Source organism: uncultured Thalassolituus sp., assembly GCF_950066645.1.
Classification (GTDB): Bacteria; Pseudomonadota; Gammaproteobacteria; order Pseudomonadales; family Oceanobacteraceae; genus Thalassolituus.
The window spans coordinates 1-115,343 of sequence record NZ_CATMFB010000013.1 but is presented as its reverse complement, the minus strand read 5'-3'; the positions used below and the strand labels follow the sequence as shown (position 1 = coordinate 115,343).

Genomic DNA, 115,343 nt, shown 5'->3' with positions numbered 1-115,343 from the left:
ACCACACCCAGCACCACAGGCAACGCGATTCCCTTCGCCAGAGTCACGTTGAGGGGAAATCCGGCCTCCCGGATACCGGCAAACACAATTTCCAGCAAGGCCAGCAGATAGTATCCGATGGCGACCACCGACAAGCCTTCGACGGTCTGTTGCAGGCGTAACTGCAGTTGGCTGCGTCGATTCATCGACGATAACAGATGCTGATTCTGCTCCTGGATCGACAGGTCGACCCGGGTTCTCAGCAGACTGGTGGTCCGGTGAATACGCCGCGACAGATCTTCCAGGCGATCCCGCACCGAATTACACGTTTTAATACCGGGGGTCAGGCGTCGCTCAAGAAACTCCTGCATGCTCTGCATGCCATCAAGCGGCGACTCGCGTAGCTGTATCAACCGGTCGCGAACCAGATCATGGTAAGCAACGGAGGCGGAAAAACGGAAGTTAGTGTCGGAGCGGTGTCGCTCTACCTCCGCTGCCAGCTGAGATAATTCCTGCAGAAGTTCGCGCTCATCACGATCTGCATCAATATCAGAAATACTCTGATTCAGGGTCGCCAGAGCATCTTCAATCCTGGCCAGTTCAGGCCCCATATCCCGGGCCACGGGCAAGGCCAGAAGAGACATAAGACGATAGGTCTCAAGTTCGCAGAGCCTCTGGATCAGACGTCCGCACTGATAGCTGTTCAGCTGCCGGTTGCAGACAACAATACGGCCAAAGCCATCACTGTGGAGCTTGAACGCTGTCCATACCAGAGCTTTCGCATCGGCCACTTCCGATCCGGCAACGCGCTGGCCCTCAAACCACCGGTGCAGGTCAGCCTCGTCAGGCGCTGCCTGAGTGACCTCCAGATTGACCGCAACCACCAGCTCGCCGGGCATTGCCGCCAGCCAGTCTTTTGGGATAAACGCCAGTGCATCATCCGAGAAAGGCGCTGCTCCCTTGCTGATAAATGTGAAGTTGGCGAATTCCAGATGGCGCTCCCAACGCAGTTCGAAGCCACCAAAATCGAGATACAGACAGCTCGAACCCTCGTTAGGTACCGGCACGCTGTAACGACGACATAAGTCTTTTACGTGCTCAATCACTTCGTCCCGTGCATCGCCAAGCATCACGGTAAAATGGGTGATCTGACAGGCACCATCAATAATCGGAGATGGCCGGTTATGCAGCTCTTCGTAGAGTGACGAGCGCAGGCTGTGCACTCTCAGTGATACCGCAGGAGCACTGATTTCCGGATTTCCGTTCTCGTTAGAGACTTCCTGTAATGCGTGCTTCATACACGTTTCCTCAATTTATTTGCTCGCTGGTGAAGCTTCTTCCAGTGAAGGAAGTACATCTTTCAGGGTCACCTCTTTCGACGTCATCGTGATGTCCGCCAGGGATTTCTGCCAGCCGCGCAATTTGAGCAGGTCTTGATGATTGTCGGCATTGGCTTCAGTTAACTCATCCAGCGTCTGTCCGGCAAAGAACTCTCCGAGGGTCAGTGTCGCAGGGTCTCTGACCCAGGCCCAGCGCCCATCATCAGAGAGCAACGTCCAGCCTTTATCCCGATACTCGTTCAACAGACTGGTCAGCCGGGCAGCGTCCAGATCCCTTAGCTGACGACGCATATCCGCTTCCGGCAGTGCTCCGGTAATGTCTCTGGCCGCCGTCAAGAGCGCCGCCAACCGGATTCGCTCATGCACAGGAGAGTGATCGGTACCCGGGCGACGATAGTGGCTCAGTCCGTACGTCAACTCCGCGCCCAGAAGGAGCAACATCCACGAGACGTAAACCCATAGAAGAAACAAAGGAACGGCGGCAAACGCCCCGTAAATCAACTTATACGAAGGAAACAGGCCCAGTGTTTCACTGAAGGCAAATTTGCCGACTTCAAACGTTGTCGCCACCAGAAATGCCGCAATCACAGCATGCGGCACCGGGACTTTGCAGTTCGGAACCATGACATACAGAACTGTAATGGCGGCTGTCGTCAGCAACCAGGGAATAAGGCGTGCCAGCTCTGTGAGTGCCCCTCCATCTTCGCCGTTCAGCATCGACATGGACGCCAGTACGGATGATGTCGCGACACCAGCACCAAACAGCAGAGGCCCGAGACTCAGCACTGCCCAGTACCGGAAGAAGGTCTGTATACGCGAGCGGGAGGTGTCTACATTCCAGATCCGGTTAAACTGCTGCTCTATCGTCTGCAACAGCATAATGCTGGTAAAAAACAGAAACACGATACCTATCCAGGTCAGCTTCCTCGCCTGCTGACTGAACTGCTGAAGGTAATCGGTAATCACCTCACTGCCCTGCGGCAATACATAACTGAGTAATTGCTGATTTGCCTCCTGCCCCATCTCCTGCAGAGTAGGAATGGCGCTGAGGATGGAATAGCTGACAGTAATCACAGGCACTAGCGCGAACAAGGTAGTGTAAGTAAGCGCAGCAGCTTCTTTGCGCCGCTCCATGCTCTCGTAACGCTTCAGGGTCTGCCAGAGCACTCGCCCGACATGACGGAGGTCCGGAATAAATCTGGGTTTCATAGGTTTCCTTGTTACAATAGCGCACTGAAACTCAACCTGACTTTAAGGCCAACAATGAGCGATATTACCATTTATCACAACCCGCGCTGCTCCAAGTCCCGGGAAACGCTGGCACTCCTGCAGGAAAAAGGAACAGAGCCAGCCGTTGTTGAATACCTGAAGAACGTACCAGATGCTGAACAACTCCGTAGCGTCCTCTCCAAGCTGGGAATCAGTGCACGCGCCCTGCTGCGCACAAAAGAGGCAGACTATAAAGAGTTGAACCTTGCCAACCCAGCGTTGAGCGACGATGAAATTATTGCCGCTATGATCAGTCATCCGAAACTGATCGAGCGCCCGATCGTCATCTGTGGAGACAAGGCCCGCATCGGCCGTCCACCTGAGCAGGTACTGGAGATTCTCTGATGGCCGCCCCTTATGTCCTGGTGCTTTATTACAGCCGCCACGGTAAAACAGCAGAAATGGCACAGCAGATTGCCCGCGGTGTCGAAGCGTCGGGAATGGAAGCGCGACTGCGCACAGTGCCTGAGGTCAGTCCGGATACCCAGGCGAGCCAGCCTGAAGTTCCTGCTGACGGCGCGGTGTATTGCACACTCGACGATCTGAAATCCTGCAGCGGCCTGGTACTCGGTAGCCCGACCCGTTTTGGCAATATGGCAGCGCCACTGAAGTACTTTATCGACTCCACCAGCGCGTTGTGGCTCACGGGTGCTTTGATCGACAAGCCTGCCGGAGCCTTCACATCAACGTCCTCGCTGCACGGCGGTCATGAATCCACCCTGATGACTATGATGCTGCCACTGCTCCATCACGGCATGATCTACGCTGGAATTCCTTACAGCGAAGGTGGGCTTATCAACACGACCGGCGGCGGTAGCCCTTACGGTGCAGGGCATCACAGTGGTCAGAATGGGGACAAACCCCTCTCTAAAGATGAAATTGCACTTTGCCGTGCACAGGGCGGTCGTATCGCGTCGCTTGCCGCAAAACTCGGAGACAAAACGTGCTGAAATCAGATAAAGCCTGGTGGGCAGTCATCAGCCTGTATGTGGCTCTGTTGGCCTTTTTATTGATCGGTACCTACTCTGGGGCACCTGAAACAGTCAAAGCCGATGATGATATCGCAGGAGCCACGCTGATGTTCTGGCTGCTGAAATCTCTGCCGTTGTTCCTGTTTATCCCCGGGCTGCTCAAAAAATCACATTACGCGGCTTCATGGCTCTCTTATGTGACCATGCTCTACTTCGTAGTGATCATCGCCATGGGGGCGGGCATCTGGATGTGGGCGCAGGTTTCGACACTCATACTGCTGTTTGTCGCCTGCATGTTGTTTACCCGCTGGAAAAAAGCAGAAGAGCAGGCGTAACTACTTCGGTCGTTTCTGGCGCCCTGTTAAGGCGCCAGGGACGTATCACTGTTCGTCTTCCCACTCACCATCAGTGTCGTCGTCCGCGATCTCAGTCGTCACAAGATCACCGCATTTCGCGCATTTACCCTCGATGTAAACCACCCCGTTCAGTTCGTATTCCTGCGGCTCTTTCATTCCCAGATCCACTTCCATACAGGTATTACACCAGGTCTGGCTCAGAAAAGCGTCCTGGTCATCCTTATCGCGGGCGTAAAAATCTCGTTCGATGCGTTCCATCATGACTCCGGGAATACAGTTATTAAGTAGTGAATCAATGTCAGTTATCCACTCAGGCCACAAGCCTTTGGAGCAGGCAGCCTATTCTATGCTTTTTGGAGTCATGCCCCAACAAAGATTCCTGCTATGAAAATTAAACATCAGATCAGCATCAGCGTAGTTGCCACCAGCATAGTCGCGGTCATACTCACGTCGTTGGTTACCGCTTCTGTGTCTGTGACAGCCTCAAGCAGGAATACTGAAGATCTGATTGCCAAAAACCTCAAAGCCCAACGCGAGCAGAAGTCAGATCAGATTCAGACTTACTTCAGTAATCTCGAGAAACAACTGAAACTGTTTGCTGGCAACCCATTCGTAAAAGAAGCGCTGACCGAACTGAGCGCCGGATTCTCGGTCTACGCCCAGGAATCAAACTTCCGGCCAGACGGCCGCCTTAAAAGCTACTACGGCGACGATTTTGGTGGCAGATACACCGACCTGAACGGGCAACCAGTAAATACAGATGGCCTTCTCAGCGGGCTGAATACCAATGCCCGCGCACTGCAGCACGCTTACATTGCTGCAAACCCTGCTCCACTGGGTGAAAAAGACACGATGAAGAAGGCAGCCACCTTCACCTACTACGATTCCGTTCATCAGATGATTCATCCTGCCATGCGTCAATACCTGCAGACCTACGGTCTGTACGATGTGTTTCTGGTATCTGCGGCGGGCGACGTCGTATACACAGTATTCAAAGAGCTGGATTACGCGACCTCCCTGACCGAAGGTCCGTACAAAGACTCCGGTCTCGCCCGCGCGTACCATAAAGCACTGCCCCTGCAGCCTGGTGAAGTGGTGTTCGACGATTTTGCTCCTTATCTGCCCTCCTATGATTCACCCGCGGCGTTCCTGGCAACCCCGGTAACAACAGACAACCGAACGACCGGCGTGTTGATCATTCAGCTGCCGATCGATGGTATTTCGCACATCATGAGTAATCACGAAAAGTGGAAAGAATCAGGTCTTGGAGAAACCGGTGATAACTACCTCGTAGGGTCAGACTCGCGTCTGCGTTCAGACTTACGGGCACTGCTCGAATCGCCGGAATCGGCACTCAGGGATCTGGCTGGTCAAGGCGCCAGCGAACCGGTATTGGCTGCAGCTCGCTCCCGGGGGACGTCGGTAGGCATCATTGAGGCACGCACCACACCCGTGAGAAGTGCACTTCAGGGAGAGAGCGGCATCATGGAAATCACGGATATCTTCGGTAAAGAGACAGTGACAGCGTTCGGTCCACTGACGGCGTTCGGACAGAACTGGGCATTAATCAGTCAGGTCGATAAAGACGAAGCGTATGCAACAGTCTATAACACGACCCGAGACCTCATTACCTACACTCTGATCAGCTCTCTCCTGATAGCGGCCGCCGGAACCTTTATTGCGCTGTGGCTCGGACGCTCTATCAGCCATCCGATCACTGTATTTATCCGCAAAGTATCAGCCAGCGCGCGGGACCACGACGTGACCAGCCGGTTTGCCATTCGCGGAGCCGATGAATTTCAGGATCTGAGTAATACCATGAATGATCTGATGGACGGCCTGCAGCAGTTTATGCTGGAAATGCACACAACGTCTGACACTCTGAACCAGCAGGCACAATCGCTGGCGCAGGAAACTCACAACACCAGCGAGCGCGTGAACCGCCAGAATGGCGAAGTTAATCTGGCAGCCACAGCGACGGCAGAGGTCAGCGCCTCGGTAACAGAAGTCGCCAATCATGCGGACCAGGCCGCCAGCCGGATCCGTGACACCCGCCAGAGGATAAAAGAAAGCAATACCATGTCGACTCAGGCCCGGGAGAAAATCCGCAGCCTTGGGGACAATATGAAACGCTCCGAAGAAGCGATCGGCATTCTGGAGACAGAGAGTGACAGCATCGGTGCCGTGCTGGACGTGATACAGACAATCGCCGAACAGACCAACCTGCTGGCCCTGAATGCTGCCATTGAGGCTGCCCGAGCGGGCGAACAGGGTCGAGGATTTGCCGTCGTTGCGGACGAGGTACGGACACTTGCAAGCCGCACAGCGACCAGCACAGAAGACATCCGCTCGCGGATTCAGTCACTGCAGAATCAGGTCGTCACCGTTCGCGACTCTATCCGTGCCTCTGGAGAAGACACCCGCCAGTCCCTGGAACGGATTGAGCACACCGCCTCAAACATGGATGAGATCGCTGTTGATATCGATGGTGTGGAAGAAATGAGTACACAGATCGCTGCCGCAGCCGAAGAGCAAAGCGCCGTCAGTCGCGAAATTGAACGCAATGTCTCAGAAGTAAAAGACTTGTCTGACGATATTCTGCACTCCGCTGCCAGCATAGGTAAGAGCAGCAATGACCTCTCTCAGATTGCGTCGCAGATCCGGGGGCAACTGCAACAATTCAGGTTCGGAAACTGAATTTCACTGTTGCACTCCTAGCCTGTCATAAGACACAGGTCCCCTTTCTTCTGAGAGTCATGTCGTTTATAAATAGGCCGAATCTGTACTATTACCGGAATCGGACAACTTATGATCACTCTTCACCATCTCAACGACTCCCGTTCGCAACGTATTATCTGGCTTCTGGAAGAGCTGGGGGTCGATTATGAAATCAAACGCTACGAGCGCGATCCTAAAACCAATCTGGCACCGGACAGCCTGAAAGCCATTCACCCCCTCGGAAAATCTCCGATCATCACGGATGGCGGCAAAACTATCGCCGAATCTGCAGTCATCATTAATTATCTCATCCGGAACTATGGGCAGGACAAAGGACTCATACCGGAGGCGGGATCAAAAGCAGAAGATCAGGCGGAATATTGGTTGCACTTTGCTGAAGGCTCAATGATGCCTTACCTGGTAATGACGCTAGTCTTTGAGAAAGTGAAGACCGCACCTATGCCCTTCTTTGCACGCCCGATCGCCAAAGCGATCGCTGGACAGGTAATGAACTCATTCATCAGTCCGAACGTAAAACGTAACCTGGCATTTGTGAATGAACACCTCAGCCGGCACCATTGGTTTGCCGGTGACCAGATGACCGGAGCCGACTTCCAGATGATTTTCCCACTGGAAGCAGCGATCAACCGGTCAGGCGCTGCTGCTCAACTTCCCGCCATCAAAGCCTGGGTGGAACGTGTACACGGGCTTGATACATACAAGACTGCCCTGGAAAAAGGCGGCCCTTACTCATACGCATGAGTGAATAATTAAGCGGAGACAGAATTCTTTATGAAACCGGAAAAACCGTTCAACCGGATGTGGTTGGTGGTGCTTGTGCTGCTGGCAGGCTGCGCCTCTGTTGGCCTGAGCAGCACAGACATGGAAAGCCTCTTCGGGAAAACAGTTATCACCGATCAACGTAACGAATTTCACTCCGCAGAAGCCATCAGCTACCGCACTGATATTGAGCCTATTCTCGAAAACCGGTGTGTCGTATGTCACGCCTGCTATGATGCGCCCTGCCAGCTGAAAATGACCTCTCCCGAGGGGATCATGCGGGGCGCAACCGCGAAAAAGGTGTATGAAGGCACTCGAATACTGGCTGCAGAACCCACCCGTCTTGGTATTGATGCGCAATCCACTGAAGGTTGGCGGGCAAAAGGATTTCACCCGGTTCTGAACGAGCGCTCGCGTACTCCGGAAGTTAACCTGGCGAACTCTCTCATATATCAGATGCTGGCACTCAAAGAAGCTCGCCCACTACCCGATGTAGCGCTTCTCGGTGACGACTTTGATTTTTCACTGAACCGCAGTCAGACCTGCCCAACCCGCGAAGCATTCGGAGAGTTTGCAGAAGAACATCCTCTCTGGGGAATGCCCTATGCACTCCCCGCAATCAGTGACAAAGAATACGCGACTCTGACCAGCTGGCTGCGCTCAGGGGCTCCGATGTCGGGGGAGAAACCTCTGACGGCAGAGGAAGAAGCCCAGGTATCGGCATGGGAGCGTTACTTCAATGACGACTCACTACGCCAGCAACTGGCCAGTCGCTACATGTACGAACATCTGTTCCTGGCGAACCTTTACTTCTCACCTGAGCCAATTTTCCGCGGAGTCGAACCGGCCACTCAGCCACAGCGTTACTTCAAGCTGGTTCGCTCGTACACGGCGCCCGGCGTGCCAATACGTATCGTCCCCACCCGTCGTCCGTACGATGACCCCGGAGTTCAGCGTATTTATTACCGCTTACAGCCTGTCAGCGAGACCATCGTAGCTAAAACTCACATGCCCTACCGCCTGAACGAAGAGCGTATGGCGTGGATGAAATCGCTCTTCAATGAGCCCGAGTACGACGTGTCGACGCTGCCCGGATACGCCCCTGAAGTGGCAGCAAACCCCTTTGTTGCATTCCATGACCTCCCCGTGAAGTCGCGTTACCGCTTTATGCTGGAAGAATCTGAATTTCTTATCAGCGGATTTATTAAAGGGCCTGTCTGCCGTGGCCAGGTCGCATTGAATGTTATCGATGATCACTTCTGGGCGGTTTTTGTCGATCCGGATCAGATGGAAGAACCTGAATTTGCTGATTTTCTCAGTCAGCAGAGCAACAACCTTCGCCTGCCGGGAGAAGCCGAGAGCAATTCCGGCATTCTGTCTAACTGGCTGCGCTATTCGCGCCTGCATAAGAATTACGTAGAAGCCAGAAATGCAGAAATGCTGAAGCGCTTTCCCGATGGTCAGGACCTTAATCTCAATCTGGTATGGGACGGTGACGGCCATAACCCGAACGCCGCTCTGACGATCATCCGCCACTTCGACAGCTCGACCGTGGTTAAGGGGCTGGTCGGTCAGCCGACCAAAACTGCGTGGCTGGTCGGTTACCCTCTGCTGGAGCGGATTCACTATCTTCTGGTGACAGAGTTCGATGTGTTCGGGAACGTTGGCCATCAACTGATGACCCGCCTGTATATGGACTTTCTCCGAATGGAAGGCGAGCATAATTTTCTGACACTGTTACCACAGGATGAGCGAATCCGGCTTGCAGAATACTGGTATCGGGACGCTTCTGACGAAGTCAGGGAATACCTTGTGAACTATGAAAAGCAGGTACTGACGAACCCCGCGATTCAATATGAAACTGATGCCCCACAGCTGGAACTGTATGACATGATTCATCAGCGACTGAGTGGGGCACTGGAAGACAAATATCGTATGGCAGGTGCTGTGACTCCTGAACAACTTGATAAGCTCATCCGGATCAACCGCATAAAAGGCACAGCCGCCAATATCATGCCGGAAATTTCATTCCTCATGGTCGATGATATGGCCGGCGGTCAGCAGGTATTCACACTGCTCCGCGCCAGTGGGCACAGCAATCTGACGGGCCTGTTGTATGAAGAAGACAATCGCCTGCCGGAAGAAGATTATTTGACGATCGTACCGGGAATTCTTGGTAGCTATCCCTCCGCTCTGTTCCGGATTTCATCTTTCCGCCTGGATAAGTTCGTGAAGGACATGAGCCTGCTTACCAATGAAAGCGACTTTGAAGTATTCGCGACCCGCTACGCGGTTCGGCGAACGGATGAGCAGTTCTGGAATCACAGTGACCAGCTCCACCACTGGTACCGCCGTAATGATCCGCTCAATTATGGGCTTCTCGATTACAATCGCCTGGAAAACCGTTGAGGTAAAAAATGCAGGATATTATCAAGCAGTTTGTCCTGCTCTGGTCGGTGATCGACCCGATCGGGACGATTCCGGTCTACCTGGCGCTGGCGTCTGCTTATGCCGACAATGCCACACGCCGTAAACTCGCGTACAAAGCCATTATCATCGCCACTCTGGTGCTTCTTTTCTTTGTTGTGGCTGGAGAGTTTCTGCTCGACGCGATGAGCATTCCCCTACCCGCTTTTCAGATCGCTGGGGGAATTGTTCTGTTTATTTTCGCGATGACAATGATGTTTGGTGAAAGTAAGCCTGAATCTGAACTCGACATGATTAAGAAGGGAATGCACTCTGCGGTCTTTCCTCTGGCAATACCATCCATCGCCTCCCCAGGGGCGATGATGGCCGCCGTTTTACTTACCGACAACCACAGGTTTTCGGTGATGCATCAGGTAATGACCACCGGCATCATACTGAGCGTACTTTTGATCACTCTCATTTTTATGCTGCTCGGAAGTCATATACTCAAAGTCATTGGCGAAGCCGGTGCCAGCGTGATCAGCCGTGTCATGGGCCTTATTCTGGCATCGGTCGCGGTGAACGCCGTGCTTGCTGGCATTCAGGTATTTTTTCACCTCAAGCCATTCAGCGACGGGCTATAATCCAGACCGCGTGAATAATTCCGGGTAAATAACCGAGTAATGTAAGAAGGATATTGAGCCAGAATGCCCCGCCCAGGCCAACCTGAAGAAATACACCCAGCGGTGGCAGAAGTACAGAAAACAGAATCCTGATAAGGTCCATAAGAACTCTCCTGTATACGAATATGAACGTCATAAATAGGAGAGTTACTCAGGGGAAAAGTTCAGCGTTTCTGTTTCCAGTTGCTGTAACGGGCATGCACACCACGGGTGAGTACGGTGGAATAACTTTCCAGAATATCCACGCCTACCAGTATGAGAATAACCACAATCGCCAGCTTCGCCGCCATAAAATGACCAGCAATAGCGACCGCTACGCCAATCGCAGCCAGCACCCAGATAGTCGCCGCCGACGTTACGCCAAGTACAACACCATCTTTGGATAACATCACACCGGCACCAAGAAAACCAACGCCAGTAACGACCTGACCTATGATTCGTGAGGCGTCAGTCACATCATTAGTGACAGACTGAGCGAGAGCAACAAATGCATAAGTCCCCAGGACAATCAGACTCGCTGTCCGGATACCCACAGGCTTGCCCCGCAGCTGTCGTTCAAGACCTACGATGGTACCGCAGACCAGGCAGGTAAGAATGCCCTGCCAGGTCAGTGGATCGATGCTCAGAAGATCAGCAGCGGGATCGTTCATTCACTTTTGTCCGCGATGAGCTTTTCGATTTTTTTATCCGAGGGCAACCGCATACTTGAATTCGACGACACAACCTCGCCCTCGCGGTTAATCAGAAACTTGTAAAAATTCCAACGGGGATACTGATCCTGACGAGCGACTTCCTTAAATAAAGGGTGCGCTTCGTCGCCTTTTACAGGCACCGTCGACAGCATAGTGAAACTGACCCCGAAGTTCTTGTAGCACACGTCTGCGGCTTCCGCTTCATCATCTGCTTCCTGGTTAAAGGAGTCAGAAGAAACGCCAAGAACAACCAGCCCGCGGTCTTTGTACTTCTGATGAATCTTTTCAAGATCTCCGAACTGGTCAGTGAATCCGCAATGACTTGCCGTGTTCACCAAAAGAACGGGGTTCCCGCCTGTGACCTCACACAGGTTGAGCATCTTGCTGCTGTGCAACTGCTTCATTGTGTGATGAAAAATCTCAGGACAGTTTTCAGGGTACGCCTCAACCGCCGATACGAGACCCGGTGCAGCGATGGCTGCGACCAGGATCAGACCAGAGAATGCCTTCATAATACCTCCAGACATAAGGGGGATTAATCTTCCTGTTCAAGAATAGCGCGGATGTCCTCATCCAGCTGAAAAGGATCAACCAATACGGCCTGCTCTTTCAGGTTCGGAAATACCACCAGCAGTGTTTCATCCTGATCCAACCCGGGAGTCCAGCGCTCCAGCCAGACATCAAGAGGAATCATTTTTGGTTCGCAGTCCGCCCAGTCACCGGTTGCCCAATCGAGGGCATAATCGGGATGAGGCCAGACCGGCAGGCAGTTTTCCCCTTCGTCGGTCACCACAGTCACCCAACCTTCCTCGTTGGCAAGACTCCAGACCTCACCGAACTCCGCCACCTTGCTCAGAAACAGCTCGTAACGTTTGTTGTCACTCAACGCCAGAGACGATTCACGGTTTTTGGCAGACAGGGCATAGGGCATGGTTATTTCCTCTGAGGTCTGAAATCCAACCGGAAACAGACCAATGATTTACTGATTATTTCGCAGACAAAGCGCCTGACGTACTTCAAGTTTAACGGCAGGACACTTTAGGGGCTATGGAAATCTACGTGTTATCATCGCTCTTTTCTGTCCGGTCAGACCTGTATGGCACTCAAGCACTTTATAACTCACGGAATCGCTAAGCTGGAGAAAGAACCGGCCGCAAAAGTTACCATGAGCGACCAGGATGGTGTCGCCGATGAAGACAGCCCTCTGTCAGCCTATTATCAGCGCGCCACAAAGCAGCTGAAAGGCATACTGATGCAGCGCAGTGGCAAGAGATACGGTGTGTTCAGCCACGAAGCACCCGTGTTTCAGGGACTACTGAAAGACTGGCAGAAAGGTGGCATGAGCTTTCAGAGCTGGGCGCGCCGCTGTATGGAGCAACTCGCCGCGGGGCTCGACAATACTGACTTTCTGGTCGATGGGTACCTGGCGTTCTTCCACGAAAGCCTCGAAGACAGCGACCGCCTCTACCTGTTCCATCTGCGCTATAAAGACAGTGTGACCGTGAACAGTGATCTTAGCCTCAGTGAAACCCGTTACCTCGACTTCTCGAATACAGGCTTTGGCCTCTGCATCAATCTGACCGACTGGCAGCAGGACAGCGACAGTAAATACATCACGTTCTCGTTCGGCCGTGGTGATCGCCCATTGCAGAATCAGATACTGAGTACAATTGGCTTTACAGACACCCTGAACACCGCCGCAGAGACCGAAGAATTCCTCTCAATTGTGGACGAGTACAGTCGTACCCTGCCCGCCGCAGAAGCCTTTGCGTACAAGTCAAAAGTCGTCGACTTCTGCATTGAACAGGACATGCGCGGAGAGGCTGTTGACTTTGACGAACTCGATCAACACCTATCTACCGAAATGAAGTCTCAACCCGGCGAAGCTTTCTCACATTATCTGATAGAAAAGAAAAAAGAGCGGCAGAAAGCCCAGAAAGACACCAGCGGCCTGACACCCGAGCAACTCGTCGAACTGGGCGCGCCAATGACTGACGTTGCTGAGGCAGTAAAATCTGAACTGATTCCGGACCGTAAGAAACTGAAGGGCTTCATACGCTACAGCGGTAAGAATAAAGAAATCAGCCTGAGCTTCTCGGCCAGCTTACTGGGAGAAGGTGTTGAGTTTAATCAACAGGAAAAGTCTTTGCTGATCCGTCAGGTACCTGAGAGCCTTCTGAAACAGCTGTCTGGCAAGAAAGACGAAGAATAAAGCAGCGCCCTGAGGGCGCTGGTTCAAGCTTTTATTCAATAACTGCAGCTTCTATTTCGCTATGGAAGTAGTCGCCATCGTGTGGCCACAGGAAGCTGAAGAAAGGAATAAGCGCCATTGGATTGAAGACATAAGTATTGTCGACAACATCAAACCTGACATCAAAGCTGACTGATGCATCATTAACCACAACATCTTCTGCCCACTGGGCAGCTGCCATGCAGTCTGTGTTAGTAATGTCACAGTTAGTCAACAGGATAGCAAATTGATCTGCCTCCTGAATAATGGCTCCTAAAGTACGAGTTTCAGTCCCCTCAACGTTCTGATCAAAACGGTAGTAACGGACCTGCTCGTTATCAGTGTTGAAATAGCTGTACTCGCGTTGCTCAAACGTCCATACATCAGATTCCGATTCAGTCGTTCGGACAGAATTGAAAGCACCCACACACTGTAGTGCCCCTTCCGTACTGTTACCCGCAGTACCCAGATTTACGTAGTCAAGAGAGTAGGAAAACGTCAGATCTGCAGCGTTATTAAAGTCAGTCGAATCACTGATTTTTACGCCTGTCATGGTCAGGCTCAGATCTTCCCCAACAGGCGTTACCTGATAAGTTCCTGTTGCAGTCAGTGTCTGAAAGTCACTGGAATATGACACATCAAAAAAGCGTGTCTTAGTCGTCTCAGCAACCCCCTCATCCGCTTCTTCGACGGTAACTTCTGTCCATGAATAGCCGTCATCCGTTTCAACCAGTTCAGCATCGTTTCGCCAGTCAGAGGCACAACGGGTAACTTCGTAGAAACCTTCCTCATTTTCAGTGATAACGACCATCTCCCGCCCCTGTTGTTCGGACTGGAACGGATTCGTTGCATCTTCTTCATTCGGAATAGCAGACGTTTGTGAAGAGGTCAGCATCCAGACACCCGCTGGGCTGGTGACCGAAAGTGAGGTATTTACCGCAGGAAGAACCTCCAGCTCGAACGCAGATCGCGCAGGGCCTGCATCACCTGAGTCATCACCTGAGTCATCACCTGAGTCATCACCTGATGGCGACGAGCCGTCATCGGTATCACCAATAGGCTCAACAATCTCTTCAGCTTCTTCCTTCTCACCGTCGTCGTCACCGCCACAGGCCGTCAGTCCGAGAACTGCAATGACTGGGAAAACCAGCCAGAAAGGAGTCTTATTCATATTTTTATCCTGAGCTTCAGTGCTGTAGTAAAGAGTTTCAATACTACTGCGGGTTCCATCACTGCTCAGCACACTACCAGAAATCATCAGGTGTATGCAGGACGAAGTCCGCTCATCCTTTAAACAGACCCGAATAGTCCAATACGTACCAATCCAGAGCGCGCTACCCTGTTCAAGTGAATGAAACTCTGCAAGGATGCAAGCATGAAAACACTCTCCGACTGGCAAACGCCACTTAAACGCACCTTCGGCTTTGAACACCTGCGCGAAGGCCAGCAACCCGTTGTTGAAGCCATTCTCTCCGGGCGTTCTGCAGCTGCGATTTTCCCCACCGGCTCAGGGAAGTCGTTGTGCTACCAACTTCCTGCACTCTTGTTGCCACACCTGACATTAGTGGTATCGCCCCTGCTGGCACTGATGCAAGACCAGGTCGGCTTTCTGCGTAGTAAAGGGATCGCTGCAGCCAGTCTGGACTCCACTCTCAGCCGCGAAGAACTGACTTCTGTCCAGCAGGGCGTTCGCAGCGGTGATGTTAAAATTCTGTTCATCTCTGTAGAACGTTTAAAGAACGAACGTTTTCGCGATTTTATCAGAGGTGTTGCCATCTCATTACTGGTCGTCGACGAAGCCCACTGTATTTCTGAGTGGGGCCATAACTTCCGCCCGGATTATCTGAAACTTCCGCACTGGCGCCGGGAGTTTAATATCCCGCAATCTCTGCTCTTAACCGCAACGGCAACCCAGCCGGTGGTTCAGGACATGCAACGGCACTTTGAAATCTCAGAATCGGATGTCATCAGTACCGGTTTCTATCGGCCAAACCTTCGACTATTAGTCCAGCCCACGGCTGTGCATGAGCGCCTGAACAAATGTGCTCAATGGCTCAATCATCTGGTTAAAAAAGGCGAACCCTTTGGCAGTATTATTTACGTCACACAGCAGAACACAGCGGATGAAGTCGCCAGTCAGCTGAGTAACATGGTGCCAGTCCCGGTGGAGTCGTATCACGCAGGTCTGCCAAGCGAAACACGACAGGGAATTCAACAGCGTTTTATGTCCGGGGCGACACCCTGCATCGTTGCTACCATTGCCTTTGGTATGGGCATCGACAAAAGCAATATCCGTCAGGTACTGCATTACGACCTGCCAAAATCGATAGAAAATTACAGTCAGGAAATCGGACGTGCCGGGCGTGACCGCAAACCTTCTGATTGCGTACTTCTCGCCGACTTGAGTGGTTTAACGGTACTCGAAAACTTCACTTACGGTGATACGCCCACACTCGGCGCGATTAAGCGGTTACTTACTGCAATAAGCACAGATACCGCAGTAAGTAGTTCAGGTTCAGGTCGCTGGGAAACCATGATGCAACCACTGTCGAACCAGACAGACATCCGGCCACTGCCGTTAAAAACATTACTTGTCCATTTAGAAATGGCCGGGCGGGTTATTCCGCTATACAGCTACTACGCCGAATATCGTTTTAAACCAGAATCCGACAGCGCCTTACTGTCTCGGTTTTCAGGTGAACGGCAGGAATTTATTCAGACTCTGCTAAACCACAGTAAAAAAGGACGTACCTGGTACAGCCTCGATATGGATGCCTTAATCCAGAGCCTCGGCCCAGATGCCCGCTCACGCGCAGTCAAAGCCTTAGAGTACTGCTCTGAGCAGCAATGGTTAACACTTGAAATTAAGCAGATGACCGAAGTGTATGAAGTAAAGCCCTGGCAAGTATCCGAGGCCGACGCCATTGCCGATGAACTGCACCAGAGCTTTATGGCACACCAGAACAGCGATATTCAACGCCTTCACAATATGGTGAATCTGTTTCAATCGCAGCAGTGTTTAAGCCGACAACTCGCCGTGTATTTTAATGATCACTCCATGACGCAGGATTGCGGGCACTGTTCCGTCTGTATGGATAAGTGGCAGCCCTGGCCGCAGAACAGTGTCGCTGCAGCCCCAGAACCTTCAGTAATTCAAGGGATGCTGGCTGAGTTTAATCAAGCATATCAGGCAATGTTTAAGCAGATGCCCGAACCTGAAATTCAGACCCGCTTTTTAAGTGGCATGACAAGCCCCTGGCTGACCAAAGTGAAAGCGAAGAAAATTGCGGATTATGCAGCACTGGAGCAAGTGCCGTATGCGGATGTTTTAAAAGCGCTGACTTAATTTGAAGAAGTTAAGACTTCTTCCCTGCATTATCCGCAATACGACGAATCACCCGGGACGCGGCAACAAAACCAAAAGTCCCCGTCACCATCGTGGCAGAGCCAAAACCGCTGTTGCAATCAAGGCGCGTGCTCTCGCCAGCAAAAGCTTTGGTCTGGCACACGGTGCCATCGCTGCTCGGGTAAACCAATTGTTCGGTCGAGAACACACATGGGATGGAGTAATTACGCGAGGCGTTGCGAGAAAACCCGTACTCACGACGCAGTAACGAACGTACTTTACGCGCGAGCGGATCATTAAAAGTTTTATTCAGATCACCGATCTGAATCTGCGTCGGGTCGGTCTGACCACCAGCCGCCCCCGTCGTCACAATACGGATCTTACGACGCTTACAGAACGCAATCAGCGCGGCTTTGTTCTTCACACTGTCGATGCAGTCGATCACGTAATCCATATCCGGCGTGATCTGCTCTTCCAGATTCGACGCCGTGACAAACGCCATACGGGCATCGACGTCAATCTCAGGATTAATATCTCTTAAGCGCTCAGCCACTGCTTCGCACTTCAGCGTACCAACTGAACTGGTCATTGCATGAATCTGGCGATTGGTGTTGGTAACGCAGATATCATCCATATCGATCAGAGTGATCTTGCCCACGCCGGTGCGCGCCAGTGCTTCCGCCGCCCAGCTTCCCACACCACCAATGCCAATCACACAAACGTGCGCATCGTGCAGGCGTTGCAGGCCGTCAGCACCGTATAAACGGCCAATACCACCGAAACGGTCGAGGTAGGATGGGGTCATGGGCAAATTCATCATCATAAAACAGCGCTGATTATATCAGCATATGTGCAGAGGGAGCAGGTGATCAGCGGAAAGCAACACCGTCCGGCGCCCATTGACCGCAAGTTGCGTTGACAGGCCACTATCCTGTCTTAGACTTACACTAATGTTTCCGCTGGTTTCCAGAATGTCCCTGCGTTCGCGCCTTCAACCTGACAATCCACTGATACGACCCAACGTGCGCCAGAGGTCACTGGAGTTCGTGTATCTGCTATTCATAACGTTAACTCTGATAGCCAGCCAGGGCGTGAAAGCGGCAGGAGCAACGTCCTCAGACCCATGCCCTGCCATTGACCTTTCTGATTTTGCTGGCGATACCGACCCTACCACCTCTCTCTGCCTCTACATCGAAGAATCAGGCGCAACGCAGCTGGAAGATGTACTTCACAGTAACATTGAGTGGGTTCGCAACCAGAAAGAAACCGTGAATTTTGGCTATGACCCTTCCACATTCTGGGTCAGGCTTCGGTTGAAGGGGCTCAGCCACCTCCCACCAGACGTATTCCTTCGCCTTGACTATCCGCACCTGGATATCATCGACTTCTATCTTGTGTCCGATGGCAAAGTACACGAACACTACGAATCCGGAGATACGCGCCCATTTTCCCGCCGCCCAGTTGATCATCTTGTCCCCCTCTTTCCGTTGACCGGAAAATATGGTGATCAGGCAGACGTCATCATCCGGCTTGCCAGTAATGGTCCGGTCGTTATCCCCGTCGACATCCGGAGCAAGAGCAGCCTTGATGATGCAGAGAAACCGATTCTGGTCTGGTACGGTGTCTACTTCGGCATTATGGGGATGATGTTGTTCTACAACGCAGTCATTTTCATATTTGTCCGCGAACTGAATTATCTCCTCTACATCATTTACCTTTCGGCCAGCGCCGGGCTTCAGGTAGCTCTGTACGGTCTGGGTTTCCAATACTTATGGCCAGAGTCGACAACCCTTAATAACCTGATGATCCCTCTTCTCACGGCACTTATGCCCTTTGCCGCAATTGCATTTGTCTGGCGATTTATAGGGCTACATCGAATCGGTACCTGGATCGAAAAGATGCTCGGAGGGCTTCTTTATCTTGGATTCAGCGGACTCCTGATCGGTACGTTTGTGCTGCCCTACAGCGTCATAATGAAAGTGGTTTACGTCCTGTCACTGATCGCAATCTCACTCGGGTTTTATGTCGGGGTAAAGTACTGGATAAAAGGCATCAAAGAGGCCAGGATCTTTGCACTTGCCTGGTTTTTCTACCTCTTTTTTGTTGTCTACTACCTTCTCTATATTACGGGCCTAGCGCAGCCCAATATTATCTCAATGCATTCGATAGAAATTGGCTCCATCATCGAAATGACCCTGCTGTCACTTGCTTTTGCAGACCGGCTGAACGTTGAAAAAGAACGTCGTATACAGATGCAGATTGCGTTGAACCAGGATCTCGACAACCTCGTGCAGGCAAGAACCCAGGAGCTGGAAGCGGCCAACGAAAAACTTCATAGAATCAGCATCACGGATGCGCTCACGGGACTCGCCAATCGGAGACACTTTAACTGTCAGTACCGGGAAATGTTCAGCCGCTGTCAGGACGAAGACGTGCCACTCTCTGTTCTGATGTTAGATGTTGACCATTTTAAGGCGATCAATGATAACCACGGTCACGGATTTGGAGATCTGTGCCTGCAAAGGCTTGCGGAAATTATCAGAAACCACATTCCTGATGATGCCGGGATCGCTGCACGTTATGGCGGTGAAGAGTTCATTGCAGCCCTACCGGGAACACCCGAGGGCGATGCCGTCCAGACTGCAGACAATATTCTGCATGAGCTGCGCAGGACAACCATATCCGACGGCCGTACCTGTATTAACATGACCGCGAGTATAGGCGTCTGCACGATTGTTCCTGAGCAGGAAACGCAGATGACTGCTCAACTGAATGAAGCCGACAGACTGCTCTACAAGGCAAAAAACAACGGTAGAAACCAGGTGATTTCAGTCAGCACCGCCTGAGGCACCCTCTGTGTTTTCGTGGAATGCTCAGTAGGTTTCGCCCTGCCTGAAGGTCAGTACCTTACTCTGGAGGATCACCTGTGCTACTCCGTACGTCTCCGTTCATATAAACGAACGGGAATCAGAGATTCACCAACTGAATCCGCGGACTGTCATCCATCAACTGCCGGTACAGCTTATCGACGATCTGAGGGTTACGAACGTCCTGCAGAGTGATGCGCCCCATCATCTGCATAATGAGTTGATTGATGCCGCCCCACCCATCTGAAAGATCACAGGTGTCAGTAATGTCACACACATTGTGATCCTGCGAACATTCGGTCAGCGCAATCGGGCCTTCAAAGGCTTCGACCACGTCGCGCAGGCTGATCTGCACCGGTGAGCGGGCAATACGGTAGCCGCCCTTAACGCCACGCCGGGCAATGACCAGACCGCCGTCGACCAGCGCTTTCATTACCTTGCGCACGGTGGGCACATTCAGGCTGGTCGCCACAGCAATGTCATCCACCGACTGCTGCACCGCGCCCTGTGCAGCGAGATGGTTCAGTACGACGATGCCATAGTCTGTAAGTTTACCGATGCGGAGCATATCTCAGCCTGTTGAGAATCATTGTCAATTCGTCATGCCTGGTGGGCTTTGGTACAATCCTGCCATAAAGCATACCAAGTTGGTATTCTTTGAATACCCGACTAAAACACTCTGTTATTTGGCGCGTTTCTGGTAAACTGTCGCCCTGTAACTAAGCACCAGCTGATGCGAGAGAAGTAGCTATGGCCACCAACGCTGAAATTGAAAGTCAGATCAAAGCGCGCGAATACAAAGCCGGCTTTGTCACCGACATTGAGTCTGAGACCCTTCCACCGGGTCTGAACGAAGATGTTGTGCGCTTTATTTCTGCTAAAAAAGGTGAGCCGGAATGGCTGACCGAATGGCGTTTGAAAGCGTACCGCGAGTGGCTGACTATGCAGGAGCCAGACTGGGCACACCTCGGTTACCCAGAGATCGACTATCAGGAAGTCTCTTACTATTCCGCGCCAAAGAGCATGGCAGATAAGCCTAAGTCTCTCGATGAAGTCGACCCTGAGCTGCTTGAAACCTACAACAAGCTGGGTATTCCACTGCACGAGCAGATGGCACTGGCTGGTATCGCTGTCGACGCGGTCTTTGACTCAGTATCTGTGGCAACAACCTTCCGCGAGAAACTGGAAGAAGCCGGCGTTATCTTTATGCCGATCTCTGAAGCGGTACATAAGTACCCTGAGCTGATCCAGAAATACATGGGCTCAGTCGTTCCTCAACGTGACAACTACTTTGCCGCATTGAACTGCGCCGTATTCTCTGACGGTTCTTTCGTGTACATCCCGAAGGGTGTGCGCTGCCCGATGGAGCTGTCGACCTACTTCCGGATCAACGAAGCGAAAACCGGCCAGTTCGAACGTACTCTGATTGTTGCCGACGAAGGCTCATATGTGAGCTACCTCGAAGGCTGTACCGCGCCGATGCGGGATGAAAACCAGCTGCACGCTGCGGTAGTAGAACTGGTCGCTCTGGACGGCGCTGAAATCAAGTACAGCACCGTACAGAACTGGTACCCAGGCGACGAAAACGGCAAAGGCGGTATCTACAACTTCGTGACCAAGCGCGCAGTTGCTCACACCAACGCCAAAGTCAGCTGGACACAGGTTGAAACTGGTTCTGCCGTTACCTGGAAATACCCAAGCTGTGTTCTTAAAGGCGACAACAGCATTGGCGAATTCTATTCCGTTGCCCTGACCAACAATTATCAGCAGGCCGACACCGGCACCAAGATGATTCACATGGGCAAAAATACTAAGTCGACCATTATTTCGAAAGGTATTTCGGCCGGTAAAAGCCAGAATGCCTACCGCGGTTTAGTACGCATGGGCCCGACGGCAGAAGGCGCACGTAACTTTACCCAGTGCGACTCCCTGCTATTGGGCGATAAGTGTGGTGCTCACACCTTCCCGTACATTGAAAGCAAACACCCAAGCGCTGTTGTAGAACACGAAGCGACCACGTCTACCGTGAGTGACGATCAGTTGTTCCTGTGTCAGCAGCGCGGTATCGATACCGAGAAAGCGGTATCCATGATCGTGAACGGGTTCTGCAAAGAAGTATTCAAAGAGTTGCCGATGGAGTTTGCCGTAGAAGCAGGAAAGCTGCTCGAGATTTCACTCGAAGGCTCTGTGGGCTAATTCTGGCCTATTGCGCTCTGGATTGCGGTGTTAAAACCTCGCTCAGAATGCTCATTTACTACTTGTAAACTGCGCTTCTTCACTCGGTTTTGCCTTGCACTCCATTCGCTCATGACGCCCAGAACTGTAGTCATGCGAACACCCTTTTGGGTGAACAAATTGTAAGGGAGATCGGAAGAATTTTAGGCTGGCGTCTGTGCCATGGATGGCACAGCCGAGCGTACAGGGATGTATCTACCGCGACCAGCCGGACTTCTTCCGATCTACCGAAAAATCAAAATTTGAAAATTGAACACTAACCGTCTGCCACCAGACAAAAGGTTAAAGAAATGATCGAGATTAAAGACCTCAAGGCCCGCGTTGAAGAAAAAGAAATCCTCAAAGGCCTGAACCTGAACATCGGCCCGGGCGAAGTACATGCCATCATGGGTCCGAACGGTGCAGGTAAAAGTACCCTGGGTAACGTACTGGCGGGTCGTGAAGGCTATGAAGTGACTGGCGGTTCTGCCACGCTGAATGGCAAAGATATTCTTGATCTTGATCCAGAAGAGCGGGCACGCGAAGGTCTGTTTCTGGCATTCCAGTATCCGGTCGAAATCCCTGGCGTATCGAACCTCGAATTCCTGAAAGCGTCTGTTGATGCCGTGCGTGAGCAGCAAGGTAAGCCTGCGCTGGATTCTGTTCAGTTTCTGAAGCTGGCACGTGAAAAGTGCAAAGCCGTTAACCTTGATCAGAGCTTCCTCAAGCGTGGCGTTAACGAAGGTTTTTCTGGTGGCGAGAAAAAGCGCAACGAGCTGATGCAGATGATGCTGCTGGAGCCAAGCCTGTGCATTCTCGATGAAACCGACTCTGGTCTGGATATTGATGCCCTGCAGGTGGTTGCAGAAGGCGTAAACGCGATGCGCGACGAAAACCGTAGCTTCATCGTAGTAACCCACTACCAGCGTCTGCTCGACTACATCGTGCCTGACTACGTTCACGTTCTGGCGAATGGCCGCATCGTGAAATCCGGCGGTAAAGAACTGGCGCTGGAGCTGGAAGAAAAAGGCTACGGCTGGCTGGAAAACGGTAACGGAAACGGAGCTGAGTGAGATGGCCGCCGAATTTATTACCAAGCAGCTTGAGCTCGCCAAGAGCGTCAGCTCGCTGACCTGGCTCGGTGCGATTAACGAGCGTGGCCAGCGGGCATTCGCTGAAGCGACTGTACCGACACGTAAAACCGAAGCCTGGAAATACACCTCGCTGTACAACCTGACTGAAACCGGTTTTGCCAATGCAGCACCCGCTGCACAGGCGCATGCTGATGTCATCCCTGGGTTGCAAGCACTGCGTATTGTTGTCGCTAACGGCGAACTCGATACCGCTGCGTCAGATGCTGCCGCACTGGAACTGGTCGTACGTTTCCGTGATGCCCGCCCTGAACAACAGGAAGCCATCCGCGCGTTACTGGGTGAAGTAAAAGCGGATCGTGGCCACCTCTTTGCCGACCTTAACGATGCCAGCATCAACGATGGTCTGTTCGTACTGGTTGAAAAAAATCAGCGCCTCGAACACCCACTGCACATTGTTTACGCCAATACATCAGGGGACGAAGCCTTTACGGTGAATACCCGATTGCTGATCGCTCTTGAGCAGGGTGCAGAAGCGACTGTGATTGAGCACTACTCGGGTGACGACACCGAAGCTGGTAAGCAGAACAACTTCACCAACGCCGTGACCGAAATCCGCGTGGGTGATAACGCTAAACTGGTGCACTACCGTCTGCAGTTAATGGCCGAGTCTGCTTTCCATATTGGCGGCACCTTTATCGACCTGCAACGTGATGCCCGCTACGAAGGCTTTCATTTAGGCATGGGCACTACCCTCACCCGCAACGATGTGGTCGTGAACCACAATGTGGGTGGATCGCACTGCCAGATGAATGGTGTATACGTTCCGCAGAACCAACAAGTTGTCGATTTTCATACCTGCGTTGAGCACAAAGTGGCGCACTGCACCACCGATGAAGTGTTCCGCGGCATCATGAACGACAAAGCGAAAGCGATTTTTAACGGCCGTATTCATATTCATCCGGACGCACAGAAAACGCTGGCAGAACTGAGCAACAAAAACCTGCTGCTGACCAACACCGCTGAGATTAACACCAAGCCTGAGCTTGAGATCTACGCCGACGACGTTCAGTGTGCCCACGGTGCCACTGTCGCTCAGTTGGAAGAAAAAGCGCGCTTCTACCTGCAAAGCCGTGGCATCAGTGCCGCAGAAGCAGAAGTCATGCTGAGCTTTGGTTTTATCAACGAATTATTAAATGACCTTAACGACGAGGCCGTTGGCTTGTGGCTGCGCCCGCAACTGGCAAAACGTTTTGGTCGTGAAGATACTCTGTCTGCGCAACTCACCGGAGAGCTGTAAGAATGACTCAGGCGATTAATGAGATCCGTGCACAATTTCCAGCGCTTAACCAAGACGTTAACGGCAAGCCGCTGGTGTATCTGGATAACGGAGCGACCACACAGAAACCGCAATCTGTAATCGACGCTCTGAGTGATTACTATCGCCTGAATAACTCGAACGTTCACCGTGGTGCGCACACACTGAGCGACCGCGCGACTCAGCACTTTGAAGACGCACGCAAAACCTTGCAGGCATTTTTAAACGCCAATAAAGCCGAAGAGATTGTCTGGACGCGTGGCACCACGGAATCAATTAACCTGGTGGCTGCCACCTGGGGGCGCCAGCATATTCAGGCCGGTGACGAGATTCTTGTCACCGGTATGGAGCACCATTCCAACATCGTGCCATGGCAGATGCTGTGTCAGCAGACTGGAGCGACGTTACGCCCGATTCCAGTCAAAGATACCGGCGAACTGGACATGGAGGCCTTCGCCTCGATGCTCAGCGACAAAGTAAAATTTGTCTCGGTCGTGCATGTATCCAATGCGCTGGGCACCATTAACCCCGTGGAAGACATCATTAAGATGGCTCACGAAGTCGGTGCCAAAGTGCTGGTCGACGGTGCTCAGGCCGTATCGCACTGGAACGTCGATGTGCAGGCGCTGGATGCTGATTTTTACGCTTTTTCTGGTCACAAACTGTTTGGCCCGACCGGTATCGGCGTGCTGTACGGCAAAGAAGAATTACTGAACGCCATGCCGCCATATCAGGGCGGTGGCGAAATGATTGAGCACTGCTCATTCGACGGTACAACGTACAACGTGTTGCCATATAAATTTGAAGCGGGTACGCCGAACATTGCCGGTGCCATTGGTTTAGCCGCCGCGGTGAACTACCTGAATGGTCTGGATCGTGTTGCTCTGGAGCATCATGAAAACGCCCTGCTCGTGCGTGCCAACGAACTGGCCGATCAGATTGGCGGCATCCGTAAAGTCGGCACCGCACCGAAGAAAGCCAGCGTGTTCAGCTTCCTGCTGGATGGTGCGCACCCGGCTGATGTTGGCACCCTGCTCGACCAGCAAGGTATTGCCGTGCGCACTGGTCACCACTGCGCCATGCCGATAATGAACCAGTTTAATATTCCGGGTACCGTGCGTGCATCGTTCAGTTTTTACAACACTATGGACGATGTCGAGCGCCTGTTTGCCGGGCTCGAAAAAGCCAAGATGTTTTTGCTCTGAGGTAATCCGATTATGAGTATCGAAACATACGATCCAAATGCAAAAGCTGACGTCTCAATGACCGAAGCGGCGATTGTCCATGTGCGCAAACAGCTGAAGAAAAACCCGGATATGGCCGGTATTCGTCTAGGCGTAAAAAAGAGCGGCTGCTCTGGTTTTAAATACGACGTGGAGTTTGTGACCGGTGCTGATGAGGGCGACGACGCGATTCAGGTGGCGGATGACGTGACTCTGTTTGTTGCCGCCGATGCGCGCGCTTACGTGCGTGGTACTGAGATCGACTTTACGCGTGAGGGGTTGAATAGCACCATTAAGTTCAATAATCCGAATGCGAAGGATCTATGCGGCTGCGGCGAAAGCTTCAGCGTATAAAGCTACTTGCGTTGTTGCTTCCGAATTTTTATTACGCTGGATTTCCGCCTTCGCGGAAATGACATACGCCCATCGATCAATAAGCGCCCAATATCTGTCACTCCCGCGCAGGCGGGAGTCCATTCGCTTTAGCAGGCCTACTCCACTGCAACAGTATTAAGCCCTTCCCGCTTTCCTGATAAACTATCGTCTCTTTCAACGTTACCAGGTTCTGTCCATGTCCATCGAACGCCGTATGGTTGTCGCTCACGAAAACTGCCCAGCCCGTATGGTGCCATCTGGCACGCCTACTGTGATTCATGCAGGCACCTTCGTGACCATCAATCAGGCACTTGGTGGTAACTACACGGTGACGGTTAATGGCAACATGATGCGTGTCGACGGTACTGATGCCGCAGCATTAGGTCTCGAAGCGGAAGAAATCGTTTTTGAGCCGCACGACGATGGCGTCGTTCGTGAAGAGCAGGTCCGCCAGGCTCTGAAAACCATCTTTGATCCCGAGATTCCTATCAATCTGCTGGATCTTGGTCTTATCTACGGAATCGATATCAATGATTCTGCAGTGACTATCCGGATGACACTGACAGCCCCGACCTGCGGTATGGGCCCAGTCCTTATTTCAGATGTGAAATACCGTGTCGCAAAAGTCCCTAATGTCACTTCTGTCGAAGTCGAGCTCGTGTTCGATCCGCCATGGAGTCGCGACATGATGACCGAGGAAGCGCAGCTCGAGGCAGGATTGTTCTTCTGAATTCTTGTTCAACGTGCTGGGAGTTGTGGATTTATTGAGCCACAAGACGTATAGTTTTGAGCAAATTACAACAATAATAACAGCGTCTGATCAGACACGAGTGCCCCATGAATCAGCCTTATTTTGAGGCCATCACTGATGCCCTGCACAACGCTGGCATCTGTACGCCGACTCTGGTGCTGGATAAGGAACGTCTGGACCGCAACATTGATCACCTGATTGATGTGCTGAACAAAGGATTCGACTACCGGCTTATTACCAAGTCGCTGCCTTCAGTTCCCCTGTTGCAGTATGTTATGCGCCGGACGGGAACACAGCGCCTGATGTGTACCCACCTGCCCTTTCTCAAGCAGCTTGTAAGCCATGTTCCTTCTGCTGACATTCTGATGGGTAAGCCGTTTCCTATCCGCGCGGTCAGGCATTTTTACGACTGGCATCAGCAACAGAACGCCTGTGCCTGTTTCGCCCCAGAAATGCAGCTGCAGTGGCTGATTGACTCTCCTGAGCGGCTTCAGGACTACGAAACCTTTGCCAGTGAGCGCAACCTTAATCTCCGTATCAGTCTGGAGCTGGATGTTGGCCTGCACCGTGGTGGTTTCCGCCGCAGCTCGGATCTGGTTGAGGCCGTCAATTTTATCGGTCGCTCCCGCCATCTGACGTTAACCAGTCTGATGGGCTACGAAGCGCACATTCCGAAAATGCCGGGATATCTGGGAGGGCCAGCGAAAGCCTTTGCGGACGCTAAAGGGCGCTATCTGAATTTTATCCGGGCCATCGAAGACGAACTGGGCAGTGAAGCACTACTCCAGTTAACGCTCAACACAGGCAGCAGCACCACTTACAGTCTGTATTCAGAAAGTAGTCACGCTTCTGAAATCTCAGCCGGTGCCGCTCTGATCAAGCCGTTGTCACTGGATATCACGGATGATGAAGAGCGCCAGCCGTCTGCATTCATTGCCGCCCCGGTACTGAGAAAAGTCAGCAAGCCGGAAGTCCCTCTCTCGCCCGCACTCTCTGCATTATGCCGTGCGATTGGAATTCTCCCCCGGAATGCGGCCTATATATACGGGGGTAACTGGATTGCGCAGCCCTGCTATCCGGAGGGAGCGCAACGGGTAAGGCTTCATGGCCGGTCCAGCAATCAGGAGCTCTATGGACTGACTGCAGGCACGCGTTTAGGTGAGGATGATTTTCTGTTCTTCCGACCGCGTCACACCGCGGCCGTATTCCAGCAGTTTGGTCAGATTGCAGTCTATGACAATGGCAGAATTACTGACTGGTGGCCGGTATACAGAGAGCAGGAAGGACAATCCACTCCGCTGGAGTCCTCCCGACGTCTGACCATCGTCTGATCAGTGACCGGCTGGCCCAAGATCAAAGCGCGCGGCCTGAGCTTTCAGGTCGGCTGCCAGCTCACGCTGCTCTTTTGCCGTTTTCCGCATAAAGTCACCCGTTGCCGCAGTGTGCCGCGAAATATCGTGAATGCTGGAAATACTACGGGACACTTCCTGATTCGTCTGAACCTGCTCTTCCGCGGCAGCCGCCACCTGATCTGACATGTCGCGGATCTCAGTGACCGCATCGCGGATATTACTCAGCTCCTGGCTCAATGTGTCAGCGAGCTGAACCGTTTCATCGACTGACTTCTGAGACTCATCCACAGCGTTAAACGCGGAGCGTGCCTCTTTCTGGAATTTCCCTACGATCTGTTCGATTTCTGCGGTTGAATCCTGGGTACGCTGGGCGAGAGTCCGCACTTCGTCAGCCACCACAGCAAAACCGCGGCCCTGTTCGCCTGCCCGTGCGGCTTCGATCGCGGCATTAAGAGCCAGTAAGTTTGTCTGTTCGGCAATGGCCTTGATCACACTCAGCACACCACCAATCGAGTCGCTGCTGTCATGCAGCTCTTTAATCGCACGGGAGACGTTAGCCATACTGTCGTTAAGGCTGGCAATCCGCTCAACGCTGTTCTGCACAACCACACCACTTTTACGGATCACTCCATTCGCAATATCAGAGCGGTCTGCCATGGTCTGGATGTTACTGGCAATCTCACGGGTCGCCTGCTCTAACTCAGTAACCGCGGTGACAATAGAGCCGGTCTCGTCCTGCTGCTGAACCATCCCCTTGGTACTCAGTGAAATGGTCACATGATTCTGCATTGCGATCAGTGTCAGGTGCTGCGAAATATTCTCAATACTTCGTACCATACCCGCAAATTCTGCCTGCATATGATTAAAGTCTGCTGCTGCTCTGCCCAACTCATCTTCTGAAAACACCTTAGCTGGCTCATGCAGATTAAAGTCATTAGCCATACGACGCACCGCTTTGGACAACGCAGAGATCTGACTGAGCAGGCCTTTAAGAATCCCGACAGTAATCACCACAGCGCCAATAATGATCGCCAGTGTCATGATCAGGATCATAGTGAAACGACTTTCCGCCGCATTCAGCGCCTGAGTCGCCTGATTAACCAGCCCGGTACTCAAAGTATCTTCCATGGCCTTCAGCGCATTGATCCGGGTAGTCGCCTTGCGGAACCAGTCAGCGGCAGCAACGCCAAAACCACCCGTCTCAGCCCGCTGCTCAGCGAGTTCACGCAGCGCGACGACATCCTTGTGGGCGGAAGATTGCAGGAACTGATTATATTCAGCAGCTTCCCCAGCCCGGGAAAAAGCAACGAAACTGCCAAGATAGGCATCCTGCTCAGACACCAGCCGGACAAAGCGTGTATGCAGACCGGGGGCGAACCTGTCTGCTCCGAAAGCGTTCGATAATACTGCCCGCTCAATGCCAGAACGTTCTTTACCCTGCAGAAAGCTGTAGTAGGCCTGAAGGCGACGCGAGAGATCGGAATCATTGGTGTACAGGGTGGCTTTGGCTGGCACAGCCAGAAGATGAGCAATGTTCGTAGTGTAAAAGCCAAGGGTATCTTTGAGTGACGTGGTCTGATCGCTCACACCTGAGCGTATCTGTGCCAGACGCTGGAAACCATCCCGCGCATTTTCAACGAGAATTTTCACATCCGGATAGCCACTGAAATCATGGGTGGTGACATACTCATTCCAGGCATTGAGACGATCGTCCGCCAGGCGTCGCTGCCCCGGTAATGCATCTCCAAAAGCAGCGCCTTTACTCCCCAGATAACCGGCTGACATGCCCCGCTCTTTCTGCAGTTCATGCGCCAGAGCGCTATTCAGTTGAGTTATCTCAACCAGAACTTTGACCGACTCATATCCACTGATGTCCTCACCCGCTTCCTGCAGGTTACGCAGGTCAGTGAGCAGCAGTGCGATAACAGGGGGGAGTACCAGCAAAAACAGCTTATCGCGGATACTCAGTCGTGACAGGAATTTCATACATTTCACCTCCAATGCCGGATAAGCCTAGTACGACGGTCAGGAATTTCCACGATCTGGCACCCGTAATGATATCCAAATAGGCCATTTGGCTGATTAATATCCTGCACCCCTTCAGGCCAGCTCCGATTAGCAGCTGATCGAGTGCCTCCCATCTGGTATTCTTCGCTCCCCGGTTTCGCCCGACAGTAATAGGAGACCCAAAGGTGTTTACCCTGTATGGCATCAAAAACTGCGACACAATGAAGAAGGCCATGAAATGGCTAGATGAAGCAGGTATCAGTTATCACTTCCATGACTACAAAAAGGAAGGCCTGCCAGAGACTCTGCTCGACAGCTGGTTGTCCCAACATGAATGGGATGAACTGATTAACCGTCGCGGGACTACCTGGCGCAAACTGGATGACAACACCCGGGAAAATATGGATACCGCAATGGCACGTCAGGTCATGCTGGAGAACCCATCCATTATCAAGCGTCCTCTGCTGGACACGGGCAGCGAGCGTATTCTCGGGTTTAAGGCCGATGACTACGCCGCACGATTCAAATAAAACACAGACACTGAGGATCACTCATGACCACATTTGCACTGGCCATTGGTGTTGGTACACACAACAGCAAAGGCGAATGGCTCGAAGTTTTTTATCAGAAGCCACTTCTTAACCCGGCAGACGCTCTGGTAGACGCTGCGCGCTCAACACTTGGTTATCAGGGCGGCAATGAAGCCCTGACTGTCACTGCAGATCAGCTGAGTGCGTTTGCTGTAGCCGTCGAAGGCGCAGACGCAGGTCAGGCAGCGCTTGCACGTGCGTGCACCGAGAGTAAGCGTCCAGTGGTTGTCACGGTACTGGCCACCGATGATCAGGCATCATCAACACCAGAAGTTTACCTCAAGCTTCACCTGCTCTCGCACCGTCTGGTGAAACCGCACGGTGTGAACCTGGCAGGCATCTTCGGGCTTCTGCCAAACGTTGCCTGGACCAATCAGGGCGCGATCGACCTGAACGAGCTGGCGGATGCACAACTGCAGGCGCGCCTGAACGGTGAGCTTCTGTCCGTTAACAGTGTTGATAAATTCCCACGTATGACCGATTACGTCGTACCAAGCGGCGTACGTATCGCGCACACCGCCCGTGTTCGCCTGGGTGCACACATTGGTGAAGGTACGACCATCATGCATGAAGGTTTCGTCAACTTTAATGCCGGTACGCTGGGCGTTTCTATGGTTGAAGGCCGAATCTCTGCAGGTGTGGTTGTCGGTGACGGCTCTGACCTTGGTGGTGGCTGTTCAACCATGGGCACTCTGTCTGGTGGCGGTAACATCATCATTTCAGTGGGTGAAAAATGCCTTATCGGCGCTAACGCGGGTATCGGTATCCCACTGGGTGACCGCTGCACTGTCGAAGCAGGCCTCTATGTGACGGCTGGTACTAAGATTCAGCTCCTCGACGATCAGAAAAATGTCGTTGAAGTAGTAAAAGGCCGTGACCTCGCTGGAAAAGCAGACCTGCTTTTCCGTCGTGACTCGATCAGCGGCGCTGTTCAGTGTGTAACAAACAAGAGCGCTATTGCTCTGAACGAAGAACTGCACGCGAACAACTGATCTGTACTGGCCATCCTTCCGGGTGGCCAGCCCCCTTCTCCTTTCTTCCGCTCGTCTTCCCAATGTAATTGACGTAACCCGTTTGTAATTGCTGAACGTATATTTTGTGTATTTTCTCGATACCGCCTTTCTTTCCCCGTTGCTGTAACTATTATCAATATGCCGGTGATAAGAAGGCGTAAACGCCCGCCACTACAGCACCACGTCTAATAAGAAGATTGAGCAGACAGCGCAGAGCGACAACAAGAATAAAAGCCCTGCGGACAACGAGAACAGAGTCTGTCATTTACCTGAGCCCAGCTCTCTCCCCGGAGGCTGGGCTTTTTGCTTTCTTACGCCAGCAGCCTGGTCTGTTATCATGCAGGCAGATGAGAGAGCACGGCCATGAACAAAGAAAAACGTACTGAAATTTTCACCCGCTTACGTAACGAAAACCCTACCCCTGAGACCGAACTCGAATACAGTTCGCCTTATGAGCTGCTGGTTGCTGTCGCACTGTCAGCGCAGGCGACCGATGTCAGTGTCAATAAAGCGACCCGCAAGCTGTTTCCTGTGGCTAACACGCCCGAACAGATGGTGGCGCTCGGCGAAGAAGGCCTCAAGGAGTACATCAAGACCATCGGGCTCTTCAACAGCAAAGCCAAAAACGTTGTTGAAATGAGCCGCCTGTTACTGGAGCGGCACGGTGGCGAAGTTCCGGAGACAAGGGATGAACTCGTGGCACTGCCGGGAGTCGGAAGAAAGACAGCCAATGTTGTGCTGAACACGGCATTCAGGCAGATCGCGATGGCCGTTGATACTCATATTTTCAGAGTCTCCAACCGCACGAAAATTGCCCCGGGAAAAAACGTAGACGAAGTAGAAGCACGCCTGATCCGTCTGGTTCCAAAGGAATTCCTGATGGACGCGCATCACTGGCTGATTCTGCATGGACGCTACGTCTGTGTTGCGCGAAAGCCGAAGTGCGGTTCGTGCATCATCGAAGACCTGTGTGAATTCCGACAAAAAACCTCAGACTGACACCCGGTCTGAAGCGATAACCGTGGAGAGAACCCGAATGAGAATACTGCACACTATGCTCAGAGTCGGCGACCTTGATCGCTCGATCCGCTTCTATACCGAAGTGATGGGGATGCAACTGCTGCGCAAAAGCGACAACGAAGAGTACAGGTACACACTGGCATTTGTTGGTTTCCAGCCCGAAAAAGAGGGTGCTGTTCTGGAGCTTACCTATAACTGGGGAACCTCAACCTACGACCTGGGCACGGGCTACGGACACATAGCCATCGAAGTCGACGATGCTGCCGCTACCTGTGAAGCTATCCGCGCAGCCGGGGGCACGGTTACCCGGGAGGCTGGCCCTGTCAAAGGAGGCACAACAGTCATTGCATTTATCGAAGATCCGGATGGCTACAAAATCGAGTTGATAGAGAAAAAACCTGATATCCCTTTCGAACTGTAAATCAGATCGAAGCCAGTAATGGAGCATTTACAGTCCTGGCCCACCAGAACAGATTTTGCCTGCTAGTCTTAAAGCAAACTGCTGTTACTGGAGGGTCCGGACGTGCTGGATCTCAGAAATTTCAACATCCGCGCCAAGCACAATCTGATCATTGCCGTGATCATACTTGGCCTCATGGTCACCGCCGTCGTTGCCTACACCCAGGTAGGGCGCCTTCAGGCCCTGAGCGAAACCCGGCTGATCGTCTATGCAAGTGAGCGCGACATGCTCATGTTACGACGCCACGAAAAAGACTTTCTGGCGAGGCTGGACGAAAAATACATAACTCGCTTCAACGCTCAGATTTCCCAGCTCAAGGCGGACCTCACAGCGCTGAACGCTTCTCTGATTGATCAGGGGCTACCCTCGGCTCAGACCGAAGCGATGGCGTCTGCACTAAGCCAGTATCAAGGGCATTTCAATCAACTCGCGGAGACCCGGGAAACCATAGGCTTTACTCCGCAAACCGGGCTCTACGGTGCACTCAGAGAAGCTGTTCACCAGATAGAAGACAGTGCCAAAGCCCAGAATGACTACGAGCTCTTGTACCATCTTCTGATGCTACGCCGCCATGAGAAAGACTTTATGCTGCGCCATGACCCCAAGTATCTGGCGAAGTTTGCAGATCAGGCAGAGTCATTAAGAGCCTACCTCACCCTGTTCAGCCTCGACGATATGAAACCTCTCTTGTCACGCTACGTGCAGGACTTTACCGCGCTGGCTGATGCTGAGCGCAGCGCCGGACTGACAGAAAATGAGGGGCTGAGAGGCGAAATGCGCTCCAGTGTGCATAAAACCGAAGAAGCGCTCGATAAGATGGAAACCAGCCTGATTGCAGCGGTCGATGGCGCATACACTCAGGCAATGACAACCCTGACCCTGGCGACCGTATTAGTAGTCGTCGGTATTGTCGCCTTAGTGCACCTCGTATCCCGTTCAATCTACCGACCACTCGATCAGATCACCCGGAAGGTTCGGCAGATATCCGAAGACCTGAATCTGACCGAGCAGGTCAATTACCGCTCTCAGGATGAACTTGGGGTGCTCTCAGGCGCATTCGATAACCTGATAAACACGTTACGTGATACCGTTCATCAGGTCGCAAAATCGGCCGGTACAGTATCCGGAGCATCAGCGACGCTAACCGACGTGACCGAAGAAGTCGGAAAAGCCAGCGCACAGCAGCAGAAAGAAATCGAACATGCTGCCGTCGCCATCAATGAAATGTCAGAAACGATCCGCTCCGTAGCAGCTCACGCAACTGAAGCGGCACAGTCGGTCGCAGATGTACATAAAGATATTAACAGTGGCAAACGCATCGCCTCGGAAGCCCGCGATGCTATTCACTCACTGAATAAAGACATCCTTTCGACCACCGACGCCATTAATCAGTTACAACGAGACAGCGAAAGCATCGGTGAAATTCTGGAAACCATCAGCGCCATTGCCGAGCAGACCAACCTGTTGGCACTGAATGCGGCCATTGAAGCAGCCCGCGCGGGTGAACAGGGTCGCGGCTTTGCGGTGGTTGCAGATGAAGTACGAACACTGGCCAGTCGTACGCAGGAATCTACAGAATCCATCCGCAAAACGATCGCGGGCTTCCAACGCGGCACTACCGGTGTTGTCGATACTGTAAAACGCTCACAGGAACAGGCGCAGGCCGGCATCAGCAAAACACAGGAATCAGCGGAGATTCTCGAGAAGATTTTTCAGGCAATGACCAGCATTAATGATCTGAACACCCAGGTGGCAACATCGGCTGAACAACAGAGTATCGCCAGTCAGGAAATTAACCGGAACATTGTCAGAATTTCAGAGCTCGCCAATTCGTCAGAAGCGCAGGCGCGCCAGGCAGCGGATGAAGGTCGCGGGCTCAATCAGCTCGCAAAAGGCCTGACTCAGATCGTCACGCGCTTCCGTACCTGACATTACGCCAGAGGGTACACAAGAGCATCATCATAACCCGTGATGATCTCGAGTGTCCCTCCCCACTCCCGGTCCAGATCGGGGTCTCCACTGTCAATAATCAGCGGGCGCCCATTAAGACCGGTGATTTTTGTTTTTGTCGAAATAATTCGCAGGTTGTCCTTTCCCAGATGTCTGAGAATCCGGGGACTGAACTGCTGATTTCCCCGACCAAAGACATGCCCTTGCCCACCCATAATGCTGACCACGGCAACGCAGGAGGTATGTTTTTGCAGCAAGTCCCAGATATCAGTCTCGGCAAGATCCTGACCAATCAGATCTCGGTTAAATACCGCATCCACACCCAGCAGCGTATTTTCGAGCATTAATTCATCCATGATGGACTGCGTTGTCTTGCCCGAACCAATCAGATACAGAACGTCATCTTCCATGTCTCTGACTACCTGAGCCGAGATATCGGCCAGAACCATTTCTTCAGACTCAACACCACCCTGTTTGACGGCCTGAACAAAGTGGCCGACCTGAGGAACCCGCATATCTCCGAAATGACGGGCACGAACCAGGTTCTGCCGGAATGCCTCCTCATCGAGGTCACGGACTTCCGCCTCGCGGATATCTACCAGCCCACCTTCAAGGAGCTGGCGCAAGACTTCCCCACTTGCGGCTGGTGTTACTCCATACACACCTGAATGAATTTTTACTCCGGCAGGTATCCCCAGTACTGGAATTTTCTCACCTATGACCTGACAGATGTCTCTGGCGGTTCCATCACCACCCGCAAAAATCAGCAGGTCGGCCCGGGCCTCCATCATCTGCCCGGCGGCAGTCAACGTATCCTCTGCGGTACTTGGCACTGCGGCTTTGTGGGGCACCAGGTCAAAATCAAAACCGAGCGCCTGAAGAAGATGCTCTCCCATATCGCCCGCACAGGTAATAAAACGACATTTATCGCGATACGGCACGAGAATTTCCAGTGCCAGCCTTGCTCTGTCATTCGCTTTCGGAACAGCTCCCCGGGCGATTGCCTCTTCTGCAACCCCATCACTGCCTTTCAGACCGACAGCCCCACCCAACCCTGCGAATGGGTTAACAATAAAACCAAATAAAATCATCAGAACCAGTCGCTGAGTTTAATGCCCACACCGATACGCTCCTGATAACGGTCATAATCGATAAGGCTTTCACCATAGCCATTAAAGTACTGCACGTACCCCTTCATTTTTTTGGTCAGCGGAAAGCTGTAGCCAAGCTCAATGGCGCCACGATTTTCAGAAAAATCCATATTGTTTCTGAGCAAGAGAGAAAGCTGATGCTTATTCATCACCTTGATGTAGTTAAACTCGCCATAACCGAGATAATCATCAATATCAGGATTATCGTTGTCTTTCGGGTCTTCAGGATCGGCTTCTTTCCCTTCAGGAATTCGCCACCAGAGCTTGGTATTAACGACACCAGAACCGGTAATAAAAGCCACCTCACCAATAATGCGGTTCCAGCTTCGTGATAATGTGCTGGTCTGACCGTTCGACTGATGATTAAGAGACAGGCGGACGTAATCAATCGGTTTATTCTTCAGCATCCAGCTGAACATCAACTCGGGCTCGTGATTGGTCTCGCGAAAAGGCCTGGAAATATCACCGTTATACACCTGCCAGAATGAACGGCTGGTATAACCCAGTTCGATACGGCTGAAGGTGCCCAGGACATCTTCAGCGATAATATATTTCAGGCTGAGCTGTACGACCGCCTCAAGATGATCGTATCCGTTCTCAAGAGGCACATCATCTTCTGCAAACTGGTTCAGTGCCCGTTCAAGCTCTTTGTCGCTCGGGCGCGCCTGCCAGGTCAGTGGAAGAAAATAATTCGGCCGATGGGGCAGCAGCACGTAAGGGTTCTCAGAAGCAAGCATTTCGGTCCGTACTTTATCCATCAGCGCTGGCAGCTTGCGGGCCTCCTCGGGAAACTCCTCATCAGAGATGACTTCTATCTCTACAGTCTCCGTTTTCACTTCTGGCGGAATATTCTGACGGACAAGAGATGATTTGCGGGCGTTTTCCGCATCTGAATCCATTGCCATACCCAGTGGCGTATATATCAACAGAACAGCCAGAAAACTATGAGTTAACCAGTGAGGCAGCATGGGCATCATCCCGGAGTTAGATAATCAGAAAATTCTTACTAAGCTTAGAGGATATCACGAAATCCGGGGACCTCTTCCTATGGTCAATAGTGTTAAGCCAGGGCACTTGCTGCTCGGAGCGCTACTTTCAATATCATTATCCAGCCATGCCAGCCCTTTGCTGCCCGATAGTCTGATGCTCGGTGTGAAAGAAGCGGACCCGGGTATTCGCGATGGCTTGTTGGAAAACTCGGAGGACTACCGACACGGATTTACCTACAGCCTGAGCGCGGGCTGGACGCTGCGCCCCCGACTGGAACTCAATCTCAGTCTGGATATGCCTGCAATCACCCAGGACGAAAACCGCCCGGAAATCTCCGGGGCGGGCCTTGCCGCCCACTACTATCTGTCTGATGGCAGATTACGGCCCTACCTCGGTGCTGGCTTACAGCATCTGACGCTGGAACCTGCCGAAAGTGGTATCGATCTGCCCGGCAGTGCCACAGGCATAGAACTGATTGGCGGCCTGCACTTTATTTTCTCACCCAACGTTTTCGGACGCATACAGGCCAGCCGCAACGAAGCATTTAACGACGACCTGCGAATATCACAATACCAGCTCATCCTTGGTTACCGCTTTGGCCACCCACCAGTGCAACGTCAGACAACAGTCATGCCAGCCCCTGAGCCCGTAGTTGTGGAGCCTGCCATTGAACAACAACCTGTGCCCATCATCGAGCCAGAAGTCATAATTCTTCCGCCAGATCACGACAACGATGGTGTCGCTACAGCGTCAGATCAATGTCCGGATACTCCGCCAGGAATGATGGTCAACAGCGTTGGCTGCTCTCCATTTGATCTCGCTCTGACCGGCATCACCTTCGAAACAAACTCAGCCCGACTGACGGAGGACAGTAAAGCGATACTCGATGGGATCGCGTCTGACCTGCGACCATTCCCTGAGCTTAAGATTGAAATCCAGGCGCACACGGACGATCGGGGTTCGGCTCAATACAACCTGCGCCTCAGCCAGTTAAGGGCCGAATCTGTACGTAACTACCTGATCCGCAAAGGACTGAAATCGGCCAATCTGATCGCTCGTGGATACGGTGAAACAGCGCCGAAATATGACAACAATACGGTTGAAGGCCGGGCTCAGAACCGTCGGGTCGAGCTGCATTTTCTCGCCTCCGACAGTCAGTAAAATGACTGCTTCACGCGATGATTTTCCGTCAGAAAACCATCGCTTTCTTTACGGAATGTAATTTTCTACTCATCACCGGCCTGACTTTCCCGCAACTTACAAAAATATGACCTCAGAGGAAAACCAAGTGACTACTCTGAGCGTATAGGTATGGAAAAACCAACCATTACGCTCAGGTAATAGCTAACATGAAAGCTCTGCAAATCTGTACTCTGACCGCCCTACTGGCCCCGTTACAGCTACTGATTGCCCCTAATTCCTACGCCGGCACTCCCATGGTGTTTAACGGCAACCCCACGGTATCAGGTAACGGTACTGCAGGAACAACCGCCCTATGGGAAGACGTAGCGGAGCTTAATGGCCAGTCGGTCGATGTCGTATTACGCGTGGTCAGTGTTACATCGGGCGCCACGGTAGATTTCTTCACCGCCAATGACGATGCCCGCGCCCGGGTGGAATACGGCACAGCAAGCGGCATCGTGTTCGCCACCGTTAACTATGAATTTTTCGTTGCCAATACCTTTGGTACGGGCTCTGAAGAGCGCATCACGATTATTCCCTCTGCCGTCTATAAAGACATCGACAACGCAGCGGATGAAACCCTGATCGTTGTTTCTGACGACATGGCCGCCTACACGCGGGAAACGCCCAGTAATATTCAAGTGACAGTCAACGGCAGCAATACCGAATTCACTTCTGATGCGAACGGAACAGAGTTAGATAAGAACCTGGCTGTGCAGATCGACTTTAACCCAACCGACATCATCCCTGTCGTGCTCTCTATCTCCGCAGGTGGCCGTAATTTTGACTTCGATGGCGACCTGGATCTGGTGTTTGATAACCCAAATAAAACCAAGCAGGACAATACGCCCCCTCAGACACCCACCGTCGATTCATTACTGACCAATGATCCGACGCCGGTCATCACCGGAACGGCAGAGCCCTTCACGACGGTAACGATCACCGTCGGTGGTGCAACGTTCAGTCGGGTTGTAGAAGGTGATGGCACCTGGAGTCTGGATACCGGCGCTGTTGCTCCTGATTCTGGCGCCTTTGCTCCCAACACGAACGGCACCAACGAAGTGGCTGTCGTCAGCACGGATGCTGCAGGCAACAGTTCCGCCGATGCATCGACGAACGAGTTGACGATAGATACGACTGCACCGGGTGTTGATATTCAGGGCGAACCAGCGCTGACCAACAGCGCATACACCGTCACCTTTGAGTTCACAGAGGACGTAACGGGCTTCACTGGCGCTGATGTCACTCTGAATAATGCAACGCTGTCTAATTTCACCACAGTCGATGGCAACACCTACACAGCAACCATTACACCGATTGCCGACGGCCCTGTGACTGTTGATGTTGCTTCGGCAGTTGCCCAGGATGCAGCAGGTAATGACAACACGGCAGCGACGCAGGCAACCACCACATTTGATGGGACCGCTCCAGGTATTGATATTCAGGGCGAACCAGCTGCGACCAACGGCGCCTTCCCTGTCACCTTTGAATTCACCGAGGATGTCACTGGCTTCGATAGCACTGACGTATCACTGACCAATGCCACACTGAGCAATTTCACAGCGGTTGATGGCAATACCTACACGGCCACCATCACACCGGACGGCAACGGCGATATTGCCATCAATGTGGGCGCTGGCGTTGCGACTGACGCGGCTGGAAACGTTAATACCGCCGCGACTCAGGCAACCGTCGTCTACGACGTAACCGCACCCACCGTCAGTATCAACGACGCACCAGCAGCAACAAATGGTGCATTCCCGATCACCTTCGAATTTAGCGAGGACGTGACCGGTTTTGCCGCCGGCGATGTCGGCCTGACTAACGCCACATTGAGTAACTTCACAGCCGTCGACGGCAACACCTACACCGCCACCGTAACACCGGATGGCAACGGCGATATCTCTATTGATGTGCCGGCCGTTTCAGCACAGGATGCGGCGGGCAACCCTAATACAGCCGCGAGCCAGGTAAATGTTGTTTACGACAACACCGCCCCTGATGTCGCAATTCAGGGAGCACCCACTGCTATAAATGGCCCTTACCAGGTGACCTTCCAGTTCGATGAGACCGTCAGTGGCTTCACGGCCGGTGATGTTGTCCTGACCAATGCCAGTATCAGCAACTTTACTGCCGTCGATGGTGATACCTACACCGCCACCATCACACCCGATGGCAGCGGCAACATGACCATCGATGTACCATCCGCCAGTGCTCAGGACACAGGTGGAAACGACAACAACGCCGCATCGCAAGTGGCCGTGACCTATGATGCAACTGCGCCGACAGTGGATATTCAGGGCGAACCCGCCGCGACCAACGGCGCCTTCCCTGTCACCTTTGAATTCAGTGAAGACGTCACCGGGTTCGATGGCGGCGACGTATCACTAACGAATGCCACTCTGAGTAATTTCACTGCGGTTGATGGCAATACCTACACGGCAACCATCACACCGGATGGCAACGGCAATGTAGCGATCGATGTCCCCGCTGCAGTTGCTCAGGACGCTGCGACCAACGACAACACCGCGGCCACGCAGGCAACCGTTGTCTACGATGCTGACGCTCCGGGTGTCAGCATCAATAATGCACCGGGAACCATCAATTCTACGGCGCCATTTAACGTCACTGTCGACTTTACCGAAGACGTAAACGGCTTTACCTCAGGGGACGTCAGTGTCACCAACGCTACCGTCACTGGATTCACACAGGTCGACGGCAACACCTGGACGGTTGAAATTACCCCAGATGGAAATGGCAACATCAGCCTGGATATTGCCGGTGCCGTCGCCACCGATGCGGCCGGCAATAACAACACCGCTGCGACTCAGGTAAATGTCATTCTCGACTCTGACGGCGATGGTATCGACGACCAGACTGAAGGAACCGGCGACGATGATGGCGACGGTATTCCGAACTATCTGGATGCCAGCAACGATGAAGATGGCGACGGTGTACCGGATACCATTGAAGGCAGCGCCGATTCAGACGGCGACGGCATTAACGATGCCCAAGACCCCGACGCCGATAACGATGGTATTCCTGATGACCTGGAAGCCGGAGCCTCTGGCAACGACACCGACGGTGACGGCATCGACGATGCGTTCGATGTAGACCAGACGGGAGGTACCGATGCGAACAATGACGGCATCGATGACAACGTGGCTGCACCTGACAGCGACGGCGATGGCAATGCGGACTTCGTAGACCCTGACAGCGATAACGACGGCATTCCTGATGGCGCTGAAGCGGGCGTCTCAGGCAACGATACCGATGGCGACGGCATTGACGATACCTACGACGTCGACCAGACCGGAGGAACCGACGCCAACGGAGACGGTGTGGACGACAGCGCCGCACTGAACGACGCAGATGGCGATGGCATTGCCGATACTCGTGATGCCGACAGCGACAACGACGGTCTGCCCGATGCACTTGAAGGTGGATTGACTGGCAACGACACCGACGCGGATGGCATCGATGACGCCGCAGACGTCGATCAGACCGGCGGCACCGACGCCAACAACGATGGCATTGATGACGCCTACACCGCCAAAGACACAGACGGCGATGGCATCCCTGACAGTCAGGATGGCGACAGCGATGCTGACGGTGTGGCCGATCAGGTAGAAGTGGGCGCCAGCGGCACAGACACCGATGGCGACGGTATTGACGACACCTACGACGTCGATCAGACCGGCGGAACAGACGCCAATGGCGACGGAGTCGACGACAACGTAACACCACCCGACAGCGATGGTGACGGAGTTGCTGACTATCTCGATCTCGACTCAGACAACGACAGCGTTAATGACGTTGATGAGGCAGGCCTACGTGATGACAACGGTGACGGCAAACTCGATGACGGGGAACTGCCAGTACTGAACGAGCCCGACGCAGATAACGACGGTTTACCAAACCGCATCGATACCGACTTCAACAACGACGGCACCGATGACATCGACGACGGCCCTGCCAGCGCATTAGATGGTGACAACGACGGTCGTATCGACGACGACACCGACAGCGACGGCGACGGTATTCCCGATAACAATGATGGCGCTGCGGGACAGCACGGTACGCTACGCGATCTGGATGGAGATGGCATTCCGAACCCTATCGACCCGGATGACGACAATGACGGCCTGTCAGATGCAGAGGAAGGTACCGGTGACTTCGACGGTGACGGAATCCCTGACAACGCCGACGCCGACAGCGATAACGACGGTATTCCAGACTGGCAGGAAGCATCTGGCATCGCACCGACCGGTAACGACGCCGATGGCGACGGTATTGATGATGCCTACGACGTCGACATCACCGGCGGAACCGACGGCAACGCAGACGGCATCGACGACAGTGCCCAGGTCGCACCCGATACTGACCTTGATGGCGACGAAGACTATCGCGATACCGACAGCGATGGCGACGGTATCCCGGACTCAACCGAGGCGGATACTGGCACAGCTACGGGCCAGGACAGCGACAGTGATGGTATCGACGACGCCTACGACACAGATACTAATGGTGACACCGACAGCAACAATGATGGCATCAGCGACGTCGACTATGTCGATACCGACAACGACGGCGACCCCGATGCTCGCGACACCGACAGTGATAACGACACCACAGGCGATGCGGCGGAAGGCACCAGTGATTCCGATGGCGATGGCCTGGCCGACTTCCGCGACAGCTCGGCCGATGAAGACGGCGATGGCGTTCCGGATGTGATCGAAGGCAGTAACGACAGCGATCAGGACGGTACCGCAGACGCCTTCGACATTGATAACGACAACGACGGTATTCCTGACGCACTTGAAAGCGGACTGAGCGGTCAGGACACCGACGCCGATGGCTTTGATGACGCCGTGGATGTCGATCAGACCGGCGGCCTCGACAATAATGCCGATGGCATCGACGACCAGTTCCAACGTCCGGATACCGACGGTGATGGTATTCCTGACAGCCAGGACCCAGACACCGACAACGACGGTATTCCTGATGCGCTGGAAGCAGGCCTGACTGGCATCGACACAGATGCAGACGGTATCGACGATGCCTTCGACGTTGACCAGACCGGCGGAACCGACGCCAACGGAGATGGCATTGATGATGACGCCACCTTCCCGGACACCGACGGCGACGGCATTCCGGACTTCCGTGATACCGACAGCGACAACGATGGCGTTGCGGACGCACTCGAGGGTGGCGCCAGCGGCACAGACAGTGATCAGGATGGTATCGACGACGCCTTTGACGTAGACAGCACCCTTGGAACCGACGCCAATGGCGATGGTATTGACGATGCGGCCTCACCGGTGGACAGCGATAACGACGGTACACCGGACTACCTCGACCTCGACAGTGATAACGATGGCCGCCCGGACATCTCCGAAGCTGGCATCAACGATGCCAATGACGATGGCCTCAATGATCCCGGTGCGCCTGTGATCACCAGCGAGCCTGATACCGATGGTGACGGCATACCCGATCGCATTGACACCGACAGCAATAACGACGGTCGCAATGACATCGAAGACGGGCCGTACAGTGACTTCGATACCGATGGCGATGGCCGCATCGACATCACTGGAGACAGTGACGGTGATGGCATTGACGACAGCGTCGATGGCGAGCCTAACGGCCGGGGAACCGAACTGGACTCAGACGGCGACGGAATCGTGAACAGCCAGGACCCGGATGATGACAATGACGGCATCAGCGATCTGGATGAAGGCAACGGCGACACCGACGGTGACGGCGTACCCGACCGCCTCGATCGTGACAGCGACAACGACGGCCTGACCGACAGCTATGAAGCCGGACGCCAGCCTTCGGGTGTCGACTCGGAGGGCGATGGTATTGATGACGCCTTCGACGTTGATCAACAGGGCGGTACCGATGCCAATGGCGATGGTATCAGCGACCGCTTCGCGCCACGCGACAGTGATGGCGATGGCATTCCGGACCTGTACGACACCGACAGCGACAATGACGGTGTTCCGGATGTGGTGGAAGTAGGTGTTGTACCACTGACCGGCCGCGACAGCGACGGCGATGGCATTGATGACGCCTACGATGTCGACCAGGCAGGTGGTAATGACGCAGACGGCGATGGTGTACGGGATGACCGGATTCGTATCAATGACGCTGATGGAGACGGCAGGCCCGGCTATCTCGATGGAGATTCCGATGGAGATGGGTTACCGGACTCAGCAGAGAACACCGATTTCAACGGTGACGGTATTCCAGACTTCCTGCAATCGCAGCCTAACATCGAAACGGCACTTCAGGGTAACGGGTCGACACCCATCTGTTGGCTACTCTGGATACCCATGCTGATGCTCACCCGACACAGGAAACGCGCATGAAACAGACAGGTAAACTGACAATGACCACAGGAAGAGCCCTGTCTGCCGGACTGGCCACACTATGTCTTGCATTACCGGCCTGGGTAGACTGCAGCAAAGAAGACCTGACGAATGAAGACAACCTCTGCCTTTATGTCGTTGCGGGGGTAAATTACAGCTACCTCCACCCCCATTCAAACGGAACAAGCTGGCGGGTGACTGACGAGTACGGACACGGAGCAGAGGTCGCGGTGGGTGTTCACGCCAATGAGGACTGGTCTGTAGAAATTTCATACGCCGATCTTGGTTCCGCCGGTATGCAGAATCTCAGCCCCGCTGTTGAGGGGACTTACCGGATAGACTACCGGGTGCCAGCCATCTGGGCACAGTACCGGTTGATGGGTGACAAAATGGCCCAGGATTGGGACCTGAGTGTCCGTGCGGGGGTGTCGTTTATGATCAACAAATCGTCCGACCCGGTGCTGCCGTTCAAAGAACAGACCACCGTGCAGATCCCGGTCGGGGTTTCCCTGCAATGGTGGCCTGAGGGTGACTGGGGCTTCCGGTTAAAGCTCGACAGCTACGATTACGACGTCTACAGCCTCAGTACCTCATTGATGTACGGGTTCTGAATCTGTTCAGGCCACATTCGCAGCTTCAAGAAACGGAGTTCTGACAGCCTGGTACTCATTCTTACAATGAGGGCAGATTCTCGAGTCGCGCACCAGAATTTTGTTGTGCAGATGGAAGAGTTTCTGATCGCTTTCCCAGCAGTAAGAACAGTACGGCTGCCCAAAGGGGCGGCCGTCCAGCGTCTTATAATACGCATCTCCACGGCGCTTCAGGTTGCCACGGTAAACCTGCGCTTCATGCATCCGTATCAGCTCGGCATCCTTTTCCTCAATCACTCCCTGAAGCAGAGTCAGCTCCATCTTGGTTTCGGAGATAGAAGCAGACAGGTCCGCCAGCAGGCGCTTCAGATCATTTTTATCCAACAGGTAACCCGAGGAGCGGATGGCTTTTGCCACGTCCTGAGCGCCCTCGAGCGTTTCAAGAACAGCAGAGACAGTACCGTGAGCTGACATAGAAATTCTCCAGCGACAAAAAATTATCTTTCAAATCGAATGAAAACGTCACTCGATTGACACTGAATTCCTATGAAGCAGTTTTAATGCCAGCCCGCCTATTCCCCACCAGCTGAGCAAGGATCACACAACAAAGGATGATCGCCATACCCACCAATTGGCCGCTGGTCAGCATTTCTCCCATAATGACAACGCCCCCGAGAACGGCGACCACCGGATTCAGTAATCCAAGAAAAGCGAGCTTATGAACAGGCACCGATGCCATTGCTCGGAACCACGCCCAATATGCTACCCCCATCCCTACAGGCCCCATCCAGAGCATCGCGATAACCCCTTCCTGCGTAACTACAGGAAACGGATGTCCGCTCAATCCCGCAAACACCAGTAAACAGACGCCACCAAGGCTGATCTGCGCTGCTGTAAGCTGCAAAGGCTTAATATCGGCCGAGTATCTGGAAGCCATCAACACACCCGCCGCCATAACAAACGCCGCAGATAATGCTGCTACTATCCCTGGAAGAGCCAGCTCCGTGTCCGCGCGCCAGAGCAGCATTCCTACCCCGATCACACCCCCAACAGCCGCAAGCAGGTGTGTCACTTCGGCTCCCTGCCCTGCTAATAATCTCAGCAGAATCACCTGCAGTGGCAACGTCGCAACCAGGGTCGCTGCTACGCCACCCGGTAAGACCGAAATCGAGTAAAACAGTAGCCCACTGAACAGAGAAATGTTCAGAAGACTCATTAACAGCAGTCGGACACCGAATTTCTGCCAGACCGGTACAGGCCCCAGCCACACCATAAACAGCGCCGGAATACCGACACGCACCGCAGCTAACCAGACGGGATCTGCGCCCGGTAACCATTTTTGTGTCACAAAATAGGTGCTCCCCCAGACAACCGGTGCCATGACGGCGAGAAACCAAGGCAAAACTTCGTCGCGCATATTTATCTCCACATAAAGATATTTCAGATAAAACTATCTTAGCGAAGCGCCACGGTCAATTATCTTTACATGAAGATAGTTTAAAGAAATAATGACCCCGGCAATGAAGGAGAAGTCACTGTGGATCATGTTGATCAGATTCTGGCGCAATGGCAGCGGGAGCGTCCCGAGCTGGACGCCTGGCCAATGGCCCCCATCGGCAGAATGTACCGTTTATTCCACCATCTGGCCGGAGACATTGAGGGCGTCCACAAACATGAAGGCCTGACGACCGGTGAGTTCGATGTACTGGCGACCTTGCGGCGCAGTGGCCACCCTTTCCGCCTCACACCGACCTCGTTGTTTCAGACGGCTATGTTGAGCTCTGGAGCGATGACAAACCGCCTCAATCAACTGGAGAAACGCGGTCTGATCGCACGGGTACCTGCAGAAAATGACAGGCGTAGCCTACTGGTAGAGCTCAGTGACCAGGGACGGGAACTGATCGACACAGTCGTGGTTCAACATCTGGAAAAAGAGCGCGAACTGCTATCCGCGCTATCAACAAAAGAACAGGAAACCCTGAACCATTTACTGAAGAAATGGCTCAGAAGCTTCGAGTGACAATTATTTCTCAACAAATGCCCGCTCGATCACGTAGTGACCGGCCTGGCCACCCCGGGCTTCTTTAAAGCCCAGTTCATCGAGCATCGCCGTGAGTTCATCCAGCATCGCCGGGCTACCGCACAGCATAAACCGGTCGTTCTCAGGATCGAGATCTGCCAGGCCGATGTCAGACGTCAGCTTACCGCTACGGATCAGGTCAGTAAGGCGACCGGTATTGCGGTAATCTTCACGGGTCACCGTCGGGTAATAAATCAGCTTGTCGCGGACAATCTCACCGAAGTACTCATTGTTCGGCAGCTCATTCTCAATACGGTCCTGATAGGCAAGTTCAGACACATAACGCACGCCATGAGTCAGAACAACCTTTTCGTACTGCTCGTAGACATCCAGATCTTTGATGATGCTCATGAATGGCGCCAAGCCAGTACCTGTGCTCAGCAGATAGAGGTTTTTACCGGGCAGCAGGTTATCGGTGATCAGAGTGCCAACCGGCTTGGTTCCCACGAGAATTTCATCACCGACAGACAACTTCTGCAGGTGTCGCGTCAGAGGACCATCCTGTACTTTGATTGAAAAGAACTCCATTTCCTCTTCGTAGTTCGCGCTGGCGATGCTGTAGGCGCGCAGCAGCGGTTTGTTCTCGATTTCCAGACCAATCATAGTGAAATGTCCGTTCTTAAAACGCAGCCCCTGATTACGGGTCGTCGTAAAGCTGAACAGAGTGTCGTTCCAGTGGTGAACACTGGTGACGGTTTCACGGATCAGGTTGCTCATAGCGGCCTCTCTGGGACTGATTGTTTAAAGAATGAACACAGAGTACGCCTGACCAAAAAATCGGTAAAACAACTTATTTTAATATAAACTATCGGTTTTACCGATATGCTATCCGGACGACACCCACAATGCGATACACACTACGCCAACTGGAAGTCTTTCTCGCCGTTGCCCAGGCCGGCAATCTCACGCGGGCAGCCGGGCAGCTGAATATGTCCCAGAGCGCCGCAAGTAGTGCCCTGAAAGATTTCGAAAATCAGTTTGATGTTCTGCTGTTTGACCGCATAGGCAAGCGCCTGCAACTTAACGAGCAAGGGCGCCAGCTGCGTCCGAAGGCCGAAGCATTGATGGCAATGGCGGAAGATCTCGAACAGAGTCTCCAGCGACACGCAGTGGCGGGCCCACTGAACGTCGGCGCGACGCTGTCGATCGGCAACTATCTGGCGGTACAGATGGTGGCCCAGTATATGGCGGAATACCCGGACTCTCCGGTCTCACTGGACGTAGAAAACACCGAGCACATCGCCGAAAAGGTTCTGAATTATCAGCTGGATGTCGGACTGATTGAAGGCGAATACCATCACCCGGATCTGGAAGTCATTCCCTGGCGAACGGACGAACTGGCCGTCTTCTGCAACCCTGAACATCCCCTGGCTCAGCTGGCATCGGTATCAGATGAGCACCTGACTCAGGCAGGCTGGATTCTCCGGGAAGCCGGCTCTGGGACCCGCCAGGCATTTAACCGGGCTATGCATGGCCTGATGCCAAATATGAATATCGTTCTGGAACTGCAACATACCGAAGCGATTAAGCGTGCCGTTGAGGCGAACCTGGGCATAGGTTGCCTCTCGTTGATTACCCTTGAGGATGAATTCCGCCGCGGTAATCTGGTGCACCTGCAAACCCCGGGACGCGACCTGCACCGACAGCTCTATCTCATTCTCCATAAACAGAAACACCGGAGTGCCGGCATTGATGCCTGGATGAAACTCTGCGAGGAACACAAAGGGTGAGCCAGAAGCGGACTGTTGATTATCTGAGCCCCTACCCTGCGTCACTCAAATCACAGGCACAGGCATTAATTGCCGCGGGAAAAAGTGGTGAGCATCTTCTGCAGAAGTATCCGCAGGCGCATAGCCTCAGCAATGAAGGTCAGCTGTATAGTTATGCAATGTCACTTAAAAATGAACATATGCGCTCTTCATCGCCGGTCAGCAAGGTGATCTATGACGATAAAATTCACGTCATTAATAATGCTCTCGGACTGCATACCTTTGTTTCCCGGGTACAGGGAGGCAAACTGAAAGCCAAACACGAAATTCGCATATCTACTCTGTTCCGACGTGTCCCCGAAGAGTTTCTGCGGATGATCATAGTTCACGAACTCGCCCACCTGAGAGAAAAAGAGCACAACAAAGCCTTTTACCGCCTGTGCGAATATATGGAACCAGCGTATCACCAGCTGGAATTTGACCTGCGACTCTACCTCACTCATCGAGACACTCATGGAGCGCTGTGGGACTAACGGCTGTGCTATAATCAAACGCCAGATGCCCTTCAACGATGACCTGTATATCCGCCGTATGCGAATCTTCCTGATTGATGACCATCAGATGTTTTCAGAAGCCATGAAAACCGTCCTGAACCGGATTCTTCCGGCCTGTGAAACAGAGCTTTTCAGCCGGCCGGAAGACGCACTGGTCCGCCTGCAGCACCAGAAGCCGGACCTGATCGTACTGGACCTGGAAATGGCAACCATGAGTGGTGTTGATCTGCTTCGTGTTCTGCCTCAGCACAGTGAAGCGATCCCTGTGCTTGTCTGCTCAGGCAACCTCACAGCAGAGAATATCGCACTGATCAGAAATGCCGGTGCCTCGGGCTATATGCGGAAAACGGAAAGTATCGAAGAAGTTAAGACAGCGATCGAAGCAGTGAGTGCGGGCAAGCCCTACCCCGAAGATTTTCATTGCGAAACATCAACGCCAGAAAATTCCGTCTTGTCGCGCCGCCAACTTGCCATACTGACTCTGATGAAAGCAGGTATGAGCAACCTAGATATTGCAGAAACACTGTACCTCAGTCCGAATACCATCAAAACGCATATCCGTCTGATGTATAACACGCTCGATGTCACCAGTCGTGTCGAATGTCTCAACAAAGCCAGTAGCCTTGGGCTGATCTGAATATTTAACGTAACAGGCGCTCCAACTGTTGTTTTATCTGCTCACGGCCGACCGGTTTAAACAGCACACTCCGCCCTGAAAGCTCAAGTTCACGAATACGTTCAGACGACGTATTACCGGTAATAACCAGAGTTGGAATCTCCGGATAATGACTTGTGACCAGGTGGATAACATCATCTGATTGCAGCCCGTCTGTCAGGCGATCATCGGTAACCAGAATATCCGGAGCAAACCGGTCACTTTCCAGCAGCTTCTCTACGTCTTTCTGTGTGTGACATACCCAGACGTCATGACCATCTGCCACCAGGATCGTCGATAACGCATCGGTAATCTGCTCTTCATCATCGACGAGCAGAATGCGGCAAGGTGACATAGAATTCTCCACCGGACCGGATCTCACCGGCGTCAGCGTTTTATCAATCTTTGGCAGGTGTAGAGTAAAGACAGTGCCTTTGCCGTCTTCAGAGGACAGCTCATACGTGAGCCCATTAAGTTGACACAGGCGCTTAACAATCGGCAGACCCAGGCCCATTCCCTGCGCACTTTCCTGATCCTGTTTGCCAACCTGCACAAATTCTTCAAATACATCCTGCAGCAGATCTGAAGGTATTCCGCGCCCGGTGTCCGCGATCGTGACCGTCAGCTCTGACGGGTGTTTTTCTACCGCAATCAATACCTGCCCTGCATCGGTATAACGAATTGCATTGGCAACAATATTGTCCAGGATTTCCATCACCATGCTTTGATCAGCGCGCGTGAAAAGGTGTTGATTGATCAATTTGAGATCAATATTTTTTTCATCTGCGTGTACGGTATGCACAGCCGCGAGCTGGTCGAGCACTGGGAAAATATCAAAGACTTCAGGCATGACATTAATCACACCCGCGTCCATTTTCGAAATATCCAGAAGACGATCAAGCAGTTCGCTCGCAGACGTCAGACTACGGACAAGTTTTCCTGTCGTCTCATCATCCCGCTGATCGCGGTTAGCTAACATGCTTTCGGCATACAGCCTGGCTGCCTGGACTGGCTGACGCAGGTCATGACTGGCAACCGCAATAAAACGTGTCTTTGCCTCATTCCTCTGATCGGCCATTTTTTCTGCATGCCGGTGCTCCAGTCTGAGCACAATTGCTTCCATATGAGTCCGGTGAATGATCACACTGAAAGCAACCAACAGACACCAGGTTAACGGTGCGATAACCAGAGGAAGAATTTCTCCGCCAAAATCCACTGACAACAACTGCCAGCTGAAGCTCCAGAATACAGGGGTAAGAAACGTGACATAAATATCGGGATAACATCCCATAGTCACGGAGGGCATAGAAGACGCAACAACCACCAGCAGCAACAGGGAAAGTATCTGAATCTGACTGGCGTCAGGAAAAAACAGCGCCGGGGTTAATGACCAGAAAAGCCCCCATATCACCGACAGATATAAATTTATCCAGTGCCATCGACGCAGGTGACCAAGGTTATTGATTGGAATACTGCGACGCTTCATCTGAAAGTAACGCCTGATCAGAAACCAGGAATTAAGAGCAACGAAAGTTACACCAGAAAACCAGATGACCAGATTTGTAGTACTGGCAGAACGATAAAACATCAGCCCCACAATACAGGCGACGATCACCGACCCCACCATACGGGAGCCGACTTCTTCCATGAACAGATTATGGCGCTCCCACTGAATTTCTGCAGCCAGCGGATGACCATCAAATGACGGTAAGAAACGCGCTTTCATCTTCCTGATACTACTGATCAACTCAGTGACTCCCACATTACAGATTTCAGCATACCGGATTTATGCTATGTCTCATGAGACGTAAAATCAAAAAAAGCCCTCAGAATGAGGGCTGAAAGGTAACAGCGGAGAACGCTATTTTACTTCGACTTCGGCACCGGCTCCTTCAAGCTCGGCTTTAATCTGCTCAGCTTCTTCCTTACTACCGCCACGGGCGGCGGCTGCCAGAGATTGAGATTCAGACTCAGTCTGGGGGACGGTGGGGGCTGTGAATTCAATCAGAGTGCCTTCTTCCGTCGAATCGTGACACCACACAGTCGTTCCGTTAACGGCCAGCTGATCAACGCATCGGGTGAAATCACCACCGCTCAGCGCCACAAACTCACCTCCTGTGAAGTCAGCACCTGCAAGACCAGCATCTTCAGATACCGCGAGCAGATTGTCACCGCTGTACACCAGATCCAGGATCAATGCACCGTCCTCAGTATCGGAGGTAAACGGATTACCTTCGTTATACAATTCAATATTGCTCTCACTGCCAAACCCATTCAAAAGATAAGTATTCTCTTCGATAGTCATGGCAACCAGGAAGTCATCTTCAGGATCTTCTTCAACTGCTGAAACAATAATCTCTGCGTCAGTATCCAGTACCGTAAAATCACTTTCAGTTACTTCATTATTCTCATAGTTGTAGATCATGCTGGCTTCGAAGACTGCGACTGCGCCAGTGCTATCTTTACCAGTAATGAAGAAATCAACCTCATAGGCTGACGTGCCTTTGCTACTCAGGTCAGAAGCCGATAGACCACCGAGAGAGTGACAATCGACGAGTGCTCCTCCCTCACCACCTGTGCTGATGTCCAGCGATTCACTGATGCCTGTACCTGTAAGGTAGATTTCCAGGCTTGCTGGAGTCTGAGGTTCTTCCGCAATGGCAACCGCTCGAGGGCCGACTTCACCGCGCATCGGGATTTCTCCACCTTCGATCATGCTGGCTTCTTCGTAACCACAGGTCGCAACCAGAGCAACGGTGCGCTCTTCACCCTCCACGGTTGTGGTCACCGGCAGTGCCAGCAGATCGCGGTAGTATGGTTTCGCCAGCGTGACGCCTTCGACTGCCTGAAATTCCTTTGAAGAGCTGTCGGCCAGCATCAGCGTGTGAGAAATATTCTCTTCACTATCAGCGGAGCGCTTCAGTGCTACCAGGCTTCCGCCAACGGCACCTTGCGGATAGGTCAGGCCGACCAGAGTATCAGCCCCTGCAGACCATGCCGGATCGCTGTAATATTCAGCAACCTGAACCACCGGGGTCTCGATCTCATCTTCAGAGCCAGATGAGGATGATCCACCACCACAGGCAGTGATCAGTGTGGTACCAGCAACCAGCGCAATGGCTGGAGTTAACGTGTTCTGTTTCATATTCCCTTCCAACGCAAATTCAATAAGCGCGAGAAGTAGACCAAATAAGCCACTCACCTTTCTTCACCCCAATGGGTGAAATTCACCCTATTGCATGAAATGCATAAAGATCAGGCGCAACGCAAGAAGCGTCAGACAGCATTTGTAGATCTTCTGAAACAGACTTTCAGGCCACTTACCTAACAGCAGCAGACCCAGGCGGGTTCCGAAATATCCGGCCACAACCATGGCCAGCATCAGAGGCAACCAGGCCACAAACGCAAAGCCTGCCACCCCGAACACAAGAATTTTAAGAAGGTGTTGTACCGTCATCACCGACGAAAACAAGGCGGTGTAGTGCCAGCGGTTGTCCGCATCTTTGTTCAGCCACGCTGACACCAGAGGCCCGGAAGCCCCGACCAGCATAGAGCCCAGAGTAGTCAGTACCCCACCCGAGATCAGTCCGGGAGCATGCCGGCCAAGCCCGACCGAAGGCATCGGCATCCAGGTGATAAGCAGAACAAAAAAAGCGATCAATAAGGGAATCCAGCGGGTATTGATTGCACCGATCAGCCAGATGCTGACAAGGGCTGCCGCACACGCGCCGAGACAGAACCAGAAGAAGCGCGGCCGGTCGAGATGTTGCCTGGCCAGAACTGCGCGCGACGCGTTTGACCCCAGCTGAACCACGCCATGCACAGGGATCAGCGCCAGAGCGGGCATGATGCCGGCCATCACCATGATCAGAAAAGCACCACCACCAACGCCAAACGCTGCGGTCATAGCGGAGCCAATAAAGGAGGCGATCAGCAGTACCATGCCATCGCCGGTGCTCAGGCCATTCAGAAATGTTTCAAGCATCGTAAATCACCTCTGAATGACCCATCACCGCCAAAGATTAACCTCTCCGGCGATGCCTGCGATCTGACGTTACTCAGTACCCTTCGGGTTTCTCAAAACGACGGAACGATTTCTCCAGCAAGGCTGCAAACTGAATCGTTGTTTTGTCGTGATATTTCTTACCAAGAATCTGCACATTCACCGGCAACCCCTCTTTCGTTTTACCGACCGGTGCACTGGTCGCCGGCAGTCCCATAAGGGTTGCTGGTGCAATCCACATAAAGAGTTCGGTATAAGGGCGTTGTTCACCATTCACTGGCAGGCGCCGTTTGTGCACCGCAGGCTTAGGCTGATGTTTGAAGGCAGGTACCTGAACAACCGGAGTCAGCACCAGATCATATTTATCAAATATCTTCTCGGCCTTACGGGCAATACGCAGCCGGCCTTCATGGTTTTTCAACCAGTCAGCATGAACCTGAGTCATTCCCGTCAGAAGCTTATCAACGTGTGGACCCAGCTTCATTTTCTTACCGAATTTAGCGGCAATTTTCGCGATAACTGCCGTGACACGACGCTGGGCAGGCTTCAGGGTACCGCTCAGCACCGAACCCAGCAGGTTCATATACGTTGGCACAAAGGTAGCCAGTGACATGCCCTCTGGCGCGCCCACCGTAACCTCAACGCCCTGCGCTTTCAGGTGCCCGGCCAGTTCGTCATAGGCGGCCTGGAGTTCGCCATCGATCGGACTCATGGGGTCCTGCGTCCAGAGCAGTACCTTAAAATCTCCGAGTGTCTTCTGTGGTGCTTCAGGCAGTGTGAGCGTCCAGCAGTCGCCCATCAGAGGGCCTGGGGCTGCAAGAACGTCGAGCATAAGATTCAGATCTTCCGCCGTCCGGGCCATCGGTCCCGGAGTAGCCAGATCTGGTTCAAGCAGCATTCCCGGAGGCCCCGGGATATGACCACGACCAGAAATAATACCGTGTGTGGGTTTATGGCCGTAAATTCCGCAGAAATGCGAAGGCGTACGGATAGAGCCCGCAAGGTCGGACCCCAGCTCAATCGGGGTAAGCCCGGCCGCAAGTGCCGCCGCAGCACCACCGGAAGATCCTCCAGGCGTACGGGAAGTGTCCCAGGGGTTATTTGTCACGCCGTAAAGCTTATTAAAGCTTTGAATATCACCGGCAAACAAAGGGATATTGGTTTTTCCAAACACAATGGCACCGGCATCAATAAGACGCTGCACCGTAAAAGCATTGTTTGCAGGCATATGACTGGCCAGAGATGGCGAGCCTGCTGTGCAAGGCATACCAATCACTTCGAAGGTATCCTTAATCGTCATAGGAATGCCGTGTAAGGGCCCTTTGATTTCACCACGGCTACGCGCCTGGTCGGCCTCGTCTGCAGCGGCGAGCGCATCATCAAAGTTGGTCGCAACGATCGCGTTGAGCGCACCATTGTATTTTTCCATCCGAGCGCGGAAATACTCTACCAGCTCACGGCTGGTTACATCACCTTTACTCAGCGCGGCCTGCAACTCAGACACACCGCAAAATGCCCATTGTTCTGACACTGCCATCCCCTTTTCTTATTCTCGTGACATCAGTTAAGGGGCACAGACTACCCGACTGCCATGACAGTGCCAATGTGCAAATGTGCCTTACACAGAGCCAGCGCTGACAGATAACTCATTGACCCCCCGGGGGCCAGTACGTAACCTGAGGCACAGAAATCAGGGACCGAAGTGACAACGGAGAAGTACCCATGAGGAAGTCATACCACAAGCTCCTGCTGATGTTATGCGTCGCATTCGCGACGCCCGTCAGCTACAGCAAGGAAAGCCCGACACTCCATTGGGTAAAAAACGACGCTCCCCCGTTTTATATTGTCGATAATGACTGCCAGCAGGGGTTTGGAGATCAGGTTCAGACCGTACTCGAAAAACGCCTGAAGAATTACCGGCACTCCACTCTGTTTGTTCCGCTGAGCCGTCTGGAACATACCTGGCAGGAGTACAACCCACTCTGTTTTGTGACAATGATTCACGAGAAACCCGTGAACAATGAATACCTGCTGTCGATGCCAAACGCTATGTATCTCCCTCACGGCATCATCACAACCAACCGCTTTGCTGATACCCTCCCTCTTCAGGCTGATGGCACCCTTGCACTGGAAGAACTGCTTGAACACCGCAAGGTCACTATGGGGCACATTGCGGGCCGCACCTACAGCGAAAAGCTGGACAGTATTCTGCGTCGTCAGCGTAAAAACATCGAAATAAACTCACGAGCGGGCGCAACCGAAACTCAGGGCATACTGACCATGCTGAGTCTTGGGCGCTTCGATTTTGTCATCGAATACGAATTCGTCCTCAATCACTACGTCGATTCTGCCGACTACGCCGACCAGCTGAGATTCATCCCCATCAGCGAGACCCGGGGGGATTTTATTCTGGGCGCAGTGGGTTGTAGTAACTCAGAAGCCGGACAGCTGGCAATCAAACATATCAATGAAGCCTTGCCGGAACTGGTGCAGAGTCGCGCCTACCGACGGGCGGTTGCCAACTGGCTCGTTCCGGTGGGTGATGAAGTCCATTACTGGAACCGCTTTGATAAGGTGCTGGAAGACTATCTTGGGCACCCGGTAAAACCGAAAACGACACTACGCCAACCTATCGCTGATCAACAGAACTGACGCCAGCCGGAAAAGACCTGCCCAAAAAAGGGGCCGAAGCCCCTTTTATCGTTATGACACCGCAGAAAATACCTTACTGAAGCTCGACTGTTCCTGAATATTGACGGGCAAGCGCAGCTTTCTCGAAATATCGCTGGCAGAAAAGATTCCCCGTATCTGATGAGTCTCTTCATCGACAACCAGGCAGTGCTGCTGGAAGTTATCCTTCAGAAAGCTGACGACATCCCCTATCGTTGAATGCTCAACCTCGTGAATATTAAGGGCGAGCAGGTCTTTCTTACGCGTCATCAGGTCACTGACACGGACTTCATCCCGGGCAATCCCGCTGCTCGCGGCACGGGTGATTATGTTCTGCTCAATAAGGTCCGCCGCTGTGATCACTCCAACAAAGTGACCTTCGTGATCAACCACCAGTTTCAGGCGGACGTGTGTCCTGACCATCATATTCCGGGCCTCAGGCGCAGAGACGGCGGCGTCAATGACCAGAGGCTCGTTATCCCGGAAGTCTGTGAAGAATTCCATCGAATTCGTCAGAAGCGACTTAGGCTGAAAGTCTGCAGGTTGAACCAGCTCATCAATCTGTTGTACGGAAAAGAGGGTAAATTTATTCATAGTAACTACTCCACCAGCCGCCATCCGGACAGATGTACGGCTAAAACATTGAACTTAAGAAAATTACGGAGGTAACGGAAAGTTCAGACAGCAGGAGGAGCACGGATGGTAGCGGCACCGGTAAAAGTGCCAGACACTCTGTCTACCGGCGCAGGAAAAACGACGGTATCAGGAAGAAGAAGTGCGAGCGCAACAGGTCCGCTGACGGGATAATCATCACCGCCGTCGGATTCACCTTCGGGAATAACACTCAGTACAGGAGATTCATCTGCGCTCAGCGTTGTATCAGAGGTCTCAGCAGCTGCGTTCAGAGCGCTCACTGACTGGGCAGTGAAGCCTAAAACAAGCAGCAGACCAAGCAGAATGCGAGTCATCTTATGAAACCTCCGTACCGCCTTCCGGCGCGTTCTGGATATCTCTAATATAGACCTGTTGGGCTGCTTTGTAGCAAGGAAGTTCATAAAGAATCGTCAGGATTGGCCATTATTCCAAAAATCTGAGAGATCCCTCACAAAAATCGGGACAATACTGAAATCATAAATGCTGAAAACAAAAAAGGCGCTCAATGAGCGCCTTTTGTGATCGTATCGACTGAGATTACAGCAGATCACGACCTTTCTTAGCAGCAGTACGCAGACGCAGAGCGTTCAGCTTAATAAAGCCTTCAGCATCTTTCTGGTTGTATGCACCAGCGTCATCTTCGAAGGTAGCAATCGCTTCATCGAACAGTGAATCTTCAGACTTACGGCCAACAACGATCACGTTGCCTTTGTACAGTTTCAGGCGAACTTCACCGTTTACAACAGACTGAGTCTCGTCGATAGCAGCCTGTAGCATCTTACGCTCTGGTGACCACCAGTAGCCGTTGTAAATCAGCTCGGCGTACTTAGGCATCAGAGAATCTTTCAGGTGAGCCGCTTCGCGGTCCAGAGTGATAGATTCGATAGCACGGTGTGCTTTCAGCAGAACAGTACCCGCCGGAGTCTCGTAACAGCCACGAGCTTTCATGCCGACATAGCGGTTTTCAACGATGTCGACACGGCCAATACCGTTAGCGCCTGCCAGCTTGTTCAGCTCTTCCATGATGGTAGCAGGTGACTTGTCTTCACCATTGATAGCAACCGGGTCACCGTTCTTGAAGGTGATGTTCAGATAAGTGGCTTCGTCTGGCGCATTCTCAGGAGACACAGACCACAGCCACATATCTTCTTCTGGCTCTGCCCATGGATCTTCGATCAGGTCACCTTCGTAAGAGATGTGCAGCAGGTTCGCATCCATAGAGTAAGGAGACTTCTTGCCTTTCTTCTTCTCTACGTGGATGTTGTGCTCATCGCAGTACGCCATCAGTTTTTCACGGGAGTTCAGATCCCACTCACGCCATGGTGCGATCACTTTAACGCCTGGCTTCAGTGCGTAAGCACCCAGCTCGAAACGTACCTGGTCGTTACCTTTACCGGTCGCACCGTGAGCAATTGCGTCAGCACCTGTTTCGTTAGCGATTTCGATCAGACGCTTGGAGATCAGAGGACGTGCAATTGAGGTACCCAGCAGGTACTCACCTTCATAGATGGTGTTAGCGCGGAACATCGGGAATACGAAGTCGCGGGCAAACTCTTCACGCAGGTCGTCGATGTAGATTTCTTTGATGCCAAGAGCTTCGGCTTTCGCGCGCGCTGGCTCTACTTCTTCCCCCTGACCCAGGTCAGCCGTAAAGGTCACGACTTCACAGTTGTATTCAGTTTGCAGCCACTTTGCGATTACGGAGGTATCGAGACCGCCGGAATACGCCAGAACGACTTTCTTGATGTCTGACATGGGTACTCTCCAGAGATAAACGGCACGTGCAGTCAGGCAAGCGCGCCGGAGCGAAAATTCAAAGGGTGCATATTGTACTGATTGTGAGCAATAACGCCAACAGGGCAGGCTTGCCAGAACCGTCGAAATCACCCACTTGTAAAGTTTTTGAGTACAATCCGGCGTTCAGGTTGTCACAGTCACGACATTGGTTCGCAGATATCAGTTTACACAGACGGAGATTCAGGGATGTTTCAGTTGTTACGCACGCGTGTACTTACATCCACACTCGCAACTTCACTACTTCTGACCCAGCTGACGGGCTGCAAACAAGAAACGGAGAATCCCACTGAACAAGGTGCTGTTACCGAACACCAAGCCGCCAACACTGAAGTACAGCCTGGTAGCAAAGCCTCAGGTACGAATGCGCCGGCCACAAACGATGCCATGTACGCAGGCATCCCCCTGACCATAACCTCAGTCAACGACAGCAGCTACGACGGAGGCATGACTGTAGGTGTTCGTTTTTCCGCCCCACTGAGCAGCAATCAACCTTTTCAGAACTTCGTACATATCAGCGGTGAGAGCCCAGCCTGGATTCTGTCTGACGACGGTCTGACGCTCTATATGGCAGACCCTGAGCCAGAGCGCACCTACAAAATAATTGTCAGCAAAGGACTGAAAGCGCGCAACGGCAGCGTGCTCGAAAGCGGGGACAGCGCCACGGTAACCCTGCCACCAGCACCACCCTCAGCAACCTTTGCCAGCGGTGGCCACTACCTGACAACCGACCTGAGCGTCGGCCTGCCCGTGAATGTGATGAACGCCAACGAAGTTAACGTCAGTTTCTTCCGCGTCCGCAACAGCGATGAATCCCTGCGACAGATGCTCTTGTGGAAGTCCTCTGATACTCAGGAACATGTCTATCAACTGGAAGACCTCAACGAATTTTCAGACTTTGTCTACGACGGCCGTATCGCTCTGACAACAGACAAAAACCGACTGCGCCAAGTAAATCTGCCACTGGCATCCATCGACGCATTAAAAGAACAGGCCGTCTATGTCGCTGTGATGACTATTCCCGGTAAGTTCACTTCGAAAATCTCAACGACCTGGTTTACGGTCAGTGATATCGGCCTGCATATCCGTGACTACCCGAAGAAAATCGGCATATTTACCCGTGACCTTAATACCGGTACCAGCAAAGCAGATGTAGCGCTGACGATCATGCGAGGTTATCGCAGCCAGGAGCCGAAGATCACCGAGTTTTCCAGTGGCAAGAATGGATACGTCGAACACCAGCAGACTGATTTCTATAACTCGGTTCTGATCGCCCGCTCTGGCGCTGCCGTGACAATGATGCACCTTAACAGTACCGCACTGGATATGAGTGAGTTCGACACCGGCACCCGCCCGTATCGCACGGCCGAGCTCTTTATGTATGGCCCGCGCGACCTCTATCGTGGTGGCGATACCGTTTACATCAATGGCCTGTATCGCAACGACGATGGCAAAGCCCAGCCCGATACCCTGCTGACCTACTACCTGCGTCGCCCTGACGGCACGCGTAGCGATAAAGTCACCTGGCGCAGCACCGTTCCGGGTGTGTATGAGTTTTCTACAACATTGGCCAACGATGCGCCTACTGGCCAATGGAGCTTTAACGTCCGTGAACCCAGCGGCGACACCCACACGTATAATTTCCAGGTCGAAGACTTCATGCCTGAGCGCATGAAACTGGAATGGAATCCGGAGCAGCGCCCGCAGGTATTCACAACCCAGGAAACTCCGGAAATAAATCTGCTCGGCAGCTACCTGTATGGCGCGCCAGCCGCAGGCAATGCCTTCGAAGCCGATTTCAGCCTTCGACCGAATGCTCACCCGTTCAGCAATTGGGCTGAATTTCATTTCGGTGATCCAAAGCAGGACGACTGGATTCAGGTGCTACCGTCCCAGCAGACCAAGCTGAATGATGCGGGCAAGCTGACACTGAACGCAGAAAACACCTGGAAAGACACCCGTATTCCATTGGCCCTGCGCGTCACCGGCAGCCTGTTTGAAAGTGGTGGACGTCCAGTCGTGCGATCACACACGGTAAGTATCGTGCCAGAAGGTCAGCTGGTTGGTATCCGCCCACTGTTCACAGATGAAGCCGCCACCAACGCGCCCGCCAGTTTCGAACTTATCAGCACCGACAGCACAGGCGCTCTGGTGAGCAGCAACTCACTTGAAATGACGCTGACCAATATCACCCTGGAGACCCGCTGGAAACGCGACGACAACCGTGGCTGGTATTACGAAGAACAGCGCCGTAATGTGCGCGAACTCAGCCTGCCGGTGGTGACTAAAGCCGATAGCCCGATCACAGTACAGGTGCCGGTCCAATGGGGCGAATATGTACTGCAAGTCCGTGACACCAACACTGGCCTGATAAGCCGCTTTTACTTCAAGGCAGGCAAGTATTGGTTCTGGCAATCACGGGATCAAGCCGCCCGGCCGGATCAGGTTACCCTCGCCTTTGATAAAGAAAGTTACGACGCCGGTGATAATGCACGCCTGAAAATCACGCCGCCAGCGGCTGGGCACTCGCTCATTCTGATTGAATCGGACGAATTACTCTTCCGTACCGAAGCCGATATCCCTGCTGAAGGCGGCTGGGTAGATATCCCCGTTAGCAAAAAATGGCAGCGCCACGATATCTATGTGTCGGTGATCCATCTGCAACCATCCGATACACAACAGCGTATAACGCCAACGCGTTCAGTCGGACTGATTCACCTGCCGCTGAACCGGGAAAATCAGCGTTTAAACATTGAGATTGAAACGCCTGAAAAATGGCTGCCAGAATCTACCGAAGAGGTCGCGCTTAACATTACCTCAGCTGAGCCTGTAAGCCGTGCTTGGGTCACACTGGCAGCGGTCGATAGCGGTATCCTTTCGATCAGCCGTTTTAAGACACCTGACCCATTCGCCTTCTTCTTTGGCCAGCGTCGCTTCTCGGTCGATGCCAAAGATATGTACGGTAAACTGATTGATCTGAACAATAACCGCACCGGTGAAATCCGCTACGGCGGCGATGCTGATCTTGCTCGTGGCGGCGACCTTGCCCGCTCAGAAGTGCAGATTATTTCGCTGTTCAGTGGCATGGTAAACGTCGAAAACGGCAAGGCCGTTATTCCGGTCAGCATGCCTGATTTCAATGGGCAGATCCGCTTAATGGCATTAGCATTCGATAAGCAACGCCTCGGCAGTACCGATACTAAGGTAACGGTTGCTGCTCCGGTTGTTACGCAACTTTCTCTGCCGAGATTTATCGGTGCAGGTGACGAATCCAGCGTCGCTCTGGATGTCACTAACCTGACCGGCGATGATGCAGAATTTGAAGTGACACTTTCGGCGTCTGGGCCTGTCAGCGCAGAAACACTGGCGCAGCCTTTATCCCAGACTCTGTCACTGAAACAACAGCAGCGCGAAACCCTGATCTTGCCGTTTAAAGCGGAAAATGCGGGCCGTGTGGTTTTCCACTCCATCGTGAAATACCAGGACAAAGTCATTATTGATCGCGAGTGGGGCCTGCAAAGTCGACAGCCGTACCCAGCTCTGACGTTCCGTAAATACGACGTCCTTGAAACCGGCGCTCTCCTGAGAGCAGATGCTGAAAAAACATCAGACTGGCTGCAGGATTCGCTGGTCGCCTCAGTGTCGATCAGCAGTTATGAAGAGCTCGGAGCCGAAGAACGCATGGAGCGCCTTCTGAAGTATCCGTATGGCTGCGTCGAACAGACCACCAGCTCGACCTATCCCTGGCTGTATGCAAGTGATGAACAGATTGAACGTCTGAAACATTCAGCCAATGGCGAACTAACACGCACCAGTGCCATCGCCAGCGGTCTCGCCCGTATTGCTACCCGCCAGAAATCCAATGGCGGCTTTGGTCTCTGGCGGCGTGAAGATGATGATGAGCAACACTGGCTGGCAGCGTACGTTGCTCAGTTTATGACGGATGCTCAGGCCGCCGGCTATCAGATCGATAACGACATGCTGAGTAAAACTCTCAACCGTCTGCGTGAATATTCCCGTGGTAAAGCGCAGCTGCGCGAACTCTGGGCAGAAGATGTCGACCTGTATCGTTTTACCTATCAGGCCTTCGCGCACTTCGTGCTTGCCCAACACAATATTGCCTCTCTGGCGGATATCCGTGCGACCGCCGCCAACGCCCCGGATGAAGCCGGAGGACTGGCACTGTTGCAACTGGCGATTGCTGCAAAACTTCAGGGCGATAATCGCCTTGCTACCGAGCTGTATGAGAAGTCACAGACGCCACGACAGACCCGTCCGTACATCAGTGATTACGGCTCAGAATTGCGCGATAAAGCCCAACAGGCGCGCCTGATCTGGAAGTACGATCTCGACAGCGCCCACCCAGTTGAGCTAACGACTGAAATTGCAGAGCAACTGCGCTCACGTCGCTACCTTAGTACGCAGGAACAGATTGCCATCGTGCAGTTAGCCGACGAGCAAAAGAAGCACACCTCAGAAGACTGGAAGTTGATGGTGCTCAGTGCGGGCAAAGAACAGATGCTAACTGGCAATCACCCCTCCCGTATCGTGCTGCGAGGTAGCGATGCCGCTGATCTGAGCGTGACCAACATTGGCGACGCCAATCTGTACACCAACCTGTTTTATCAGGGCTACAGTTCAACGCCACCAGACGAAGATACCTCCGGACAGGTCAGTGTGTCTCGCCGCTACTGGAACCTGGATGGAAATAAGCTCCCCGCAGATCAGGCGATAACAATGATCACCGGCGACATGATGATTGTCGAGCTTGTGGTGTATTCCAATAAGTACCGCCCGGATCTGCTGATGGTCGACCTCCTGCCTGCAGGTCTTGAGATTGAAAATCAGAATCTGGCCGACAGCACAAAGCTTACAGATGTGGTGATTGATGGTGAAAAGATAGGCCAGCGACTGCAGAGCTCCGGCGTTGTTCATGAAGAGTTCCGTGACGACCGCTACGTTGCAGCACTGCGCACCGGGCCGCGCCGTTATTACAACAATGATCACGACAGACCTGCACACATGTATTACATCGTCCGTGCAGTCACGCCGGGCACGTATAAAGTGCCTAACCCTCTGCTTGAAGACATGTACGATCCGGAAGTCCGGGCGATTGGTAGCACGATTCCAGAGCTGATAGTGCTGCCGCGCTAAGATGCTGAAAGCAGTTAGAAAAGCGATCAGCAGTACCTCACTAACACCCACCAGAAAGACGTTACTGATCTTTCTGACGGGCGTTGTCACAGTGCTGCTGGTTCTGGACCTGCTGTTCCCGCTGCCCGACCCGCAGCACTCGGGAGAAGGATATACACAGGTCGTGACCGACCGCCACCAGCTGGTACTGAGAGCCTTCCCTGACGATCGCGGCGTCTGGCGCTATCCGGTGACTCATCCCTTAACAGCAGACGCCGTATCGCCAGATTATCTCAAGGCCCTGTTCAGCTACGAAGATCGCTGGTTTTATTATCATCCCGGCGTGAATCCTATCGCGCTGATCAGGGCTGCAATTCAGAATTATCGCTGCGACTGTATTATTTCGGGAGGCTCGACCATCACGATGCAGGTGGCGCGGCGACTGTCACCTCACTCACGTAATATCAGCGGTAAACTTCAGCAGATTCTCCGGGCGTTTCAGCTTGAGTGGCACTACAGCAAAGAAGAGATCCTGACGCTGTATCTTAACTACGCCCCCATGGGCGGCGTGATCGAAGGTGTCGGCGCTGCCAGCCAGATGTATCTCGACAAACCGCCAAGTGACCTGACACTCGCCGAAAGCGCATTGCTTGCAGTGTTGCCGCAAGCGCCTTCGCGACTGCGCCCGGACCGCTACCCCGAAAGAGCCAGAGCAGCACGCGATAAAGTTCTGCAACGTCTGTTTTCTCAAGGACAGATTACTGCCGAACAACGGGATTATGCCCTGCTCGAAAATATCGTCGCGCAGCCGCCATCGACACCACAACTTGCCCCGCTTCTGAGTCGCGAACTGATCTCTGCCCACCCAGATAAGGCGGTGATTCAGACCACCTTAGACGGCGAACTTCAACGCGAATTACAGACCTTACTGGCCGAAGAAATTCAGCGTTTTCCGGAGCACCAGTCCGCAAGCATTCTGTTGGTCGATAACCGCGACCGCAGCGTCAGAGCCTATCTGGGCTCGGCCGACTTTACCGACGACGCACGTTTCGCCCATGTCGATATGATCCGGGCAACCCGCTCTCCCGGCTCGACTCTCAAGCCGTTTATTTACGGTCTCGCGCTTGATCAGGGGCTGATTCACAGCGCCAGCCTCCTCAGAGATGTGCCGAGACATCTGCGCAGTTACCAGCCGGAGAACTTCGCACACTCGTTCAGTGGCCCAGTGGACACCACGACCGCGCTGCGACAGTCTTTAAATCTGCCTGCCGTGCAGGTGCTGGATGCTTTGGGCCCGGCGTCTTTAGCTGCATCGTTGACCAATGCCGGAACGCCCTACCAGATTCCCGGCAACGCCAAGCCCAGTCTGGCACTGGCCTTAGGTGGCGGTGGTTTCAGTGCCTGGAATCTGGCGACTTTATATTCTGGGCTCGCAAATGGAGGCGAAATAAGACCATTAAAGACTCTCAAGGAACTTCCTGAGCAAAGCACCCCGTCAGGCCTTCATCAGGAATCCAGCTGGCTGCTCAGCCCGGAGGCAGCTTGGGTTACGCTCAATATGCTGCGTCAGCCCCGCCCCAATCGCATTCGCAGCGCCGCTGTACTCAGACACGAGGCGGCAATGGCATGGAAAACCGGAACCAGCTACGGCTACCGGGATGCCTGGGCCGTAGGGGTGACACCGACCTACACCATAGTGGTCTGGTTCGGACGGCCCGATGGAACACCAAGCCCTGGCCAATACGGCGCAGTAACGGCGCTGCCTCTGCTGTTCCGATTACAGGAACGACTAGACCCGGACCCAGAATGGCCACCGCAACCTGACAACGTCAGCCGCGAAACCATCTGCTGGCCATCAGGCAAAGCCGCAGCGACTATGCCTAGTGACCAGTGCCACGTTGCCCACACGGCTTACCTGATCCGCGATCAACTACCGCCAACACTCCGGGATATCAATGCCGATGGCACAGCGCCATCCACCTTAACTATTCGGGTAGATGAGAGCGGGCACATGATCACACCAGAATGCTCTGGCCTTGCTGCCGCTCCCCAGACCATCTCAAATAGCCCCCCCAAGAACCGTACGCTCGCACTATGGCCAGGAAATCTGGAGCCCTGGATTGCACCGCACCTGCGCTTGTCCGGCCAACTGCCTCACCTAAATCCAGCATGTACCGCCCCGATATTAGCTACCGACCCCTTGCGCATTATTGGTGTAGAGGATGGCCAGACCCTTATGCCGGCGAGCTTTCAGACAACACAGGAACTGGTGCTGAATACCCTCGGTGGCTTCGGCGAAAAATCGCTGTATCTCAATGGGGTCTATCAATCGGATTCAGGTGAGCAGGGGCTGTTCAGAATCACGCTCACCCAACCGGGTTCTCAGGAAATTGTGATTGCCGATGCTCAGGGAGCGTTGGCGCGAGTTATGTTTGAATTTCAGTTACGGCGCTAAGACAAGAACATAAGAACCAGACTTCAAAACCACTCTTCATCTATCGTCTGCAGCATTTCCTCAGGTGCCATCTGCTGTGTCATGCGACCGCGCTTTACAGAGCGATGCTCAAACGACATCGCCCCTCGAACCATCACTTTGTCTCGCAGTCGTTCAATATGATCGTCGCCGAAGTTGCTGTTAAATGTGTTGAACAGCACCACATGCGCGCCATCGAAACGGTTGTTCTCAACAAACGCCCAGATCGGTGGCGCCGGGCTGTACAGCCAGACCGGCGAACCGATCCAGACGGTATCGAACCCTGACAGGTCTGCGCTTGCAGGCACTATTTCAGGCAAGGCCGTTGGATCGGTTTTCAGACGGTTGGCATCATTCAGGGCATTCGCCAGGCCGACCGGGCCAAGCTCATACGCGGGTGCCGTCAGGTGGATCGTCTCTGCGTTCAAGCGACCTGCCACATGGCGGGCCGCAAGACCGGTATTCCCCGAACGGGAAAAATACACGACCGCAGTGCGGCTGGCGCCGACATCAGAACGAGCACTCTGCTTCTCAACAGGCTCAAGCTTGGCGACCTGCCGGGACTGATAGATCTCAATGCCGACCACGGCACTCAGAACACCCATCACAACAACAGCGAGGCCAATCAGGATAACGCCGGTCCACTGGATTAAAGACATGATGACCTCAATTTCTACACTGCTATGAATTAAAGATGTTCTTTAAAGAACGGAATCACCTTGGCCAGGGCTTCGGCGACGGGCTCGGCTTTATCGTACAGGTCATAGTGAGAGTAGCCCTCGACCACAACGATCTCTTTCTGCTCTGACGCGGCACGGCTGTATATCTCCCACCCATCCTGATAGGCACCAAAGCCGCCAGGTTTATTACCAATAACCACCATCAAAGGCTGAGTCAGCAATACCTCAGCGTTGGTAAAGGCGTCCCACCCCATCGTTGCGCCGGTAAACGACATTAACTGACTGGTCTTGCCGTTTGGCGTCTGGCCACGTTCAGTCTTGTAGTACTCGGTGGCTTCCAGGACATCAATATCGGTCATCCCCGCGGCTTTTGCTGCCTCGACCGAAGGTGGCAGAAGATCTGCTGCGTCAGTAGTGCCCGGCAGAGACTGAGCATAGCCAGTGCGCATCTCAGCGATATTAGCTGCCATCTGGCGCGGCTGAAATTGTGCAAAGCCTTCGCGGATCAGGCGCCCATAGTTCACACCTGTAATGGATGTAACGGCTTTCAGTCGATGATCGGTAATCGCCGCATGAATTGTATACGTACCGCCGCCACAGACACCAATCGCTCCGATGCGTTGCGCATCAACATACGGCAGTGCCTGCAGATAATCCACGGCAAAGCGGATGTCTGCGACACGAATGCCCGGGTCTTCGATATTGCGCGGTTCACCACCGCTCTCGCCCTGAAAACTGGCATCGTGAACCAACACCACAAAACCCGCGTCAGCCAGTGCTTTGGCATAGACATTACCGGCGGTCTGTTCTTTACAACTGCCAATCGGGTGGGTGCTGACGATCGCCGGATACGTACCTGAGGCGTCAAAATTCTCAGGCAGATGAAGGTTGGCGGCGATGTCCCAACCAAAGTGACGGTAACGTACAGTTTGAATCGTGCTCATGTTAATTCCTCTGATGCCGGGCGGCTGCTCTGCTTGGTCAGGCGGGGTTCCGCTTGGTTAACAGCGCCCGGTGAAATGTGAAAATAAATATTCAGTAATCGGCTGTGTCAGGCTCAGAGCGTGCGGTTGAAGAACTCACCCAACTGCGCCACCGCCTGATCAACGTATTCTGGTACGTCGTACAGCGACATATGGTTCGCACCTTCGATCACGTGCAGGGTTTTATCGGTGCTGGCCGCACGCGCCATCAGGTCTTCACTCATCCACTTGCTGCCAGCAACACTGCCTGCCACCGCCAGTACTGGCTGGGTCAGAAACGCCTCGGCTTTGTGGTACGCGTCATAGGTAATGATCTGACTGAGGTTACGTGCCAGGGCATAGCCCGGTGCATTCGGATGCGCGCAACGCTCGGTGTGGTAGTACTCCCAGGCTTCACGCAGTTCTTCGTTTGGTGCATCTTCTTCTTTCATCGGTGCCAGAGGTATCACTGAGTACTCACCAGAAGCGGCGTCACCGGTGCGGGCGCTGGCACCAAAATCGAGATAGCCTACTGCCTCAGCATCGCTGACGTTGTTTTCCCAGCCGTTGCGGAACATCTGACCAATATTGACCGCACTGACCATACCCAGCGCTCTAATGCGACGGTCGTTAATGGCCGCGTTTGCGCTGTATCCAGCCCCGGCGCATACACCCATAGCACCGATACGGTCAGAGTCGACGTATGGCAGCGTCGTCAGATAATCAACCACAGCACTGACGTCTTCTGTGCTGACGAATGGGTTTTCCAACTGACGCGGCTCACCGGTGCTCGCGCCCTGATACGAACGATCAAATGCGATCGTAATCAGGCCAGCTTCCGCCAGCTTCTGAGCGTACAGTCCTGCAGCCTGCTCTTTCACACCGCCGCCCGGATGAGACACCACCACCGCTGGGTAGGTTTTGCTCTCATCAAAATCCGCTGGGAAGTTAATGGTCGCGGCCATGGTGATACCGTGGCCGTTCAGGTTTTTAAAAGTAACGTTTGGCATGGGTTATCTCCTCGAGATGTTTGTTCTGTCTGTGTGTTCGATGAGATCTATCTTATGAAACCCGATTGATTTGATATACGCGCTATCAATGACATCAGTGTTTAGCTATTCTAAACAAATGAAACTTGATCCCTCACTTCTGTCGTCCCTGACCTGGTTCGCCCATATCGCCCGTCACCGCAGCTTTACTAAAGCCGCAACGGAGATGGAGGTGACCCGGGGCGCTCTGTCTCAGCAGTTAAAAAGCCTTGAGCAACAGCTGAATGTGCGACTGATTAACCGGACCACCCGAACCATGTCGCTCACGGACGAAGGTCAGCGTCTGCTGGATATTCTGGAACCGGCTCTGAGTGCCATTGAACAGGCGGTATTGGAAGTTGGAGAGTCACAGGCAGAGCCCTCTGGCCTGCTGCGGATTAACTCCTCAAGAATTGCCGCTCGTCTGTTAATCGAGCCGCACATGGCTGAATTTCTGGCGCGCTATCCAAAGCTGAAAATAGACCTGACCATGAATGATGGTTTCAGCAATATCATTGCCGACGGTGTAGATGCAGGGATTCGCTTAGGAGAGAGTCTGGATGAGCATATGGTGGCAGTACCGGTGTCGCCGCCCATCGAGATGGCGATTGTTGGTTCACCCGGCTACTTCGAACGGTATGGTATTCCGGAATCACCAGAAGAGCTGATTCAGCACAACTGTCTGGCATATCGTTTTTCATCCAGTGGCGTGATTGATCGCTGGAGCTTTACCTCAGCCGATGACAGTCAACGCACGGTGGTGTTTGAGCCCACCGGCAGCGCCATATTCAACGACGATGAAAATATGCTTAACGCTGCTCTGCAGGGAGTCGGACTGATTAAATATCTGGATCTCAACGTGCAGACGCATATTGCCGAAGGTCGCCTGCAGAGGGTGCTGGCGCCATGGTGCAAACCGTTTCCGGGGTTCTATCTTTACGTGCCTTCACGAGCGAATCTGCCCGCTAAAACGCGGGCTCTGATGGACTTTCTGAAAGAAAAGCGCGACGCAATGTCGTAGAGAGTGCTGCTAAAGCGGTAACTAGCGGTTAGTGACCGGCATATCCAGGGTAGGCGCCACACTTGCGTCAGGTGGTAACTGAAACACCATATTCTCAGGCAGTGGCATATCTTCTTTCATCTCGAGACGGATGGTGACTCGCCGGTTGGCAGCGCGACCGTTTGCCGTACCGTTATTCGCTACCGGATAGCGATCGCCATGAAACCGTGTGGTGACGATGTCGGGCGATATCCCGTTAATCAAGAAATACCTTTCCACCGCCTCGACCCGTCGCTTAGACATCTGCCGGTTGTCATAACGTCGCCCACGATTATCACTATGACCATCCAGATACACGGCAAAGACGCGAGGGTCGTTCTTTATGTAGTAGATAATCTTATCCAGAACAGCGGTATCGGTTTTGTCGATGTTGTCTTCACCACTGTTAAAAAAGACCTTAGAGCGTGAGACCTGACCAAAGTTAAAACGCAGCAGCTGTTCGGTACAGCTGATGTAATCCTGATATGCATCGGTGAAGTGCGTGGCTGAAACCTGCACCTGTATGTACTTATTGCTGTCGTAGTAGGTGTGGTGACTGATGGTTGGCAGACGCCCTTCAAGCAGGGCATGAAGAAAACGGTTGGTCCGTTCGCTGTCCAGAGTCAGGTTGGGATCGGTATTGCTGATTTTAGCCGTCCCCAGAATTTCTGAACGTTGCGCCGGCTGCCACCCCGGTGGCGTGATGCTCACATCTGCTTTGCTGTAGGCCATCAGATTGCGGTCGGTTTCCAACTGAAACACGACATCCTCGCCCGCCTGATGCATGAAAACGGCCCGGCCATACCCCGGCACGAGCTGTTCAAAGCGACACTCGAAGACATTTCCCGACAAGGCCCAGCGGGTATCCTCTGGGCCACCAGAGAAGTTCATTGTCTGCCCTGCTGCCGCCATCACAGGCAGGCTCAGGGAACAGACGATGCTCAGAAGAAGACGAATAACCGGACTCATAGCACCCGTAATACATTCAGACAGTTATCTTTGCTATCGGCAGGCGAGAGCAAAAGTTGAGGCAACAGCACGAAACTGCGCATACCTGAGTCAGGTGGAATCCGGTACAATACCGGCCAGATTCCACCTACCCTTCTGAGTTTAGACAAGGTTGAGACCCATGACCGATCGCATCACAATTACCCGCCCGGATGACTGGCACCTGCACGTTCGAGACGGAGCTGTCCTGCAGCACACGGTTCCTGCAACCGCCCGGGTAATGAAACGCGCGATCATTATGCCGAACCTCCAGCCGCCGGTCATGAACGCAGAGCAGGCACTGGAATATCGCGACCGGATCCTGTCGCGCGTCCCACAAGGCATAAATTTCGATCCTCTGATGGTGCTGTATCTCACCGATAACACCACGCCAGAAATGATCCGTGAAGCGAAGGAAGCCGGGCATATCGTCGCAGTGAAACTGTATCCTGCCGGCGCGACCACGAACTCTGCCTCCGGCGTCACCGACCTCCGCAAGCTGGATGAACTGGCGGCCGCACTGACCGAAAACGACATCAAACTGCTGGTACACGGGGAAGTTACCCACAGCGATGTCGATATCTTTGACCGTGAAAAACGCTTCCTGGACGAAATTCTGTCCCCTCTCGTCAGCCGTAACCCGGACCTGAGCATGGTCGTGGAGCACATCACCACGAAAGACGCTGCCGACTTCGTCAACAGCCAGGGACCGAACGTAGCAGCCACTATTACGGTCCAGCACCTCGCTTATAACCGGAACCACATGCTGGTCGGCGGTATCCGCCCACATTTCTACTGTCTCCCTATTCTCAAGCGCAACATCCACCAGCAAGCTCTGCAGGATGCGGTCGTCAGTGGCAGCAGTAAGTTTTTCCTCGGAACAGACAGTGCCCCACATGCCAAAGGGGCGAAAGAGAGCGCGTGTGGCTGCGCAGGTTGCTTTACCGCGTATGCAGCGATAGAACTGTATGCCGAAATCTTTGAAGATCTGGGAGCCCTCGACAAACTGGAAGGGTTCTCCAGCCACTTTGGTCCGGACTTCTACGGCCTGCCGCGCAACAGTGATGAAATCACTCTGGTGAAACAACCCTGGCAGGCACCAACTGAACTGCCTTTCGGCAAGGACGTCATCGTACCACTGCGCGCAGGTGAGACTCTGCGCTGGAAACTGGAATACTGAGCTTAACCGCCTCAAGTCACAGCAAACAGGTCACGAACCTTAAGGAACCTCAGTGAGTAACGAAGAAAAGCAGGAAAAGACTCTGATGGCGCAACGCTTCCGCGGCTTTCTGCCCGTGGTTGTGGATGTCGAAACCGGAGGCTTTGATGCCGAACGCGACGCATTACTGGAAATCGCGATGGTCACCCTGCGAATGGACGATGAGGGCTATCTGCACCCTCACGAAACCCTGAGCGCTAATGTGCATCCATTCGATGGCGCTAATCTCGAACAGGAAGCCCTGGACTTTACCGGCATCGACCCCTTCGACCCGGAGCGCGATGCCGAGTTTGAGATTGATGTCCTCACCACCATGTTTCAGACCATCCGCCGCGAAATCAAACACTATGGCTGTAACCGCGCCGTGCTCGTCGGTCATAACTCGCATTTCGACCACGGTTTCCTGCGCTCTGCCGTTGCCCGCAACGACATCAAGCGCGATCCGTTTCACCCCTTCTCATCGTTTGATACCGCATCCATCGCAGCCATTGCCCTGGGGCAGACGGTACTGGCGAAATCCTGTATCACCGCAGGTATCGACTTCGATAACAATGCAGCACATTCTGCCGCTTATGACACCTGGAAGACAGCCGAGCTATTCTGTTATATCGTGAACAGATACAAAGATTTAGGCGGCTGGCCGTTATCTGCTGAATAACAGCAGGTCCTTCCGTCGGAGCAGTAGCTATGAATAATAAAAATAACCTGCTGCTGATTTCAGCGCTTCTCCTGACCGCCTGCGGCGGCGGGAGTAGCAGCGGAGACAGCGATTCCTCAACACCAGACACAGACTCGCCAGTCATCACAGATACAGACCGGGATGGAGATGGCGTCGTCAATGATGCCGACTATCTCCCCGATAATCCTTATATCAGCGGTGCTGTTGTCGTCGAGGCCAACCTTGATTACTTTCTGGGCAACCGCACCGCCGAATTCAGCTATACCCTCGGCGTTGCTCCAGCAGGACTGACATCTTCCAGCCAGCTATCTGTCAGTAACATCAGTGACTACATTCATTCCTATCCCTTCATCACCAATGGACAACTGTTGAGCTTCGAATCCCGCAGTAACAGTACCGGGAGTGTGGAAGAGACAGGAGGTGTTTCCCGCAATGATGCAAACCTGGTCACCCGGATCAGCATCAGTGACGAATCAGGCAACAACGTCTCTGTCGAGGAATGGGAATACAACAGCTCAGGTCAGTTAACACGACAGACGGAAGAAAATGACTCCGGCAGCCTCCTCTGGCAACAGGATTACGATTACTCCGCAGCGAATCAACTCGCTACCCGCGATTACGACCATCTGAGCAATGATGTACTTGATCGCACATTCACTTACGGTTACACCGCTGAGGGATACCTGTCTGACATTAGTGAAAGTCGTAACTTCACGGTATTGGCATATGTTGCCTACACCTACGACGCTTCTGGAAACCTGACCAGCTATGCCCGGGATATCGGCCATAATGGTGTGAATGACAACTACGAGGTTTATGATGCCCAGGGCCGTATCATTGACCGCTATGTGGGCTATGATTCCGGCAGCTTCAACCGACATATTCATTTTGACTATCGCCCGGATGGCCAACCAGAGAGTCAGACGTACGACTGCAATGGCAATACTGAAACCGATCAGACGCTCAGCTTCAGTTACGATTCAGACCTGCTCAGTCGTATTTCGTTTTACACAGGTGCAACGCTTGATTGGTATGCCGATATCGGACACGAAGCACAGAAGCTCACTCTGATTTCGTTGAAATCGGCCGCCGGAGTTCTTCAGCAGACCACCCGATACCAATACAATTCTGAAGGCCGGGTCAGTCAACGTTTGCGCGATGAAGAAGCGAGCGGCACAGAGGTATTCACTCACAAGTACAGCTACCTCGGCACCATCGCTGCTCTGCCAGATGTAGACGTATTATCCGATATTGAATTCGACATATGCAGCGAACTCTGACGATGCCAACCCGGAGCAACCCTATGTATAAAAAACCCTTCGGTGTATTTATTTTTTTACTGCTGCCTTTTGCCATTACGGCCTGCGGTGGAGGCTCCTCCTCCGGAGGAAGCAATGCGGAGGGCAACACCCCCAGCACCCCGGACACCACCCCAGACCCAGAAATACCAGACATCGACAGCGATGGGGATGGCATTCTCGACTCTCAGGATGCCGACCCGGCCGACTCAGAAGTCACGGGCATAGTTATCATCAGACGCGATAAAGCAGGCGTCACCGGGTCCGGCGGAACCGAAACCCGTTTCTATAAATACAATGCCAATGAACAACTGAATTATCTTAAAAAAAGCACAACAGACGCAGACAGCGATGGCATTGCGGATCATTTCTATACCTATAACAGCTATCGCCAGGTCGTTTTACAGCAGATCGATAGCAACGAAGACGGTACCGTAGAGCAGACCTACACCAATACTTACGAGAACAGTCGCATTCTCGAAAAAACCGCCGAAGGCACTCCTGACGTATTCACTGAGACCTATATTTATTCAGAGAATAGCGCCCTGCTCTTACAAACAGATAAAGACACGGGATCAGATGAGAGTATCGACTTCAGCGATATCTATACCTACATCGACGACAATCCGAATAAACCCGATCTGATCCGGATTAACGTCGATATTTCGGACGACGCAGAAAAGTCGATCCAATATTCGTATAACTCTGAAGGTCAGTTGACCAGCATCAGTCATGATGAAGCTGAAGATGGCAGTGTTGAAGGCACTGTGACTTACACCTATTACGTAAGCGGACAGGTTGAAACCACCGAAGTTGAAGGGATCGTCGAGGATGACCAGGAGACGACCGTCACCCGGTTATTTACTTACAGCGAGAGTGGCCTGCTTCAGTCCGTTGAGTATGATAACGACCTGAACGGCAGCTGGGATGTCAAAGACACCTATTTCTACGCCAGTGACCTGCTTGCCCGCATTGAAACTGACACCAACAACGACGGTAATGCAGACGCTATCAAGAGTTACACCTACCAGAATAATCGTCTGTCTGTGATCAGTGAAGATACCGACGCCGATGGCAATGCGGAAATAACCACAACCTATAAATACGACAGTGGTCAACGCCTGACCTCGGTCGTCGTAGATCACCTGACTGACAATACCCAGGATGAAACGGTGGTGTTTACCTATCAGGGTTACCTGGACAATTTCACCGTCTTTTTTGAGCTTTAATTCCCTTGGACTACGAATTTACTTACGACGATTACGGACAGCCGGTTATCCGGCTGGAGATGGGCCAGGAAGCCATGGCGCAGTGGTTGAACGGCACAGTTGTGCGCGATAAAAACCAGCTGGCCGCCCTGCTGTCGCTTCTCGAAAATCTTCGCAGTGGGCGGGAACGTGAAGCCTTGCTCACCGACAAAGGCTTTGAGGTTCAACTGACGTCCGAAGAAGTCGACGTGGTTATTGTCAGCAACGATGTGCTGGACGAAGAATATCGCGACGAAGGCCTGACGCTATACGAAGATGAACAGTCTTCTGGTTGCGGCCTGGAAGATCTGCTCGATCTGTTGCGCGACTGGCAGGATTTTATTCAGAGCTGAATTACGGTCAGAACATCTGTTCGAAAGCGATACCCATGGCCGCCAGCCCGAAACCAATCAATACCTGAATAATAACGGCCACTACCGCGATAAAAAACGCCTGAACAATCTTTGCTCCCAGAAGAGCGGCGAAGATAACCGCCGTCAGAAACAGCGCCAGAAAATGCGCGATCAAAGGGTCGCGCAACGCATACAACGCAAGGATGTGTGCCAGTGCCGCTGCAATGACTGCCAACAGGCTACGACCGAAACGAGGATACCGTGCGCCCATCAGGCGGGCCGACAGCATGACGGGAACGACGGTAAAAAGTATCAGTGCAGCAAGTGCAATCAGCATATCCATAATAAATTCTCCGGCCGGATCAACAAGTATGACTGCCCGTCACTCTGAAAAATTCCGCTGGGTATCAGCAAACCCCGATAATTTCCCAGCTGGCGCTTTTTCCACCCAGCGTCAGTGTCACTTCGTCACCCTCACAGCGTCCGGTCAGTGCCCGGGCCAGAGGCGTCTCATGACTGACGACGACCACATCAGCAACTCCAGCGGCAGCAGCATCTGAATTCTCTATCCGCAATTGATAGCCACCAAGCGGTGCAATAAATAGGTGCCGGTGAATACCCTCAAGCCCGACCGTCACACAGGCGCCGTTGCGTATCATATCGTCTGCATCCAGATCAGGAACGGTCCATTTCCCCAGAGCGATTCGTTGCTCCTGCAGCTTCAGAATTCTCTCTGATTGTCCGTGTGCCAGATACGCCGCTTCGAGCGCTAACGTGTCCCATTTATTTTCTGGTTTATTGCCTTCGTGAGAAGCGGTTGCCTGAGCTTCGCGCGCAGCCTGCATTGCCGCATCAATGGCGGCATCCAGAGCTTCGAGTAAGGCATTTTTCAGAGTCTGTTTATCAAAATACGGCTGTGTCATGATGACGTTTTTCATCTTCGTTAGGAGCCTGTATGCCAGAGTATACCGCTGATCTGAATACTACGCTGACACAGAGTCAGTTCTGCCGCCTGGAACCTCGTGGGCAGTTGCATTGTATTCAGGTGCGCCATCCGCATTTTTCGGCTGATATTCTGACTCAGGGAGCACAGTTACTGAGCTTTACTCCCACAGGAGAAGACAACTGGATCTGGCTGAGCGAGACGGCCGAGTTTAAAACGGGTGTATCCGTGCGTGGCGGTATTCCAGTCTGCTGGCCCTGGTTTGGTGACCTCGGCAAGAACCCTGCTGAAGTAAAAAAGCTGTGTGCTGACGAGACTGCTCCTGCGCACGGGCTCGTGCGTGGGGTTGAATGGCAACTGGATGCCCTTGAGGAAACCGCGTCATCGGTGACAATGACTCTGGCATACCACCAGAAATCCTCTTCCCTATGGGAAGCGGAGGCAGAACTTAAACTGACGATAAGCATGACAGGCGAACGCCTCTCTCTCGCGCTGACGACGACCGCAGGCGCCACGCCGCTTGCCATCACCCAGGCATTGCACACCTACTTTCCGGTAAAAGACATCCACGAGACCCGGGTTGCCGGACTGGAGGGATGCCGCTACACCGATGCACTGGATAACTGGACGACCAGAACACAGCAAGGTCCGGTGGTATTTACCGAAGAAACCGATCGGATCTATCAGAGCCCGGCACACATCAGCCTCATATCAGAAGGCCGGAACATGCTGCTTACCTCCGACTCTGAGTCAGCTATTGTCTGGAACCCCTGGGTCGATAAGGCAGCCCGGTTAAGTCAGTTTCCTGATGATGCCTGGCAACGAATGTTCTGCGTAGAAACCGCAAACGCACTGGACGACTGGATTCAGATAGCTCCCGGACGCTCTCACACACTGACCATGACTCTGAGCAAAGCCTCACCGGCGTGAACCGCGTCAGGCCGCTGAGGTTTTATGCCGTGCCAGATATTCGCCAGTGACTTTATCCATCGAACTTATATGACGCACAAACCACTCCGGCAGAGCGTCCTGCACAAACTCAAGAAGCGGCGCAATATTTTCAGTGTCTTCGTAGAGTGACAGCAATTCCAGCATGGCCGTCATGACCCGGTCATGCTCTTGCTTGTGGCACTCGTACGCCGGGAATCCGGTGCGGACCATCTCACGCTCTTCGTGAGCAAAGTGCTCCTGACAATGCTGAACCAGACGGCGGAAATGCTGGAGATTAAAGCGTCCGAGCGTCAGCGCATCTTCGGCTTCGTTCATAAGATCAACGAAGGTCTCATGCTCTTCGTTCATAAAATCGGCTGCCACGCGCGGACAGTCCCAGAAAATCAAGGCCATCACCGGCCCCCCGTTCCCCAAATATACTGGTGTTCAGTTTCGTAGGAATCGGAGAAATTGCGATTGATGCAGATCAAGAAATCCGGTTACCGACAGTTTTGTCAGCAACGCTGAGCAACGTCCACAATCGTACGCCGCAACCAACGGTGTGCCTGATGATGCTGAAGCAGTGGCGACCAGGCCATTTTCAGTTCGAATGGCGGAATGGAGAAAGGTGGCTCTTTCACCAGAAGCGATGCAGATTCTGCCTGCATATCCGCCACTTTTCTTGGCAGTGTTGCCACCAGATCGTTGTTCAGGGCGAGCAGCGCCGGCATCTGGTAGTGTCGGGTGAAGACTGAGATCTTGCGTTTCTGGCCCAGCTTAGACAGCGCATTGTCGACCCACCCGAGACGTACGACTTTTTCCGGGTCGATACCAACGCCAGCTCCCATGCCGGTTTTACTCACCCAGATATGCTTACTGGCAAGATAAGCGTCGAGATCAAACTGACTGACGCGGGGATGGTCCGGATTAACCAGACACACAAAGTCGTCCTGCCACAGCGTCATCTGATGAAACGACTGCGGCATCTCATCGAAACGGTTGATCGCCATATCGACTTTACCGGCCTCAACATCTTTGAACGTCACATCCGATGGCGTCAGAACATCAAGAATCACGTCCGGGGCATCGCTGCGGAGACGTTTTACAAGCTCAGGCACCAGAGTAGATTCGGCGTAGTCACTGACCATGATCCGGAACACACGGTGACTGACCTGCGCTTCAAATTCTTCGAGTGGCTGCAGCGCCATTTCCAGTTCACCCAGCGCCTTACGGATAACTGGCTGAAGCTCCTGCGCCCGCTCAGTCGCTGTCATGCCTTCAGAGGTGCGGACCAGAAGAGGATCACCGAATAATTCACGCAGACGACGCAGGCCATTGCTCATTGCCGGTTGCGTAATACCCAGCTGATGCGCCGCTTTGGTTACGCTGCCTTCGCGCAGCAATACATCCAGATACACCAGCAGATTCAGGTCAATTCGGTCGAGGTTCATGTAGGCCTGCGATTCGTCGTGAGAATGCGCGGGATTATACCCCCTGGCGTCTGCATTCACAGCAGTGATATTCCTGCCTGCCAGGGGAATCAGAAGAAACCGTCAGAAATGACGGTCGGGTATGAGAGAAATCAGTTCTCAGCGGAACGCAGTGGCGACTTACGCAGAGACAGGCTGGCGCCGGATGCATCTTCCAGACGCGCGAAATACGCTTCCTGGATGGCATTTACGTCGATGCTGGCCAGCCCCTGATTGAGAATTTCAGCCAGTTCCCGGTTGCGCAGACTGAAGCACACATAAAGTGACTTCATATCGAGCAACTTTGGATTAAATTCAATTTCGCCCGAGATACGGCGAAGGTCCGGATCATCTGATAGCAGAAACTTCATCACATTCTGATCGACCACAGCCATATCAATACGACGATAAGCGACTTTCAGAAGGTTGCTGGTATCGTTCAATGCTTCGCTGACGCTCAATGAACGACTCTCCACCAGACTGTCGAATTCTTTGGTATTCACGTAATCCTTCACGGTACCGATCACATAGCGGTCAAGCTCGGTCAGGCTACTCCATTCGATATCAGAACCGACCGACTGAACGAAACCGAGGGGGCCATAACCCACCGGGTCAGAATAACGGAATGTCCGGCTGACTTCGTCGCTGTAATACTCGGGGAAGTAGCCGTGAAAACCGCTACCGGCATCTGCAGCCAGGTTGACGGCACGACTCCATGGAAAGAAGGTCACTTCAAGTTCGTAACCCATCTCAGCCAGCGCAGCACGGACAACTGCAATAGTGGCCCCCTGCTCAGGGAGATCAGCACCAGAATATGGAGGCCATTCAAGGGATGAAAGGCGGATAACTTTGTCTTCCTGTGACAATTCGGCATGCGCCGGGGATACCAGTGCACTCATCAGGGATGCCAGTGCTACCAGTGTGAACAGGAAACGCATTATCGGGGGCCTCTTCAGTGTTTATTTAAGGCAAGGATAGAGCATAAACACAGTCATGTCCGGCCAGAGGCGTAAGCTTAGTGAAAAGCCCGGATTGGCAGTACCTCTCAGGCAGCCAGAAGCAGCCACCTGAGAGACAGGGAATGGTTCAGTCGAGGTGCTCGACGCGGATGCGGGTCACTTTACCGTGGGTACTGTCGAGAGTTTCGATCGCAGCAATGGCTTCGTCCATCTTCTGCTCTTCCACGCGGTGAGTCAGAATAATGATCTGCGCCAACGCGTCATCTTCTGGCCCTTCTTTCTGAATCAGTGCTTCGATATTGATCTCGCGCTGGCTCAGTATGGTTGCAATGCTGGCCAGAACACCCGTGCGGTCCTGAACCTGAATGCGCAGGTAATATGCCGTTTCAACCTGCTCGATCGGCAGAACGCGCACATCGTCGATGGTATCGAACGCAAGGTGATTAACGCTGGCCGACGCAGGCGCGTCCATCGTCCGCGCCAGATCGATGATATCAGCCACCACCGCTGAAGCAGTCGGGCCTGCACCAGCACCCGCACCGACGTACAGGGTATCACCCACCGCATCGCCGTTAACTGTTACAGCATTCAGGACACCATCCACCTTAGCGATTGGACGATGCTCAGGGATCATGGTCGGGTGTACGCGCAGATCGATACCACGATCAGTGCGACGACTGATACCCAGATGTTTAATCCGGTAGCCAAGTTCTTCTGCGTACTCGACATCTTCCGGCGCAACCTTACTGATACCCTCGGTGTAGCAGTGCTGGAACTGCAGCGGAATACCGTAAGCAATCGACGACAGAATGGTCAGCTTGTGGGCAGCATCAATCCCTTCGACATCAAACGTCGGATCGGCTTCGGCATACCCCAGCGCCTGTGCTTCGGCGAGGACATCAGCAAAATCCCGACCTTTGTCACGCATCTCGGTCAGGATGAAGTTACCTGTGCCGTTAATGATGCCTGCCAGCCAGTTGATGCGGTTTGCCGCCAGACCCTCACGGATGGCTTTAATGATAGGAATACCGCCAGCCACGGCTGCTTCATAAGTCACAGAAACGCCTTTGGCTTCAGCAGCAGCAAAAATCTCTTCACCGTAAACAGCGATCAGCGCTTTGTTCGCAGTAACAACGTGCTTACCATTTTCAATGGCAGACATCACCACATCTTTAGCGATGGTGTACCCACCAATCAGTTCGACGATGATGTCGATATCAGGGTTATTCACAACCTCAAAGACATCGGCGGTGGTCTTCACACCGGTCGTATCAACCGCAGGGTTAGGGCGACGCAGTGTGACCTGTTCGATAATAATCTCGCGACCGGCACGACGAGCAATCTCTTTCGCATTCTTAGTGAGGACGTTAAACGTGCCACCACCTACTGTACCTAAACCACAGATACCCACTTTTACCGGTTTCAAGATGTTCTCTCCTGTCAGGTCTGTCGGGCCTGCCATTCAGTGCAGGCCTGTGCCAATTTGGTCGTAAATGTACCATAGAACGCGCCGGACTAAATCCTCCGGAAGTAATTAATTCGCCCCACGCTTCTCTCATTGAGCCTTATGTCTTTTGACCCACCCCTGTGATAACGTCGAAGCACGAAAAAGAATAATCAGGAATAACCTATGTCGACCTATCTGGTACTCACTATCATTGCTGACGACAAGCCAGGCATCGTAGAAAAGCTGTCCGCCACCATCGCCGACCACGGCGGCAACTGGCTCGAAAGCCGCATGGCGCAGATGGCTGGAAAGTTTGCCGGCATCCTCAGAGTCAGCATTGATGAAGACAAAACCAATAGTCTCGTCTCTGCACTGGCTTCGCTCGGAACCAAAGGCATTCAGGTCAAAGTTGAAGACCCCGGCGCCATCGCCGCAGAAGCCGGTACGCACCTTCAGCTGAGTGTGGTGGGTAATGACCGGCCGGGGATTGTCCGCGAGGTATCCCGTGCACTCGCAACGCTTGGCGTAAACGTTCTTGAGCTGACCACCAGCTGCGAACCTGCCGAGATGTCCGCCGTGCCACTGTTCCGCAGCGAAGCTCTGGTAAGTGTTCCCGCCGGTATGGATACCGACGATATCAGTGATGCACTTGAAGCTCTGTCCGACGACCTGATGGTCGAAATTGAACGCTGAACGACGACACATTGTTCCAGCGAGGGATTTGTCACTTTTGAACGGGACAGCCCCTCGCTGTCTGTGAAATACTCCGCGCCTGTCAAAATCAGGTGTTAACAACGTGTCCACCCCTTCTCATTCCATGCTGAAAGCAGACCTGCTGTTGCTGGTCGTAACTGTGCTCGCCGCCATCAGCTGGATGTTCTCCAAAGAAGCCCTGAACGGATTTCCACCGCTGCTCTTTATTGGTGTGCGTTTTCTGTTTGCCGGCCTGCTGCTGGCCGGCCCGGGATGGAAGTCACTGCAGCGCCTGACACCCCAGCAATGGAAAGCATCATCGGCCGTCGGCATTCTGTTCGGTATCGCTATGTCGACCTGGATCATGGGTCTGTTCAGCGCGACTAACCTCGGCGAGGGCTCGTTTATCACCAGTCTGGCCGTGGTACTCGTACCGCTCGTCAGCTGGATTTTTTTCCGCGACCGTATCAGCCGTGCTAACTGGATTGCGTTGCCGCTGGCGTTTGCTGGTCTGGCCCTGCTGTCTCTGCAACATGGCTTTCGTCCGGAGCTAAGTCAGGTACTCTTTTTCATCGCGGCCCTGCTCCTGTCATTGACCTTTATTCTTAATGGACGCGCGGCCAGTCACGTGCCTGCGCTCGCTCTGAGCAGCATTCAACTGTCGATTGTCGGTATCGTTGCCCTGGTGCTGTCGGCAGGCTTTGAAGATTGGCCGTCAGTCTGGACCGGTGACATGTGGTGGTGGCTGTTTCTGAGCGTCACGGTAGGAACTGCCGCCCGTTTCTTTATCCAGACATACGCGCAGAGCATGACGAGCCCCAGTCATGCTGCCGTGATTATGATTGTCGAGCCGGTATGGACGTCTCTCTTTGCCGCCATGTGGTTCGGAGAGCGTATGGAAGCAAGTCAGCTGGCGGGCTGCGGCCTGATCTTCCTGGCGCTCATTGTTAACCGCTGGAAAGCGGTTCGTCTGTGGTTAAAGCGCGCGTAATCACCCCGCCTGCTTACTGTGAATCGGCGGAATGACATGCGAGGAATTCAACAGCAGGCGCCCATGACTGACGCCCCTGAGGCTCACCAGCTTATCGGCAATCATCTGTAACCGATCCGCAGGCCCCTGCACCAGAATCACCGACAAGGTATGAGTATCCGTGAGGTTCACACTGAGATTACTGATGACTTCGTCGATGTACTCGTACTGCAGATCATGCAGCTTTTTATGCAGACCCGGTAACGCATGGTTAAACACCAGATTCAGCGTGCCTGTCATCACGTCACTGCCCGACTGACCGCGAAATTCATTAATCTCGCGGCCAATCATGTCGCAGATCGCCTGTGAGCGGCTTTCAAAGCCTCGTTGAGCCACCATATCATCCAGCCCGCCCAGAAGGTGTTCGGGCAAAGAAATGCTGATACGACTGACCTTATCTTTCTGACTCATCGGCGTTCTCCCTGTTCGGGCAGTGACTGCCCCGCCTTAAAACAGATGGCTGTACTTCTCGATTTCCCACTGGCTGACCGCAGTGTGATATTCATTCCACTCTGCGCGCTTATACCGGATGAACTCCTGTTTCAGCTCCTTGCCCAGCACCTGCTCGACAAACGGATCGGCATCAAACGCAGTGATTGCCTCATCCAGAGTGCGGGGTAAGAAACCGATCCCCAGCTCTTCCCTTTCCTGCTCGGATAATTCGTACAGATTGGTCTCCTGGGGCTTGCCGGGATCGATCGCTTCGCGGACACCTTCGAGCCCCGCGGCAAGCACCAGTGCGCACGCCAGATAAGGGTTGACGGCACCATCCGCATTGCGGGATTCACAGCGCCCGCCGCCCATGGGCACACGAACCGAATTGGTACGGTTATTAGATCCGTAAGAATTAAATACCGGCGCCCAGGTGAAATACGGCATATCCCCCTGGCGGACCAATCGTTTGTACGAGTTCACTGTGGGCGCAAACACCGCACACAAGGCCGGGCCGTGTTTCAGAATACCGCCGATAAACTGATACCCGAGCTCTGTCAGTCCAAGTCCGTTCGGATCATCAGATGGCTGGCACTGAAAGAGATTTTCCCGCGTCTCCAGATCGTAAAGCGACATATTAAAATGCGCGCCATTTCCGGTTTTGTTGGAAAAGGGCTTCGGCATAAAAGTCGCGAGCAGACCTTCTTCTTTTGCGTATTCCTTAGCCATCATTTTCAGAAATGTAAAACGATCGCAGGTGGTGACGGCATCGGCGTAATTAAAATCGAATTCAAACTGGCCGTTGGCATCTTCATGATCAAACGAATACAGCCCCCACCCCAGCTCGTTAATACTGGTCGCCATTTTATCCAACCAGCTGAAGTTACTGAGAAATGCGCGGGTGTCATAACAAGGCTTCTTCAGTTTATCGTCGGGGTCTGGCGCGACCAGCTTGCCGTTCTCGTCTTTCTTGAGGAGAAAAACTTCCGCCTCAATACCCAGATTCATACCAAAGCCCATCGCCTCGGCCTGCTTAAGCACAGACTTCAGCAACACCCGGGTATTTAACATATAGGGCTCACCGTAAAGCGTGTTGTCTGCGGGCATCCAGGCGACTTCCGGCTGCCAGGGCAGCTGAATGATCTGATCAAGATCGGGCACCGACGCAATTTCATCGTCGTTTGGCGCCTGCCCAAGGCCATCCAGTGCATAGCCGGTGTACAGCTCAGAACCATGCGCCATGTGATGGAGGTGCGATAGCGGCACGACTTTTCCTTTAGGAATACCGTGAATATCGACATAGGTACCCATGCAATATTTCACGCCGCGACGTTTCAGATCATCCTGAATAGCGCTGATTTCAGCATCCGGTTTAACTTCAATCATGGTGTTCACCTGCGTTATAGCTCGTTAACAATGGAATCGTTGTAACTGACATCGAGTGGCGGTTCTTCCATAACGGCCCGGCTCAGAAGCCCGGTCAGGTCTTCGCACATCCAGCGATAGAGTTGTTTGCCTTTGTCGGCAGAAGCCAGCGACGGAAATCCGGTGACTCCGTTGGTACTTGTACGGTTGACCGGATGACTGAACACGCAGCCTCCGGTGCGGTCCGGATCGTCAGCGTCCTGAAGCCGGTCGGGACGCACCATTTCCGGAGCAAGAGCCATCATCAGGGCGGTTTCCGCATCGTTGGCGTGCCAGTCTTCGGCATCCGCAAAATGAGCATCACGAACCCTCGGCGAAATACGAGCGGTATGAACCAGTGACACCATAAAGCCGTCGTGACGCGCGCGCAGAATTTCCAGAGCACAGCGCAGTGGTGCTTCATTTGTCACATGGCCATTAATAAGAACAAGACGGCGGATTCCGGCACTGACGACCCAATCGCCAAGATCAGAAACCACATCAATCAACGTTTTGGGGTTCAGCGCCAGCGTTCCCGGCCAACGTCTCGAATGCCCGACAGAACAGCCATAGGGCAGCGTGGGCAACAGAATTACAGGGACTTCAGCAGCGACATCCCGGCACAGACGAGAGGCGATCGCGCTGTCCATACCACAGCCCATATGAGGGCCATGTTGCTCGGTCGCTCCAACCGGAAGAATGGCGGTCTGAATACCCTTTTTTACGGCCCCCGCCACTTCTTCCCAGGTCATCTGGTGCAGCTCATACATCAGAACACACTCCCGACATCGTCATTTACATGAACCATGCGCACCAGGTTCAGATGATCAGACTCGTCCTCTTCTACCGGCGGGTGAATCAAATGTTCAATGTGCTGTTTCGTCGCCAGAAACTCCGGCGACAAGAACTGATCTGGTGAACGCGGCTGAGGCACAGGCACTTCGACCAGTTCCTGTATTTCACCGGGATTGGCTTTCAGCACCAGAATACGGTCTGCGAGGTACACCGCCTCATCAAGATCGTGCGTAATAAAGAACACGGTAATATCGATGTTCTTCCAGATCTCAAGAAGATACGCCTGCATTTTTGCCCGGGTCTGAGCATCAAGCGCCCCAAAAGGCTCATCCATCAGCAGCACTTTCGGACGGTTTGCCAATGCCCGGGCAATGGCTACCCTCTGCTTCATACCGCCGGACAACTGATTCGGATAGCTGTTCTCAAAGCGTGCCAGCCCGATAAGATCAATCCACTGCCGGGCTTCCTGTTCGGCCGCGCTTTTGTCGTAACCACTTTCGCGCAAGCCAAACATGATGTTCTCTTTCACACTCAACCAGGGAAACAGGGTATACCCCTGAAATACCATGCCGCGCTCCGGTCCGGGCTTTGTCACTGGCTCGCCATTCAGCAGGACCTGACCAGAGCTTGGCTGCTCCAGTCCCGCAAGGATTCTGATCAAGGTCGACTTACCGCACCCCGAAGGCCCGATAACGCAGACAAACTCACGCTTATGAATATTGAGATTAATATTCTTTAACGCCGTCACCGGGCCGTTTCTGCTCGGAAACACTTTATGCAGATCCCGGACTTCAAGCGCAACAGGCCGCTTTTTCAGACGTTCGAAGCGATCGCGGACAGCGTCGCTCTGATCCAGATAACTGGGCAATGAAACATCAGTCATAGTGACTCCTTTTATTTACCCTGCTGCCATGGAAAAAGCCGACGCCCCAGCCAGGCAAGTAACAGATCAATCGTCAGTCCGAGGATGCCGATCATGATGATCGCAGCAAACACATTATCGAAATTCTTGTAGCGGGCCTGCTGAGTAATAAACCAGGTAATCCCGGAACTGGTGCCGATCAGCTCAGCCACAATCAGGTAGGTCCAGGCCCAGCCCAGCAGAATGCGGGTATCGCGATACAGGTCTGGCAGAATTCCGGGAACAACGACACGGAACAGCATGGAGCGGTTGCCGGCTCCTAATGTCTGTGCTGCTTCGAGCAGTGAGGGATCAAGTTTGCGGGTGGTATTTGCCACCACCAGCACCTGCTGAAAAAAGGTCCCGATAAAAATAATGGCAATCTTAGGGGCCTGATAAATCCCGAGAATAGCAACAGCCAATGCACCAAAGGCAGGCGCTGGCAGATAACGGAAGAACTCAATAAAGGGTTCGATAAGGCGCGAAAAGAAATGGTAGGTGCCAGCCAGTATGCCAAGAGGAATTCCAATCACAGAAGAGAGAACGAACCCCCAGAAAATCACCTGAATACTGCTCCAGAGACTTTCATGCAGCCATTTTTCACTGCGGCGCGCTGGCTCAGTCGTAAACGCTGTATAAAACGCAGTGGCCACTTCATGTGGAGCAGGCAGATACACAGGATTGGCCGGATTCCCTTCGGGGAGTCCCTTACCCTGCTCCGCCATGTTTTCGAATTCGCGGGCAAACAGCGGCTTATCCACCAGCATACCTTCGCGGAAGTAGCTGACGCCGCCTGGTGCGGTGATTTCGACCATCGGGTGCCAGATAAACGGGACATAACTCACCAGACACCAGAGCAGAATCGGTAGCCCGAAGCTCGCGAGCGTAACCCAACGACGGGTTCTCGCAGGCAAGGCTTTATTCACAGCGATCAACGACATGATTGGGTCCCTGGCTCAGCGAGACAGGCAGAAATCGCCCTGCCGGTCTCGACATATAAATAAAATATTCGGAGTGTTCGGGAGCGCAGTACGCTCCCGGAGCGGGGTTTAAAGGGCTTTCATCAATGATGCATCAATGTAGCTGTCGACAGGCTGCTCATCGGCATACACCTCATTGGCGACATTAAACACGTCTGCGATTTTGCTGGAGCCATACAGAGACTTAAATCCTTCGGACTTCTCCATAAATGGCAGCGCTTCTTCCAGAGTCAGAATCTTAGTGCCATCAATAAAACCCTTATACTCTTCTGCAGGAATACCCACACGCGCGGCCATAATGCTGATCGCTTCTTCGCGGGTTGCCGGGTCTTTGAGGAAATCTACCGCCTGATACCAGACTTTCAGAACTTTAAGCCACTCGCCTTTATTCTGGGCGAGACTGTCCGGAGAAACGGCCAGCACGTCATAAATCAGGCCTGGCTCATCCGCGCTGGAGTAAATACGCTTGGCACCCGGCACCATTTTTAGTGCCTGTCCGGAGTTTGGCTGCCAGGCAACGATGGCATCGACCTGGCCAGACGCCAGCACCTGTGGTGTTTCGTTGGTTGGGACATTGACCAGCTCGACATCGGTCTCTTTCAGACCTGCCTTTTCCAGTGCATTGAGTAATAACAGGTGTCCGACAAATCCAACTTCAACCCCAACCTTTTTGCCCTTCAGCTCGGCCACTGAGGAAATACCCGGCGCCGCAACGACCATATCGTTGCCATTACTGTAATCGTTGATCAGCACCATGACATTCCGGGCGCCGGTTGCCCCCGTCACCAGTGCATCACCGTTCGTCATAGTCACAGCATCAAGCTGACCGGCAGCAAAGGCATCCATACTGGCAACGTAGTCAAACCACTCGAACTGAACATCAACACCTTCACTGGCGAACATGTCTTTCTCAATCGCAATTTCCCAGGCGACCCAACCCGGCCAGTCGCTGTAGCCAATCTTCAGCGGCTCTGCAATTGCGCCAGCAGCGCTCATCAGTCCGGCAAACAGACCTGCGATCAGTGTTTTCTTCATTGCCATAGTGCTTACCCCAAGTATTACTGTTTTTAAGTTTCGTAATACCGAACAAAGCAGTGGCTGTGCCACATTGCAGTAACACCTGTTCAACACCTGCCCGGCCGCTTCATCAATATGAGCGTGTGCAACCCGTGAAAACTCAGAAAAATCGGTAACTTACCTATATTTGTCAGATTTGGCAGACACTAGAGTTTCAGGCGCCGTTGCGGTCACGTAAGCGAGAAGCCCCGACCGGAGTAAGCGAACCATGCTGGTGCATCGCACCGGGAAAGTGCACCGCAGAGCCCTCAAGGTGCATCTGACAAAGGGCTGAATAAGGGTTGAAAATTACGGAAACAAAGCGTATTCCTATATATACGCATATCGCAGCACAGTCTGCACAATAAGGGCACTAGGGTTCCGGCTGATCTCAGCGACTGGACCGAGAGTGGCCGACCTTCAGCAGCGTACTGGCAGGTTACACGGCGGGATAAAAGCCCGGGAGATCAGAAAGCGCATGGTGATAACACCACGCCTATGAATCCGTGAAACAACTCTGACAGGTACCTTTCAAATGAAAAACTTCAGTCAACGCTTTGTCCGGATATTTACGCATCTGTCCCGACCAGAGTGTACGAATATTCCAGTCTTTATAATCAGCGGAAAGCGCAGTTTTCTCCGCGCAGAAATTACCGCTGTTCAGCTTTCCTTTACGTACAAACAAGGAGTCCGATATGTCTGACTATCAACTCGGAGATACTCTCTATGAAGACACACTGGGTGGCGGCTGCCACTGGTCTATGAGGGTTCGTAAAGGCACATTACTGACACTCACCAACGTTAAGGGGGGGGCCAACCTCGGGCTACTTATGTACAACCCGGAAAACCTGCTGGAAAAATACAATGCTCCAGACACGCTGAAGTGCCAGCACACGTTCAGGCTGACCCAGGGACATTGCCTGTACTCCGATATGGGGCGCGTGTTCGCGTCAATCGTTGAAGACGACTGCGCCTGGCATGACACCGTCTGTGGGAACCTGAATAAAAAACAGCTACAGGAAAAATGGACGCTGAAAACGTATCAGGACGCTCTGAATGGCTGGACCCAGAACGGCTACGATGCATTTTTAGTCGAGCTGGCGAAATACGGCCTCACACGTAAAGACATGGCGGCGAATCTGAATCTGTTCAGTAAGGTCACCACAGACAGCCAGGGCAACCTGCGCTACGAACCAAACAGCAAACCCGGAGATTCAGTGGTTCTGCGCTTTGAAATGGACACTCTGGTCCTGATGCACACCTGCCCTCATCCACTGAATCCAGCAGCAGAATATCCCGTTCGTCCGGTACATTACGCCTTAGCGAAAGCGAAAGAAGTACAGCCCGACGACGAATGCATGAACTCCCGCCCGGAAAATATCCGCGGCTTCAAAAACAACGCGATTTATCAGTTTTCTGGCCAGTAAGGGAGAGTCATCATGATTAAAGAAAGTACACTCAACCCAGACAATGCCAGCTTCCGGAAAATCGTTCCCGCTGGCGACTATTTTCTCCATCGAATAGAAAAGGGCCAGACCCTGCGTATTCTCGACCTGGAGGGAAACCAGGCGGCAGATACGCTCTTTTACAACGCAGATGATGTGTCGGAGCGCTACAGCGCGATGGACACAATACGTAATCAGGGCAACGTGTATCTGAGTGCCGGCACAACGCTGATGTCTAATGAAGATAACCCGATGCTCGATATCGTCGCCGATACCTGTGGTCGCCACGACACGCTCGGCGGTGCCTGTGCCACTGAATCCAACACCGTACGTTATGCCCTTGAGAAAAAATGTATGCACGCCTGTCGTGACAGTTGGATGCTGGCCATCAATGAGCATGAAGAATTCGGCCTGACGAAATCCGACATTACCCACAACATTAACTTCTTTATGAACGTTCCGGTCACTCCTGAAGGCGGCCTTACGTTCGAAGACGGCATTTCTGATGCCGGAAAATACGTAGAACTCACGGCGCGCATGAATATTCTGGTGCTGATTTCCAATTGCCCCCAGCTGAATAATCCATGCAACGCATACAATCCAACGCCTGTTGAAGTGCTGATCTGGGGGTAAAGATGTTTTCCAAAGTACTGATTGCAAACCGGGGTGCCATTGCCGTACGCATCATGCGCACGCTACGCGCTATCGGCGTGACCCCAGTGGTGATTTATCACGAGCAGGATAAGCACTCACTGCACGTACTACAGGCAGAAGAAGCCTGGTCATTAGGTGATGGCTCTGTGGCCGACACTTACCTGAATCAAGCCAGAATTATCGAGATTGCCAAACAGTCCGGTGCTGGAGCGATTCATCCCGGATACGGTTTTCTGAGTGAAAATCCGGACTTTTCAGATGCCTGCGAACAGGCCGGCATTGTATTTCTCGGACCCACCGCCCAACAGATGCAGGACTTCGGGCTCAAACACAGCGCCCGCGCCCTGGCAGAAGCCGCATTGGTTCCGCTATTGCCCGGTACAGGACTGTTAACCGATCTTGATGAAGCACAGTCTGAAGCGCAGAAAATCGGTTATCCGGTGATGCTCAAGAGCACCGCCGGTGGCGGTGGCATCGGTATGCAGCTGTGTCATTCAGAAGCAGATTTAATTCACGCCTATGACTCGGTAAAACGTCTGAGCGCGAATAACTTCTCCAATGACGGTCTGTTTCTGGAGAAATTCGTCGCTAAGGCCCGGCATATTGAAGTTCAGATTTTTGGCGACGGCAAAGGCACTGTCGCAGCACTCGGCGAACGCGACTGTTCTCTGCAGCGGCGCAATCAGAAAGTCATAGAGGAAACACCGGCTCCCGGTATTTCTGAGCGCGTTCGTACGGCCTTACATGAAACAGCAAAAAGACTTGGCGAAAGCGTCGGTTACCGCAGTGCCGGAACCGTCGAATTTATCTACGATGAATCATCCGAATCCTTCTATTTTCTTGAGGTAAATACACGCCTGCAGGTTGAGCATGGCGTGACCGAAGAAGTATTCGGTGTCGATCTCGTAGAGTGGATGGTGCGTCTTGGCGCCGGAGAAGAATTACCCCTGAATCAATCCCGCGCACCTCGGGGCCACAGTGTCCAGGCGAGGATTTACGCCGAAGATCCGGTCAAGAATTTCCAACCCTGTGCCGGCCTTCTGAGTCGGGTTGACTGGGCATCCGGAGCCCTCCAGCCCCGTAGCAACATCCGGATCGACACCTGGGTAGAGAGCGGCACTCAGGTGCCTGCTCTGTTCGATCCGATGCTCGCGAAAGTGATTGTGACAGCGGAAGACCGCGCTACGGCCATCTCTGGTCTGCATCAGGCCCTCAGCCACTCAGAGCTGTACGGAATCGAAACCAACTTGCTCTACCTTCAGGCGATTCTCAGCGACCCCGACGTGGCGTCCGGGAAGGTCTGGACACAGAAACTGAACAGCATGCCGTTTCGTGATCCGGCCATTGATGTCATCAGCGGCGGGACACAGACCACGATTCAGGACGTACCCGGCCGCATAGGGCACTGGGATGTTGGCGTGCCTCCTTCCGGACCGTTTGATGAGTACGCGTTCCGCCTCGGAAATCGGCTGCTTGGTAACAGTCACGACTGCGCAGGGCTCGAAATTACTCTGAAAGGTCCAGTACTGGTTTTTCAACAGGATACGTTTATCGTTCTGACGGGCGCTCAGACATCGGCGACCATCACCAGAGCAGGCAACACAGAAAATATACCTTTTTACCAGGTGATCCCGGTAACCGCCGGTGATCAGCTTGACTGCGGCACCGTCACAGGGGCTGGCGCCCGCGCCTACCTTTGTGTTGCAGGGGGCATCCAGTGCCCAGTGTATTTAGGTTCCCGCTCTACGTTTACGCTCGGTCAGTTTGGGGGCCACAACGGTCGCGCATTATTGCCGGGCGACGTGCTGCATATCTCTGATAACGTCGAACCGGGTCAGCACCCGACTGCCGATCCGGCACTCATCCCCGATATTTCGGATGAATGGCAGCTGCACGTTATCTATGGCCCACACGGCGCTCCGGACTTTTTCACTCCAAAAGATATTGACGAGTTTTTTGCGGCCGCCTGGGAAGTGCATTTTAATTCCAGCAGAACCGGTATCCGGTTAATTGGACCAAAACCCGACTGGGCACGAAATGACGGTGGCGAAGCCGGTCTCCACCCTTCCAATATTCATGACAATGCTTACGCCATTGGCGCGGTCGACTTCACCGGAGATATGCCCGTTATTCTTGGGCCAGATGGCCCGAGTCTGGGTGGCTTCGTCTGCCCGGTAACGGTCATTCAGGCAGACCTCTGGAAGCTAGGCCAATTAAAGGCCGGTGATAAAATCCGCTTTGTCCCTGTCAGCCATCAAACGGCGACAGAATTACGACGGGCTCAGCTGACATCGCTTGAAACCCTGAAGCCAGAACCTGTCGGGGTAAGTAAGTATTTACCTGACTCTCCTGTCTTAACTACCGTCTCAACCGCAGAACACCCCACCGGGGTCGTGTACCGCCCAGCGGGCGATAATTATCTGCTGATTGAATACGGTCCACTGCAGCTCGATATTCGGTTGCGTTTCCGCGTACATGCCCTGATGGAGTCACTGAATAAAAAAGTGATTCCCGGGATTATCGAAATGACTCCGGGCATCCGTTCATTGCAGATTCACTACGACAGCCTGACTCTCAGACAGGAGGATCTCCTGCAACAACTGATCAGGGAAGAAGCCCTGCTCGGAGATCTGAAACATGCACAAGTGCCCTCAAGAACCGTCTGGCTACCACTCTCATGGAACGACATTGCCTGTCAGCAGGCGGTTGATAAATACGTAAAATCTGTACGTGCCGATGCTCCCTGGTGTCCGGATAATATTGAGTTTATCCGCCGCATTAATGGCCTGGATTCCGTCGACGACGTTAAAAAAATTGTTTTCGATGCCAGCTATCTTGTGATGGGCTTAGGGGATGTCTATCTCGGTGCTCCTGTGGCAACGCCGGTTGATCCGCGCCACCGCTTAGTGACCACCAAGTACAATCCGGCACGTACCTGGACCGCAGAGAATTCGGTGGGAATCGGCGGTGCCTATATGTGTGTGTACGGTATGGAAGGACCCGGCGGCTATCAGTTTGTCGGTCGTACACTGCAGATGTGGAACCGTTACAAGCAGACCAGAGAATTCACTCAGCCCTGGCTACTGCGCTTCTTCGATAAAATTCGTTTTTACGAAGTCAGCCATGATGACCTCACCGACATACGTGAGCAGTTTCCTCATGGGCAGTACCCGATCAGAATTGAAGAAGACACTTTCAGCCTTGAAGATTACGAACAGTTTCTTTCTGATCACGCCACCAGCATCTCCGAATTTCAGACTCACCGGCAAAAAGCTTTTCAGACCGAACTCGAAGACTGGAAAGCCAAAGGACTATTGCGGTTTGAATCGGACACCGGCGCCATCGAAGACACCGAAGAGCGCATTCTGGAACCCGGAGAAACCGCCGTCGAAAGTCATGTGTCCGGAAACGTCTGGCAGGTACTCGTCACACCCGGGCAGAAAGTCACCGCCGCACAACCGCTGATGATTCTGGAGTCTATGAAGATGGAAATAGAAATCACGGCGCACACACAAGGCACCGTTAAGGAAGTGCTCCGCGAGGCAGGTAAAGGCGTTGCACCCGGTCACCTGCTGGTGATTCTGGAATAACCATCTCGCAGAAACCGCTGCCCTTCGGGGCAGCAGTTACACCGGGCCGTTGTTAAATAACGATGAGACGATCAGGAAGCTCATTTTTCTCTTCTGTCGCCGGTACAACGTCACGGACAATGTCCGCAACACTGGCGATACATTCCTCAAAACCCTCCAGAACGGCGCCTGCCTTCACCTTCACGACGAACTGATCAATAATTTTCTGCCACTCCGAGTCATCAACGTGCTGCGAAATACCACGGTCGACGAGAATTTCGACGTAATGTTCCGCCTCAGAAACAAAGATAAGAATGCCTGTATCTTTCTTCGTATGATGAAGTCCCTGGTCCAGAAACATTCTCCGCGCCATCATAAAAGCACGGGACTTTCTGATACGCCCGGGGACCAACCGGTACCGGATGAACGGCAACCGGAAGATCAAAGCCAACGCCACAAACACTGCACTCTGCAACAGAAACAGCTCGATTCCGTGTAACCAGAACGGCGTCATCAACAGTACGGCAGGAGTGAGTAAGGCCAGTATCGCTGCCCATAGAGTTGGAATAAATCCATAGTTATCTGAAGCCCGCGCAAGTACTGTTACCAGCTCAGCGTCGGTCACTTTTTCTACGGCACGCACCGTCTCTGCCAACTGATTCAGTTGCTGCTCAGTTAAGAACGCCATTACCAACCCCCTGAAGCGCCGCCGCCACCAAAACCACCGCCGCCGCCGCTGAAACCGCCGCCGCCAAAACCTCCACTGCCGAATCCTCCATAACCCGCTGCACCGCCATAGTATCTTCCGCGGGAAGAAGACCCACCTCCGCCATCAAAAAAGCTGGCGACGAAAATAAACAGAGCCAGACCGAAGAAGATAAACAACAGGAACTTGTTCTTACCACTGCTTCCCGTGCTTTCCCCAGCGACATAGCTGCCCTCTAAGGCTTCAAGAATAGAATCAACACCCTTTGAAATACCCCGATCAAATTGCCCGCGTTTAAAAAGTGGTGATATCTGTGTACGGATAATATTTCCGGCAATCGCGTCCGTCAGTTGGCCCTCCAACCCGTAACCAACCTCGATGCGGATTTTTCTGTCGTTCTTCGCGACAATAAGAATGACACCGTTGTCCCGGCCTTTCTGGCCTATCCCCCAGTGCCGTCCTAGCTGATAGCCATACTCTTCGATGCTATAACCTTCCAGAGACTTTATGGTCAGTACGACAACCTGATTCCCTGTCACAGTTTCGTGCTCTTTTAACGTGCGGTTGAGCTGAGACCGATAGGTGTGCTGCATCATCCCTGCAGTGTCTACAATCCTGCCGGTCAGCTCAGGAAATGCAATATCCGCATTTACCTGCGCACAGAATAAAAGCACAAATAAGCAGGTGACCTTCCTTATCACTGACGCCATCATCAGAACTCCACAACGGGAGCCTGATCGGCATTTTCAGCAGTCGCTTTAAAACTTTCTTTCACCTGAAGGTCACTATAAAGAAGCGAGTGCCAGATCTTTCCGGGAAAGGTACGGATTTCTGTGTTGTAGGCCTGTACCGCCTGAATAAAATCACGACGCGCAACGGCAATACGGTTCTCGGTGCCTTCAAGCTGCGATTGCAGAGCCAGGAAATTCGCATTCGATTTCAGGTCCGGGTAATTCTCTGTCACCATCAGCAACCTCCCCAGTGCTCTCTCCAGAGACCCCTGGGCTTCCTGATACCGCGCCAGTGCTTCCGGATCATCGAGCATTGAGGCATCCAGCCGCACAGATGTCGCTTTTGCCCTTGCCTCTACGACGGCTGTCAGGGTTTCCTGCTCCTGCGCCGCAAATCCTTTGACGGTAGCGACCAGGTTCGGCACCAGATCTGCTCTGCGCTGATACTGGTTTTCCACCTGCGCCCAGGCGCTGGTGACCCGCTCATCGTACGTAGGGATGTTGTTGATTCCACAGGCGCTGAGCGTGCTGACCATCAGAAGTATCATCAAGATACGCATCAAAGTATTCCTTATCTGTCTTTTGCGTAGCAGTGTAACGCTTCAGGAGGAAAACAGAAGTAGTTGGTGTTACACTTCTGGCGCGCCAACACTGGCGCTGCGTCATCGTCTGTTGCCCGCCTTGCTCTCATGCATCGCCACAACATCTGAGTGCCGCAATCAGGCTTCAGATGTATCGCAGGTGCTCCCTGCCCTTCTGATTACCATTGTCGAATTATTCAGGCCCGTTTCTGACGGACCTTCAGGATCTGTATGTCTATTACTTTCAAAGACATGGCTCTGGCGGAGCCTATTGCCCGCGCGGTTGCCGAAAAAGGCTATACCACACCATCGCCTATTCAGGCGCAGGCCATCCCTGTGGTACTGGAAGGCCGCGACCTGCTCGCGTCTGCACAAACCGGTACAGGCAAAACGGCCGCCTTTACGCTGCCTATTATTCACAAACTGCTGGAGTCTCCACGGGCCTCCGGCAATCGGGTTAAAGCGCTGGTTCTGACCCCCACCCGTGAGCTGGCAGCCCAGATACTTGATAACGCCCAGCTGTACAGCAAACACACCAAGCTGCGTTCAAATGTTGTTTTCGGTGGTGTAAAAATCAATCCACAGATGCAGAAACTCCGCAGTGGCAGTGAAATTCTGGTCGCGACGCCTGGCCGCCTGTTGGATCTGCACAGCCAGAATGCAATCAAATTTGATGAGCTGGAAATACTGGTGCTGGACGAAGCCGACCGTATGCTGGATATGGGCTTTATTCATGACATCAAACGGATACTCAGAATTCTGCCAGCTAAGCGTCAGAACCTGCTGTTCTCTGCAACCTTCTCTGATGAAATCCGTACACTGGCGCATGGTCTGCTGAATAACGCCGCCGAAGTCAGCGTCGCGAAGGAAAACACCACCAACGCCACAATCGAGCACAAACTGCACCCTGTGGACAAATCAAAGAAAGCCAAACTGCTGTCGCACCTGTGCAAATCAGAAAAATGGGAGCAGGCGCTCGTCTTCAGCCGCACCAAGCACGGTGCCAACAAGCTCGTACGCCTGTTAGAAGCCGATGGCATCACAGCTGCGGCAATTCATGGCAACAAAAGCCAGAATCAACGCACAAAAGCGCTGGCCGACTTTAAAGACGGAAAGATCACCCTGCTCGTCGCGACGGACATTGCCGCCCGCGGAATTGATATCCACCAGCTGCCACAGGTCGTTAATTTTGACCTGCCTAATGTCCCGGCGGATTACGTGCATCGTATCGGACGTACCGGGCGTGCTGGGATGAAAGGTCACGCCATTTCTCTGGTCACGGCCGACGAATTCGACGACCTGCAGGGCATCGAACGTCTTATCCAGCAACATATCGAGCGTGAAGATGTGGAAGGCTTCAGACCTCAGGCCCCGCTGCCAGAGTCACGTCGTCTTCTGCCGGTAAAAAGTAAAAAACCTAAGAAGCCGAAGAAACCCAAAGAGTTCTCTCAATCGTCATCCTCCTGCGACGAAAAACCTCGTCAGGCGGATACAGCGAGAGCGCGTAAACCGCAGCAGAAGGCTAACGCTCCTAAAGCTAAGCAATCGCACCCGCAAAAGCGTGCAGCAAGCTCACAAACCGGTGACAGACCCAACGCAGACCGCCAGACTCTGAGCCGTAAGCCAGCAAATGAAGGTAATTCAAACAAGCCTGCTGACGCACCTAAAACCAAGCTTCGTCGCAGCCAGCGCCGCAAAGCTCAGGAAGCCTGATTAAGCCCGCTGCTCCGATCAGAGCCCAGGGAAACGTTGTTCTCTGGGCTCTGATTCCTCCGTTAAATTTTCTCCACTCGCCTCGCTCTGTTATCCTCGGACACTCCGAGCAGCCCGGGACTGGCGATGCCTCTTTCAGTAATCCCTACCAAGCTACATGCACCGCGCCACACAGCGGCACTGCAACGTGATCGATTCGTCCACAAGGTATCGCTGCTGCAGAAGCGCCTGACCCTGGTATCTGCGCCTGCGGGCTTTGGAAAGACAACGCTCGCAAGTCAGATGATTGAGGGCTGCAGTCAACCGGTAGCCTGGTTGTCTCTCGACGCGAATGACGCAGAACCTCTCAAGTTTCTTGCAGGCATCGTGGCAGCGTTAAATAAGGCATTACCTGCGTCCGTCAATGCGACGGCAGCGATTCTCGCGAGCGGCCAGCCGACGCTGGAATCCGTACTGACAGCACTGCTGCAGGAGCTGACCACCCCACCCGACGGCACGCGCTCAACAGACGTTGTTATTGTTCTCGACGATTACCACCAGCTGGATTCGCAGGCCGCCGACGAGGCATTCAGTTTCCTGCTCGAACACCTTCCGGAGACAGTTCATTGGGTGGTCACGACACGCGAAGACCCGGCCTTACCGCTGGCGCGGATGCGGGTTCGAGGAGAACTGTCAGAAATCCGCGCGGACGACCTGAGATTCACCTCAGAAGAGACCGGAGGATTCTTCAGTACGGTGATGACTTCTTCGCTCAGTTCAGCACAGATCGACGCGCTGGAAAATAAAACAGAAGGTTGGATCGCGGGGCTGCAACTGGCCGCACTGTCATTAAAAAACACCACTGACCAGGATGCGTTTATTCGGTCGTTTACCGGCAGTCACCGGTTTGTTATCGACTACCTGGCCGAGGAAGTACTGAACTCGCAGAGCGAAGACATTCAACAATTTCTGCTGAAGACCTCGATCGCCGCACGTTTTAATTCTGATCTGTGTGATGCAATAACCGGCATCAACAACAGTGCAGAACTTCTGCGAAATATAGAAGCGCAGAACCTCTTTCTGATTGCACTGGATGAAAATCGGCACTGGTATCGTTATCACCACCTGTTTGCCGATGTTCTGCGCAGCCAGGCGAAGCACAATAATATCGATACCGCCGCGCTTCATGCCCGCGCGAGTCAATGGTTTCACACTCAGGGCGAAACGCATGAGGCGATTCAGCATGCACTGCTTGCTGAAGAGTACTCTCTGGCGGCCGACTATATTGCCCAAAGCTGGCCGACATTAAGAAAGTCAGAACCGGAAGCAACCTTTATTCAGTGGGTAAAATCGCTCCCCGAAAACGTAGCCAGCCGCCATCCGGTCATTGCGACTTACTATACTCTGGCACTCATTTCTTACGATCCACAATCAGCACAACAGTGGATGTGCTATGCCGAACAAGCCACCGCTGAGAATCCAACTAATGCAGCACTGGCAGGCATACTCTCTATCTGCCGGGCCTATGTCGCAGGCGCAACGGGCGATTTCGCAGGTATTATTTCCCACGCCGACCAAGCTTTATCTCTGCTGCCTGAATCTGAACAGACATGGCGTGGCGCCGCTGACATCCTGAAAGGGTTTGTACTGTGGGGAAGCGGCAACATCGAAGGCGCATCACAAGCGGTACAATCTGGCTATGAGGCAATGCGCCGCGACAACGAGATCAGTGGCGCGGTCAGTTCTGTATTTCTGCTCGCCAGTATCCGCATGATGCAGGGGCAGACACCTGAAGCCATCAGGCTGTGCGAGCGGGCACTGAAAATGATTGCTCCGTATCCACTAGCCCCACAGGGAAGCGCAGATATCTACGTGACGCTGGCGGTTGCTGCTCTTCGACGGGGTGATAACGTACAGGCGCATCAACACCTTCAACACGCTCAGGCACTGGGCGAGCAGTCACGACTGATGGAGACGGCTCATCACTGGTACATAGTCAAAGCCATGCTTGAATCCAGACATGGCAATTTCCGCGACGCGCTGGATTTAATGGACGAAGCCGGGAGCCTTCGTATTCCCAACCCAACACCTGAGTTTGAGCCCCTAGAAGCCCGGCGGGCACGACTCGAGCTGGCAGCCGGCAATCTGCAGGCGGCACAGCATTGGGCAAACCATTGTGAGCTTTCTCTGAGTGACGAGCCTCATGTCCTGAATGTATTTTCATTACTGACGCTGGTTCAGATCGAAATTGCCACTGCCGGACTAGAAAATACACACAGCAGCCTGTCAGAGATAATGACGCTGTTGGAGAAAATGATCGCTCTGGAAGAAAACCCCCGGCCCGGCATGTTGCCAGAAGTGCTGTTAATCGCGGCCTATGTTTCTCACCTGCAAGGGAATACTACGAATGCCCGTCACTATCTGGATGCCGCATTCACCTCCCCCGCTGCAGAACAAAATGCAGGTGTGTTTATTTATGAACTGCCATCAATAAACCGGTGGATCAAAGAAAGTGACTATTCCCGCAGTGCTCCCTCGTGGCTGAAAGCACTGTGGCTGAACGATCAGCCGTCTCATCCCCCAGTGCCAACGAAAAGACACACAACATCGGCGGAGCCTCTGCTGGAAGCACTGTCAGAGCGGGAACTGGATGTGCTGCGGGCGCTCGACAGCAACATGACCGGCCCGGAAATCGCAGCCAGCCTGTTTGTGTCACTCAATACGCTCAGAACCCACAGTAAGAATATTTACAGCAAGCTGGGAGTAAACACCCGCCGTGCAGCACTGAGACGCGCGGAAGAACTGGCCCTGCTCTGACAGATCCTGGCTGATTCCGCTGCGCTCCCCTCTGTGCTCACCGACGGTTACTGGTGTAAACCGTCTTGTCTCCCTCATAGGTCTCAAACAGGCGTTCGTGTGCCTTCCGCGAAAAAACATCGTCGCGGTCGTCGTACTGCCTGATCCAATTAATCAGCATATCGAGATTGGCATTCTGAGCCTCCTGAGACGCATATTTGTGGGGCTCCCAGGGACGTGCTTTTGCATTTGCTACGCACGCTTCTACCGGCAGATTCATATAAATAATGTCAGTGGATGCAGGCAGTACGTAGTCGAGCAGATCGGCATAGCAGCCTTCGATAACCCAGGCAGAATGATTATCGAGAAAAGCCTGCATTTCTGCCTGCGACTCTCCCAGAGGCTTACGCTCGGGAGGCATATCCGTCAGCGACCAGGCCAGCGTATCCAGATCCAGATGCTCCAGACCTTCTGCCTCCGCAAGGTGATGTGCCAACGTCGATTTACCTGATCCGGAGTTGCCGAATATCACAACCCGTCTGTCGTTTGCCACAGGCATCGTGCTCTCCATGTTTTATTTGGTTGATCAGCATACTCACATGATCACATCGCAGAATCACATCATGATGTGATGTGGCGACCCCGTCCACACCGTAACCTTCTCATCGTTCCCAACACAACCAGAGAAGGTAAAACACGATGAAAACTGCTATGCCAGCAACACTCCTGACCACCGCGCTGATGACCGCCTCCGTTGTTACAGCCAATGCGCACGCTGATGACTGGACAGGCCACACCAGCCTGCTACTCGGCTCTAAGCCAATCGCAGAAGACGACTGGGCAAAAAACGATGAGCACGGTGCCATCGCCATACTGACCGACGTTCGCAGACAGAGCTGGCCGGTAAGTATTGCTCTCGATCTGTACGGTACCGGTAGCGAGCGAAAAACCGGTGGTGATAAGTACGAAACCTACACTGCCGAAGCTCACCTCGGCCTGCGCAAAGTATTCGACTATGACACCGGGTTCCAACCCTATTTGGGTGGCGGAATTGCCCTGATTAACGCCGAGCAGAAAAGCAGAGTTGGCTCTGTTTCTGAAAATGAAGAAGACCAGACAACGTCGTTCTGGGTCAGTGTCGGTACCTACTATTCCCTCGGCGAGTCTGTCACCGTCGGTGCAGACATCCGCTACGTCGATGGTGAAGTGACTCTGGATAATTCAGACATCGATCTGTCTGGCACGACAACAGGCCTTAGCCTTGGCTATCACTGGTGAGCCATGAGTGCCGCAGCAGAGTGCTACCGGTTAGAACTGGAAGGCCCGGCCGCCGGGCCCTTCCATTTTCTTCAGAACCATGTCGCCAGAGTACAGACGTCAGGCACTGTGATTACGCTCGATATCACTATTCGCGATCAGTCCGAACTGCTTGGTCTGCTTCGTCAGATTCGTGATCATGGCCTGATACTGAACACACTGGCGCGCTTAAAGAACTGAATGATCACCACACATCAGGAGAATGTTATGAAAGCAGCAGTATGCCGCAACTACGGAGGGCCCGACGTCGTCACACTCGAAGAGCGCCCCACACCACACCCCGGGGATAACGATGTACAGATCCGCGTTATTACCACCTGCGTGAATTCCGCCGACTGGAGAATCCGCAGCCTTAACGTGCCAACGGGTTTCGGCGTCATCGTCCGGCTCTTCTTTGGCTTCTTCCGCCCGCGCCAGCCAGTGCTGGGCTCTGAGTTGGCCGGAGTAGTCGAACGGACAGGAAAGAGCGTCACACAATTTAACCCCGGTGATCACGTGATTGCGATGACAGGCATTCGCCTGGGTGCCCATGCCGAATATGTTGTTCTGCCAGAGAATGCCCTGATCGTCAGAAAACCCGACAACCTCACCTGGGAGCAGGCAGCTGCGTTATGTTTTGGAGGGACAGCAGCACTCGACTTTCTGTTTCACAAAGGCAAGCTGAGTGCAGGTGAGCATGTACTGATTAATGGTGCGACTGGCACCGTTGGAAGCGCCGCGATTCAGCTGGCCAGGCAAGCCGGTGCGACCGTGACCGCAGTCTGCAGCTATCACTCTACCCGCGCAGTCAGAGCACTAGGGGCGGATCACGTCATAAACTACGAGACCGAAGACTTCCGCGACTACACCCACCGCTGGGATATTATTCTCGACACGGTAGGCAATGCCCGCTGGAAAGACAGCAAACGTACCCTGAAGCCCAATGGGCGCCTGCTCAGAGTCGTCGCAGATATGAACGACACCCTACTTTCCTTTCTGCATAAAGATCGTGAAGGCCGCCGGGAAATTACCGGTACCGCCCGCGAAGACATCGCTGACGTTACCGCATTAGCAAATCTCGCGCGCCAGGGTAACTTTCAGCCGGTCATTCACGCGAGTTTTCCGCTGACAGATATTCGTGACGCCCATCAGGTAATGGATAAACCGGGAAAGCACGGCAGTGTGGTCGTCCGGGTGTCAGATCCGGACTAGTTGCATTTTATTCACCGGGAACAGCACCAGCTCTCTAATGGGCAGTTCCCGGCCTGCCTCAATCGAAGCTGCGAAGTACTTTATAAGTAATGCTATTGTCACTGGCTTTAAGCACTTCAAGCACAGCGCCTTTGTACTCAATGGTATCTGACGAAGCCAGATTAAACCGGGCCTCATCGTCTGCCGACTGAACCACTGCATCCCCCTCAAACTCTCTGTACCCAATGCGCAGCTCATCGCCGTCGAGCCCACTGAATACCAGCGCTTTCTGAAAGTTATCGCCGCTCTCGGCAAGCTCCCTGCGCCGCTCAAATTTCCCCTCGTAGCACACACTCATGCCAAAAATAGTGATGATACACACCTCGGAGCCCTGATACTTTTTCAGAGACAGCGCCTGAACGGGATCGGCCAACAAGCCTCTGACGACCCCGACAGCAGAATAAAAATCCTGACGTTCGTCATACCCAAGATGACGGTACTCAATAGCGGGAATCTCATAAAGAGCACCGTTAATGGGCTCCTGAACCTGCAGCAACACGCTCTCTTCCGTCTTAGTTCCTTTAAGAACCATATTCTCGCCCACGGATGCTGTCATCACATCACCCGAGGCAGGAAAATCTACGGATTCAACAAAGGTCTCGCGACCGTTGTGTTTAACCGTTGTGCAGCCTGTCATTACGACCAACAGCAACAGGACATACAAACTCTTCATTACTTTCTTTCCTTATTTGTCATCGATGATCAGTCATCTGAATAATTTATTGAGGTAACGTCGGTTCCCGGCGGTTTCGCTCCGGGCTCTGATGAAACACAGAATTGACTTCGGCATATAAGGCCTCTTTAGCACCTGTCGCCATATGCGCCCCATGAGCAGCGACCACTGAATTGAAATCCAGTGCCAGCAGTTTTTCAAAATCCGTTTGCAAAGTACCACCCTTTGGGGTTACGCGCTTAAGCCAGGGAGGCCCGATATTCATACCTATTCTGAAGCCCAGAAGTTTAAATACAAACTTTGTAAACCAACTGAAGTAACTCCAGTCTGCGTGATACTGCACACTGTCGGTAGTGATCAATAACTTGTGTTCCTTAAGAAGCAGTGCAGCTTCGGGGTAGCTGGCCGTCTCAAAAATGAAAAACTCTGAGTCAGGGTATGGGCTTTCAGAAGAAGAACAGATACGTCTGGTCGGCTCAGGCGCTTTGTAGGTGGCCTGGCCCTCCTGAGCCCAGAACTCACAACCATACCGATCAAGGTAAAAGGCATCATCAAGGCCATGAAAATCGCCCAACCTCAATATGTGCCTGACGTCACCAAGCCTGTCCAGCTCGGCAAGACGTCTTTCATCCATCCGGACCGGATTGACTAAGGTCAGCTCCGATCCGTTCTTAAGGATGACCATATTCCGGTTCATCCTCATGCCCGGCCCCATGCGAATACTTCCGTGCAGCAGATACACGCCTGGATACAGACTCTTTATTTCATCATGTGGATACGCGGGTGGGTGCATGAATAGTCCTTTACTTTGATTTCCATAACCGGCGCAATATCTATGCGTCGGACGCCAATGGCGCGAAGTAGATCAGTTATAGCATACGGCCAGCACGGGGCCAACGGATTGGCGGAACCGTTATGAATGGAGACTTTATTGGATATCGTCAGGTGTTCTCGGCTGAGAGTATTTCGGCATTGGACACCTCGTCAGTTTGACTTTGGTGTCCGTTAAATCGGGGTAGGATCAGATTTCAACTACAGTCGCTTGTTAGCAGCTTATGCGGCAAGAGTTTCAAGTTTACCAATGAATTCCTTAACACTTTCTTTATTACTCTCATCACCAACCCATAAATCACATAGTTTTGAGAATACCTCTTCATATGATATTGCGAGGACCCTTGCTAACTCGAAAAAGTAATCGTGGCAATCAGAACCAGCGGCCACATCAATTGCTGCGTTCATAAGCTCAACTGGCTTTCCTATATAGTTAGCAACATCAACTATATCTATACCCCCTTAATAAGAAATAAGGTGTTCTTCAGGAGATAATGCTGATGGTAAGAATATATAGTTTTCGAAGTCCGTGAGCTGATCATCCATCTTGCCTCTACAATCGCCGTCAAAGACTGCAATAAACGAAAAATCATCTAGGACAACAGGGAAACGCTTTAGATCTTGCAAAACATCTCCTTCTGAACCAGAGCAATGATATAGGAAGCTATCCGACACAAATAATGGCGACGCTTTGATTAGTGAGTGTGCAAAAAGGAATGCGGCCTTACCTTCATAAAACAAAAGGCCTTTCTTGGGTGCAGTGAGTCCAAGCACATCCATCTGCGCAATATCCGAGGCTGCACTGAAAAACCGTATTTTATTCAATACCCGGCTCATTATGTGCACATGAGATCTAGGTATTTTTCTTAGTATATGCTCTGAATGTGTTGATATTAAACACGCGACTCCCTTAGTTGCCAAAGTCATCGCCAGGACATCACATAGCCTATTTTGAATTAAGGGGGGAAGGAAACTTTCAGGTTCCTCGATGATTAGCAAGCTATTGCTTTTAGATTTTACAATGTAGTCGATAATCCAAAAATAGTACAAAAGTGACAACTCACCTAGCCCCATGTCTCGACTATCATATTCAACTCCACCTCTCGCGACTGAAAAAAACGGTAACATTGGGAATGATTCATACTCATCTTCAATGTTAATTATCTCTATAGATGAATACTCGGTATTGGTTATGAAGTTTGCCAGTTTCAACTCATCATCTGACAATTTGTTGGGGCTAAAGCTTTCTAACAATTCATCCAAATTTTCTTGTTGGACGAATAGCTTCTGTATTTCAGGGATTAGTGTGCAGGGATCGAAAAGCAAACATAATACATCCTGTTCAATTTCATTTTTCTCGAAAGGACTAAGATCAAATGAGCAACTTTCGCCAGATATAATCAAATCAAACTTGATCTTGCTTTTATCTAATAGCTTTGAAAACTTCTGCCTATTGCTGGAATCGCTTCTTAGTGAATTATAAATTGCCCTAATAAAATTGCTCTTACCTATCCCGTTTTTCCCGACAATAGCATTCATACCAGGTTTAAGTGTTAGTTTGGTATCACCAAATACTTTACCTTCGGTAAACTCGATATTTTGTAAAAATAGAGGGTAAGTCCTTACAAAGGCTCTCCTCCAGTGATCATCCATTCGAGCTTGACGTAAACTTGTCATAGCGTTTGCCCCCAGGCAAGGCTACCCGCAATTTCTTCAAGATTTTTCTCTGTAATGGTCGTTGGTGAAAGCGTGGCTAGGTGGTGGATGGAGTCAAGTAGGGCAGAATATTCTGAATTTTGCTCTATGACACTAGGAAAATAAGCAGCAAAAATCGACCATAAACTTATATCTCTTAAGACCACAGATGAGGTGTCAGCAACCCGAGAGCCAACTCTGTCAAGATACACATCCAGTATTTTCTTTACAACACCTCTATTAATACCTTTGGGTAATAAAGTTAGGTCACTAGATTCTGAAATTTCTCTTTTGATACTTTCAAATCTTATGAAAAATCTTTTAAGATCCTCATCGGAACTAAACGAGTTACTAAACTTATATATAAATACCAACCAGCTAAGCACTGAAGCTTTATTTAATTTTGCAGCGGTGTCGAATTGCGTTAAGCAAATAAAAAGTTTGATTAGACATTTTTCCGTAGCGAGAATTAAATCTCTATCAAAACCGTCACTATCTCGATAGCGAGCTGTAACGCTATTTGCCGTTATTTTTTTCTTTAACGTACCAAGTTCTAGTGTTAGTAAAAATTTTTATATTACGTCGTCATAGGCCATCCTTGAATTGGAAAAACCCAGAACCTCTCGATTATAGCCGAGCTCAACCATCCTTTCAGATAAATCTTTGACCTGCTGACGAGCTTCCCCGAAGTAAGCATTTCTCTGTTCTGCTGAGGTTAGGTTTGTCGGTTGGTTTAAACGATAGAAAAGTTCACCTGGTTCGCCAGGCTTGTAGTCTGAGATGGTTAGCAAACGAATGGTGAAGTCTTCTATTTTACCGGCAACTTCGTCAGGAAGCTCATCCCACGAAAGCCCATCTAGTTCCATTATATGCTTTTCAACAGGATCTAAGTTCCCGTTAATAGTGTATTCACCTTCCAAAAAATCACGTATGGCCGCTAAGCGCTGTTGTCCGTCAAGAACTTCTTGTTTGTCACTATTAGGGACTTGAATGACATGAATAGGAGGGATGTGCCAACCTCTAATAATACTATCAATTAATCTCTGTTTTTTAGCTTTACCCCAAACCTCTCCCCTTTGAAAGTTTGGCTGAAGATCAAGACGTCCTTGCCTAATTTTTCTATGTAAAGTAGCTATATCTGGATCTGACGGTGTTAAATGCATTGTTTTTCCATTAATCTTTTTACGCTAATATTTTACGATATTGTCGGGCCACTTCCGCTTTGCTAAGAGGCGAATAAATCCTTGGCTAAAGTTAGCGACAAAAGAGCGCAAGTCAAGATTATTGCACCATTATGGAGCAATTTATTATAAACACTCAATTACAACGCTCTTTAGTTTTATTTTCCTGCTCTTTTTCAAACTCTTTATCTCCATGATCTTTTAGCCGGGATTTTGTCAACTCTTCACAATATTCTTTAATTGAACCGAAGCTATTATCAGCTGAAATTCCCGTATAACATTGATTGACTTTTTTAAGAGATTTGTAGCATAAGACTAGGGCTTTGTTACATTGCTGCTTAGTAAGTTCGTCATCTTGGTACATATCTTCTACAACATTAAGGCAACTTAAAGTACTTTCTACTTGGTTAGCATTACATCTAAGGGCTGCAATGCATTTTCTATGTTTTTCCTCTTTATTTTTCTCGTAATTTGATGGTTCTAACTTACTGGTAAAAAAAGTAATCATTGTTGATACACATGATGAATGTACTTCTTGGTTAAAGTCGGTTGGTATTACTGCTTGAATCCCTTCCCAGTCTTTAGAAGTAAATTTAATATCCCCCTCAGCCCCCATATCTACGAGATACTTCATTAGCTTTGATTGTACTTGTGCCTTTCCTGATGCCGTAATTAAACTCTCTCCTCCAGATAGAGTCCCCCCCCTGCATGCAGAAATAGCTGTATCGGACACTTTCTGCATTTGTTCAACAGTTAAGGCATTAACAAATGAAGAAAATAGAAGAAGAGTTAGAGATAAATATTTCATATTCCGTTCCTTGTGAGTATTTATAACAGCTCGTTAGTGTGCGTGCGCGTTTATCCTGGGACACTCTTTCGAGGCTTCCAGAACAACCCTCTGACTCAGTAAAAAATCATCCATAACTCAAATCTTCCGTCCAGAAAGACGCGCATATCTGTTATTTCGCCAAAGGCTTGCGAATAAACTTGTCATCAAGCCTGACGCTATTCGATACTCTTGGGACCCTACCCCCTGATCAAATCATGTACAACGAATAATGTCATGAATGCTCCATATATCCATAAGGGCCAACATAAACATTAAGGTGAACACTCCTCAAATGACACCTTAAGTCATCCAGATGTGAATTTCGATCATTGCTCTGACTGGCCTACTTTGCCATTATCCTGACCACTATTCCGATCCGACTGTCAGGAACTACTATGTACCAGGATATTGATTATCAGGTGAGCGACCGCATTGCGGTGATCACTATCAACCGCCCTAAGGTTCTGAATGCCATCCGTGTTCAGACCTACAAAGACATCATTGCGGCTCTGAAAGAAGCAGATGCTGATAAAGACGTGTCTGTTGTCGTCATGACAGGCGCTGAGGGCAAGTTCACTGCCGGTAACGATCTGCGTGACCTGCTGCCAGAGGGTGACCTGCCGGGTGTACGTGAGGGCGTCGCGGGTATCTTCGATACATTGGCAGCTTTGGAGAAACCTCTGATTCTGGCTCAGGAAGGTGTGGCGGTCGGCATTGGCGCTAACCTGCTCCTGCATGCAGATCTGGCCTTTGCCGGTAAGAGCATTCGCTACAGCCTGCCATTCGCGAAGATTGGTGTTGCCGCCGAAGGTGGTTCTTCTGTTCTGCTGGCAGAGGCCATTGGCCCTAAAAACGCCGCTGACCTTCTGCTGACTGGCCGTTTCTTTACTGCGGCAGAAGCGGAGAAATGGGGTCTGCTGAACGCTGCAGTTGAAGACGGTAAAGCGCTTGAAACAGCGATGGCGACTGCAGCTGATCTGCTCAAGAATCATCAGGGCTCTCTTAAAGCGATCAAGGCATTGGGCCGCGCGGAAGGCCATCGCGAGCGTCTGAACGCAGCGGTACTGGCGGAGATGGATGCATTCTCTGCTCTGCTGGCCACGCCAGAGACTCAGATGCGTATTCAGCATGTACTGAAAGGCGGTAAGTGATACGCACTTACAGATGTGGTGGGCAATGCCCACCCTACTGTCCGCTTGAGATTCAAAAGCCGCTCTGTTGAGCGGCTTTTTTGTGCCTGCAGTTCAGGCTCTGGCTGCTTTAAAGGCCGCCTTTTCTTCTGGTGTTGGACGGCTGTATTTCAACACCCGCTGTACCACAGTTTTATACTGCCCCCACAGGCTGCCTGTGTTGTACGGAATACCATGTTTCCGGCATACCTCTTTCACTTGTGCAGAGACTTCGTTATAGCGGTACGACGGCATGTCCGGGAACAGATGATGCTCGACCTGACGGCTCAGGTGGCCAGTCATAATATGCAGAAGCTTTGAACCTTCGAGATTCGAAGAGCCCAGAATCTGGCGGTAATACCACTGGCCACGGGTTTCATTTTCACACTCGGCTTCACTGAACGTGTGAACATTCTCGGTGAAGTGTCCGCAGAAAATAATGGTCGACGCCCACAGGTTACGGATCAGGTTGGCGCCTACATGCGCAAGCAAAACACCAAAGAAAACCGGCCAGCCGAGCAGCACACCAGCAATCGCCGGATAGAAAACGTAGTCTCTGAACACGGCTTTGCGGATTTTCGAGAAGAAGTCTTTCGCCAGCTGCTTTTTAGAAATAGGCATTTCACGGCTGGAGGTTTTTTTACCGAAGAAAACGCGCTCACCGATCAGTTCATGATAGGCAACGCCCCACTGAAAAAAGACAGACAGCCCGAGATACCAGAAGAACTGATTTTTAAAACGCTTTTTCCAGGGGGTATCGTCACTCAGGCGAAGCAGGTCATAGCCAAAATCCCGGTCTTTGCCGATGATGTTGGTGTACGTGTGATGCTCGTAATTGTGTGTACGGCGCCAGGATTGTCCATCACAGACGTTGTCCCACTCGAAGTTGCGTTCGTTAAGGTGTGGGTCATTCATCCAGTCGTACTGACCGTGCATGATGTTGTGGCCGACTTCCATGTTATCCAGGATTTTCGCCACCCCCAGCAGAACAGCCCCCAGAATAAAGAAGCTCCAGTGCCAGAAGCCCGCCAGCATGGTCAATCGGCCTCCGATATCCAGTAACCGCTGCACCCGGACAACGCGGCGGATATAGCGGGCATCTTCTTCACCTACTCTGGCCATTGCGGTATCGCGGATCTCGTCCAGGTCCTGACGGAAAGACTCCAGTGTTTCTGCACTCGGGATCTGAGTTGTCACGTGCTATCTCCTTAATGACATACTGTGTCGACAGGCTGAAATTGCACTTAACGTGCCATGGCCTGACGTTTTCCCGAGTGTCTACAGCTATGGCCTGACTGTCTATGAACGACACCTTTTCCAGATTTTCATCAATATTCCTGATTAATGATTTCAAACAAAGAATAAGATAAAGATTAACAAATATCCTTTATAAACAATTAGTTAGAAGTGAATTTCTGGGGTTTTCAAACAGAAATAACGGGGTTACGTCGTTATTTACCTTATGGAACTGATCCTGTTCCAATTAAGAAAAGGCAATATCTGGCCATAAAAAAACGGCACTTTCCGGAGAGAAAGTGCCGTTTTTTACAGACAGTCGTCAGATATCAGGCGTTGGCCAGTTCCTGACGTGCTTTAGGCGGCTTGCTGTATTTGATTACGCGCTTCACCACAGTGGAGTACTGGCCCCACAGAGTCCCTGTGTTGTACGGAATGCCGTGTCGACGACAGGTATCACGAACCTTTTCAGCAACCTCACCGTAACGATAAGACGGCATATCCGGGAACAGGTGGTGCTCAACCTGACGGCTCAGGTGCCCACTCATGATGTGCAGAAGCTTTGAGCCTTCCAGGTTAGAGGAACCCAGAATCTGACGGTAGTACCACTGACCACGGCTCTCATTTTCACATTCTTCCAGGCTGAAAGTGTGCACGTCCTCAGTAAAGTGACCACAGAAAATAATAATGTTGGCCCAGATATTACGGAGTACGTTAGCGACAAGGTTACCGGCCAGGATGGCAAAAAACATCGGCCAGCCAAGAACGATACCCACAACCGCTGGATAGAACAGGTAATCGCGGAATACCGCACGACGGATCTTTGAGAAAAAGTCTTTGATCAGCTGTGCATGAGAGATCGGCAGTTTGCCTTCCGGACGACGCTTACCAACGAAAATACGCTCTCCGAACAGCTCGTGATACGCCACTGCCCACTGGAAGCTCATCATCAGAATAAACATGCGCAGCAACTGCCAGCGGTAATGGCCTTTCCACTTAACATCGTCACTCAGGCGCAGGGTATCGTAACCGAAGTCGCGGTCCTTACCGATAATGTTGGTGTAAGTATGGTGCTCGTAATTGTGGGTACGGCGCCAGGACTCGCCATCGCACACGTTATCCCAATCAAAGGTACGCGAGTTGATGTGCGGGTCGTTCATCCAGTCGTACTGACCGTGCATTACGTTGTGACCGATCTCCATGTTGTCCAGGATTTTAGCCACACCCAGCATCACAACGCCAACGACCCACCAGATCCAGTGGTAAAAACCGGCAACCATGACGGCACGTCCGGCAAACTCGAGAACACGTTGTACGCGAATAATTTTACGGATGTAATCAGCGTCTTCCTGGCCTACTTTAGCCATGGCTTCATCACGGATTTCATCCAGTTCTTTGCGGAAAGATTCAAGCGTATCCGCACTTGGCAGGTGAGTAGTCATTATTATTTTTCTCCTCAGATATCCAGCACGACATCGTTAACAGCAACACTCACGCAGAGCTGAATGTCTTCCTGTCCGGTGTCGGAATATTTTCCGGTCAGTGTGTTGTACACCACACCACTCCGTTTTGTGCATTTGCACTGATGGCACACACCAACACGGCAACCGCTTGTTGGCTTCAGCCCTTCCCCTTCAGCCAGCTCAAGCAGGCTGACAGGGCTTTCGTTTCTGGCAATCGCCGACTGGCCCGCACGTTCGAAACTGACAAAGGCATCTTTGCCATCGCCACGGTCCATCTCAATCGGAGCCGCACCAAAGTATTCGAACATGATGTTGTCATCACTGACACCCAGGTCCCTGACCGTCTGGCGAGCCAGCTGGATCATAGGCGTTGGACCGCAAATCATCACTTTGCGATTCTCAAAATCAGGACAGTGCTCACGCAGGTGTTCTTCACAGACGACACCAACTTTGCCGCCATCCATAAAGGTGACGCGGATATTGCTGTGAGCAGCAGCAATTTTCTCGAATTCTTCTCGGAACAGCGCATTACTGTCGTCGCGGACATAAAACAGCAGGTGGACGTCCCGCGGATCATTATTCGACGCCAGCTGGTTCAGCATGGAGCGGAAAGGAGTAATACCACTGCCACCAGCGATCATCAGCAGAGGCTTAGCGCCCGCCGGCAGCGTGAATTCGCCTTCGGCTTCTGAGAGATTACAGATACCGCCTGCGGCAAAGTGATCGCGCAGCCAGGGCGTGATACGCCCACTATCCTGTACCCGGATGGTCAGCTCAATCAGCCCGGAATCGCGGTAATGCGCAGGAGAACTGGAGACACTGAAGAAACGGGTCTGCAGTGATCCGTTCTGCTCAGCCGTGATCCGCAGGTGCTGACCGGCAACGAAGCCCTTCCAGCGCTTGCCCGGACGAATCACCAGGGTGTACACATCGTCAGTCTCCGGACGCATCTGCACGACCTTTGAACGGATCGCGTCGGTCTGCCAGCCTGGCATAACAACCTGGATGAGAGGCTCCACGTAAGCAGCCATCTGCTTTTCCTGAGTCAGGCTGCGGGCCAGCCATTCACGGGCACGACCGAGCGCAGAATCTGACTGAGTTGTAATCTCTGATTGGCTCATAATTTTTCTTCTTTTCTTGTGAGAATGCGCTTTCTGTACATTGATTAATACCGGCGCAGTGTTAACGAAGCATGACCAAAAGTCTATTGACGACGAGGGCCACCTGAACTACGGGGATCAACAGCAACTATTGGGCCGACTATTTACAGACAGCCCAGTAGCACCACAAAATCCTTATAAATCAATATCCTGCGCGCATTCTCAATGGGTGTTATTGCTTCAGATCAGGAGAATACCTGAATTTTATTTCCTGTAGGGAAATAATGTTTTTATTCTTATTAATATAATGGAGCCAGTTTCTGGACACTTTTACCGCTTTGTATGAAAAGCAGGGACAAGTACTGCCGCATTTCCGGCCATACTGGCAACGTTCAGCCAGTTTACCCCAACCGACCGTACCTGTCATAGCCATCTGGAGACAGCATTAACCTGTCTTTACACTCTTAGTCCGATGTTTTCCTTACTGAGATTGCGACGGAACCGAAAAGTGGCCGGATAAAACTGAAAGAGATTTCTTTAAAAATCACGACGCTGGGTCCCCGCGTTCGCGAGGAAGACATACGCCTGTGTGTCATTTCCACGAAAGTGGAAATCCAGCGTAATTCCTGGAATCACAGGCACAAAAAAGCGGCCCGTAGGCCGCTTCTTTAAGAACAACTAATCAGATCTTAAGAGAACTGGTTAGAAGTGTTCTTAGCACCACCGGCTTTCAGAGCGTTCCCACCAGCAACGCTTTTCTTACATGGCTTTGTGGTCGTCGACCGCAAAGACATTCTTTGCTCAGTTACAAAAACACAGGCACAAAAAAAGCGGCCCGTAGGCCGCTTCTTTAAGAACAACTAATCAGATCTTAAGAGAACTGGTTAGAAGTGTTCTTAGC

The 115,343-nt window shown here is 52.5% G+C and carries 103 protein-coding genes and 1 riboswitch (1 of these 104 running past the window's edge); of the genes, 50 read left to right on the top strand and 53 right to left on the bottom strand.

Translation table 11 applies throughout. From position 1 onward, the window contains the following. Together Q1L85_RS12905 and Q1L85_RS12900 are read right to left on the bottom strand one after the other, a co-directional pair. Positions 1 to 1,277, bottom strand: partial view of a DUF3422 family protein gene (locus tag Q1L85_RS12905; RefSeq protein ID WP_300425338.1) — the 5' portion only. Its footprint begins 91 nt before the window's first position; the window shows 1,277 of its 1,368 coding nt (coding positions 1-1,277); the start codon lies at positions 1,275 to 1,277; its stop codon lies off the left edge, out of view. Between the two features lie 15 nt (positions 1,278 to 1,292). Further along, entirely contained in the window at positions 1,293 to 2,528 is a 1,236-nt protein-coding gene (locus tag Q1L85_RS12900) for a YihY family inner membrane protein (protein WP_300425336.1), read from the bottom strand. A gap of 54 nt (positions 2,529 to 2,582) precedes the next feature. On the opposite strand from Q1L85_RS12900, the gene arsC reads away from it, so the two are divergent. Genes arsC through Q1L85_RS12885 form a run of 3 tightly spaced genes read left to right on the top strand, consistent with a single transcriptional unit; the run spans position 2,583 to position 3,894 of the window. Next, on the top strand, positions 2,583 to 2,933 hold the full coding sequence (arsC, locus tag Q1L85_RS12895; protein WP_300425334.1) for an arsenate reductase (glutaredoxin): 351 nt from the start codon (positions 2,583 to 2,585) through the stop codon (positions 2,931 to 2,933). Next, positions 2,933 to 3,538, top strand: coding sequence for an NAD(P)H:quinone oxidoreductase (gene wrbA / locus Q1L85_RS12890; RefSeq protein ID WP_300425333.1), 606 nt, complete (start codon positions 2,933 to 2,935; stop codon positions 3,536 to 3,538). The genes arsC and wrbA overlap by 1 nt, the downstream gene beginning before the upstream one ends. After that, positions 3,532 to 3,894 (top strand): DUF2069 domain-containing protein, encoded by a 363-nt coding sequence (locus Q1L85_RS12885; protein WP_300425332.1) that lies wholly within the window; start codon positions 3,532 to 3,534, stop codon positions 3,892 to 3,894. The genes wrbA and Q1L85_RS12885 overlap by 7 nt, the downstream gene beginning before the upstream one ends. Before the next feature lie 45 nt (positions 3,895 to 3,939). Here the strand turns inward: Q1L85_RS12885 and Q1L85_RS12880 are convergent, their stop codons facing one another. After that, on the bottom strand, positions 3,940 to 4,176 hold the full coding sequence (locus Q1L85_RS12880; RefSeq protein ID WP_370293323.1) for a hypothetical protein: 237 nt from the start codon (positions 4,174 to 4,176) through the stop codon (positions 3,940 to 3,942). A 123-nt stretch (positions 4,177 to 4,299) separates the two neighbouring features. On the opposite strand from Q1L85_RS12880, the gene Q1L85_RS12875 reads away from it, so the two are divergent. The 4 genes from Q1L85_RS12875 to Q1L85_RS12860 all read left to right on the top strand — a co-directional run bounded on the left by Q1L85_RS12875 (position 4,300) and on the right by Q1L85_RS12860 (position 10,463). Next, a complete protein-coding gene (locus Q1L85_RS12875; RefSeq protein ID WP_300425331.1) occupies positions 4,300 to 6,612 on the top strand; it encodes a methyl-accepting chemotaxis protein in 2,313 nt (770 codons plus the stop codon). A gap of 111 nt (positions 6,613 to 6,723) precedes the next feature. Then, positions 6,724 to 7,395, top strand: coding sequence for a glutathione S-transferase (locus tag Q1L85_RS12870; protein ID WP_300425329.1), 672 nt, complete (start codon positions 6,724 to 6,726; stop codon positions 7,393 to 7,395). 30 nt (positions 7,396 to 7,425) lie between these two features. Beyond that, positions 7,426 to 9,822 (top strand): fatty acid cis/trans isomerase, encoded by a 2,397-nt coding sequence (locus Q1L85_RS12865; protein ID WP_300425327.1) that lies wholly within the window; start codon positions 7,426 to 7,428, stop codon positions 9,820 to 9,822. Between the two features lie 8 nt (positions 9,823 to 9,830). Continuing rightward, positions 9,831 to 10,463, top strand: a complete 633-nt coding sequence (locus Q1L85_RS12860; protein WP_300425326.1) for a MarC family protein — start codon at positions 9,831 to 9,833, stop codon at positions 10,461 to 10,463. On the opposite strand, the gene Q1L85_RS12855 is transcribed toward Q1L85_RS12860, so the two are convergent. From Q1L85_RS12855 to Q1L85_RS12840, 4 genes are all read right to left on the bottom strand, one after another. Further along, positions 10,447 to 10,605 (bottom strand): YqaE/Pmp3 family membrane protein, encoded by a 159-nt coding sequence (locus tag Q1L85_RS12855; protein ID WP_300425325.1) that lies wholly within the window; start codon positions 10,603 to 10,605, stop codon positions 10,447 to 10,449. The two genes, Q1L85_RS12860 and Q1L85_RS12855, sit on opposite strands and share 17 nt — an antisense overlap. A 61-nt stretch (positions 10,606 to 10,666) precedes the next feature. Beyond that, positions 10,667 to 11,152 carry an MgtC/SapB family protein gene (locus tag Q1L85_RS12850; protein ID WP_300425324.1) on the bottom strand — a complete coding sequence of 162 codons (486 nt, stop codon included), beginning with the start codon at positions 11,150 to 11,152 and terminating at the stop codon, positions 10,667 to 10,669. Then, a complete protein-coding gene (locus tag Q1L85_RS12845) occupies positions 11,149 to 11,706 on the bottom strand; it encodes a glutathione peroxidase (protein ID WP_300425323.1) in 558 nt (185 codons plus the stop codon). Before Q1L85_RS12845 ends, Q1L85_RS12850 begins: the two co-directional genes overlap by 4 nt. Positions 11,707 to 11,729: 23 nt before the next feature. Further along, the gene (locus Q1L85_RS12840) at positions 11,730 to 12,125 is read right to left on the bottom strand and encodes a DUF2750 domain-containing protein (protein ID WP_300425321.1); all 396 of its coding nucleotides are present in this window, start codon (positions 12,123 to 12,125) and stop codon (positions 11,730 to 11,732) included. A 165-nt stretch (positions 12,126 to 12,290) separates the two neighbouring features. Here Q1L85_RS12840 and Q1L85_RS12835 point away from each other — a divergent pair, with 165 nt between their 5' ends. Further along, positions 12,291 to 13,406 carry a nucleoid-associated protein gene (locus tag Q1L85_RS12835; protein WP_300425319.1) on the top strand — a complete coding sequence of 372 codons (1,116 nt, stop codon included), beginning with the start codon at positions 12,291 to 12,293 and terminating at the stop codon, positions 13,404 to 13,406. 31 nt (positions 13,407 to 13,437) lie between these two features. On the opposite strand, the gene Q1L85_RS12830 is transcribed toward Q1L85_RS12835, so the two are convergent. Next, a complete protein-coding gene (locus Q1L85_RS12830) occupies positions 13,438 to 14,595 on the bottom strand; it encodes a hypothetical protein (RefSeq protein ID WP_300425317.1) in 1,158 nt (385 codons plus the stop codon). 204 nt (positions 14,596 to 14,799) lie between these two features. Between Q1L85_RS12830 and Q1L85_RS12825 the strand changes: the two genes are divergently transcribed. Next, positions 14,800 to 16,770 carry an ATP-dependent DNA helicase RecQ gene (locus tag Q1L85_RS12825; protein ID WP_300425315.1) on the top strand — a complete coding sequence of 657 codons (1,971 nt, stop codon included), beginning with the start codon at positions 14,800 to 14,802 and terminating at the stop codon, positions 16,768 to 16,770. A 10-nt stretch (positions 16,771 to 16,780) separates the two neighbouring features. Here the strand turns inward: Q1L85_RS12825 and tcdA are convergent, their stop codons facing one another. Next, on the bottom strand, positions 16,781 to 17,575 hold the full coding sequence (gene tcdA, locus Q1L85_RS12820; protein WP_300425313.1) for a tRNA cyclic N6-threonylcarbamoyladenosine(37) synthase TcdA: 795 nt from the start codon (positions 17,573 to 17,575) through the stop codon (positions 16,781 to 16,783). A gap of 166 nt (positions 17,576 to 17,741) precedes the next feature. On the opposite strand from tcdA, the gene Q1L85_RS12815 reads away from it, so the two are divergent. Further along, positions 17,742 to 19,616 carry a diguanylate cyclase gene (locus Q1L85_RS12815; protein ID WP_300425311.1) on the top strand — a complete coding sequence of 625 codons (1,875 nt, stop codon included), beginning with the start codon at positions 17,742 to 17,744 and terminating at the stop codon, positions 19,614 to 19,616. A gap of 121 nt (positions 19,617 to 19,737) precedes the next feature. Here the strand turns inward: Q1L85_RS12815 and Q1L85_RS12810 are convergent, their stop codons facing one another. Next, positions 19,738 to 20,205, bottom strand: coding sequence for an SUF system Fe-S cluster assembly regulator (locus tag Q1L85_RS12810; protein ID WP_300425309.1), 468 nt, complete (start codon positions 20,203 to 20,205; stop codon positions 19,738 to 19,740). A gap of 182 nt (positions 20,206 to 20,387) precedes the next feature. Between Q1L85_RS12810 and sufB the strand changes: the two genes are divergently transcribed. The 7 genes from sufB (at position 20,388) to Q1L85_RS12775 (ending at position 27,940) form a co-directional block, all read left to right on the top strand. Continuing rightward, positions 20,388 to 21,833 (top strand): Fe-S cluster assembly protein SufB, encoded by a 1,446-nt coding sequence (sufB, locus tag Q1L85_RS12805; protein WP_300425307.1) that lies wholly within the window; start codon positions 20,388 to 20,390, stop codon positions 21,831 to 21,833. Positions 21,834 to 22,162: 329 nt separating this feature from the next. After that, positions 22,163 to 22,924 (top strand): Fe-S cluster assembly ATPase SufC, encoded by a 762-nt coding sequence (gene sufC, locus Q1L85_RS12800; RefSeq protein WP_300425305.1) that lies wholly within the window; start codon positions 22,163 to 22,165, stop codon positions 22,922 to 22,924. A gap of 1 nt (position 22,925) precedes the next feature. After that, the gene (gene sufD, locus Q1L85_RS12795; protein WP_300425303.1) at positions 22,926 to 24,242 is read left to right on the top strand and encodes a Fe-S cluster assembly protein SufD; all 1,317 of its coding nucleotides are present in this window, start codon (positions 22,926 to 22,928) and stop codon (positions 24,240 to 24,242) included. A gap of 2 nt (positions 24,243 to 24,244) precedes the next feature. Then, positions 24,245 to 25,465, top strand: coding sequence for a cysteine desulfurase (locus tag Q1L85_RS12790; RefSeq protein WP_300433344.1), 1,221 nt, complete (start codon positions 24,245 to 24,247; stop codon positions 25,463 to 25,465). Between the two features lie 12 nt (positions 25,466 to 25,477). Further along, positions 25,478 to 25,837, top strand: coding sequence for an iron-sulfur cluster assembly accessory protein (locus Q1L85_RS12785; protein WP_300428448.1), 360 nt, complete (start codon positions 25,478 to 25,480; stop codon positions 25,835 to 25,837). A gap of 217 nt (positions 25,838 to 26,054) precedes the next feature. Continuing rightward, complete coding sequence (gene sufT, locus Q1L85_RS12780) at positions 26,055 to 26,588, top strand: putative Fe-S cluster assembly protein SufT (protein WP_300428449.1); 534 nt, start codon at positions 26,055 to 26,057, stop codon at positions 26,586 to 26,588. Between the two features lie 107 nt (positions 26,589 to 26,695). Next, a complete protein-coding gene (locus Q1L85_RS12775; protein ID WP_300428451.1) occupies positions 26,696 to 27,940 on the top strand; it encodes an alanine racemase in 1,245 nt (414 codons plus the stop codon). On the opposite strand, the gene Q1L85_RS12770 is transcribed toward Q1L85_RS12775, so the two are convergent. Continuing rightward, positions 27,941 to 29,947: a methyl-accepting chemotaxis protein gene (locus Q1L85_RS12770; RefSeq protein ID WP_300428452.1), complete on the bottom strand. Its 2,007-nt coding sequence runs from the start codon at positions 29,945 to 29,947 to the stop codon at positions 27,941 to 27,943. Positions 29,948 to 30,153: 206 nt separating this feature from the next. On the opposite strand from Q1L85_RS12770, the gene Q1L85_RS12765 reads away from it, so the two are divergent. The 5 genes from Q1L85_RS12765 (at position 30,154) to Q1L85_RS12745 (ending at position 34,980) form a co-directional block, all read left to right on the top strand. Beyond that, the gene (locus tag Q1L85_RS12765; protein WP_300428453.1) at positions 30,154 to 30,498 is read left to right on the top strand and encodes an ArsC family reductase; all 345 of its coding nucleotides are present in this window, start codon (positions 30,154 to 30,156) and stop codon (positions 30,496 to 30,498) included. A gap of 23 nt (positions 30,499 to 30,521) precedes the next feature. Further along, on the top strand, positions 30,522 to 31,550 hold the full coding sequence (dapD, locus tag Q1L85_RS12760) for a 2,3,4,5-tetrahydropyridine-2,6-dicarboxylate N-succinyltransferase (protein ID WP_300433341.1): 1,029 nt from the start codon (positions 30,522 to 30,524) through the stop codon (positions 31,548 to 31,550). A 384-nt stretch (positions 31,551 to 31,934) separates the two neighbouring features. Then, on the top strand, positions 31,935 to 32,570 hold the full coding sequence (gene nth / locus Q1L85_RS12755; protein WP_300433339.1) for an endonuclease III: 636 nt from the start codon (positions 31,935 to 31,937) through the stop codon (positions 32,568 to 32,570). 37 nt (positions 32,571 to 32,607) lie between these two features. Then, complete coding sequence (gloA, locus tag Q1L85_RS12750; RefSeq protein ID WP_300433337.1) at positions 32,608 to 33,012, top strand: lactoylglutathione lyase; 405 nt, start codon at positions 32,608 to 32,610, stop codon at positions 33,010 to 33,012. A 102-nt stretch (positions 33,013 to 33,114) separates the two neighbouring features. Beyond that, positions 33,115 to 34,980 carry a methyl-accepting chemotaxis protein gene (locus tag Q1L85_RS12745; RefSeq protein WP_300433335.1) on the top strand — a complete coding sequence of 622 codons (1,866 nt, stop codon included), beginning with the start codon at positions 33,115 to 33,117 and terminating at the stop codon, positions 34,978 to 34,980. Positions 34,981 to 34,982: 2 nt separating this feature from the next. Here the strand turns inward: Q1L85_RS12745 and Q1L85_RS12740 are convergent, their stop codons facing one another. After that, complete coding sequence (locus Q1L85_RS12740) at positions 34,983 to 36,092, bottom strand: ATP-NAD kinase family protein (RefSeq protein WP_300433333.1); 1,110 nt, start codon at positions 36,090 to 36,092, stop codon at positions 34,983 to 34,985. Continuing rightward, positions 36,092 to 37,051, bottom strand: a complete 960-nt coding sequence (locus Q1L85_RS12735) for a phospholipase A (protein WP_300433331.1) — start codon at positions 37,049 to 37,051, stop codon at positions 36,092 to 36,094. The genes Q1L85_RS12740 and Q1L85_RS12735 overlap by 1 nt, the downstream gene beginning before the upstream one ends. A 67-nt stretch (positions 37,052 to 37,118) precedes the next feature. Here Q1L85_RS12735 and Q1L85_RS12730 point away from each other — a divergent pair, with 67 nt between their 5' ends. The 3 genes from Q1L85_RS12730 (at position 37,119) to Q1L85_RS12720 (ending at position 45,309) form a co-directional block, all read left to right on the top strand. Continuing rightward, complete coding sequence (locus tag Q1L85_RS12730; protein ID WP_300433329.1) at positions 37,119 to 38,303, top strand: OmpA family protein; 1,185 nt, start codon at positions 37,119 to 37,121, stop codon at positions 38,301 to 38,303. A 188-nt stretch (positions 38,304 to 38,491) separates the two neighbouring features. Then, positions 38,492 to 44,698 (top strand): Ig-like domain-containing protein, encoded by a 6,207-nt coding sequence (locus tag Q1L85_RS12725; protein WP_300433327.1) that lies wholly within the window; start codon positions 38,492 to 38,494, stop codon positions 44,696 to 44,698. Further along, positions 44,695 to 45,309 (top strand): hypothetical protein, encoded by a 615-nt coding sequence (locus Q1L85_RS12720; RefSeq protein WP_300426833.1) that lies wholly within the window; start codon positions 44,695 to 44,697, stop codon positions 45,307 to 45,309. Before Q1L85_RS12725 ends, Q1L85_RS12720 begins: the two co-directional genes overlap by 4 nt. Before the next feature lie 6 nt (positions 45,310 to 45,315). Here Q1L85_RS12720 and Q1L85_RS12715 read toward each other — a convergent pair whose 3' ends face one another. After that, a complete protein-coding gene (locus Q1L85_RS12715; protein ID WP_300426834.1) occupies positions 45,316 to 45,762 on the bottom strand; it encodes a hypothetical protein in 447 nt (148 codons plus the stop codon). A gap of 70 nt (positions 45,763 to 45,832) precedes the next feature. Next, positions 45,833 to 46,705, bottom strand: a complete 873-nt coding sequence (locus tag Q1L85_RS12710) for a DMT family transporter (RefSeq protein WP_300433325.1) — start codon at positions 46,703 to 46,705, stop codon at positions 45,833 to 45,835. A 120-nt stretch (positions 46,706 to 46,825) separates the two neighbouring features. Between Q1L85_RS12710 and Q1L85_RS12705 the strand changes: the two genes are divergently transcribed. Further along, the gene (locus Q1L85_RS12705; protein WP_300426837.1) at positions 46,826 to 47,308 is read left to right on the top strand and encodes a MarR family transcriptional regulator; all 483 of its coding nucleotides are present in this window, start codon (positions 46,826 to 46,828) and stop codon (positions 47,306 to 47,308) included. Between the two features lie 3 nt (positions 47,309 to 47,311). On the opposite strand, the gene Q1L85_RS12700 is transcribed toward Q1L85_RS12705, so the two are convergent. Next, entirely contained in the window at positions 47,312 to 48,085 is a 774-nt protein-coding gene (locus Q1L85_RS12700) for a ferredoxin--NADP reductase (protein ID WP_300426838.1), read from the bottom strand. A 128-nt stretch (positions 48,086 to 48,213) separates the two neighbouring features. On the opposite strand from Q1L85_RS12700, the gene Q1L85_RS12695 reads away from it, so the two are divergent. Genes Q1L85_RS12695 through Q1L85_RS12685 form a run of 3 tightly spaced genes read left to right on the top strand, consistent with a single transcriptional unit; the run spans position 48,214 to position 50,268 of the window. After that, positions 48,214 to 49,098 (top strand): LysR family transcriptional regulator, encoded by an 885-nt coding sequence (locus tag Q1L85_RS12695; RefSeq protein ID WP_300426839.1) that lies wholly within the window; start codon positions 48,214 to 48,216, stop codon positions 49,096 to 49,098. Next, positions 49,095 to 49,610 carry a M48 family metallopeptidase gene (locus Q1L85_RS12690; protein WP_300426840.1) on the top strand — a complete coding sequence of 172 codons (516 nt, stop codon included), beginning with the start codon at positions 49,095 to 49,097 and terminating at the stop codon, positions 49,608 to 49,610. Before Q1L85_RS12695 ends, Q1L85_RS12690 begins: the two co-directional genes overlap by 4 nt. A 25-nt stretch (positions 49,611 to 49,635) precedes the next feature. Then, on the top strand, positions 49,636 to 50,268 hold the full coding sequence (locus tag Q1L85_RS12685; RefSeq protein ID WP_300426841.1) for a response regulator transcription factor: 633 nt from the start codon (positions 49,636 to 49,638) through the stop codon (positions 50,266 to 50,268). A 4-nt stretch (positions 50,269 to 50,272) separates the two neighbouring features. On the opposite strand, the gene Q1L85_RS12680 is transcribed toward Q1L85_RS12685, so the two are convergent. From Q1L85_RS12680 to Q1L85_RS12665, 4 genes are all read right to left on the bottom strand, one after another. Beyond that, complete coding sequence (locus Q1L85_RS12680; RefSeq protein WP_300426842.1) at positions 50,273 to 52,012, bottom strand: hybrid sensor histidine kinase/response regulator; 1,740 nt, start codon at positions 52,010 to 52,012, stop codon at positions 50,273 to 50,275. 135 nt (positions 52,013 to 52,147) lie between these two features. Beyond that, positions 52,148 to 53,431, bottom strand: coding sequence for a hypothetical protein (locus tag Q1L85_RS12675; RefSeq protein ID WP_300426844.1), 1,284 nt, complete (start codon positions 53,429 to 53,431; stop codon positions 52,148 to 52,150). Between the two features lie 87 nt (positions 53,432 to 53,518). Then, on the bottom strand, positions 53,519 to 54,271 hold the full coding sequence (locus Q1L85_RS12670) for a sulfite exporter TauE/SafE family protein (protein WP_300426845.1): 753 nt from the start codon (positions 54,269 to 54,271) through the stop codon (positions 53,519 to 53,521). Positions 54,272 to 54,344: 73 nt separating this feature from the next. Next, positions 54,345 to 55,820 carry an amidase gene (locus tag Q1L85_RS12665; RefSeq protein ID WP_300426846.1) on the bottom strand — a complete coding sequence of 492 codons (1,476 nt, stop codon included), beginning with the start codon at positions 55,818 to 55,820 and terminating at the stop codon, positions 54,345 to 54,347. A gap of 191 nt (positions 55,821 to 56,011) precedes the next feature. Between Q1L85_RS12665 and Q1L85_RS12660 the strand changes: the two genes are divergently transcribed. Beyond that, positions 56,012 to 56,941 carry a TIGR02285 family protein gene (locus tag Q1L85_RS12660; RefSeq protein ID WP_300426848.1) on the top strand — a complete coding sequence of 310 codons (930 nt, stop codon included), beginning with the start codon at positions 56,012 to 56,014 and terminating at the stop codon, positions 56,939 to 56,941. Between the two features lie 51 nt (positions 56,942 to 56,992). Here Q1L85_RS12660 and Q1L85_RS12655 read toward each other — a convergent pair whose 3' ends face one another. From Q1L85_RS12655 to Q1L85_RS12645, 3 genes are all read right to left on the bottom strand, one after another. After that, positions 56,993 to 57,553, bottom strand: a complete 561-nt coding sequence (locus Q1L85_RS12655) for a CBS domain-containing protein (protein ID WP_300426849.1) — start codon at positions 57,551 to 57,553, stop codon at positions 56,993 to 56,995. 83 nt (positions 57,554 to 57,636) lie between these two features. Beyond that, positions 57,637 to 57,927, bottom strand: a complete 291-nt coding sequence (locus Q1L85_RS12650; protein ID WP_300426850.1) for a hypothetical protein — start codon at positions 57,925 to 57,927, stop codon at positions 57,637 to 57,639. 223 nt (positions 57,928 to 58,150) lie between these two features. Further along, a complete protein-coding gene (locus Q1L85_RS12645; RefSeq protein WP_300426852.1) occupies positions 58,151 to 59,368 on the bottom strand; it encodes an argininosuccinate synthase in 1,218 nt (405 codons plus the stop codon). Between the two features lie 228 nt (positions 59,369 to 59,596). Between Q1L85_RS12645 and Q1L85_RS12640 the strand changes: the two genes are divergently transcribed. Both Q1L85_RS12640 and pbpC read left to right on the top strand, forming a co-directional pair. Then, positions 59,597 to 64,561, top strand: coding sequence for an alpha-2-macroglobulin (locus tag Q1L85_RS12640; protein WP_300426854.1), 4,965 nt, complete (start codon positions 59,597 to 59,599; stop codon positions 64,559 to 64,561). Position 64,562: 1 nt separating this feature from the next. Further along, positions 64,563 to 66,995 (top strand): penicillin-binding protein 1C, encoded by a 2,433-nt coding sequence (gene pbpC / locus Q1L85_RS12635; protein WP_300433319.1) that lies wholly within the window; start codon positions 64,563 to 64,565, stop codon positions 66,993 to 66,995. Between the two features lie 23 nt (positions 66,996 to 67,018). On the opposite strand, the gene Q1L85_RS12630 is transcribed toward pbpC, so the two are convergent. From Q1L85_RS12630 to Q1L85_RS12620, 3 genes are all read right to left on the bottom strand, one after another. Next, the gene (locus tag Q1L85_RS12630) at positions 67,019 to 67,672 is read right to left on the bottom strand and encodes a flavodoxin (protein WP_300428558.1); all 654 of its coding nucleotides are present in this window, start codon (positions 67,670 to 67,672) and stop codon (positions 67,019 to 67,021) included. Positions 67,673 to 67,701: 29 nt separating this feature from the next. Continuing rightward, positions 67,702 to 68,637, bottom strand: coding sequence for an alpha/beta hydrolase (locus Q1L85_RS12625; RefSeq protein WP_300428559.1), 936 nt, complete (start codon positions 68,635 to 68,637; stop codon positions 67,702 to 67,704). A 113-nt stretch (positions 68,638 to 68,750) separates the two neighbouring features. Continuing rightward, entirely contained in the window at positions 68,751 to 69,665 is a 915-nt protein-coding gene (locus tag Q1L85_RS12620; protein WP_300428560.1) for an alpha/beta hydrolase, read from the bottom strand. A 118-nt stretch (positions 69,666 to 69,783) separates the two neighbouring features. On the opposite strand from Q1L85_RS12620, the gene Q1L85_RS12615 reads away from it, so the two are divergent. Beyond that, a complete protein-coding gene (locus Q1L85_RS12615) occupies positions 69,784 to 70,704 on the top strand; it encodes a LysR family transcriptional regulator (protein ID WP_300433316.1) in 921 nt (306 codons plus the stop codon). A 21-nt stretch (positions 70,705 to 70,725) separates the two neighbouring features. On the opposite strand, the gene Q1L85_RS12610 is transcribed toward Q1L85_RS12615, so the two are convergent. Further along, on the bottom strand, positions 70,726 to 71,691 hold the full coding sequence (locus tag Q1L85_RS12610; RefSeq protein ID WP_300428210.1) for an OmpA family protein: 966 nt from the start codon (positions 71,689 to 71,691) through the stop codon (positions 70,726 to 70,728). A 160-nt stretch (positions 71,692 to 71,851) separates the two neighbouring features. Between Q1L85_RS12610 and pyrC the strand changes: the two genes are divergently transcribed. From pyrC to Q1L85_RS12585, 5 genes are read left to right on the top strand one after another with little or no spacing between them, the layout of a single operon-like run. Continuing rightward, positions 71,852 to 72,889, top strand: a complete 1,038-nt coding sequence (gene pyrC / locus Q1L85_RS12605) for a dihydroorotase (RefSeq protein ID WP_300433314.1) — start codon at positions 71,852 to 71,854, stop codon at positions 72,887 to 72,889. A 52-nt stretch (positions 72,890 to 72,941) separates the two neighbouring features. Then, positions 72,942 to 73,586: a ribonuclease T gene (rnt, locus tag Q1L85_RS12600; RefSeq protein WP_370292270.1), complete on the top strand. Its 645-nt coding sequence runs from the start codon at positions 72,942 to 72,944 to the stop codon at positions 73,584 to 73,586. A 29-nt stretch (positions 73,587 to 73,615) separates the two neighbouring features. Further along, a complete protein-coding gene (locus Q1L85_RS12595; RefSeq protein WP_300428208.1) occupies positions 73,616 to 74,887 on the top strand; it encodes a hypothetical protein in 1,272 nt (423 codons plus the stop codon). 23 nt (positions 74,888 to 74,910) lie between these two features. Beyond that, positions 74,911 to 76,134 carry a hypothetical protein gene (locus tag Q1L85_RS12590; RefSeq protein WP_300428207.1) on the top strand — a complete coding sequence of 408 codons (1,224 nt, stop codon included), beginning with the start codon at positions 74,911 to 74,913 and terminating at the stop codon, positions 76,132 to 76,134. 5 nt (positions 76,135 to 76,139) lie between these two features. Continuing rightward, on the top strand, positions 76,140 to 76,505 hold the full coding sequence (locus tag Q1L85_RS12585; RefSeq protein ID WP_300428206.1) for a YacL family protein: 366 nt from the start codon (positions 76,140 to 76,142) through the stop codon (positions 76,503 to 76,505). 7 nt (positions 76,506 to 76,512) lie between these two features. Here Q1L85_RS12585 and Q1L85_RS12580 read toward each other — a convergent pair whose 3' ends face one another. Both Q1L85_RS12580 and Q1L85_RS12575 read right to left on the bottom strand, forming a co-directional pair. Further along, positions 76,513 to 76,848 (bottom strand): hypothetical protein, encoded by a 336-nt coding sequence (locus Q1L85_RS12580; protein ID WP_300428205.1) that lies wholly within the window; start codon positions 76,846 to 76,848, stop codon positions 76,513 to 76,515. Positions 76,849 to 76,912: 64 nt separating this feature from the next. Next, positions 76,913 to 77,443 (bottom strand): GreA/GreB family elongation factor, encoded by a 531-nt coding sequence (locus Q1L85_RS12575; RefSeq protein WP_300428204.1) that lies wholly within the window; start codon positions 77,441 to 77,443, stop codon positions 76,913 to 76,915. 17 nt (positions 77,444 to 77,460) lie between these two features. On the opposite strand from Q1L85_RS12575, the gene Q1L85_RS12570 reads away from it, so the two are divergent. After that, positions 77,461 to 78,378 (top strand): D-hexose-6-phosphate mutarotase, encoded by a 918-nt coding sequence (locus tag Q1L85_RS12570; protein WP_300428203.1) that lies wholly within the window; start codon positions 77,461 to 77,463, stop codon positions 78,376 to 78,378. 6 nt (positions 78,379 to 78,384) lie between these two features. On the opposite strand, the gene Q1L85_RS12565 is transcribed toward Q1L85_RS12570, so the two are convergent. The 4 genes from Q1L85_RS12565 to Q1L85_RS12550 all read right to left on the bottom strand — a co-directional run bounded on the left by Q1L85_RS12565 (position 78,385) and on the right by Q1L85_RS12550 (position 82,232). Then, the gene (locus tag Q1L85_RS12565; protein ID WP_300428202.1) at positions 78,385 to 78,762 is read right to left on the bottom strand and encodes a hemerythrin family protein; all 378 of its coding nucleotides are present in this window, start codon (positions 78,760 to 78,762) and stop codon (positions 78,385 to 78,387) included. 131 nt (positions 78,763 to 78,893) lie between these two features. Further along, a complete protein-coding gene (locus tag Q1L85_RS12560; protein ID WP_300433311.1) occupies positions 78,894 to 79,829 on the bottom strand; it encodes a LysR family transcriptional regulator in 936 nt (311 codons plus the stop codon). A 131-nt stretch (positions 79,830 to 79,960) separates the two neighbouring features. After that, positions 79,961 to 80,785, bottom strand: coding sequence for an ABC transporter substrate-binding protein (locus tag Q1L85_RS12555; RefSeq protein ID WP_300427320.1), 825 nt, complete (start codon positions 80,783 to 80,785; stop codon positions 79,961 to 79,963). A gap of 148 nt (positions 80,786 to 80,933) precedes the next feature. Beyond that, positions 80,934 to 82,232: a homoserine dehydrogenase gene (locus Q1L85_RS12550; RefSeq protein ID WP_300427318.1), complete on the bottom strand. Its 1,299-nt coding sequence runs from the start codon at positions 82,230 to 82,232 to the stop codon at positions 80,934 to 80,936. A 204-nt stretch (positions 82,233 to 82,436) separates the two neighbouring features. Here Q1L85_RS12550 and Q1L85_RS12545 point away from each other — a divergent pair, with 204 nt between their 5' ends. Further along, complete coding sequence (locus tag Q1L85_RS12545; protein WP_300427316.1) at positions 82,437 to 82,946, top strand: glycine cleavage system protein R; 510 nt, start codon at positions 82,437 to 82,439, stop codon at positions 82,944 to 82,946. A gap of 103 nt (positions 82,947 to 83,049) precedes the next feature. Beyond that, complete coding sequence (locus Q1L85_RS12540; protein ID WP_300427315.1) at positions 83,050 to 83,937, top strand: DMT family transporter; 888 nt, start codon at positions 83,050 to 83,052, stop codon at positions 83,935 to 83,937. Here Q1L85_RS12540 and nikR read toward each other — a convergent pair whose 3' ends face one another. The 6 genes from nikR to Q1L85_RS12510 all read right to left on the bottom strand — a co-directional run bounded on the left by nikR (position 83,938) and on the right by Q1L85_RS12510 (position 89,529). Further along, positions 83,938 to 84,387, bottom strand: coding sequence for a nickel-responsive transcriptional regulator NikR (gene nikR, locus Q1L85_RS12535; RefSeq protein ID WP_300427314.1), 450 nt, complete (start codon positions 84,385 to 84,387; stop codon positions 83,938 to 83,940). 36 nt (positions 84,388 to 84,423) lie between these two features. Next, entirely contained in the window at positions 84,424 to 85,794 is a 1,371-nt protein-coding gene (gene glnT, locus Q1L85_RS12530) for a type III glutamate--ammonia ligase (RefSeq protein ID WP_300427313.1), read from the bottom strand. A 14-nt stretch (positions 85,795 to 85,808) separates the two neighbouring features. Beyond that, complete coding sequence (locus tag Q1L85_RS12525; RefSeq protein WP_300427312.1) at positions 85,809 to 86,582, bottom strand: creatininase family protein; 774 nt, start codon at positions 86,580 to 86,582, stop codon at positions 85,809 to 85,811. After that, a complete protein-coding gene (locus Q1L85_RS12520) occupies positions 86,582 to 87,490 on the bottom strand; it encodes an ABC transporter ATP-binding protein (RefSeq protein WP_300427311.1) in 909 nt (302 codons plus the stop codon). Before Q1L85_RS12520 ends, Q1L85_RS12525 begins: the two co-directional genes overlap by 1 nt. An 11-nt stretch (positions 87,491 to 87,501) precedes the next feature. Then, on the bottom strand, positions 87,502 to 88,449 hold the full coding sequence (locus Q1L85_RS12515; RefSeq protein WP_300427310.1) for an ABC transporter permease: 948 nt from the start codon (positions 88,447 to 88,449) through the stop codon (positions 87,502 to 87,504). A 108-nt stretch (positions 88,450 to 88,557) separates the two neighbouring features. Then, a complete protein-coding gene (locus tag Q1L85_RS12510) occupies positions 88,558 to 89,529 on the bottom strand; it encodes an ABC transporter substrate-binding protein (protein ID WP_300427309.1) in 972 nt (323 codons plus the stop codon). A gap of 377 nt (positions 89,530 to 89,906) precedes the next feature. After that, positions 89,907 to 90,012: riboswitch (guanidine-I (ykkC/yxkD leader) on the top strand. 227 nt (positions 90,013 to 90,239) lie between these two features. On the opposite strand from Q1L85_RS12510, the gene Q1L85_RS12505 reads away from it, so the two are divergent. From Q1L85_RS12505 to uca, 3 genes are read left to right on the top strand one after another with little or no spacing between them, the layout of a single operon-like run. Further along, complete coding sequence (locus tag Q1L85_RS12505; RefSeq protein ID WP_300427308.1) at positions 90,240 to 90,971, top strand: urea amidolyase associated protein UAAP1; 732 nt, start codon at positions 90,240 to 90,242, stop codon at positions 90,969 to 90,971. A gap of 12 nt (positions 90,972 to 90,983) precedes the next feature. Further along, a complete protein-coding gene (locus Q1L85_RS12500) occupies positions 90,984 to 91,622 on the top strand; it encodes an urea amidolyase associated protein UAAP2 (RefSeq protein WP_300427307.1) in 639 nt (212 codons plus the stop codon). 2 nt (positions 91,623 to 91,624) lie between these two features. Beyond that, on the top strand, positions 91,625 to 95,233 hold the full coding sequence (gene uca, locus Q1L85_RS12495) for an urea carboxylase (RefSeq protein ID WP_300427305.1): 3,609 nt from the start codon (positions 91,625 to 91,627) through the stop codon (positions 95,231 to 95,233). A gap of 52 nt (positions 95,234 to 95,285) precedes the next feature. Here uca and Q1L85_RS12490 read toward each other — a convergent pair whose 3' ends face one another. Genes Q1L85_RS12490 through Q1L85_RS12480 form a run of 3 tightly spaced genes read right to left on the bottom strand, consistent with a single transcriptional unit; the run spans position 95,286 to position 97,209 of the window. Further along, complete coding sequence (locus Q1L85_RS12490) at positions 95,286 to 95,900, bottom strand: TPM domain-containing protein (RefSeq protein WP_300427304.1); 615 nt, start codon at positions 95,898 to 95,900, stop codon at positions 95,286 to 95,288. After that, complete coding sequence (locus Q1L85_RS12485; protein ID WP_300427302.1) at positions 95,900 to 96,592, bottom strand: TPM domain-containing protein; 693 nt, start codon at positions 96,590 to 96,592, stop codon at positions 95,900 to 95,902. Before Q1L85_RS12485 ends, Q1L85_RS12490 begins: the two co-directional genes overlap by 1 nt. A gap of 38 nt (positions 96,593 to 96,630) precedes the next feature. Beyond that, positions 96,631 to 97,209, bottom strand: a complete 579-nt coding sequence (locus Q1L85_RS12480) for a LemA family protein (RefSeq protein WP_300427301.1) — start codon at positions 97,207 to 97,209, stop codon at positions 96,631 to 96,633. A gap of 258 nt (positions 97,210 to 97,467) precedes the next feature. Between Q1L85_RS12480 and Q1L85_RS12475 the strand changes: the two genes are divergently transcribed. Both Q1L85_RS12475 and Q1L85_RS12470 read left to right on the top strand, forming a co-directional pair. Next, positions 97,468 to 98,943 (top strand): DEAD/DEAH box helicase, encoded by a 1,476-nt coding sequence (locus Q1L85_RS12475; RefSeq protein ID WP_300433355.1) that lies wholly within the window; start codon positions 97,468 to 97,470, stop codon positions 98,941 to 98,943. Between the two features lie 126 nt (positions 98,944 to 99,069). Beyond that, complete coding sequence (locus Q1L85_RS12470; protein WP_300427440.1) at positions 99,070 to 101,739, top strand: LuxR C-terminal-related transcriptional regulator; 2,670 nt, start codon at positions 99,070 to 99,072, stop codon at positions 101,737 to 101,739. 37 nt (positions 101,740 to 101,776) lie between these two features. On the opposite strand, the gene Q1L85_RS12465 is transcribed toward Q1L85_RS12470, so the two are convergent. After that, complete coding sequence (locus tag Q1L85_RS12465) at positions 101,777 to 102,271, bottom strand: AAA family ATPase (protein WP_300427441.1); 495 nt, start codon at positions 102,269 to 102,271, stop codon at positions 101,777 to 101,779. Between the two features lie 146 nt (positions 102,272 to 102,417). Here Q1L85_RS12465 and Q1L85_RS12460 point away from each other — a divergent pair, with 146 nt between their 5' ends. From Q1L85_RS12460 to Q1L85_RS12450, 3 genes are read left to right on the top strand one after another with little or no spacing between them, the layout of a single operon-like run. Then, on the top strand, positions 102,418 to 102,996 hold the full coding sequence (locus tag Q1L85_RS12460) for an outer membrane protein (RefSeq protein WP_300427443.1): 579 nt from the start codon (positions 102,418 to 102,420) through the stop codon (positions 102,994 to 102,996). A gap of 3 nt (positions 102,997 to 102,999) precedes the next feature. Further along, positions 103,000 to 103,215, top strand: a complete 216-nt coding sequence (locus Q1L85_RS12455) for a hypothetical protein (protein ID WP_300427444.1) — start codon at positions 103,000 to 103,002, stop codon at positions 103,213 to 103,215. 27 nt (positions 103,216 to 103,242) lie between these two features. Continuing rightward, positions 103,243 to 104,226 (top strand): NAD(P)-dependent alcohol dehydrogenase, encoded by a 984-nt coding sequence (locus Q1L85_RS12450; protein WP_300433307.1) that lies wholly within the window; start codon positions 103,243 to 103,245, stop codon positions 104,224 to 104,226. A gap of 58 nt (positions 104,227 to 104,284) precedes the next feature. Here the strand turns inward: Q1L85_RS12450 and Q1L85_RS12445 are convergent, their stop codons facing one another. The 7 genes from Q1L85_RS12445 to Q1L85_RS12415 all read right to left on the bottom strand — a co-directional run bounded on the left by Q1L85_RS12445 (position 104,285) and on the right by Q1L85_RS12415 (position 109,453). Further along, the gene (locus Q1L85_RS12445) at positions 104,285 to 104,938 is read right to left on the bottom strand and encodes a hypothetical protein (protein WP_300427446.1); all 654 of its coding nucleotides are present in this window, start codon (positions 104,936 to 104,938) and stop codon (positions 104,285 to 104,287) included. A 46-nt stretch (positions 104,939 to 104,984) separates the two neighbouring features. Beyond that, positions 104,985 to 105,731 (bottom strand): hypothetical protein, encoded by a 747-nt coding sequence (locus tag Q1L85_RS12440; RefSeq protein ID WP_300427447.1) that lies wholly within the window; start codon positions 105,729 to 105,731, stop codon positions 104,985 to 104,987. Positions 105,732 to 105,991: 260 nt separating this feature from the next. After that, the gene (locus Q1L85_RS12435; RefSeq protein WP_300427448.1) at positions 105,992 to 106,177 is read right to left on the bottom strand and encodes a hypothetical protein; all 186 of its coding nucleotides are present in this window, start codon (positions 106,175 to 106,177) and stop codon (positions 105,992 to 105,994) included. Between the two features lie 54 nt (positions 106,178 to 106,231). Continuing rightward, positions 106,232 to 107,446: an ATP-dependent endonuclease gene (locus tag Q1L85_RS12430; protein ID WP_300427449.1), complete on the bottom strand. Its 1,215-nt coding sequence runs from the start codon at positions 107,444 to 107,446 to the stop codon at positions 106,232 to 106,234. After that, a complete protein-coding gene (locus tag Q1L85_RS12425; protein WP_300427451.1) occupies positions 107,443 to 107,850 on the bottom strand; it encodes a hypothetical protein in 408 nt (135 codons plus the stop codon). Before Q1L85_RS12425 ends, Q1L85_RS12430 begins: the two co-directional genes overlap by 4 nt. A gap of 186 nt (positions 107,851 to 108,036) precedes the next feature. Continuing rightward, complete coding sequence (locus Q1L85_RS12420) at positions 108,037 to 108,627, bottom strand: DUF262 domain-containing protein (protein WP_300427452.1); 591 nt, start codon at positions 108,625 to 108,627, stop codon at positions 108,037 to 108,039. A 154-nt stretch (positions 108,628 to 108,781) separates the two neighbouring features. Beyond that, positions 108,782 to 109,453 carry a hypothetical protein gene (locus Q1L85_RS12415; RefSeq protein ID WP_300427453.1) on the bottom strand — a complete coding sequence of 224 codons (672 nt, stop codon included), beginning with the start codon at positions 109,451 to 109,453 and terminating at the stop codon, positions 108,782 to 108,784. Between the two features lie 416 nt (positions 109,454 to 109,869). Here Q1L85_RS12415 and Q1L85_RS12410 point away from each other — a divergent pair, with 416 nt between their 5' ends. Then, complete coding sequence (locus Q1L85_RS12410; RefSeq protein WP_300427455.1) at positions 109,870 to 110,625, top strand: enoyl-CoA hydratase/isomerase family protein; 756 nt, start codon at positions 109,870 to 109,872, stop codon at positions 110,623 to 110,625. A 93-nt stretch (positions 110,626 to 110,718) separates the two neighbouring features. Here the strand turns inward: Q1L85_RS12410 and Q1L85_RS12405 are convergent, their stop codons facing one another. From Q1L85_RS12405 to Q1L85_RS12395, 3 genes are all read right to left on the bottom strand, one after another. Next, complete coding sequence (locus Q1L85_RS12405; protein ID WP_300427456.1) at positions 110,719 to 111,840, bottom strand: acyl-CoA desaturase; 1,122 nt, start codon at positions 111,838 to 111,840, stop codon at positions 110,719 to 110,721. 368 nt (positions 111,841 to 112,208) lie between these two features. After that, positions 112,209 to 113,321, bottom strand: a complete 1,113-nt coding sequence (locus Q1L85_RS12400) for an acyl-CoA desaturase (RefSeq protein ID WP_300427457.1) — start codon at positions 113,319 to 113,321, stop codon at positions 112,209 to 112,211. 14 nt (positions 113,322 to 113,335) lie between these two features. Further along, a complete protein-coding gene (locus Q1L85_RS12395; protein ID WP_300427459.1) occupies positions 113,336 to 114,463 on the bottom strand; it encodes a ferredoxin reductase in 1,128 nt (375 codons plus the stop codon). Positions 114,464 to 115,343: the final 880 nt, after the last annotated feature.

Coding starts and splice junctions, on each gene's coding strand:
- Q1L85_RS12900 (WP_300425336.1), bottom strand. CDS start 2,528: ATGAAACCCAGATTTATTCCGGACCTCCGTCATGTCGGGCGAGTGCTC.
- arsC (WP_300425334.1), top strand. CDS start 2,583: ATGAGCGATATTACCATTTATCACAACCCGCGCTGCTCCAAGTCCCGG.
- wrbA (WP_300425333.1), top strand. CDS start 2,933: ATGGCCGCCCCTTATGTCCTGGTGCTTTATTACAGCCGCCACGGTAAA.
- Q1L85_RS12880 (WP_370293323.1), bottom strand. CDS start 4,176: ATGATGGAACGCATCGAACGAGATTTTTACGCCCGCGATAAGGATGAC.
- Q1L85_RS12875 (WP_300425331.1), top strand. CDS start 4,300: ATGAAAATTAAACATCAGATCAGCATCAGCGTAGTTGCCACCAGCATA.
- Q1L85_RS12870 (WP_300425329.1), top strand. CDS start 6,724: ATGATCACTCTTCACCATCTCAACGACTCCCGTTCGCAACGTATTATC.
- Q1L85_RS12865 (WP_300425327.1), top strand. CDS start 7,426: ATGAAACCGGAAAAACCGTTCAACCGGATGTGGTTGGTGGTGCTTGTG.
- Q1L85_RS12860 (WP_300425326.1), top strand. CDS start 9,831: ATGCAGGATATTATCAAGCAGTTTGTCCTGCTCTGGTCGGTGATCGAC.
- Q1L85_RS12855 (WP_300425325.1), bottom strand. CDS start 10,605: ATGGACCTTATCAGGATTCTGTTTTCTGTACTTCTGCCACCGCTGGGT.
- Q1L85_RS12850 (WP_300425324.1), bottom strand. CDS start 11,152: ATGAACGATCCCGCTGCTGATCTTCTGAGCATCGATCCACTGACCTGG.
- Q1L85_RS12845 (WP_300425323.1), bottom strand. CDS start 11,706: ATGAAGGCATTCTCTGGTCTGATCCTGGTCGCAGCCATCGCTGCACCG.
- Q1L85_RS12840 (WP_300425321.1), bottom strand. CDS start 12,125: ATGCCCTATGCCCTGTCTGCCAAAAACCGTGAATCGTCTCTGGCGTTG.
- Q1L85_RS12835 (WP_300425319.1), top strand. CDS start 12,291: ATGGCACTCAAGCACTTTATAACTCACGGAATCGCTAAGCTGGAGAAA.
- Q1L85_RS12830 (WP_300425317.1), bottom strand. CDS start 14,595: ATGAATAAGACTCCTTTCTGGCTGGTTTTCCCAGTCATTGCAGTTCTC.
- Q1L85_RS12825 (WP_300425315.1), top strand. CDS start 14,800: ATGAAAACACTCTCCGACTGGCAAACGCCACTTAAACGCACCTTCGGC.
- tcdA (WP_300425313.1), bottom strand. CDS start 17,575: ATGACCCCATCCTACCTCGACCGTTTCGGTGGTATTGGCCGTTTATAC.
- Q1L85_RS12815 (WP_300425311.1), top strand. CDS start 17,742: ATGTCCCTGCGTTCGCGCCTTCAACCTGACAATCCACTGATACGACCC.
- Q1L85_RS12810 (WP_300425309.1), bottom strand. CDS start 20,205: ATGCTCCGCATCGGTAAACTTACAGACTATGGCATCGTCGTACTGAAC.
- sufB (WP_300425307.1), top strand. CDS start 20,388: ATGGCCACCAACGCTGAAATTGAAAGTCAGATCAAAGCGCGCGAATAC.
- sufC (WP_300425305.1), top strand. CDS start 22,163: ATGATCGAGATTAAAGACCTCAAGGCCCGCGTTGAAGAAAAAGAAATC.
- sufD (WP_300425303.1), top strand. CDS start 22,926: ATGGCCGCCGAATTTATTACCAAGCAGCTTGAGCTCGCCAAGAGCGTC.
- Q1L85_RS12790 (WP_300433344.1), top strand. CDS start 24,245: ATGACTCAGGCGATTAATGAGATCCGTGCACAATTTCCAGCGCTTAAC.
- Q1L85_RS12785 (WP_300428448.1), top strand. CDS start 25,478: ATGAGTATCGAAACATACGATCCAAATGCAAAAGCTGACGTCTCAATG.
- sufT (WP_300428449.1), top strand. CDS start 26,055: ATGTCCATCGAACGCCGTATGGTTGTCGCTCACGAAAACTGCCCAGCC.
- Q1L85_RS12775 (WP_300428451.1), top strand. CDS start 26,696: ATGAATCAGCCTTATTTTGAGGCCATCACTGATGCCCTGCACAACGCT.
- Q1L85_RS12770 (WP_300428452.1), bottom strand. CDS start 29,947: ATGAAATTCCTGTCACGACTGAGTATCCGCGATAAGCTGTTTTTGCTG.
- dapD (WP_300433341.1), top strand. CDS start 30,522: ATGACCACATTTGCACTGGCCATTGGTGTTGGTACACACAACAGCAAA.
- nth (WP_300433339.1), top strand. CDS start 31,935: ATGAACAAAGAAAAACGTACTGAAATTTTCACCCGCTTACGTAACGAA.
- gloA (WP_300433337.1), top strand. CDS start 32,608: ATGAGAATACTGCACACTATGCTCAGAGTCGGCGACCTTGATCGCTCG.
- Q1L85_RS12740 (WP_300433333.1), bottom strand. CDS start 36,092: ATGATTTTATTTGGTTTTATTGTTAACCCATTCGCAGGGTTGGGTGGG.
- Q1L85_RS12735 (WP_300433331.1), bottom strand. CDS start 37,051: ATGGATTCAGATGCGGAAAACGCCCGCAAATCATCTCTTGTCCGTCAG.
- Q1L85_RS12730 (WP_300433329.1), top strand. CDS start 37,119: ATGGGCATCATCCCGGAGTTAGATAATCAGAAAATTCTTACTAAGCTT.
- Q1L85_RS12725 (WP_300433327.1), top strand. CDS start 38,492: ATGAAAGCTCTGCAAATCTGTACTCTGACCGCCCTACTGGCCCCGTTA.
- Q1L85_RS12720 (WP_300426833.1), top strand. CDS start 44,695: ATGAAACAGACAGGTAAACTGACAATGACCACAGGAAGAGCCCTGTCT.
- Q1L85_RS12715 (WP_300426834.1), bottom strand. CDS start 45,762: ATGTCAGCTCACGGTACTGTCTCTGCTGTTCTTGAAACGCTCGAGGGC.
- Q1L85_RS12710 (WP_300433325.1), bottom strand. CDS start 46,705: ATGCGCGACGAAGTTTTGCCTTGGTTTCTCGCCGTCATGGCACCGGTT.
- Q1L85_RS12700 (WP_300426838.1), bottom strand. CDS start 48,085: ATGAGCAACCTGATCCGTGAAACCGTCACCAGTGTTCACCACTGGAAC.
- Q1L85_RS12695 (WP_300426839.1), top strand. CDS start 48,214: ATGCGATACACACTACGCCAACTGGAAGTCTTTCTCGCCGTTGCCCAG.
- Q1L85_RS12685 (WP_300426841.1), top strand. CDS start 49,636: ATGCCCTTCAACGATGACCTGTATATCCGCCGTATGCGAATCTTCCTG.
- Q1L85_RS12680 (WP_300426842.1), bottom strand. CDS start 52,012: ATGAAAGCGCGTTTCTTACCGTCATTTGATGGTCATCCGCTGGCTGCA.
- Q1L85_RS12675 (WP_300426844.1), bottom strand. CDS start 53,431: ATGAAACAGAACACGTTAACTCCAGCCATTGCGCTGGTTGCTGGTACC.
- Q1L85_RS12670 (WP_300426845.1), bottom strand. CDS start 54,271: ATGCTTGAAACATTTCTGAATGGCCTGAGCACCGGCGATGGCATGGTA.
- Q1L85_RS12660 (WP_300426848.1), top strand. CDS start 56,012: ATGAGGAAGTCATACCACAAGCTCCTGCTGATGTTATGCGTCGCATTC.
- Q1L85_RS12655 (WP_300426849.1), bottom strand. CDS start 57,553: ATGAATAAATTTACCCTCTTTTCCGTACAACAGATTGATGAGCTGGTT.
- Q1L85_RS12650 (WP_300426850.1), bottom strand. CDS start 57,927: ATGACTCGCATTCTGCTTGGTCTGCTGCTTGTTTTAGGCTTCACTGCC.
- Q1L85_RS12645 (WP_300426852.1), bottom strand. CDS start 59,368: ATGTCAGACATCAAGAAAGTCGTTCTGGCGTATTCCGGCGGTCTCGAT.
- Q1L85_RS12640 (WP_300426854.1), top strand. CDS start 59,597: ATGTTTCAGTTGTTACGCACGCGTGTACTTACATCCACACTCGCAACT.
- pbpC (WP_300433319.1), top strand. CDS start 64,563: ATGCTGAAAGCAGTTAGAAAAGCGATCAGCAGTACCTCACTAACACCC.
- Q1L85_RS12630 (WP_300428558.1), bottom strand. CDS start 67,672: ATGTCTTTAATCCAGTGGACCGGCGTTATCCTGATTGGCCTCGCTGTT.
- Q1L85_RS12625 (WP_300428559.1), bottom strand. CDS start 68,637: ATGAGCACGATTCAAACTGTACGTTACCGTCACTTTGGTTGGGACATC.
- Q1L85_RS12620 (WP_300428560.1), bottom strand. CDS start 69,665: ATGCCAAACGTTACTTTTAAAAACCTGAACGGCCACGGTATCACCATG.
- Q1L85_RS12615 (WP_300433316.1), top strand. CDS start 69,784: ATGAAACTTGATCCCTCACTTCTGTCGTCCCTGACCTGGTTCGCCCAT.
- Q1L85_RS12610 (WP_300428210.1), bottom strand. CDS start 71,691: ATGAGTCCGGTTATTCGTCTTCTTCTGAGCATCGTCTGTTCCCTGAGC.
- pyrC (WP_300433314.1), top strand. CDS start 71,852: ATGACCGATCGCATCACAATTACCCGCCCGGATGACTGGCACCTGCAC.
- Q1L85_RS12595 (WP_300428208.1), top strand. CDS start 73,616: ATGAATAATAAAAATAACCTGCTGCTGATTTCAGCGCTTCTCCTGACC.
- Q1L85_RS12590 (WP_300428207.1), top strand. CDS start 74,911: ATGTATAAAAAACCCTTCGGTGTATTTATTTTTTTACTGCTGCCTTTT.
- Q1L85_RS12580 (WP_300428205.1), bottom strand. CDS start 76,848: ATGGATATGCTGATTGCACTTGCTGCACTGATACTTTTTACCGTCGTT.
- Q1L85_RS12575 (WP_300428204.1), bottom strand. CDS start 77,443: ATGAAAAACGTCATCATGACACAGCCGTATTTTGATAAACAGACTCTG.
- Q1L85_RS12570 (WP_300428203.1), top strand. CDS start 77,461: ATGCCAGAGTATACCGCTGATCTGAATACTACGCTGACACAGAGTCAG.
- Q1L85_RS12560 (WP_300433311.1), bottom strand. CDS start 79,829: ATGAACCTCGACCGAATTGACCTGAATCTGCTGGTGTATCTGGATGTA.
- Q1L85_RS12555 (WP_300427320.1), bottom strand. CDS start 80,785: ATGCGTTTCCTGTTCACACTGGTAGCACTGGCATCCCTGATGAGTGCA.
- Q1L85_RS12545 (WP_300427316.1), top strand. CDS start 82,437: ATGTCGACCTATCTGGTACTCACTATCATTGCTGACGACAAGCCAGGC.
- nikR (WP_300427314.1), bottom strand. CDS start 84,387: ATGAGTCAGAAAGATAAGGTCAGTCGTATCAGCATTTCTTTGCCCGAA.
- glnT (WP_300427313.1), bottom strand. CDS start 85,794: ATGATTGAAGTTAAACCGGATGCTGAAATCAGCGCTATTCAGGATGAT.
- Q1L85_RS12525 (WP_300427312.1), bottom strand. CDS start 86,582: ATGTATGAGCTGCACCAGATGACCTGGGAAGAAGTGGCGGGGGCCGTA.
- Q1L85_RS12520 (WP_300427311.1), bottom strand. CDS start 87,490: ATGACTGATGTTTCATTGCCCAGTTATCTGGATCAGAGCGACGCTGTC.
- Q1L85_RS12515 (WP_300427310.1), bottom strand. CDS start 88,449: ATGTCGTTGATCGCTGTGAATAAAGCCTTGCCTGCGAGAACCCGTCGT.
- Q1L85_RS12510 (WP_300427309.1), bottom strand. CDS start 89,529: ATGGCAATGAAGAAAACACTGATCGCAGGTCTGTTTGCCGGACTGATG.
- Q1L85_RS12505 (WP_300427308.1), top strand. CDS start 90,240: ATGTCTGACTATCAACTCGGAGATACTCTCTATGAAGACACACTGGGT.
- Q1L85_RS12500 (WP_300427307.1), top strand. CDS start 90,984: ATGATTAAAGAAAGTACACTCAACCCAGACAATGCCAGCTTCCGGAAA.
- uca (WP_300427305.1), top strand. CDS start 91,625: ATGTTTTCCAAAGTACTGATTGCAAACCGGGGTGCCATTGCCGTACGC.
- Q1L85_RS12490 (WP_300427304.1), bottom strand. CDS start 95,900: ATGGCGTTCTTAACTGAGCAGCAACTGAATCAGTTGGCAGAGACGGTG.
- Q1L85_RS12480 (WP_300427301.1), bottom strand. CDS start 97,209: ATGCGTATCTTGATGATACTTCTGATGGTCAGCACGCTCAGCGCCTGT.
- Q1L85_RS12470 (WP_300427440.1), top strand. CDS start 99,070: ATGCCTCTTTCAGTAATCCCTACCAAGCTACATGCACCGCGCCACACA.
- Q1L85_RS12460 (WP_300427443.1), top strand. CDS start 102,418: ATGAAAACTGCTATGCCAGCAACACTCCTGACCACCGCGCTGATGACC.
- Q1L85_RS12455 (WP_300427444.1), top strand. CDS start 103,000: ATGAGTGCCGCAGCAGAGTGCTACCGGTTAGAACTGGAAGGCCCGGCC.
- Q1L85_RS12450 (WP_300433307.1), top strand. CDS start 103,243: ATGAAAGCAGCAGTATGCCGCAACTACGGAGGGCCCGACGTCGTCACA.
- Q1L85_RS12445 (WP_300427446.1), bottom strand. CDS start 104,938: ATGAAGAGTTTGTATGTCCTGTTGCTGTTGGTCGTAATGACAGGCTGC.
- Q1L85_RS12440 (WP_300427447.1), bottom strand. CDS start 105,731: ATGCACCCACCCGCGTATCCACATGATGAAATAAAGAGTCTGTATCCA.
- Q1L85_RS12435 (WP_300427448.1), bottom strand. CDS start 106,177: ATGAACGCAGCAATTGATGTGGCCGCTGGTTCTGATTGCCACGATTAC.
- Q1L85_RS12430 (WP_300427449.1), bottom strand. CDS start 107,446: ATGACAAGTTTACGTCAAGCTCGAATGGATGATCACTGGAGGAGAGCC.
- Q1L85_RS12420 (WP_300427452.1), bottom strand. CDS start 108,627: ATGCATTTAACACCGTCAGATCCAGATATAGCTACTTTACATAGAAAA.
- Q1L85_RS12415 (WP_300427453.1), bottom strand. CDS start 109,453: ATGAAATATTTATCTCTAACTCTTCTTCTATTTTCTTCATTTGTTAAT.
- Q1L85_RS12410 (WP_300427455.1), top strand. CDS start 109,870: ATGTACCAGGATATTGATTATCAGGTGAGCGACCGCATTGCGGTGATC.
- Q1L85_RS12400 (WP_300427457.1), bottom strand. CDS start 113,321: ATGACTACTCACCTGCCAAGTGCGGATACGCTTGAATCTTTCCGCAAA.
- Q1L85_RS12395 (WP_300427459.1), bottom strand. CDS start 114,463: ATGAGCCAATCAGAGATTACAACTCAGTCAGATTCTGCGCTCGGTCGT.